This is a genomic window from Marivivens aquimaris (assembly GCF_015220045.1).
Taxonomy (GTDB): domain Bacteria; phylum Pseudomonadota; class Alphaproteobacteria; order Rhodobacterales; family Rhodobacteraceae; genus Marivivens; species Marivivens aquimaris.
Window position 1 is genome coordinate 725,459 of the sequence record NZ_JADBGB010000001.1, and the last position, 104,542, is coordinate 830,000.

General features: G+C 60.5%; 110 protein-coding genes and 2 tRNA genes (2 of these 112 cut by a window edge). 36 read left to right on the forward strand and 76 right to left on the reverse strand.

Annotation, left to right across the window (positions count from 1 at the left end; genetic code table 11):
- Window positions 1-293 carry the 5' end (the start) of a cache domain-containing protein gene (locus IF204_RS03700; RefSeq protein WP_194094771.1) on the reverse strand. 1,135 nt of this gene lie to the left of the window's left edge, so the window shows 293 of its 1,428 coding nt (coding positions 1-293); it begins with the start codon at window positions 291-293; its stop codon lies beyond the left edge, outside the window.
- 228 nt (window positions 294-521) lie between these two features.
- On the opposite strand from IF204_RS03700, the gene IF204_RS03705 reads away from it, so the two are divergent.
- The 3 genes from IF204_RS03705 (at window position 522) to IF204_RS03715 (ending at window position 5,076) form a co-directional block, all read left to right on the forward strand.
- The gene (locus IF204_RS03705; RefSeq protein ID WP_194094772.1) at window positions 522-1,604 is read left to right on the forward strand and encodes a TRAP transporter substrate-binding protein; all 1,083 of its coding nucleotides are present in this window, start codon (window positions 522-524) and stop codon (window positions 1,602-1,604) included.
- Between the two features lie 115 nt (window positions 1,605-1,719).
- Entirely contained in the window at window positions 1,720-2,712 is a 993-nt protein-coding gene (locus IF204_RS03710; protein WP_194094774.1) for a TRAP transporter small permease subunit, read from the forward strand.
- A gap of 18 nt (window positions 2,713-2,730) precedes the next feature.
- Window positions 2,731-5,076 carry a TRAP transporter large permease gene (locus tag IF204_RS03715; protein WP_194094776.1) on the forward strand — a complete coding sequence of 782 codons (2,346 nt, stop codon included), beginning with the start codon at window positions 2,731-2,733 and terminating at the stop codon, window positions 5,074-5,076.
- 69 nt (window positions 5,077-5,145) lie between these two features.
- Here IF204_RS03715 and IF204_RS03720 read toward each other — a convergent pair whose 3' ends face one another.
- From IF204_RS03720 to IF204_RS20325, 10 genes are all read right to left on the reverse strand, one after another.
- On the reverse strand, window positions 5,146-5,970 hold the full coding sequence (locus IF204_RS03720) for an arginyltransferase (RefSeq protein WP_194094778.1): 825 nt from the start codon (window positions 5,968-5,970) through the stop codon (window positions 5,146-5,148).
- Window positions 5,971-6,052: 82 nt separating this feature from the next.
- Window positions 6,053-6,505 (reverse strand): RDD family protein, encoded by a 453-nt coding sequence (locus IF204_RS03725; protein ID WP_194094780.1) that lies wholly within the window; start codon window positions 6,503-6,505, stop codon window positions 6,053-6,055.
- Window positions 6,506-6,567: 62 nt separating this feature from the next.
- Complete coding sequence (locus IF204_RS03730; protein ID WP_194094782.1) at window positions 6,568-7,014, reverse strand: DUF2852 domain-containing protein; 447 nt, start codon at window positions 7,012-7,014, stop codon at window positions 6,568-6,570.
- 341 nt (window positions 7,015-7,355) lie between these two features.
- Window positions 7,356-10,937: a hypothetical protein gene (locus IF204_RS03735; protein ID WP_194094784.1), complete on the reverse strand. Its 3,582-nt coding sequence runs from the start codon at window positions 10,935-10,937 to the stop codon at window positions 7,356-7,358.
- 12 nt (window positions 10,938-10,949) lie between these two features.
- Complete coding sequence (gene gpJ / locus IF204_RS03740) at window positions 10,950-14,246, reverse strand: TipJ family phage tail tip protein (RefSeq protein ID WP_228069052.1); 3,297 nt, start codon at window positions 14,244-14,246, stop codon at window positions 10,950-10,952.
- On the reverse strand, window positions 14,239-14,652 hold the full coding sequence (locus IF204_RS03745) for an NlpC/P60 family protein (protein WP_194094786.1): 414 nt from the start codon (window positions 14,650-14,652) through the stop codon (window positions 14,239-14,241). Before IF204_RS03745 ends, gpJ begins: the two co-directional genes overlap by 8 nt.
- A complete protein-coding gene (locus IF204_RS03750; protein ID WP_228069053.1) occupies window positions 14,649-15,179 on the reverse strand; it encodes a hypothetical protein in 531 nt (176 codons plus the stop codon). Before IF204_RS03750 ends, IF204_RS03745 begins: the two co-directional genes overlap by 4 nt.
- The gene (locus IF204_RS03755; RefSeq protein WP_194094788.1) at window positions 15,176-15,598 is read right to left on the reverse strand and encodes a hypothetical protein; all 423 of its coding nucleotides are present in this window, start codon (window positions 15,596-15,598) and stop codon (window positions 15,176-15,178) included. Before IF204_RS03755 ends, IF204_RS03750 begins: the two co-directional genes overlap by 4 nt.
- Window positions 15,595-18,411, reverse strand: a complete 2,817-nt coding sequence (locus tag IF204_RS03760; RefSeq protein WP_194094791.1) for a coiled-coil domain-containing protein — start codon at window positions 18,409-18,411, stop codon at window positions 15,595-15,597. Before IF204_RS03760 ends, IF204_RS03755 begins: the two co-directional genes overlap by 4 nt.
- Complete coding sequence (locus IF204_RS20325; protein ID WP_407658938.1) at window positions 18,408-18,659, reverse strand: DUF1799 domain-containing protein; 252 nt, start codon at window positions 18,657-18,659, stop codon at window positions 18,408-18,410. Before IF204_RS20325 ends, IF204_RS03760 begins: the two co-directional genes overlap by 4 nt.
- Between IF204_RS20325 and IF204_RS20050 the strand changes: the two genes are divergently transcribed.
- Window positions 18,597-18,746 (forward strand): hypothetical protein, encoded by a 150-nt coding sequence (locus IF204_RS20050; protein ID WP_228069054.1) that lies wholly within the window; start codon window positions 18,597-18,599, stop codon window positions 18,744-18,746. The genes IF204_RS20325 and IF204_RS20050 overlap by 63 nt on opposite strands.
- Here IF204_RS20050 and IF204_RS03770 read toward each other — a convergent pair.
- The 36 genes from IF204_RS03770 to IF204_RS03950 form a co-directional block, all read right to left on the reverse strand.
- Window positions 18,743-19,063, reverse strand: coding sequence for a hypothetical protein (locus tag IF204_RS03770; RefSeq protein ID WP_194094793.1), 321 nt, complete (start codon window positions 19,061-19,063; stop codon window positions 18,743-18,745). The genes IF204_RS20050 and IF204_RS03770 overlap by 4 nt on opposite strands.
- A gap of 11 nt (window positions 19,064-19,074) precedes the next feature.
- Window positions 19,075-20,007, reverse strand: a complete 933-nt coding sequence (locus tag IF204_RS03775; RefSeq protein ID WP_194094795.1) for a hypothetical protein — start codon at window positions 20,005-20,007, stop codon at window positions 19,075-19,077.
- Window positions 20,007-20,147 carry a hypothetical protein gene (locus IF204_RS03780; protein ID WP_194094797.1) on the reverse strand — a complete coding sequence of 47 codons (141 nt, stop codon included), beginning with the start codon at window positions 20,145-20,147 and terminating at the stop codon, window positions 20,007-20,009. Before IF204_RS03780 ends, IF204_RS03775 begins: the two co-directional genes overlap by 1 nt.
- On the reverse strand, window positions 20,144-20,572 hold the full coding sequence (locus tag IF204_RS03785) for a phage tail terminator protein (protein WP_194094798.1): 429 nt from the start codon (window positions 20,570-20,572) through the stop codon (window positions 20,144-20,146). The genes IF204_RS03780 and IF204_RS03785 overlap by 4 nt, the downstream gene beginning before the upstream one ends.
- Window positions 20,572-21,000: a gp436 family protein gene (locus IF204_RS03790; protein ID WP_194094800.1), complete on the reverse strand. Its 429-nt coding sequence runs from the start codon at window positions 20,998-21,000 to the stop codon at window positions 20,572-20,574. Before IF204_RS03790 ends, IF204_RS03785 begins: the two co-directional genes overlap by 1 nt.
- 57 nt (window positions 21,001-21,057) lie before the next feature.
- Window positions 21,058-21,462 (reverse strand): hypothetical protein, encoded by a 405-nt coding sequence (locus tag IF204_RS03795; protein ID WP_194094802.1) that lies wholly within the window; start codon window positions 21,460-21,462, stop codon window positions 21,058-21,060.
- A 12-nt stretch (window positions 21,463-21,474) separates the two neighbouring features.
- On the reverse strand, window positions 21,475-22,371 hold the full coding sequence (locus IF204_RS03800) for a Mu-like prophage major head subunit gpT family protein (RefSeq protein WP_194094804.1): 897 nt from the start codon (window positions 22,369-22,371) through the stop codon (window positions 21,475-21,477).
- Between the two features lie 11 nt (window positions 22,372-22,382).
- Entirely contained in the window at window positions 22,383-22,823 is a 441-nt protein-coding gene (locus tag IF204_RS03805) for a hypothetical protein (RefSeq protein WP_194094806.1), read from the reverse strand.
- A gap of 9 nt (window positions 22,824-22,832) precedes the next feature.
- Window positions 22,833-23,852 carry a phage protease gene (locus IF204_RS03810; protein WP_194094808.1) on the reverse strand — a complete coding sequence of 340 codons (1,020 nt, stop codon included), beginning with the start codon at window positions 23,850-23,852 and terminating at the stop codon, window positions 22,833-22,835.
- Between the two features lie 101 nt (window positions 23,853-23,953).
- Entirely contained in the window at window positions 23,954-24,475 is a 522-nt protein-coding gene (locus tag IF204_RS03815; protein WP_194094810.1) for a phage virion morphogenesis protein, read from the reverse strand.
- Window positions 24,472-25,317: a phage head morphogenesis protein gene (locus tag IF204_RS03820; protein WP_194094811.1), complete on the reverse strand. Its 846-nt coding sequence runs from the start codon at window positions 25,315-25,317 to the stop codon at window positions 24,472-24,474. The genes IF204_RS03815 and IF204_RS03820 overlap by 4 nt, the downstream gene beginning before the upstream one ends.
- Window positions 25,310-26,932, reverse strand: a complete 1,623-nt coding sequence (locus tag IF204_RS03825; protein ID WP_194094813.1) for a DUF935 domain-containing protein — start codon at window positions 26,930-26,932, stop codon at window positions 25,310-25,312. The genes IF204_RS03820 and IF204_RS03825 overlap by 8 nt, the downstream gene beginning before the upstream one ends.
- Complete coding sequence (locus tag IF204_RS03830) at window positions 26,932-27,330, reverse strand: ASCH domain-containing protein (RefSeq protein WP_194094815.1); 399 nt, start codon at window positions 27,328-27,330, stop codon at window positions 26,932-26,934. The genes IF204_RS03825 and IF204_RS03830 overlap by 1 nt, the downstream gene beginning before the upstream one ends.
- A 269-nt stretch (window positions 27,331-27,599) precedes the next feature.
- Window positions 27,600-29,270, reverse strand: coding sequence for a hypothetical protein (locus IF204_RS03835; protein ID WP_194094817.1), 1,671 nt, complete (start codon window positions 29,268-29,270; stop codon window positions 27,600-27,602).
- Window positions 29,267-29,575: a hypothetical protein gene (locus IF204_RS03840; protein WP_194094819.1), complete on the reverse strand. Its 309-nt coding sequence runs from the start codon at window positions 29,573-29,575 to the stop codon at window positions 29,267-29,269. Before IF204_RS03840 ends, IF204_RS03835 begins: the two co-directional genes overlap by 4 nt.
- The gene (locus IF204_RS03845) at window positions 29,572-29,757 is read right to left on the reverse strand and encodes a hypothetical protein (RefSeq protein ID WP_194094821.1); all 186 of its coding nucleotides are present in this window, start codon (window positions 29,755-29,757) and stop codon (window positions 29,572-29,574) included. The genes IF204_RS03840 and IF204_RS03845 overlap by 4 nt, the downstream gene beginning before the upstream one ends.
- The gene (locus IF204_RS03850; RefSeq protein ID WP_194094823.1) at window positions 29,754-30,329 is read right to left on the reverse strand and encodes a phage protein Gp27 family protein; all 576 of its coding nucleotides are present in this window, start codon (window positions 30,327-30,329) and stop codon (window positions 29,754-29,756) included. The genes IF204_RS03845 and IF204_RS03850 overlap by 4 nt, the downstream gene beginning before the upstream one ends.
- A 1-nt stretch (window position 30,330) precedes the next feature.
- Window positions 30,331-30,633: a VpaChn25_0724 family phage protein gene (locus tag IF204_RS03855; protein ID WP_194094825.1), complete on the reverse strand. Its 303-nt coding sequence runs from the start codon at window positions 30,631-30,633 to the stop codon at window positions 30,331-30,333.
- Window positions 30,630-30,971, reverse strand: a complete 342-nt coding sequence (locus tag IF204_RS03860; protein WP_194094827.1) for a DUF2730 family protein — start codon at window positions 30,969-30,971, stop codon at window positions 30,630-30,632. Before IF204_RS03860 ends, IF204_RS03855 begins: the two co-directional genes overlap by 4 nt.
- Window positions 30,972-30,975: 4 nt before the next feature.
- Complete coding sequence (locus IF204_RS03865; RefSeq protein ID WP_194094829.1) at window positions 30,976-31,185, reverse strand: hypothetical protein; 210 nt, start codon at window positions 31,183-31,185, stop codon at window positions 30,976-30,978.
- A gap of 10 nt (window positions 31,186-31,195) precedes the next feature.
- Complete coding sequence (locus IF204_RS03870; protein ID WP_194094831.1) at window positions 31,196-31,903, reverse strand: NlpC/P60 family protein; 708 nt, start codon at window positions 31,901-31,903, stop codon at window positions 31,196-31,198.
- Window positions 31,904-31,979: 76 nt separating this feature from the next.
- Window positions 31,980-32,357 carry a helix-turn-helix domain-containing protein gene (locus tag IF204_RS03875; RefSeq protein WP_194094833.1) on the reverse strand — a complete coding sequence of 126 codons (378 nt, stop codon included), beginning with the start codon at window positions 32,355-32,357 and terminating at the stop codon, window positions 31,980-31,982.
- Window positions 32,354-32,602, reverse strand: coding sequence for a hypothetical protein (locus IF204_RS03880; protein WP_194094835.1), 249 nt, complete (start codon window positions 32,600-32,602; stop codon window positions 32,354-32,356). Before IF204_RS03880 ends, IF204_RS03875 begins: the two co-directional genes overlap by 4 nt.
- Before the next feature lie 15 nt (window positions 32,603-32,617).
- Window positions 32,618-33,037, reverse strand: a complete 420-nt coding sequence (locus IF204_RS03885) for a regulatory protein GemA (protein WP_194094837.1) — start codon at window positions 33,035-33,037, stop codon at window positions 32,618-32,620.
- Window positions 33,034-33,216: a hypothetical protein gene (locus IF204_RS03890; RefSeq protein ID WP_194094838.1), complete on the reverse strand. Its 183-nt coding sequence runs from the start codon at window positions 33,214-33,216 to the stop codon at window positions 33,034-33,036. Before IF204_RS03890 ends, IF204_RS03885 begins: the two co-directional genes overlap by 4 nt.
- 3 nt (window positions 33,217-33,219) lie before the next feature.
- On the reverse strand, window positions 33,220-33,873 hold the full coding sequence (locus IF204_RS03895) for a DUF3164 family protein (RefSeq protein WP_194094839.1): 654 nt from the start codon (window positions 33,871-33,873) through the stop codon (window positions 33,220-33,222).
- A gap of 131 nt (window positions 33,874-34,004) precedes the next feature.
- Window positions 34,005-34,772, reverse strand: a complete 768-nt coding sequence (locus tag IF204_RS03900; RefSeq protein ID WP_194094840.1) for a DUF5131 family protein — start codon at window positions 34,770-34,772, stop codon at window positions 34,005-34,007.
- Window positions 34,765-35,004, reverse strand: coding sequence for a helix-turn-helix domain-containing protein (locus IF204_RS03905; RefSeq protein ID WP_194094841.1), 240 nt, complete (start codon window positions 35,002-35,004; stop codon window positions 34,765-34,767). The genes IF204_RS03900 and IF204_RS03905 overlap by 8 nt, the downstream gene beginning before the upstream one ends.
- A complete protein-coding gene (locus IF204_RS03910) occupies window positions 35,001-35,378 on the reverse strand; it encodes a transcriptional regulator (protein ID WP_194094842.1) in 378 nt (125 codons plus the stop codon). The genes IF204_RS03905 and IF204_RS03910 overlap by 4 nt, the downstream gene beginning before the upstream one ends.
- Complete coding sequence (locus IF204_RS03915; protein WP_194094843.1) at window positions 35,375-35,947, reverse strand: hypothetical protein; 573 nt, start codon at window positions 35,945-35,947, stop codon at window positions 35,375-35,377. Before IF204_RS03915 ends, IF204_RS03910 begins: the two co-directional genes overlap by 4 nt.
- A gap of 3 nt (window positions 35,948-35,950) precedes the next feature.
- Window positions 35,951-36,742: an AAA family ATPase gene (locus IF204_RS03920; protein ID WP_194094844.1), complete on the reverse strand. Its 792-nt coding sequence runs from the start codon at window positions 36,740-36,742 to the stop codon at window positions 35,951-35,953.
- A gap of 83 nt (window positions 36,743-36,825) precedes the next feature.
- Window positions 36,826-38,979: a transposase domain-containing protein gene (locus IF204_RS03925; protein ID WP_194094846.1), complete on the reverse strand. Its 2,154-nt coding sequence runs from the start codon at window positions 38,977-38,979 to the stop codon at window positions 36,826-36,828.
- The gene (locus tag IF204_RS03930) at window positions 38,979-39,824 is read right to left on the reverse strand and encodes a ParB N-terminal domain-containing protein (protein ID WP_194094848.1); all 846 of its coding nucleotides are present in this window, start codon (window positions 39,822-39,824) and stop codon (window positions 38,979-38,981) included. Before IF204_RS03930 ends, IF204_RS03925 begins: the two co-directional genes overlap by 1 nt.
- A 226-nt stretch (window positions 39,825-40,050) precedes the next feature.
- Window positions 40,051-40,314, reverse strand: coding sequence for a hypothetical protein (locus IF204_RS03940; RefSeq protein ID WP_194094852.1), 264 nt, complete (start codon window positions 40,312-40,314; stop codon window positions 40,051-40,053).
- Window positions 40,311-40,520, reverse strand: a complete 210-nt coding sequence (locus tag IF204_RS03945) for a hypothetical protein (protein ID WP_194094854.1) — start codon at window positions 40,518-40,520, stop codon at window positions 40,311-40,313. The genes IF204_RS03940 and IF204_RS03945 overlap by 4 nt, the downstream gene beginning before the upstream one ends.
- A 35-nt stretch (window positions 40,521-40,555) precedes the next feature.
- Complete coding sequence (locus tag IF204_RS03950) at window positions 40,556-40,738, reverse strand: hypothetical protein (protein WP_194094856.1); 183 nt, start codon at window positions 40,736-40,738, stop codon at window positions 40,556-40,558.
- 456 nt (window positions 40,739-41,194) lie between these two features.
- Between IF204_RS03950 and IF204_RS03955 the strand changes: the two genes are divergently transcribed.
- The 4 genes from IF204_RS03955 (at window position 41,195) to IF204_RS03970 (ending at window position 46,380) form a co-directional block, all read left to right on the forward strand.
- Window positions 41,195-42,232 (forward strand): hypothetical protein, encoded by a 1,038-nt coding sequence (locus tag IF204_RS03955; protein ID WP_194094858.1) that lies wholly within the window; start codon window positions 41,195-41,197, stop codon window positions 42,230-42,232.
- Window positions 42,233-42,294: 62 nt separating this feature from the next.
- Entirely contained in the window at window positions 42,295-42,555 is a 261-nt protein-coding gene (locus IF204_RS03960; RefSeq protein ID WP_194094860.1) for a hypothetical protein, read from the forward strand.
- Window positions 42,556-43,337: 782 nt separating this feature from the next.
- Complete coding sequence (locus IF204_RS03965; RefSeq protein ID WP_194094862.1) at window positions 43,338-46,097, forward strand: [protein-PII] uridylyltransferase family protein; 2,760 nt, start codon at window positions 43,338-43,340, stop codon at window positions 46,095-46,097.
- Between the two features lie 7 nt (window positions 46,098-46,104).
- The gene (locus tag IF204_RS03970; RefSeq protein ID WP_167638484.1) at window positions 46,105-46,380 is read left to right on the forward strand and encodes a hypothetical protein; all 276 of its coding nucleotides are present in this window, start codon (window positions 46,105-46,107) and stop codon (window positions 46,378-46,380) included.
- A gap of 17 nt (window positions 46,381-46,397) precedes the next feature.
- Here the strand turns inward: IF204_RS03970 and IF204_RS03975 are convergent, their stop codons facing one another.
- From IF204_RS03975 to edd, 3 genes are read right to left on the reverse strand one after another with little or no spacing between them, the layout of a single operon-like run.
- Window positions 46,398-46,847, reverse strand: a complete 450-nt coding sequence (locus IF204_RS03975) for a VOC family protein (RefSeq protein ID WP_194094864.1) — start codon at window positions 46,845-46,847, stop codon at window positions 46,398-46,400.
- Window positions 46,848-46,904: 57 nt separating this feature from the next.
- The gene (gene eda / locus IF204_RS03980; RefSeq protein ID WP_194094866.1) at window positions 46,905-47,546 is read right to left on the reverse strand and encodes a bifunctional 4-hydroxy-2-oxoglutarate aldolase/2-dehydro-3-deoxy-phosphogluconate aldolase; all 642 of its coding nucleotides are present in this window, start codon (window positions 47,544-47,546) and stop codon (window positions 46,905-46,907) included.
- Between the two features lie 54 nt (window positions 47,547-47,600).
- Complete coding sequence (gene edd / locus IF204_RS03985) at window positions 47,601-49,406, reverse strand: phosphogluconate dehydratase (protein WP_194094869.1); 1,806 nt, start codon at window positions 49,404-49,406, stop codon at window positions 47,601-47,603.
- Between the two features lie 329 nt (window positions 49,407-49,735).
- On the opposite strand from edd, the gene IF204_RS03990 reads away from it, so the two are divergent.
- Genes IF204_RS03990 through IF204_RS04000 form a run of 3 tightly spaced genes read left to right on the forward strand, consistent with a single transcriptional unit; the run spans window position 49,736 to window position 51,976 of the window.
- A complete protein-coding gene (locus IF204_RS03990; protein ID WP_322743253.1) occupies window positions 49,736-50,200 on the forward strand; it encodes a DUF6778 family protein in 465 nt (154 codons plus the stop codon).
- A gap of 40 nt (window positions 50,201-50,240) precedes the next feature.
- Window positions 50,241-51,437 (forward strand): RSP_2647 family RNA methyltransferase, encoded by a 1,197-nt coding sequence (locus tag IF204_RS03995; protein ID WP_194094872.1) that lies wholly within the window; start codon window positions 50,241-50,243, stop codon window positions 51,435-51,437.
- On the forward strand, window positions 51,434-51,976 hold the full coding sequence (locus IF204_RS04000) for an RSP_2648 family PIN domain-containing protein (RefSeq protein WP_194094874.1): 543 nt from the start codon (window positions 51,434-51,436) through the stop codon (window positions 51,974-51,976). The genes IF204_RS03995 and IF204_RS04000 overlap by 4 nt, the downstream gene beginning before the upstream one ends.
- Here the strand turns inward: IF204_RS04000 and IF204_RS04005 are convergent.
- The 8 genes from IF204_RS04005 to IF204_RS04035 form a co-directional block, all read right to left on the reverse strand.
- Window positions 51,973-52,650, reverse strand: a complete 678-nt coding sequence (locus tag IF204_RS04005) for a M48 family metallopeptidase (protein WP_194094876.1) — start codon at window positions 52,648-52,650, stop codon at window positions 51,973-51,975. The two genes, IF204_RS04000 and IF204_RS04005, sit on opposite strands and share 4 nt — an antisense overlap.
- A gap of 35 nt (window positions 52,651-52,685) precedes the next feature.
- Window positions 52,686-53,282, reverse strand: coding sequence for a DedA family protein (locus IF204_RS04010; protein ID WP_194094878.1), 597 nt, complete (start codon window positions 53,280-53,282; stop codon window positions 52,686-52,688).
- Complete coding sequence (locus tag IF204_RS04015; protein ID WP_194094880.1) at window positions 53,279-53,623, reverse strand: hypothetical protein; 345 nt, start codon at window positions 53,621-53,623, stop codon at window positions 53,279-53,281. Before IF204_RS04015 ends, IF204_RS04010 begins: the two co-directional genes overlap by 4 nt.
- On the reverse strand, window positions 53,620-54,807 hold the full coding sequence (locus IF204_RS04020) for a vWA domain-containing protein (RefSeq protein WP_194094882.1): 1,188 nt from the start codon (window positions 54,805-54,807) through the stop codon (window positions 53,620-53,622). Before IF204_RS04020 ends, IF204_RS04015 begins: the two co-directional genes overlap by 4 nt.
- A gap of 2 nt (window positions 54,808-54,809) precedes the next feature.
- Entirely contained in the window at window positions 54,810-54,983 is a 174-nt protein-coding gene (locus tag IF204_RS04025) for a hypothetical protein (RefSeq protein ID WP_194094884.1), read from the reverse strand.
- A gap of 13 nt (window positions 54,984-54,996) precedes the next feature.
- Window positions 54,997-56,358 carry a DUF2927 domain-containing protein gene (locus IF204_RS04030; RefSeq protein ID WP_194094886.1) on the reverse strand — a complete coding sequence of 454 codons (1,362 nt, stop codon included), beginning with the start codon at window positions 56,356-56,358 and terminating at the stop codon, window positions 54,997-54,999.
- Complete coding sequence (locus IF204_RS20195) at window positions 56,355-56,480, reverse strand: hypothetical protein (RefSeq protein ID WP_265588441.1); 126 nt, start codon at window positions 56,478-56,480, stop codon at window positions 56,355-56,357. Before IF204_RS20195 ends, IF204_RS04030 begins: the two co-directional genes overlap by 4 nt.
- Before the next feature lie 253 nt (window positions 56,481-56,733).
- On the reverse strand, window positions 56,734-57,579 hold the full coding sequence (locus tag IF204_RS04035) for an AAA family ATPase (protein ID WP_194094888.1): 846 nt from the start codon (window positions 57,577-57,579) through the stop codon (window positions 56,734-56,736).
- Between the two features lie 285 nt (window positions 57,580-57,864).
- On the opposite strand from IF204_RS04035, the gene dksA reads away from it, so the two are divergent.
- Window positions 57,865-58,287, forward strand: a complete 423-nt coding sequence (dksA, locus tag IF204_RS04040; RefSeq protein WP_194094890.1) for an RNA polymerase-binding protein DksA — start codon at window positions 57,865-57,867, stop codon at window positions 58,285-58,287.
- Between the two features lie 11 nt (window positions 58,288-58,298).
- Window positions 58,299-59,465, forward strand: coding sequence for an FAD-dependent monooxygenase (locus IF204_RS04045; RefSeq protein WP_194094892.1), 1,167 nt, complete (start codon window positions 58,299-58,301; stop codon window positions 59,463-59,465).
- A gap of 175 nt (window positions 59,466-59,640) precedes the next feature.
- On the opposite strand, the gene xth is transcribed toward IF204_RS04045, so the two are convergent.
- From xth to IF204_RS04065, 4 genes are all read right to left on the reverse strand, one after another.
- Window positions 59,641-60,423 (reverse strand): exodeoxyribonuclease III, encoded by a 783-nt coding sequence (gene xth / locus IF204_RS04050; protein WP_194094894.1) that lies wholly within the window; start codon window positions 60,421-60,423, stop codon window positions 59,641-59,643.
- A 60-nt stretch (window positions 60,424-60,483) separates the two neighbouring features.
- A complete protein-coding gene (locus tag IF204_RS04055; RefSeq protein ID WP_194094896.1) occupies window positions 60,484-62,607 on the reverse strand; it encodes an ATP-binding protein in 2,124 nt (707 codons plus the stop codon).
- A 2-nt stretch (window positions 62,608-62,609) separates the two neighbouring features.
- Window positions 62,610-63,005, reverse strand: a complete 396-nt coding sequence (locus IF204_RS04060; RefSeq protein ID WP_194094898.1) for a response regulator — start codon at window positions 63,003-63,005, stop codon at window positions 62,610-62,612.
- Between the two features lie 77 nt (window positions 63,006-63,082).
- Window positions 63,083-63,406 carry a HesB/IscA family protein gene (locus tag IF204_RS04065; RefSeq protein WP_194098137.1) on the reverse strand — a complete coding sequence of 108 codons (324 nt, stop codon included), beginning with the start codon at window positions 63,404-63,406 and terminating at the stop codon, window positions 63,083-63,085.
- Window positions 63,407-63,483: 77 nt separating this feature from the next.
- Between IF204_RS04065 and IF204_RS04070 the strand changes: the two genes are divergently transcribed.
- Together IF204_RS04070 and IF204_RS04075 are read left to right on the forward strand one after the other, a co-directional pair.
- Window positions 63,484-64,659, forward strand: coding sequence for a deoxyguanosinetriphosphate triphosphohydrolase (locus IF204_RS04070; RefSeq protein WP_167638503.1), 1,176 nt, complete (start codon window positions 63,484-63,486; stop codon window positions 64,657-64,659).
- Window positions 64,649-66,577: a cation:proton antiporter gene (locus IF204_RS04075; RefSeq protein WP_194094900.1), complete on the forward strand. Its 1,929-nt coding sequence runs from the start codon at window positions 64,649-64,651 to the stop codon at window positions 66,575-66,577. The genes IF204_RS04070 and IF204_RS04075 overlap by 11 nt, the downstream gene beginning before the upstream one ends.
- Here the strand turns inward: IF204_RS04075 and IF204_RS04080 are convergent.
- The gene (locus IF204_RS04080; RefSeq protein WP_194094902.1) at window positions 66,500-67,492 is read right to left on the reverse strand and encodes a hypothetical protein; all 993 of its coding nucleotides are present in this window, start codon (window positions 67,490-67,492) and stop codon (window positions 66,500-66,502) included. The genes IF204_RS04075 and IF204_RS04080 overlap by 78 nt on opposite strands.
- 169 nt (window positions 67,493-67,661) lie before the next feature.
- Between IF204_RS04080 and argS the strand changes: the two genes are divergently transcribed.
- The 5 genes from argS (at window position 67,662) to IF204_RS04105 (ending at window position 72,195) form a co-directional block, all read left to right on the forward strand.
- Window positions 67,662-69,404: an arginine--tRNA ligase gene (gene argS, locus IF204_RS04085; RefSeq protein WP_194094904.1), complete on the forward strand. Its 1,743-nt coding sequence runs from the start codon at window positions 67,662-67,664 to the stop codon at window positions 69,402-69,404.
- Window positions 69,405-69,474: 70 nt separating this feature from the next.
- Complete coding sequence (locus tag IF204_RS04090) at window positions 69,475-70,443, forward strand: SPOR domain-containing protein (RefSeq protein WP_194094906.1); 969 nt, start codon at window positions 69,475-69,477, stop codon at window positions 70,441-70,443.
- Between the two features lie 77 nt (window positions 70,444-70,520).
- The gene (locus IF204_RS04095) at window positions 70,521-71,312 is read left to right on the forward strand and encodes a segregation and condensation protein A (protein WP_167638508.1); all 792 of its coding nucleotides are present in this window, start codon (window positions 70,521-70,523) and stop codon (window positions 71,310-71,312) included.
- Window positions 71,305-71,958 carry an SMC-Scp complex subunit ScpB gene (scpB, locus tag IF204_RS04100; RefSeq protein WP_194094907.1) on the forward strand — a complete coding sequence of 218 codons (654 nt, stop codon included), beginning with the start codon at window positions 71,305-71,307 and terminating at the stop codon, window positions 71,956-71,958. The genes IF204_RS04095 and scpB overlap by 8 nt, the downstream gene beginning before the upstream one ends.
- Window positions 71,959-72,000: 42 nt before the next feature.
- Window positions 72,001-72,195, forward strand: a complete 195-nt coding sequence (locus IF204_RS04105; protein WP_194094908.1) for a hypothetical protein — start codon at window positions 72,001-72,003, stop codon at window positions 72,193-72,195.
- Here the strand turns inward: IF204_RS04105 and IF204_RS04110 are convergent.
- Window positions 72,192-73,358, reverse strand: a complete 1,167-nt coding sequence (locus tag IF204_RS04110; RefSeq protein WP_194094909.1) for a cytochrome P450 — start codon at window positions 73,356-73,358, stop codon at window positions 72,192-72,194. The two genes, IF204_RS04105 and IF204_RS04110, sit on opposite strands and share 4 nt — an antisense overlap.
- A gap of 59 nt (window positions 73,359-73,417) precedes the next feature.
- Between IF204_RS04110 and IF204_RS04115 the strand changes: the two genes are divergently transcribed.
- The 5 genes from IF204_RS04115 to IF204_RS04135 all read left to right on the forward strand — a co-directional run bounded on the left by IF204_RS04115 (window position 73,418) and on the right by IF204_RS04135 (window position 80,257).
- Window positions 73,418-75,178: a sensor histidine kinase gene (locus IF204_RS04115; protein WP_194094910.1), complete on the forward strand. Its 1,761-nt coding sequence runs from the start codon at window positions 73,418-73,420 to the stop codon at window positions 75,176-75,178.
- Window positions 75,178-76,410, forward strand: coding sequence for a sigma-54-dependent transcriptional regulator (locus IF204_RS04120; protein WP_194094911.1), 1,233 nt, complete (start codon window positions 75,178-75,180; stop codon window positions 76,408-76,410). Before IF204_RS04115 ends, IF204_RS04120 begins: the two co-directional genes overlap by 1 nt.
- Before the next feature lie 242 nt (window positions 76,411-76,652).
- On the forward strand, window positions 76,653-77,657 hold the full coding sequence (locus IF204_RS04125) for a DctP family TRAP transporter solute-binding subunit (protein ID WP_194094912.1): 1,005 nt from the start codon (window positions 76,653-76,655) through the stop codon (window positions 77,655-77,657).
- Between the two features lie 97 nt (window positions 77,658-77,754).
- A complete protein-coding gene (locus tag IF204_RS04130) occupies window positions 77,755-78,438 on the forward strand; it encodes a TRAP transporter small permease (RefSeq protein ID WP_194094914.1) in 684 nt (227 codons plus the stop codon).
- 4 nt (window positions 78,439-78,442) lie between these two features.
- A complete protein-coding gene (locus IF204_RS04135; RefSeq protein WP_194094915.1) occupies window positions 78,443-80,257 on the forward strand; it encodes a TRAP transporter large permease in 1,815 nt (604 codons plus the stop codon).
- Window positions 80,258-80,352: 95 nt separating this feature from the next.
- Here the strand turns inward: IF204_RS04135 and tpiA are convergent, their stop codons facing one another.
- The 3 genes from tpiA to IF204_RS04150 all read right to left on the reverse strand — a co-directional run bounded on the left by tpiA (window position 80,353) and on the right by IF204_RS04150 (window position 81,940).
- Window positions 80,353-81,099, reverse strand: a complete 747-nt coding sequence (gene tpiA / locus IF204_RS04140) for a triose-phosphate isomerase (RefSeq protein ID WP_194094917.1) — start codon at window positions 81,097-81,099, stop codon at window positions 80,353-80,355.
- An 83-nt stretch (window positions 81,100-81,182) separates the two neighbouring features.
- The gene (locus tag IF204_RS04145; protein ID WP_167638528.1) at window positions 81,183-81,548 is read right to left on the reverse strand and encodes a HesB/IscA family protein; all 366 of its coding nucleotides are present in this window, start codon (window positions 81,546-81,548) and stop codon (window positions 81,183-81,185) included.
- Between the two features lie 29 nt (window positions 81,549-81,577).
- Window positions 81,578-81,940, reverse strand: a complete 363-nt coding sequence (locus tag IF204_RS04150; RefSeq protein ID WP_167638529.1) for an SUF system Fe-S cluster assembly protein — start codon at window positions 81,938-81,940, stop codon at window positions 81,578-81,580.
- Window positions 81,941-82,100: 160 nt separating this feature from the next.
- On the opposite strand from IF204_RS04150, the gene tgt reads away from it, so the two are divergent.
- From tgt to IF204_RS04185, 7 genes are all read left to right on the forward strand, one after another.
- Complete coding sequence (gene tgt / locus IF204_RS04155; RefSeq protein ID WP_194094919.1) at window positions 82,101-83,228, forward strand: tRNA guanosine(34) transglycosylase Tgt; 1,128 nt, start codon at window positions 82,101-82,103, stop codon at window positions 83,226-83,228.
- A 129-nt stretch (window positions 83,229-83,357) separates the two neighbouring features.
- The gene (locus tag IF204_RS04160; protein ID WP_194094921.1) at window positions 83,358-84,674 is read left to right on the forward strand and encodes a PAS domain-containing protein; all 1,317 of its coding nucleotides are present in this window, start codon (window positions 83,358-83,360) and stop codon (window positions 84,672-84,674) included.
- Between the two features lie 204 nt (window positions 84,675-84,878).
- Window positions 84,879-87,284: an endopeptidase La gene (gene lon, locus IF204_RS04165; RefSeq protein WP_194094923.1), complete on the forward strand. Its 2,406-nt coding sequence runs from the start codon at window positions 84,879-84,881 to the stop codon at window positions 87,282-87,284.
- Between the two features lie 102 nt (window positions 87,285-87,386).
- The gene (locus IF204_RS04170; RefSeq protein WP_194094925.1) at window positions 87,387-87,716 is read left to right on the forward strand and encodes an HU family DNA-binding protein; all 330 of its coding nucleotides are present in this window, start codon (window positions 87,387-87,389) and stop codon (window positions 87,714-87,716) included.
- 18 nt (window positions 87,717-87,734) lie between these two features.
- Window positions 87,735-87,810 (forward strand) — tRNA-Val (locus tag IF204_RS04175).
- A 35-nt stretch (window positions 87,811-87,845) separates the two neighbouring features.
- Entirely contained in the window at window positions 87,846-88,421 is a 576-nt protein-coding gene (locus tag IF204_RS04180; protein WP_194094926.1) for a histidine phosphatase family protein, read from the forward strand.
- 58 nt (window positions 88,422-88,479) lie between these two features.
- Window positions 88,480-88,555: transfer RNA gene (locus IF204_RS04185), tRNA-Val, on the forward strand.
- A gap of 103 nt (window positions 88,556-88,658) precedes the next feature.
- Here IF204_RS04185 and IF204_RS04190 read toward each other — a convergent pair.
- Complete coding sequence (locus tag IF204_RS04190; protein WP_194094928.1) at window positions 88,659-90,296, reverse strand: alpha-amylase family glycosyl hydrolase; 1,638 nt, start codon at window positions 90,294-90,296, stop codon at window positions 88,659-88,661.
- Between the two features lie 244 nt (window positions 90,297-90,540).
- A complete protein-coding gene (locus IF204_RS04195) occupies window positions 90,541-90,735 on the reverse strand; it encodes a hypothetical protein (protein ID WP_194094929.1) in 195 nt (64 codons plus the stop codon).
- On the opposite strand from IF204_RS04195, the gene IF204_RS04200 reads away from it, so the two are divergent.
- From IF204_RS04200 to IF204_RS04215, 4 genes are all read left to right on the forward strand, one after another.
- Window positions 90,734-92,224 (forward strand): alkaline phosphatase, encoded by a 1,491-nt coding sequence (locus tag IF204_RS04200; protein ID WP_194094930.1) that lies wholly within the window; start codon window positions 90,734-90,736, stop codon window positions 92,222-92,224. The two genes, IF204_RS04195 and IF204_RS04200, sit on opposite strands and share 2 nt — an antisense overlap.
- Before the next feature lie 79 nt (window positions 92,225-92,303).
- Window positions 92,304-92,726, forward strand: a complete 423-nt coding sequence (locus IF204_RS04205) for a hypothetical protein (protein ID WP_194094932.1) — start codon at window positions 92,304-92,306, stop codon at window positions 92,724-92,726.
- On the forward strand, window positions 92,726-93,406 hold the full coding sequence (locus IF204_RS04210) for an ABC transporter ATP-binding protein (RefSeq protein ID WP_194094933.1): 681 nt from the start codon (window positions 92,726-92,728) through the stop codon (window positions 93,404-93,406). The genes IF204_RS04205 and IF204_RS04210 overlap by 1 nt, the downstream gene beginning before the upstream one ends.
- Window positions 93,403-94,719 (forward strand): ABC transporter permease, encoded by a 1,317-nt coding sequence (locus tag IF204_RS04215; RefSeq protein ID WP_194094936.1) that lies wholly within the window; start codon window positions 93,403-93,405, stop codon window positions 94,717-94,719. The genes IF204_RS04210 and IF204_RS04215 overlap by 4 nt, the downstream gene beginning before the upstream one ends.
- Before the next feature lie 84 nt (window positions 94,720-94,803).
- Here the strand turns inward: IF204_RS04215 and IF204_RS04220 are convergent, their stop codons facing one another.
- From IF204_RS04220 to IF204_RS04250, 7 genes are all read right to left on the reverse strand, one after another.
- On the reverse strand, window positions 94,804-95,202 hold the full coding sequence (locus tag IF204_RS04220) for a response regulator (RefSeq protein ID WP_194094938.1): 399 nt from the start codon (window positions 95,200-95,202) through the stop codon (window positions 94,804-94,806).
- A complete protein-coding gene (locus IF204_RS04225) occupies window positions 95,183-98,614 on the reverse strand; it encodes a chemotaxis protein CheB (protein ID WP_194094939.1) in 3,432 nt (1,143 codons plus the stop codon). The genes IF204_RS04220 and IF204_RS04225 overlap by 20 nt, the downstream gene beginning before the upstream one ends.
- A complete protein-coding gene (locus tag IF204_RS04230; RefSeq protein ID WP_194094940.1) occupies window positions 98,607-99,143 on the reverse strand; it encodes a PAS domain-containing protein in 537 nt (178 codons plus the stop codon). Before IF204_RS04230 ends, IF204_RS04225 begins: the two co-directional genes overlap by 8 nt.
- A 249-nt stretch (window positions 99,144-99,392) precedes the next feature.
- Complete coding sequence (locus tag IF204_RS04235; protein WP_194094942.1) at window positions 99,393-101,591, reverse strand: NADP-dependent isocitrate dehydrogenase; 2,199 nt, start codon at window positions 101,589-101,591, stop codon at window positions 99,393-99,395.
- Between the two features lie 144 nt (window positions 101,592-101,735).
- Complete coding sequence (locus IF204_RS04240; RefSeq protein ID WP_194094943.1) at window positions 101,736-103,220, reverse strand: PhnE/PtxC family ABC transporter permease; 1,485 nt, start codon at window positions 103,218-103,220, stop codon at window positions 101,736-101,738.
- Window positions 103,217-103,876 (reverse strand): ATP-binding cassette domain-containing protein, encoded by a 660-nt coding sequence (locus IF204_RS04245; RefSeq protein ID WP_194094945.1) that lies wholly within the window; start codon window positions 103,874-103,876, stop codon window positions 103,217-103,219. Before IF204_RS04245 ends, IF204_RS04240 begins: the two co-directional genes overlap by 4 nt.
- Window positions 103,873-104,542, reverse strand: partial view of a putative selenate ABC transporter substrate-binding protein gene (locus tag IF204_RS04250; protein ID WP_194094947.1) — the 3' portion only. Its footprint extends 176 nt past the window's final position; 670 of the gene's 846 nt are visible here — the last part of the coding sequence; its start codon lies beyond the right edge, outside the window — the gene reads right to left on this strand; the stop codon is at window positions 103,873-103,875. The genes IF204_RS04245 and IF204_RS04250 overlap by 4 nt, the downstream gene beginning before the upstream one ends.

Sequence of the window (104,542 nt, forward strand, 5' to 3'; positions counted from 1 at the left end):
ATTTGCGTCACTTCCAGCTTGGCCTGCTCGTCATCCGGCGCGGCGCGGCCATAGACCGTGATGAACGCGGTTCGCGCGATGGACAGGTAGTTCTTCAACTCCTGCCGCTTTGCTTCGACCAGTTCGCCCTCAAGCATCCGGATCTCACGCTCCGACAGACGCTGCGACTGCACCTCTACCACGGCCGCGATCACACCCACCGACAGGATGAGCGGAAGCGTGGCCAGAAGGAACAGCTTCTGGCCATACGTAAAGGTGAGGAGGTGCCGGAGCCGTTCGGCCAGAGATTGCATGGCGATTCGTTGATGGGAATCAGTGGTTGTGCGCTCAACTCTGACCCAATTTCGGACGGGGTGCGACAGCGTGATCCAATGAATTGGTTAGGTTTTATGACAATCCGGTAGGTTCTACGTAGTACTAGGTATTTATTTTGCGTCCCGAAGCTGGCTAGTCTGTCGACGCGATTAACGACGCAAACCATCGGGGAGAGCGATGGGGCGTCACTTCTGGGAGGAAACCAAATGGATCGTCGTTCTTTTCTGCGCACTTCCGCGCTCGGTGGTACCGCTGCAGCAGCAACTTCGCTGGCCGCACCGGTCTACGCGCAAGGTAAGCGCACTCTGACCCTCGTCACCACTTGGGGTCGTGGTCTGGCTGGCGTGCACGACGCGGCTCAGCGCTGCGCCGACAACATCACTGCAATGACCGATGGTCAGCTGACCGTTGACCTCAAGGCTGCTGGCGAACTCGTCGGCGCATTCGAAGTCTTCGACGCTGTGACCTCGGGTCAGGCCGACATGTACCACGGTGCGGACTACTACTTCGTCAACCAGCACCCGGCCTACGCTTACTTCACCGCTGTTCCGTTCGGCATGACCGCTCAGGAACTGGCAAACTGGTACTACTACGCCGGCGGTATGGAACTGCACGACGAACTCGGCCAGATCTTCGGCCTGAAATCGTTCCTCGGCGGTAACACCGGCGCGCAGTCGGGTGGTTGGTTCACCAAGGAAATCAGTGGTCCGGAAGACTTCCAGGGTCTGAAGTTCCGTATGCCGGGTCTCGGCGGCGAAGCGCTCGGCAAGCTGGGCGCATCGGTTCAGAACCTTCCGGGTGCAGAAGTGTACCAAGCGCTGGCTTCGGGCGCGATCGACGGTACCGAATGGATCGGTCCGTGGGCTGACGAAAAGGCTGGTTTCCAGGAAATCACCAAGTTCTACTACACCGCTGGCTTCCACGAGCCGGGCGCTGGTCTGTCGCTCGCGATGAACCGCGACGTCTTCGACAGCCTCACCCCCGCCCAGCAGAAGATCTACGAGATCGCAGCAGGCGAAGCGCACCAGAACAACCTCGCCCAGTTCCTTTCGAACAACGGTGCGGCGCTCCAGCGTCTGCAGGCAGGCGGCGTCAAGGTTCTGGAATTCCCGGACACCGTTTGGGATGCGTTCGGCACCGCAGCGAAGGAAACGCTCGACCAGTACATGGGCGACGACATCTTCTCGCGCGTTCGCAACTCGGCCGAAGAGTCGATGAAAGCGTCGTCGAACTGGATCACCCGTTCGGAAGGCACCTACCGTACGCAGCGTGACCGCGTTCTGGGCTAATCCCGACGCGCAGTAATCAACGGACGGGCCTTTTCGGGAGACCGGAGGGGCCCGCTTCATTCGGGGAGCCTGTCCGGCCTCTTGGGATGCGCCGGACGTGCCAAACGGGGACATCATGGAAGAAGAAATTGCCTGCAGCGGCTTCTTCGCTGCAAACACAGAGGGCACGATAAGCTGTCTCGACAAGTTCGAGCAGGGGAACGTCCTCCAATGGTTCTTCGGCAACGTGCTGGAAGCCTTTTACAACATGTTCTACGCCATCGCGCATCCGAGCCTCTGGCTCGACTGGCTGAGCTGGAACAACACCACCGAAGACAAACTGTCGCTGCTCAACTTCGTCTACTACGGAGGTTCGCTGGAGTTTCTCTTCGTCTTCTTCGTGATTGCGGCGATCCTCTCTGCGATCGGTTTCTGGAAGAACGGCTTCATGTGGGGCATGGTCCGCGTGCTCGAAGGCATCGCCAACGGCATCGGTCGCACCTTCGCTTGGGCTGGTCTGATCATGGTGATGATCCAGATCATGATCATCTTCCTCCAGCGTGTTTTCGCGGTCAGCGAAATCACCCTCGGCTTCGGCCTCGGCTTTGCGTTCGACGTGAGCTGGTGGTCGGAAAGCCTCAAGTTTTACAATGCGTTGATCGTCGCTCTTTGTGCGACCTACACGTTCGTGCAGGGCGGCCACGTCCGCGTCGACCTCGTCTATTCCAACGTCAGCTACCGCACCAAGAAAACCATCGACATGTTCGGCTCGATTGTCTTCATGCTGCCGGTCGCGCTGGTGACGTGGATGTACGGCTGGTACTTCATGTGGCGTCACCTGATTGTGCCGAATATCTCGGCCTCGGATGAGCTGGACAAAGTGATCCGCAAGGCACCCGCCGTTCGCTGGAACGTGGAGACCATCGGCTTTAGCCCGAACGGTTTCAACGCGTATTTCCTCTTTAAAATGCTGCTGCTCTGCTACGTCGCTCTGGTGATCATGCAGGCATTTGCCTTCTTCTTCCGCTCCTACCTCGAGCGCAAAGAGGGCATTGCAGCCGAAGGCAAACATCTCGACCGTGACGATCTTGGCGATCCGCAGGCCGAGCTTGTGGCCGATATCCACTAAGCGAAGGACACGAAAAGAATGTTCGGACTTGATGGCGTAGAAATCGGCCTCATCATCGTATTCCTCAGCCTGTTCGGAGCGATCCTGTCAGGCTTCCCCGTAGCTTTTTCCATCGGCGGCGCTGCTGTCGTATCGTTCGTGATCATCGCGGCGCTCGATAGCGCCGGTCTGCTGATCCACCAAGGCATCGACACCTACTCCGACGCCTACAACGCACTCATTGCCGATGGCGTGAGGCCGGATGCGATATCCGTCTTCACCTATCCCGAGCTCCCACGAGAGGCCATTTCGGTCTTCCCGCAGGGCTGGGAAACGGCAATGGACCGCAACATCGCGTTCATCGTTAACCGTATGAACGAACGCGTTCTGGCAGGTCAGTCGATCGAAACGCTGCTGGCTGTTCTGATGTTCGTTCTGATGGGCATCATGCTGGAGCGTTCGCGTATCGCTGATGAACTGCTGACCAAGATGGCCAACATCTTCGGCCCGCTTCCGGGCGGTCTGGCGGTCTCCATCGTGGTCGTGGGCGCGTTCCTCGCGGCATCCACCGGCATCGTCGGTGCGACCGTTGTCACCATGGGCCTGCTCGCTCTGCCGACCATGCTCAAGAACAAGTACTCGCCGGAACTGGCAACGGGTGTCATCGCGGCCTCCGGTACGCTGGGCCAGATCATCCCGCCGTCGATCGTGATCGTTCTTCTCGGTACGCTGGCAGGTGACCTGTATTCCGCCGCTCAGGAAGACCGCGCGCAGCTTGCGGGCTGTACGGACGCACTCACATTGTTGGGCGAGCCCGCTGTTGTTTCGGTCGGCACGCTGTTCCAAGCGGCGATGCTGCCGGGGATCATGCTCGCGGTTCTCTATGCGCTCTACGCCTTCGTCTACGCGCTGCTGAACCCGTCGCGTGCGCCTGCTGTGCAGATGGCCGGCGCCTCGACGTCTATGTCGACGCGCGGCGAAAAGCTGACTTACTTCCTCGGTGTTCCTGCTGCCGCCGTGATCTTCACGATCATCCTCGGGCAGGTAGGCATTGTGGGTAGCCAGTCCTTCGTCGTCGATAGCTACACCGACGCTGGGCAGACCGCATCGCTGCGCACCAACGTCAGCGCAGAATGTCAGGCGAGCATGATTGACCTCCACGGTCAGGAAGCTTGGGACACTGCCGTTGCTGAACAGGACGAGATCAATGCCGCTGGCGGCGTTGCCGAAGCCCGTCAGCTGTCGGAAGAAGAGCGCAGCGCCCTGATCGCAGAAAAGATCGAGACCGCACCGAAGCTGGGCGTCGGCCTGTCGCTGCTGGTCATGATCATCGCGATCGTTCTGTCCGCAGGCCGCGGCATCAACCCGCTGGGCGACCACAAACCGCTCATCGTGGGGGCTATCGGCGCGCTGCTGATCCTGCTGGTGGACTATCTGTTCATCACGCCGGTGACGTCGTCGGGCATGACCTTCCTGTGGATACTGTTCCCACTGATCCTCGCCTATATCGGTGTCCGCTCCGCTGCGGGTGAGCTGGCGAAGAACGACATCGTCAAGGTGGTCTTCCCGCCGCTCGTCCTGATCGTCGCCGTTCTCGGCTCGATCCTTGGCGGTGTGACCAACCCGACCCCTGCGGCAGCGCTGGGCGCGGGTGGTGCGATCCTGCTGGCTGCCGGCCGTAAGCTTGCCGATGCCGGCAAGTCGGCCAAGCTGGTAATCTATACTGCCATCGCCATCGTCGTGATGCTGATTATTGGCACCAACTTCGATATGCGCACCGGACCGAACATGACGGTCGAGAACATGATTGCGTTCGGCCTTGCCTACGCAGCGTTCCTCTTCTCGATGTTCGGTATCCTGTGGTCTTGCTGGGTTCTGTGGAAGATGGGCGTTCTGTCGCCGGTCGTTCGCGAAACCACGAAGGTCACGTCGATGGTTTTCACCATCCTGATCGGCTCGCAGCTTCTGAACCTCGTGCTGATCTCGTTTGGTGGCGAGCACTACATTCAGGACTTCCTGCGGTCGTTCTCGAACGAGTGGACTGCGTTCCTGATCGTGATGCTGGTGCTGTTCATGCTCGGCTTCGTGCTCGACTTCCTCGAGATCATCTACATCGTGATCCCGATTGTCGGTCCGGTCATCTACGGTGGGTCATTCGATCCGAAGTGGGTTACCATCATGATCGCCGTGAACCTGCAGACCTCGTTCCTGACCCCGCCGTTCGGCTTCGCGCTGTTCTACCTGCGCGGCGTCGCTCCGAAAGAGGTCACGACAGGTCACATCTACCGCGGTGTCATTCCGTTCGTCATCATCCAGATGGCTGCCCTGCTGCTGCTCGCGCTGGTGCCGTCTGTTGTAACGATCGTGCCGAACCTGCTGAACTGATAGGGGAGGCGCGGCTGGTCCGCGCCTTTACCAAAAACGAAGGGCCGCGTCTGACGCGGCCCTTTTTCGTTAGTAGGCTTTGGTATCCGGAAGCTGGATCTTCGCCACCTGCGCCGCGATGGGCTCGACCTCGAGCGGGTCGGTCGTCGCGGCATAGGCTTCGGGATCGTCCAGCACCCGCCACTCGTTTTTATAGAAGATCTCCAAGGGCTTGAAATTCGCCTTGTAGCGCATCTTCTGGCTGCCAGGCACCCAGTAGCCAAGGTAGACGTAAGGCAGGCCGAGCTCGATCGCGAGGGTGATGTGATCGAGGATCAGGTACGTGCCCAGCGACGCCTTCGTGTCCGAGGTATCGAAAAACGAATAGACCATGCTCAGCCCGTCATCGAGGATATCGGTCAGGCACACGGCCTTCAGGGCGTTGTTGTCGCCTTCGATGCTAGAGCGGTATTCGACCACGCGCGAGCGGATCGGGGTTTCTTCGACCATGGCCGCGAATTCGAACAGGTCCATGTCGGCCATGCCGCCCGTCGCGTGACGCTGGTCGAGGTAGCGGCGAAAGAGGTCATACTGCTCTTCGGTCGCCCAAGGGGTCGTCGCAGTACGCTTCAGATAGTCATTGCGCGCCATGATCCGGCGCTGCGTACGCGCGGCCTGAAACTCTGCCACCGGAATGCGGGCCGACAGACAGGCCGAACATTCTGCGCACGATGGGCGGTAGAGAACGTTCTGCGAGCGGCGGAAACCTTGCTTCGACAGTGCATCGTTCAGACGTTCGGCGCCTTCGCCCTGTAGCGCTGTGAACAGCTTACGCTCCATCCGTCCGTCCAGATATGGACAGGGCTGAGGGGCGGTCACGTAAAACTGTGGCGCTATGGGAAGCGTATGGCGCATGATCAAACAACTAAAATTTGGCGCGAGGGGACGCCTCACGCCATTTACAGTGTAGGATCTTTAACGGTCTTCCGCTCCGGACTTATAGGGAGCGGTTGATCGCTGCGGTGCCCAGAATGAGGTCCGTAAGACCCTGCTTACGTTGGGACACTACCATCATCAGGATAGAGATCAACTGAAGAGGGGCCACACCAAAGGACACATAGAGGCCGAGGGTATGCATAAATGCGGTTCCGCTATCGAGCGGCGCACCGTCATTGCGGCGGATCTCGACCGACATCATGCGCATTCCCCACGTCGCCGATTTGTTGCTCAGCGTCCACCAGCGGTAGACGAAACCGACCACCAGCGAGAAGGCAGGGAAGAAGAACAGCGCCGTAAATGCTGTCAGCGGAGTGATGATGACGGCGGCCAGACCGATGATCGTGATGTCGATCAGCCACGCGAACGCGCGCTTGGTCCGGACGCTTCTGTAGAATTCGGGCCGTGTCGAAGGATCGGGAAGGCCATCATAGTAGAAATCGGTCGAGGTCATGTGTCGTCCTGTTGTGCCAGAGGTGCGCGGCCCTTGGCGGGCCGCACGGGGTGCAGAGGCAATCAGGCCTCGGCGTGGGTTTCGGTCTGCGGAGTCATTTCACGCGGAGCGCGAGCGCGCTCATCCATGAACTGGTCGAACTCCGACTTGTCTTTCGCGGCGCGCAGACGCTCGAGGAAGGCCTCGAAGTCGTCCTGCTCCTGCTGGAGGCGGCGCAGGGTTTCTTCGCGGTAGGCGTCGAACGCGCTATTGCCGGTGCTGCGCTGCGGGCCGAAGCTGCGGGCAGCACGGTTATGGCGGGATTTGTTGCAACCTTTGTTAAACATACGCTTGCTCCAGATCATATAGGCAAGAAGGGCGAGGCCAACAGGCCAGAAAAAGACGAAGCCAAGGACCATTGCAGCGATCCATGCTCCTTTGCCGCGCGCGTCCAGCCAGTTCTCTGCCTGACGCAGCCAGCTTTGGTGGGGCCGGCTTTGGGCGTAGTCATAACTTGTCGTATCAGTCATCGTGGGCTCCTGTGCCGAAGGATGTAAATGCTTTTCACATTTCCAATATTGGTATCTGACGGCTCGCCTACAAGGGTAAAATGTTAAAGCGCGTTACATTTTCGGGTGACGCTAGGGTAACTACCTGAAAGTAAATGGTATTAACTTTTGGTTGGTATGGGAAACATGCCCTGCGAATAAGGGGTTATGCGGGTCTTGCGCTCTATCGCACAGGCAAAAGGCTGTAGCGGCGCACTGAATTTTGCAGTGAATTACAGTCAATGTTGCAGCGGGCATAGTTACAGCGTCGCCCGTTCGGTGCCGCAGGTTGCACAGCGCAGGAAGGCCCGCGCCGCGCTGTGTTAGGTGTTGTTCACGTCATACAGACCAGACGTTGCCAGCCACGCGGCAGACGCGACCGAGCTTGCCGGATTGGTGCCGTCCAGATCGGTGTAGGTGTGCATCCAACGTAGGCCAGTTGGCGATCCACTCGCGTGGAATACCGACGAGTGATATTTCGCACCACGAACCCTGCCGCGTTCTAGATGCAGGCGGTGACTGCGGCTGTCAGCGTAGATCATCGACGTGGTAGACGTGCCAGACTGCGGGCCAATGTCGAAATCGCGGATTGAGCAATCCGGTGCGTCAGACCGCAGCACACGGCCCACGAATGCACCATCCTCCACGATGAGACGGCGCACATCGATATTGCGGGCGAAATTGTCCGAACCGCCAACGCCGAACTGCATCAACTGCGTGATGCCACCCGACGGAGCGCCCTTGAACCGCAGCGATGCCACCTCAAAATCAATCGCAGCCACGTCAAAAGGTGTGCGAGTGCGCGGGCTGTCGATGGTCACATCACCGATGCGGATACCCACGGGATAGTCGCTTTCGTTCAGAGAGCCTGACGCGGAGAAGCTGATGGGGTTCAGGCAGTTTTTCAGTAGACCATCACCGTATCTCACGTCAGTACACGCACCCTCCCCGCTGTGGCTGTGAGCCGACAGAACGAACGAGTAAGTCGCGTACCCCGCAGGTTGCCCACTGTAACCGTCGGGGTAAATGTCCTCTAAGCGGTACTGCTCGACATTGATCCGGTGCGCGTCATATTCCGGTTCGATACCTCGGTCACACCCGAGCGCATCAACCATGCCCACGCGGATATCCGAAAAGCGTTTGATGTGGAGTGCAGCCGACTGGCCCAATCGCGATCGGATGTCCCGCGCATGGATGTAGGCAATATCAACGTCCTCTGCGTCCTCACAGTCCACGCCGCCCGACAGGTCAGACACCCAGAGATAGCCAGCCCGCACGCCGCTCCCCAGCGCCAGACAGCGCGCGTAGTCGGAGTAGGCCGTCGTGTCTACAATATCCGCAGACGCATAGGCACTGGAGAAAGTCCGCATCGAGGCGACAATAGAGCCGTCTCCGATGGTCAGACCTCCATTCGTCTGGTCCTGAATGATGCCGCACCCGTCAGGGGCCGCAATGGCCGTGCGAGAGTACGCGGGCGTCGTGTAGGCGGTCGTCATGCGGTACATGGCGTCCAGCATGACAGGCTGTCCGCTCGCATAGGCCGCAGCAATCGCAGCGTCAGACGCAGATACCCCCGTCGGATCACCGCCATACATTCGCGGGGTGACATAAGCGCCGAACGCACCTGCAAAATCAGCGGGCGACATGCCGTAATCAGCGCCGTCCTGCTGAACGCGCACCTTTGCCGTAGACGACAGAGCGGCGGGCAGTTCTGGGTCATCCTCGAACAGCACTGGGGGTGTCCGGCCAGACGTGCGGGCGGTCCACGACCCCAAGAGCGCCTGCTCGGATGCAGACGCACCACGTGCTAGGACGCTGAATGTGGTCGTGCTGGTGCCACTGCCGCCTATTACATTCACCGCACCAGAAACAGACTGATCCAGATCAACCGATGTGGCAGCAAGGGTGCTACGCGATACCGTCGCGGCGGTGCCGTAATTGGGCAAAGCGGCAATCAGAGCCATACTCGCGGAGTTGCTGAGAAGGGACCAGATCGAAGGTGCGTTTACTTCTGTCACGTCGATGAATTGAGGGACGCCAGCGGTGTAGGTCGATTTCTGGAATGTGGTCCTGCTGGACCCAGCTTCGAATTGCGGGCCTTTGAAGCGCAAAGTGATGTCAATGGCCCCGCTGCAATTCAGGCGGACTTGCGGCAGAGCATATGCTGCCGTCGCTGGGGCTGTCGCAGTCATGCTGCGGATGCCGACGCCAGACCCTTTAAAATCAGTGCCGTCGGTAACCTGACTGATGTAGCCGCCGCCGCTGGTGCGCCAGACAGTCTGGAGCGTGACGCTGTTGATATTGGTCGCGCTGCCAGCAATGACGCCAGAATACAGAGACCACATCATTACATCGTCAGCATCAACCGCAACGTCGGTATTGCTGCCCGCAAATTGGACGATGCCAGCCGATCCGGGAGAACCAGTCAGGCGAATGTCCACATAGGGCAGACCATCGGTATCCGTACCTGTGGCGATGATTTCGCGGGCAATCGTGCCGCCTGATACGCCGACCAGTCCGGGCAACGTGCCGGGCGATCCTACAACAGCGCCAGACAGAGCCGAGTTGGCAAAACGCTGACGCAGGCCGCCGTCTGGGGTGCGCTGGAGGTACGGGCGGTTGGATAACGTAGCCTGCTCTGCGTAGAGACTCCCGCTTTCCGTCACGAGCCGCGCCGATGCAATGCGATCACCGGCAGACGTAGCTAGGGTAGTGCGGGCCGTATCCGTCCAGACATTCTCCGCAGCAGGGTCCAGCGGTAGCAACGTTACGCCTGCGTCACCATCGCGCAGCGCCTGACGTGGCGACCACGCAAGATTGACGACATCCGATGCCGCGGTCAACGCTGTGAAAGACGCATCTCGCGCGGCGAGGGCGCGGTCTGCGGCGGGCACAGCAATATCTCTAGCAAGCTGCGAGGCCACCGCCGAAGCATTTGCAGCACTCGCCATGGTCGCCAAAAGGTCTACGTCGTCGGCCCCAGCGACCTGACGCACGTCAGTGATGTCGCGAGCGTCGAGCAGCACGATGCTGGTCGTGTGGTCCGCTCCATAGAGCCGGATGAACGGCCGCACGAGCGGGACCGACGAAGCGATCTCGATGTCCGGGTTCAGGAGAGCATCTGCATAGCCAAAGGTGAACTGCACGTAGTGCAGCCCATGAGCCATCCGCAGCACAATGCTTTCGCCAATGTAGGGGTTCTCGGAGGACGCGGTGTAGTCGCCACGCATCGGGTTCACGCCGAACTCGACGGTGCCGCCGTTCGGATCATCCGGATTGTCGGTGCGGTATACCAGCGCGGAAAACTTCCAGATTTGACCGGGGCGCAGCTGCACGGTGTCGCGGCGGGCGATGACGGCTGCGGTATTCGTGACGGTGGCTACGCGACCAAGCGCCGCGCCGTTGAAGGTGCCAATCGGGAAGGTGAACCCCGCAACATCGTCGATCAGCGTGCAGCTCTTCGGATCAGCGTCGAGATCGGACGTGAAGGCACCCGGCGAGACGCCCGGCTGTGTGCCTGCAAAGCCACTGCCAGCAAGGTCGATGTCGTTGAAGTACCCCTGAAACTCATCACGAAGAGACGCGATTTCTTGAAGCGCGGCGGTGCTGGTCGGAAGGTCACCGATGCGGGACCAACTGCCAGCATCGGCAGCGCCGGATTTGAGGTAGGTGCCGCGAAGTGCGCCATCGGGATCACCCCAGACAAAACCGACCTTTCCTTCGGCCCATGTCAAATCCGCAGCTAGTTGTGCCAAGGTCTCTTTGCTCGGACCTGTGTAGCCGGTGAGAAGTGCACTCAGGCGCGCAATCGATAGTTGCTTGGTGCCGGAACCGTCATTCACCAGTACGCTGTCGGCGTTGGTTGCCGATTGAAGGTTGGTGGTTTTAATGCCCGTCGAAGCCATTTTAAGTACCCGTTAAACGATGTTGAAAGAGTGAGGGCCAGACGCTGGTCCGGCACTGCCATCGGCGTTGACTGCTTCAATCCAGATGAAGTGCTCGCCTTGATCGAGGCACGCCTTGGTCTCGCGATAGACGACGATCCGATCCAGCGTGCCGTTGAAGTCGGCCGAAGCTGCAAAGGCCAAGGTGTCATTGCCCGTCACGGCCTGAATGCGGTCAGCGAAAGGACCGTCAGCGCCGACCGCAACGCCTTCGCGCAGCGAGCCGTTCTGAAACTGCGGTGCCAGACTGCCTGCGGTCACGCCTGATAGTCGTCCGCTAATGCGGTAATATTTGCCGGAGGTTGCTTCGAAAGCGGACGATAGGTCGCCAGCTGCGCCCGCGATGTGAGCGAAGACATTCGTGCCTTCGGACCATCCGTCACCAAGCGTCCACGATGCAGGTGTCAGATCGGTTCGGGTGGCGTCGCCAAGAGCGAAGCTATAGGTCTGCGGATCGGTCGTGACGACGATCTCGCCAGCAAGATCGGCTTCGCGGTCGAGGATGTTAAATTGGGAGCGATAGATGCGCAGGGTTGCCGCGCCCTCATCCCCGGCAAGGCCGACCTTGACGAGAACGCCGCCGAGCTTTTCGGAGATCTCGATCTCGTCGTCATCAATGGCACTCGGGATGTCTGCGTCACCTTGACCGACAGTGATCGACAATATCGGGGCGTCCGGCCCCCACTGATCGGTTTCGCTACGGCCGCGCGCCGTCAGCTCGACCTCGTCTCCAGCCAGATAGTCGCTAATCGAGCAGCCACCTTCCGCGACCTCGATGTCAACTTGTGCCCAGCTGGTCGTACCTGCGAGACGATGCTTCACGCGGATTTCGGACGTCTCCACAATGCCCGAACCAGCTTCGACCAGAACGTCGATCTGGTTGGCGTCTCCGGTGGTCTTCTTGCCTGACGTCACGCTGACGAAGCGCGGGGCGCTCGGTTGCAAGAGGTTGTCGTCGATCTCGGCTCCTACGCGCGGCGACCACTCCGGCACGACCGTAGCGGCGAGTTCAGTGTCGATATCGAGGCCAGCGGGCAGAGTGTGAATGATGCGGCAGCCGTCGTCGGTTTGCTCCACGCCGCGCACGATCCGGCGCTCGGTGAGCCGCGTCATCGTTCCGATTGACACTATGCTGCGGACGTCAGGATAGGGACCTTCCGCGTCGATCCGCACGAGCTGCTCGTTCAATACGGTGACCGGAGCGACCCGAGCTATCCCGATCGGATCATCTTTGCTGATGACGCGCCATTGGATAGCCAGCCCCGAAAGGGTTGCGCTCTCCAAGGCTGCGTCGAGCATAACTGTGTCGCCATTCACCTCTATTGCGCGGGCCGTGAGTGTGACGCTATCCAGAGCGTCATCGATATGGATGACCGTGTCGCCGCGCTGCACGACCGAGACGCGCCCGTCTTGCGTCACCTGCTTCTTGTTCGGACGGTGCTTCACTTCGAGCTGACGACGACGCGCTTCGATGAAGACTTCGTCGGCATAGACCTTTCCCGGCAGCGGCAGCGTCTCCAGCGGATCAAGCGGGCCTTCGTGATCCGGCCAAGGGATGATGCGCTGCGTCGGCTTGTAGTTGTTTTCGGCGTCAGGAAACTTTACGACGAAACCAGCGGGCGGCGTTCCATAGGACCGCGCCCAGCTGCTGCCCCAACTGTTGCGCGGATTGATTTCGGCGATGACCGGATCAGCGTTAGTCGGACGGTCCGTTACGATTGACCATTGGCTGCCGTCGTGACGCGGCGTGGAACGCCCGGCGCCGGTGATCTCGGTCAGCACTTCGGCGAGGGTGAGATTGTCCTCTGTGTAATAGCGGTTGAAGGTCAGGTTGTTGGCAAAGCACCACTCGGCCCAGTCTTCAATCTGGACTAGGTTAAGCTCGGTATCGGCCGCCGGTATTGGAAGCGCTTCGGTCTGAAGCGCGGCACGGAAGGCATCGCCGGGGTTCTCGCTGAAGCGCTCGACCCATTGCCCAGTCTCGCTGTCCCACGACAACATCAGGCGGCTTGCGAGGCAGTTCAGGCTGTCCAGCTGGCCTTGCAACTGGTGGGTCGCTTTGATGCGAACAGCAATCAGCGCTAGCGGCCTCGGATAAGCCAAGGGATACTCGGGCCGGATTGTCTGCAAGCTAGCCCAGTTGACGCGCTGCTGGATTTTGCTGTCTTCGGTTTCGTCGGTCATCATGGTGCAGCGCACCTGCCAGCGGCCGCGCGTAGGCAGCCGCCACTTGTACTGCCGAAAGAAACCTTCGGCCTTCGCACGTGCGATCGTCAGTGTTTTGACCGGCTGCCATTCGTCAGCGTTGATCTGCCGCTGCTCGATCCGCACCTCGACGGTGTGCATCGCTTTTAGCCCATTGTCGTCGTAGCGCACCAAACCGCTCGGCCAAGCGAGGATCACACGCGCCCATTTGGCATCTGCCCCGGTGGAACGGACGACCGGTGTCTCGATCGAAGGCTCATCGCTGATCACTTCACCGGCCGTGTCGCGCGGCAGCGGACGTGTCAGTTCGGCACCGATCTGTTCCTCGAAGACTTGGCGAGGATAAATCTGCGACGGCAAGTCGTCAGGCAGGCCGGTGAAGACCTCAACCTCGACGTCGCTATAATCACCGATTGAGGTCTCTCCGATGCGGATGTCGTCAATGTCGATCGGACCTTCGCCAACGCAAAACAAGCTGCGAATGTACTGTTCTGATCCGTTGACTTCGGTGTAGGGCGCGGCAGCGAAAGGCGGTGCGACGCGCATCCGGCCAAAAAGGACCGGCACCGCGCCATCGGGGCGCATGTCGTTGCGCCAGCCTTGCACCGTGTAGGTGTTGCGGCGCGACGTGTCGGGGCGAATAGGTGGGATCAAGGCATTCAGTAGGAGGCCACCAACGACCGACAGAACGGTGGTCGTGATCGCCACCCCGACAGCCTCCGATACCCCAAGCCAGCCCGCGACGGTCGGCCCCCATGCGCCGCCCAGTGAGACGGCGGCAGCGGTGATGGCGATCGACAGGACTGTCTTCAGCGCGTCTTTACCGGCAATGACGCGGATGACGATCGTCACGCCTTGCTTCGGTCGCACGCATGACCAGCAGGCGCGGTTGACCAGCGTCGAGCCGTGAGGGGTGCAGAGCGAAACGCGGGTTCGCGACAGGATACGCTCTGAGACATCGCCAAGAGCAAACTGAACTGCCATGTCGAGTGTCATGCCTTCGGGTAGCGTGAGTTCCTTGCGCTCGGCGAAGTCGATATGACCGGCGGCGATGATCTTATTCATCAAGCGCCTCCATCAGTGACGTCAGACGGTAGTGACCCAAGAAGCGAGCTGACCATCGGCCGCAGGTGTAGTCTTCCGTAACGACGCCGCTTTCAGTGGCATGGATCATCAGGCGGTCATGGGTCTTGATGCCTACGTGCGAGGCCAGCGGACCGACGCGGAACAAGCAGATGTCGAAGGGGTGCGCCACATCAACTTTGCGCCAGAGCGGCGAGCTGGTGGCACCTGCGACCACTGCGGCGACTTCGGCTCGTTCTGCCGTCGTCGGATAGTCAGCGTAAGTCGGAAGATCGACGCCCAACTCTTCGCGATAGACGAGGCAAGGCAAGCCCCAGCAATCCACACCGGACCAGTCACGGCCCAGATCGGCCCACGGCAGGCTGATGTATTTCTGCGTCCAGATCATGAGTGAAGCCCCGGAAAATATTGGCGGGTCATGCGGCCCGCTGGCAGCATCTCCATTTCGATCTCCTCGCGGCTGAAGGTCATGCTGACCCGACCGACATCACCTTCCGCAGTCGTGAGTTTCAGCTTCAGCCATTCCTGTTCAGGGTCGTTCGGGCTGTCAGCAAAGACGAGCGCGATGGCAGCATCGGCAGGGCCGGTCAGCCCTTGCAGTTGGTCCGCCAGAGCCGTGTCGGCGTTCAGGATAACGAGGCTTGCGTTGGCGGGTTCGTTCTCTTGGTCGGAGGGCGGCACGATGTCTGCGATAATCCAGAGCCAAGGCTCGGTCGCCGGGTTGGCACCCCGCCAAGTCGATCGCGTGCCGAAGACGATCGGATCGGACGACAACATCTCGGTGTTGTCGGTCGAGAGGCGGACCGGCTTTTCGAGGTCCGGATGCGTGATCTCAATCAGCAGGACTTCGACACCGTCAAAGCTCTCGGCTTCGGTCATCATGCGGGAATTGAGTGAGATGATGCGGTTCGTCATACGGGGAACACCTGCACGGTAAAAGCAACGCGGGTCTCGACGCCTTCACGGCTGTCGCTCGGCATCTGTTCGCCAAAGCTGCAAAGCCACTCTGCGGCGATCGTCAGAGGCTTGCCGTCAGCGCCGACGATTGGAGAGCCATCGGCGTTCAGCAACGGCGTGCCGTCTGTGATCGGATCAGGCATGCGGAATAGACCGGTGCCCTGCGCCGTGGTCTCTTCAAAGAAGCGGTCGAAAACAGCCAGTTGATCGCGGCTTAAAAGCACCGTTAACGACACCGTTTTCGCGGTGTTGCTGAAGCGCTTGCGGAAGGACTGCGGACCTTGAGACGGCGTGCGGACGATGCGGGCGTCCTGACGTTCGCGGCGGTAGGTGTTGCGCTCGGGGCGCGGCAGGTCGGTGGGCCAAGTGCTGATCATGTGCGTGCGATCCCGGCGCGGGTGAGGCCATACTCGGACTGCATCGCGCGGGCGCCTTTGCCGCCTCGCACGGTGATACCTTCGCCGACGGCGTCGGACATGATGAACCGGCGCTGGCGCTGGCCACGGCTGTCGATCGTCTCTTCTTGGACGACATCATGCCGTTGCGACGACTGGTCGATGAATTCGAAGTTGACCACTGGTGGCAGCGACTGGGGCTGCGTCGCCAGATTGGCGGGCTGCGGTGCGAGGAGGGCGCGGCGTGTGATCTCTGCGGTAAGATAGGTAACAGGCCCGGAGACGGCCATCTCGACGCCTTCTTCGTGCGCGATGTGACTGCCGCCGGGATGATAACCGGCGTTGGCATATTTGGGCATCGTCTTGACGCTGGCAGCCGTTGTCGCGGTCGGCACCGTGCCTGCACTTCCTGCGGCCGGAAACATCGCTTCCGCTACCATGCCGAGCAGGCCACCATTTTGCTGCGTGCCAAATACGTTGGCGAAGGGGCCTTCACCGAGCAGTGCTGCCTGAAGGATGACTTCTTCCATGATATCGAGGAGCGACATGAAGACGTTTTCGAGTGCGTTGCCCTCGGAGCGCAGAGCGTCGATGACCTCCATGCCGCTGTCCTTCAGCCAGTCGCGCTTTTCCTTCAGCAACTCGGCTGCGCGGCCCTCTTCTTCCCGCTGGACGAGCAGGGCGCTGATCTGTTCGCGCTCGGCAGCGGTGGCTGCTGCCATCTCTTGCGACATGCGGATCAGTTCCTGCTTTACAGGATCGGCTTCGCGCATGATCGCGATGTCTTGCTGCAGGCTGGCGATCAGATCGGTGACGGCTTTGCGTTCGCGCTCAAGGTCGGTCGCAGCGCGTCCGGCGGCGCGACCGCTTTCGGTCTGCGCAGTGGTCATGTCACCGATTTCGGCTGTCAGCTTGGCGTTCTCGGTCGCAGTTTGGCGGGCACCTTCGGACAGGCGATTGAGGGCGATCTGTCCGAGGAAGCCGAACTCCTCCATCGCTTCGCCGTTTTCCATGATGACACGCTGTGCAGCCAGCTCGCCTTCGATTTCGGGGCGGGATGCACCAGCGGCCATCATATCGCGCTCGGTGGTCAGCAGTGTCGTCTGCTGTTCCTGCGAGATTTGGCCGGCACGGGCCTGACCGATCGCAGACATCAAGCGTTGCGCCTTGCCGATCAGCGTGCCGAGTTTGCCGTCGAGTGTGATGGCATCAGTGATGGCACGGCTGAAGCCGATCTGGTCGGCCCAGCGGGCCAGCTCGGCGGCAGCAAGTTTCGCGGCAGAGATACCATTCTCGGCATCATAGGCCTGCATCGCGGCGGTCTGCAGCTCGTCGGCGACTTCTCCAGTCAGACCCTTCTCATCGATCAGGGCGGCGGTCGCTTCGCGGTAGGCATCGCGGCGCATGGCCAGCACGGTCAGGCTATCTTCGCCGGTGCGCTTGATGGCCAAGGCGAGATCGCGCTGTTGCTCATAGCTGCGGATCATGTCTTCGGCCATCTGCGCTTGCGCGGCAGTCGATGCGCCATCGCCGAAAAGCGACAGATCGAGCGCCTGCAGCTTCAGGCCGTTGCGCAGGCCTTCGGCAAGACTCATTGCCAGTTCGCGGGCGCTTTCATTGGTGCCGTTTTCGCCATCGGTGACACTGTTCAGAACTGTGAGCAGCTCACGAGCTGCGGTCGTTTGTGCGTCGACCCCGTCTGCAGTCTTCAGGTCAGATGCCGCGACCATCAGCGCAGCCGCTTCGTCTGCGGTCACACCAAAGGCTTCGCTTAGATCATCGAGTTTCGAGCGGACGTCGCCAAGGGCGTCGATCTCGGCTTGGATGGCTACGAGGCGAGTGTTTAGGGCTGCGGTATCGGCACCGTACCCGTCACCATCTTCGGTGATAGCCTCAATCTCGGCGACGGTATTGGCGTATTCGATCTGCAGCTGGCGACGAGCTTCCAGCGCAGCGAGGACATCATCGGCGCTGTCATATGACGTGCTGCCAAATGCATCGCCAAGGTCGCGGGCCACGTTGCCGAACGAGCGGCGCGCATCCATCTCGGCCATGTCGCGTTCGAGTTCGAGGATTTCGCGGGCGACTTCGGCGTTAGCGCCATATTCGCTTCGCAGGCTCGACAGGCCGCGACCAGAAGCATTTGATGCACCTTCGAGACGGTTCATGGCCTCTGCGAGGAGATCTACTTCTTCGCGTGCCTTTGCGGTCGCGTCGGCGGTCTGCATGAGGGCCGGAATGGCGGTCGCACCCACGGCAAGCGCACCGCCGAGGAGGACGCCAGCCATACCGCCGGACAGCGCCAAAATGTCAGGCAGCTGCACCATCAGCGCGGTGTAGTAGTCCTTGGTGACAGCGCCCATTTGGGCCGTCTGGTTCAGCTGGAAGGCCAGCATCTTGACCTTGTAGCTGGCGTCGGAAGCAGCGTTACCCGTGGCTGCAATTGCGGTACTGTTCGAGGTCATCCCCTGACGCGCAGAGGCAAGTAGCTGATCAGCATCCTTCTGCGCCAGCATTCCCGACTGCACCGCGGCTGCGACCTGCTTCTCGACTGCGATGAACTCTTCGCTCTTCTCAATCGCGGGCTGGTACTTATCGCGCAGGGCGTCGATTGCGGCCGCCTGATCTTTCATCGCTGCATTGAAGATGCTCGCAGAAGATGCGGCCGACTTATTGACGCGCTCGACGCCGGTGGTCTGATCGATGAGCTGCTGAACTGCGGTGCGTGTCTCGCCGACAGCAGCTTTGGCCTGTGAGGCGTTGGCTACGATTTCACCCTGAACCTTGAAGGTCATGCGTGGAGCGCCTCCGTTGCGCCTGCTTCAATCACTTGGACGTCGGACCATTGGTCCGGTGTGACTTCGATACCTGCCAGCCTCAGACCCGCTTCAACGCGGCTATAGTCGAGGCTCGCGACGTGTCCGCTCGGGCGGAATGCCCATTGGGTGGCGATTGCGAGGAAGGCGTTCAGCGCGGGAAGATGGCATCCCCAAACCTCAAAGCTGTCCTCGGCAATCGGGGCGGAAAGGGTGACGCCAAGCAGCGCAGCGTCAGCCTCGATCTCTTGCCATTCGGTCGGCGCATCTTCGAAGAGCTGCCCCGTGGCCCACGCCCGACCGATGGCTCTTAGTTTCCCGCTTTGGCCGAGATGATTTCCTTGGTGTATGCCTTAAAGAGGGCGTTCCGGATGTCGGGGCGGCGGATCATCGCGATGCACAAGTCGTCGTCGCAGACCATCGGCTTGTCATTCTCGTCGACCAGCTCATGGAAGGTAACAACGCGGTCCTTCACATAATCGATCATCTGTGCGTCGTTCGTGAGCGTGGTGTGAATGTCCGGCACGACTTGGAACGTCGTGCGGAGCATCTGTACTTCGACGCCAGTGTCGCCCGGTGTGACGATCTCGACATCGCGGGTGAAGGTCGGGGTCTTATTCACTTTGAACATGCGCGTGATCCTTAGGTCAGAACGAGGGTGAACTGGTCATTGCCGGTGCCCGGCAGCGGCACACCGCGCAGGGTCCAGCTCACGATGCCTTCGTCGTCCTGCGGCGCGGCTGGACGCTGAAGCTGGAGCGAAGGGGTGTTGACGGTGATAATGTTCCCGGCGTCCGTTCCGTGCGTGATGACGAGCGGCGTGGTCGAGGCGTCGAGGGCGATTTGATAAGGGTTGAAGGTCGTCACCGGCAGCGCGTCGGTCTGCATTTCAACGACTTCGGCGCGGTCGGTGATCCGGACCTCTTCGGTGCCCATGAGGAAGCGCGGCTTCACCTGTTGGCCCATATCGAGCGAAAAGCTCTTCATCGTGAACGCAACACCTCCGAGCGTGTGGACGGGCGTGTTCGCATTGCTGGCAACAATCGGCGCGATCCACTTGGTATAGTCCGGGGAAGCGGGTGCATTCTCGGTCGGGACTTCGAAGAGGCCGGTGAAGGTCCATTCGATCATCGGAATGCCGCTGGACATGATCACGATCTTCGAAGAACCACGCGCGCCTTTCAGCACGTAGCGCGTCGATGCGATCGTGAAATGAAAGATCAGGCTCTCGTGCCCATCGGTGACCGGATTGTAGGTCACGGAGGTGTCGGCAACGATGGTCTCGGCAAGACCGGCAGCGCGGGCCAACACGCCCCACGCAGGCGCGACACCGGCAGCGCCCGAGCCTGCGAATTCAGTCTTGAAGGTCAGCTTGGAATGCAGTCCGACAGGCAGGGTGGCCTGCGCGCCCATAAACGGGCGTTCGATGTTGCGGGCGACATCCGAGCCTTCCATCGGCGAGATCGACATGTCGATGCCCATGATTGCATTCGCACCGGCGGTCGGGTTGCCGCCTTGGCCGTAGGTGCCTTCGATGACGGCGAGCATCAGCTTCTTCTTCCACGACAGGGACATCAGTCAGCTTCCTTCTTTGCAGTGGTTTTGGTGAGCGTGCCCTCGGCTTCGAGGACGTAGCTGCCGCCGGACTGGGGCAGCGGGTGGACCGACTGCGCGGTCGCGGGCGGGGCGGATTGCTTGGCGGAACGGCGGGTCATGCGGGGGTGAACCTCAGCTGGTCTGTGATGACGAAGTCGATCTGGTAGACGAAGGCGCCGTCCTGCTGGGCTGCGAGGCGGGCGCGGGTGAATTCGAAGGTGCCGACGTTGTTGGCAGACCATCCGGCTACTGCTTCGATGATCTGGCGAATGGTGACGTCGGCGCGGTCAGCGGCATCGGCACCGGCGGGATCGATGTCGCGAAACACGACGCAGACCGAGATGCCGTCCTTGACCGTTTGCTGGTAAAGATCGCCGATCGCGTTGGGGCGCGACGCGGTCAGGCCTTGGGTGATCACGTAGGCAGCGGGTGTCTGCTGCGGCAGCTGGCCATCGCGCAGCAGCGCTGCAAAGGCTGCCATGCGCTCGACACTGCGCAGGTCAGGCACCAGATCGGCAACGCGGCTGGTTACGGCATCGATCATCAGATGAAGCCTTTAAGATTGCTGCCGGTCATGGGGCGGTCGCGGTCAGTGGTGTAGACTTGGCTGGTGTGCGCGCTGGTCGGCTCCACGCCTTCGATGTCGAGGAGGATTTCGCGGCGGCCGATCTTTTCCAGATTGCGCAGCGCGTCGCGGTAGTCGTTCGTTGCTTTCTCGTCGGCCTGATAGATGTGCAGCTTGTAGAAGGTCAGCGCTCCGGCGATACCGACGAGCATCATCGGCACTGCAGAGACCGGCAGCTTGTAGACCTTTGCGATGTGGGCATCGATCAGCGCGTCTGCATCGGTGATCGCGCGGTTCAGAACGTCGTCGTCGATGACGCCGGTCTTCGGTGTGCCGCGATCCGTCAACTTGGTCAGGACGTTGGCGCTATAGCGATCGGTCAGCTGTGCGCGGGTGATGTAAGACATCGTTAAACTCGGTTTTAAGGGGGTGTTTCCGGCCCGTTAAAGGGCCGGAATGTGGTGTTAGCTGGCAGGCGTGATGGACACGGTCAGGACGGGATCGTCCTGAAGTGCCTTCAGCTCGCCTTCCTTGAGATCGTCGAGGTCGATGTCGGTGGTCTCGTGCGTAAACTTCTGACCGATGCGCCAGCGGCCTTTCTTCGGACCTTTGACGTGGACCGTGCCGCCGTACTTCGGCTCTGCTTTCGCAAGTTCTGCTGCCTTCGCATCGGCGTCGGCCTTTGCTTCGGCATCCGCCTCTGCCTTGGCTTTCGCTTCGGCCTCGGCTTGCTCTTTCGCCGCTGCCACTGCCTCTGCTTGGGCCTTTGCGTCAGCTTCGGCGGCTTTGGTGTCGGCGTCGGTTGCCACTTCGGTCGCGGCCGTTTTATCGACCTCCGAAGCAGCGGTTTTCTTGGTGATGCGTGCCATCAGATCAGCCCCTTATGCAGTCAGGTACGGGACGACGAGCAGCTCGGCGGTGCCCTGAAGGGTGTTGGTCGCACCTGCAGCATTGCGTTCTGCCAGCAGCAGCTCGCGTGCGGTGTCTTCCAGCTCGGGCGGGACGACGAGGGTGTCGCCGACCACGTTCAGGACGCGGCCTTGATCGCCCTTCATTTCGCGCAGCATCTTGCGGGCTGCTTTCAGAGAGGCCGCATCGAGCGCCGTCTTCGCGCCGATCGCCAGCTGCGGGTAGGTGTAGCCAGCAGCTTCGCGCGTATCGACGCCGTAGACGAATTCCTTGCGACTGAAGACCGGCTCGTCGGTGGGCTTATCCATCGATACGAATTCGGCTTTCTTGCGCTGCTGATAGATCAGCGGCTTGATCTTGCCCTTGGCCTTCATGAAGAACCACGGCGTCGACGACCCGGTGAGGATGTTGGAATAGGTGGTTTCTTTGCCGTTCTTGTCGATCGTCGGGTGATCGGCGTCGAAGTAGGGCTGACCGTCAAAGCATTCGGCCTCAAAGCTTTTGCTCAGAGCATCGAAAACGAGCTGGTCGGGATGCTGTGCAGCCATTTCGCCCAGGTTGGCGAACAGCATATCGTACTGACCCAGTTCGTCGTCTTCGATATGATCGCGGTTCACGCCGACTGTGCTTTCGAACGGTTTGTTCTGCAGCGTATAGGCGTTTTCGCCGAGCGATTTGATCAGGCGCGCCCCAATCCATTCACGCATCCCCGGAAGGTCTTTCAGCCAACCGTAGACATTCGCGCTTGAAGTCGAGGTCACGGTTGTTGCGACGCGGGTATGATAGGTTTCGACCTGATCGAAGGCCTGTTGGAAGCTGGTTTTGAAACCCACGCGCAGGGCTTCGAGGTTCGGATTGTTGATAAGCATCGTTGTGTCCTTTAGGCGGCGGCCGGATCGGCAGCGCGGGTGAGGGCTTCGTTGAACTCGACAGCGACACCTTCGGCGAGGATGTCGGACACGATGCCTGCACGGCTGCGTGTCGAGGAGGCGGAGGTGCGGGCGACCGTGTGATCGTCGACGATCCAGCACGCCTTGCCGATGTCGGCGGCGGTCAGCTCGTCAGCACCGGTCGAATTGTCGAGAATGGCGGTGTTGACGCGGTACTCGACCGACGCAGCACCTGCCGCGCCGTCCGAGTTATCGACGGTCTGGTAGGCAACGCCTGCACCGACGAGACCGGTTGCGGTCTGGCCTTTGGTGAGATGACCCGCAGCATTACGAGCAATCATCGCACCTGCGAAGATGGAGGCGGCGGCGGCGAGGAGGCCGACGCGGGTCGGGCCGATGGCTTCGGCAGTTTGGCGGGGAGCGGTAAGCATGGCTGGTCCTTACTGTTCGGATTTGAGGGTTTCGGCGTAGGCGTCTTCGGAGATGCCGAGGAGCTTCGCGGCTTCGCGCTGCTCTGCGTTCAGCGCGACCTTGTCGTCGTCCTTGGCTTTCGACAGGTCGGCGATCGCGCCCGGCTCCAGAACCGGCATCGCGGCGATCAGCGCTTCGGTCCGCGAGGCGTCTTCGCTGTGCATCGCGATGTACGTGGCGCGCATAGGTTTCACACCGACGCGGCCCTTGGCGATCTCGCCGTCGACGAACGCTTCTGCGGCTGCCGTGCGGCGGGATGCGCGTTCGCTGTTGAGCTGCTTGGTGAGGTCCGAGCATTCGGCCTGCAGCGCAGTGATGTCCTGATCTTTGGTGGCCAGCTGCGACTGCAGAGCAGTGATGTTCTGATCCTTAGTCGCCAGCTGCGACTGCAGAGCGGTGTCTTCGACCGGGGCGGCGGTCTTGCCGATCGCTGCCAGAATTTCGTCTTCGGTCACGACTTCGGGGTCGAGGCCGAGGGCTTCGGCGAGTTTAGCCATGAAGGACATGTCGTTCATTTCCTGCTGATGAAGCGCAGTCAGACCGCGCAGGTTCGGGACATTGACGAGAGAGGCGCGAAGGATCGCGCCGATCTTGTGCTTGGGGTCATGGGTGATGACGGGGCTGATGCCGCGATAGGCGTGCGTGGTGACAAGCTCGCGGCCGGTCGCGGTCCAATCGACGCGGCCCCAGATGCCATCGTCGCGGGCTTCCATTTCCACAATCCAGCCACGGGCAGGCGCGGGGCCTCCTTTGGGTGCGGCAAGATCGGTGGCGTGGTTCTCGTCGATCGGCAGACGGTCGGTCCGCGCAAACGAAGCGGCGATGATCTCGGAAGCGGTTGCGACGTGGTAAGGGCCGCGCTGGTCATTGGTCTCCACGCGGCCGCCATCGGTGGCCGGAAGCAGGTGGACCCACTCGGGCGCACTGCCTTCGGTCACGTCGAGAGACGCATGAAGCGAGAGGGCGGTATGTGTGAAGGGTTTGTTCATGGCACGATCATCGCGTGCCCCCAAAAACGAAAACACCCGCAACGGATTGCGGGTATTTCATCTGGTCTGCCTAGGCAGCGTGACCGAAGTTTAAAGGTCCGTCAACGCCCCGTTAAACCGCCTGTCAAATACTCTTCAAAGGTGGCGATAATCGCCAGATTGTCGTCATCGGAGACGCCGATGAACGGGCGGGCTGGGATGTCGCCGAAGGGGAGAAGAACCGCAAAATCGTTGCCGTTCTTGTCGGTGCCTTCAGATAGGCCGAACGACCCGGCTTCGGCGCCATGCTGCATGACAGCCGAATAGATCAGGGATGAACCCCAGCTGACGCCTTGGCTGCTGACCTCGTAAGAGATTTCGGATGCGAGGCGTCCAGACGGGCCATGAAGCGGGGCGGTGTTGGCCCGACCTTCAGACTTGGCTTGACGTGCGATGGTGTGCGGCGACTTGGGTGCCCAAGCAACACCATCCGGCCCTTTGCCGTCTCGGAAACGCTGTTTGGTTCGTTCGGTCATCAGTTCGCCGATGTCAGAAAACACCGGCTGCATGTCGTCGAGCTTGGCCTCGACCCGCCCCAGTGCTTCACCGAACTCGTCAGTGAACCGCAGCTCGATCGGTATCATGCGATGTCCTCGTCATCGCCGCTGTCTTCTGCCTCGTCATCAGCATCGGTTTCGGCCTTGCGAGATCCGGCGAGGAAAATGGCCATCTCTTTGGCGAAGCTGTCGCGTATTGGGCCTTCAGGCATGACGCTGACCTTCGCCTGCACGATGGTGTTGATCTCATTCGTGACGCTGGCGCCGGGTGCGTAGTCCCACCCTTTATCAATGCCTTTGGGTGTGCCGGTCTTGGGATCGATCAGATTCCAATCCTCGGGCAAGGTCTTGCTCGGGTCACCGCCGAGGCGGCGCGCCATTTCCATCGAGCGGGCTCCAAGGACATAGCAGCTGCAGCCCCAGCCGTTGACAGGCATGTGCTTTTCCCAGAACGGGTGATCGGCAGGCAGAACCAAACCATCCCATGCAAGATGTTCCGGGCGAGGGTTCAGGCTGTCGCCGTGCCGATAGATGAGGAACGGATAACCTGCCGCCCGCAGCTGGGCGAGGCGACCGGCCGCGTAGCTGGTCTTCGCATTGGTGCGGTAAATCACACGGGTCCGCCATGCTTCGCCTGCTTTGGTGCCTTCACCCGTCCAGCCGTGCCACCCTCGATCCTCGACGATGTTGTAGAAGTCCTTGCGAAACGCTTCGAGGCTCTGTCCGTCGGCGATGCTGCGCGTGACGGCGCGGGCGAGATCGTCGAGGAGATCGGCTTTCATGGCTCCGGCAACAACGAAGGCGCGGTCGTGTTGCGCGCCTTTCAGGTCGTCCCAAGCTTTGGTCGGGATCAGGTTTGTGCGGCGCAGCTCGAACGCGGCGATCTGCTCGGCGAAAGGCTGTCTCAGGCTGGCGCTGATCTCAGGCATCGGTCTCACCAGCAGCAGCTTCCACACCGCTCGCAGCGGCGACGGTCAAAGCCGATGTGATGGCTTCGGTCAGATCGCTCGTGTCGATCGACGGATAGGCCTCGCGGATCATCTCGCGTAGCTCAGGCAGATCAGACGCGCTTTCGGACATGGCAAAGATGCGGTCGATCATTGCCTGCACTACCGGTCCGACTTGGTCTTCCATCGGTGCAATGAAGGGCTTGCCGGAGGTCAATTCGCTCAGAGGGCCGTCAGAGGGCCGCTCTTGTGCTTGGGGCGCAACGATACCCGACAACTCGTCATAGCGTTTAAGCGGCGCGGAAAAACGTTTAACGGGGTCATTCGGGGCCTCGGGTGGAGTTGCAGGCGCGATCTGCGCGCCCATCGGATGCAAAATGCGGTCTTTTGCGTCCGGATCAGCGAGGCCGAACTTGTCGCGAACCTCCGACTCCGACACGCGCATGCCGCGGTCGATCGCCTTGCCGACACCTTCCATCCAGAGTGAGAGGTCTTCCGCCTCGGGCCTGCCGATGATGACGCGCGGGCTTTTTGCATCGGGGCCATAGTTCAGGGTTGTCCAAGGGCGGATCAGCTGGGCATTGACGACAGCCTGCAGCGCCTTCGCGTCTGCACGCTCGATGTCCTCTTGGACCTGTCTATGCTCTTTGCCCGAGCCAAGACCGCCGGTGACCGCATCGGTTGTCGCGGTTTGACCGAGGACCAGTTTTGAAACCTGTCGATCGAACCAGTCGGCGCGCTTCTCATAGAGGTCGGAAGATGCGCCGACGTTTCCGGCCTCGACGAATTCGATCTGCATGCTCTGAGGAATGATCGCTGCGCAATCGCCCGCGATGTTCGCCACCGCCTGAAAGAGCTTCCGGCGGTCATCCTCTGAGGCCCCCGTGTCGTACCTGCCCACGCGGATCGGCTGACCATAGGTCGCACTGAAAATGGCCCAGTCGCGCAGGGTGAAGGCTTTGAACAGATAGCTCCACATTGCGATCCGCGCGAGGCCGCTCCGAAGAGGCAGGCCGGACTTCGCCTTGAGGCGCGTGGTAATGAACTTGAAGCCCGGCAGTTCGCGAGTGCCGCCGTCGATACGGAGGAGCGGGCGGGCGAACGAGGTGCGGTCGAATTCGAAGAAGCGAGGGTCGCGGTATTCGAGGCGCGATGGCTGGAACTGTCCCATCGACATGTCCCAGATGATTTCAGTTATCGAATAGCCCTTGCCGATGGCGTCGAGCATGTCGAAGACTTCGTCGGCCAACTCGTCGCGGCGCAGCCACTGGCGCACTTCGTCGGCGCGGGCGACGTCGGCCGGATCCTCCGATGCGGCTTCGACAGTAAAGTCCAGCTGAGAAACAGAGCGGCGACGTGTGGACAGCACCCCGGTATAGTGCGGATCGCGCTCTTCGATTACCTCTGCAAGTTCGAGATAGCTGTTGGCATTGCCGCTCTCGGCTTCGCGCAGGATCGCGGCGAGCTTGTTCGGGTCAAGGCCGTCGCCCGGATGACCCGTCATCGGCGTGCGGACGCCGCCGTAGGTCGGGGCGGCGATTTCGGCGGTGAGGGTGGCGCGCTCGATCGGGCGGCCAAATGCGTCGAGTAGAGCCATCAGATTGCTTCCTCTTGAAGTAGTGCTGCGGTGCCTTGGCCCCAGCAGATCAACTCACCCTCGAACGGCTGGTGAGAGTAGGGCAGGCCATAGAGCTTCGTGAACCATGCTTTCATCTGCTCGAAGTCGGTGAAGCCATCGGCCCTCGCCAGCTCTTCCGGATCGGGCATGACACGCCCGTCGACGATGATGCGCTTCTGCTCGATCACGATGGACGCGGCAAAGATGCAGGTGACCCGCTTCAGCAGCTGGCAATTCTTCGTCCGCATACCGATGTAGAGTTGAAGCTCGTCACCAAAGACCGCGTGACCGTTTTTCCGAGCCGTGCGAATGGTCATGGACTTGCGCCCGCTGCGGACCTCTTCGGCGAACTGGGCGGCGAAGTTATAGGCTACCATTGAACAAACCTTTCTTCACTTTCGTCCGCTTCCGCGATGTCGAGCGACCGGAATAACCCGTGGCCATCCTGCAGAGGCATCGCGATATCCTTGGTCAGGATCAGGTGAGACACCTGAAACCCACTTGCCGGAGTAGCCACACTGGCAGGCAAGTCGTCCTTCAGTTTTAAAGAGGCCGAAACCGCGCGGGCGACGGCGCTCTAGATTGACCGAGCCTTTGGTGCCTCGGCAGCACGGGCAACACGTCACTGCAATTGGTCTGATCGACATCAAATCCATCCTCCGAGTTTACCGATGATCGAGCCGAGTGTGCCGCGCGGTTCGTCAGCTTCCTCGACGGGCGTCTGGGTCATCCGCCCCTCAGGCGGCTTGTTCGTGACAGGCTGATAGTCGTACTCGGCCCACCGTTGGCGGCTGGCGTAGTCTGCCAGCACCAAAGCAATAGCGAAGTCGCCGTGACGCTTTTTGCCGCTGCCGCTGGCCTTTTCGGTTTCACGCACATCCGGCACGCGAGGGGTGCCGCGAATGACCTTCACTTTCCGCAGATCGGTCAGGTGGTCATCGTCCGCTACCAGCGCGATCATGTCGTCCTCGAACGCGGTCTTCAGCTTCGGCATGTGCGCGGCGTACCACTTTTCCGACAGCTTGACGGCTTCGACCAACCCGCTGCTGCCGTCGCCGTCTCGGGCACCGAACTCGCGCTGCATATCTTCGGCGACGGTCCAGCCCATGCCGACCGCGTCGAACCCGGCGCCGACCAAGCGGCTGCGCACATATTGCAAGACTGCGCGGGTGATTTCCTTCTGTTCGGCACCCGGCACATTGCGCAGCTCGAAGCAGAGAGCCTCGCGGCGGCGAAGGTTCGCCTCGATCGCCAGCAGAGAACCGACCGTCAAGTCGGCGACGCGGGCGAAGTCGAAGCCGAACGCAAAGCGCAGGTCGAGATCAAGTGCGCTTAAAGCGGCCTTCAAACGGTCTAAAAACGGCTCCATCAACGAACGCTGTTCAACGTCCGAAAGGTGCAAATAGTTGGCCGGAAGTTCGAGACGGAGGATCTCGCCCGGAACGGTCATGCGGGCCTCGATCAGCGGAGCGGGTAGCCACGTTCCAGAGCCTTGGGTCGGGATACAGAAGAGTTCTTCGTCAGCGCCGTCGCCGTAAAAGTCGATGATGTCCTGACGCCACTTGGCTTCACCCTCGGGCGACCAGTCGACGCCTGTGACGAGACAGATGCGCTCATAGAGGCCATCGCGCAGCGCGTCATCGATGTCGATCTTCAAATGGGCGTAAGGTCTGCGCCCACCAAGGATGTCTTGGATAACCTCGTTGAAGGTGTTGGTGGTGCCGTCATGGGTTGAGCAGACAACGACCTGACCGCCCCACATCAGGAACGCCAGCGCGGCCTTCAGCAGTTCGGGCAGGCTATCGACGAATGCGGCTTCGTCTATGATGACGCAGCCTTGCTTGCCGCGCAGCGAGCGAGGCGCGGATGACAGGGCGATGATTTCATATCCGCTGGCGAACTGGATGCGGAACGCCTTGATCGACTTCTGCCCTTCTTCGTCGCTGTCGTCGAAGAGCGTCTCTTCCAGCTCATTGGCTGCGATGGCAAAGGCCCGTGCCCACATTGCGCAGGCGTCGATGAACTCGCGTGTCATCTCCTGCGAGTAGGAGATATACATGACATCCATACCCGCTGCCGACTTCGCGCGACCGGCGCGCAGAGCGGCATAAGCGGCGAGGCCCCATGTCAGGCCGATCCGGCGGGACTTCTCGACGAACAGCACCTGCGTCGAGGTGCTGTCGAGGAGACCAACGACTTTCTGTTGGTACGGCAGCAACGCCTTCGGAACACCAACTTCTTCGATGACATCGTCGATCGCATCTTTTGCGTCGCGGCGAAGTCGTTCCCATTCGGCTTGTGAGATCGGCGCGGTCATGCGGCGAGTGCCTCCCATACGACGTTTGCGCGGGTCCATTGACCAGCAGTCAGCTGCCAAGTGCCGTGCGGGCCGAGGTCGATCAGCTCGTCGATCGACAGCTGGCCAAAGCCACCGCGCCAGCGATAGCCGGGCGCGATGCCATCCCAACGGCAGACCGGCAGGTCATGGCGGGTGCCGCAGCCGCAGGGGCAGATAACTTCCATCGTCCAAACGCGGTGAAGCCCGGCACGCGAGATGTGCCAGCTGCCTGCTTCGCGGCGCGCAAGTTGGGTGTCGAGGTCTAAGACGCGCAGCGCGTTCATGGGGCGACCTTTTCCATTTCGATCATGTAGGGGCGCCCGTTCAGCCAAGCGACGGTGCAGCGAAGGCCTTGGAACTGGAAGCACTGGCGTTCCCCGCGCAGGCGCGCCTTCAGGCGGGTCGGATACTTGGCCAGCAGCCAATTGCGGTTTGCCAGATGCACAGTCGCTTCGATCCCGATCATTTCGGCACCTCGATCCCGAGGATGCGGGCCTTAATGGCGTCGGCGGCAGCAGGGGATAGACCTGCATCTTTCGCGGCCTTGGTCGCTTCGGCAGCGGCTTCCGCCTGAACCTCTTTGCGGATGCGGATGCGTTCGTCGGCCATCAGCTTTTCCCGCATTCCCGAGGAGGACATCACGTCCTTCAGCATCTTGCCGAGGAAGTGAAGCTCGCGCGGATCGATCTCATCAGCGTCACGCGACATCTGCGCTTGCATGACCTTGAATGCGAGTGTCGTGATCATCTGGAAGAGGACGTTGTGCCGCTTCGCTTCTTCGTCGAGACCTTGCTCTTTCATCCAGCCTTCGGCCCAAGCTGACGCCTGTTCCTGATACTTGATGAACTCCTGATATTCGGTGCCCCAAGCATGGACAGAGCTTTTGCCGACGCGCAGTTCGACACCGGCCTCTTCGAGCTTGAAGTTCAGCTCCTCGGTCACGGCAACATAGTCACCGAAGCCGCGGGCTTCGAGCGTCTCTTGAAGCCACTCGCGTAGCTCCGACGGGATGAGATCGATTTTGCGGGGCGGCGGCATGTCAGAAGCCTGCACTAGGGCGCTGGATGCCCGGATGTGTCGCGCGGTTCTTGGCGATCTCGATGCCACGGCCGGTAGCGACAACGACAAAGAAGCCCGCGCCGTGATCGGTCGCGGTGACGAAGCTGTTCTCGTTCAGCCACATCACGTCAGTGATGGTCTGATCGCGGGTCGAGGGAATGCCGAGAGAATAGAGCACATCCGTGAGGATCGAGATGTTGCAGGTGTACTCGGGGCAATTTTCGAGATGACGAAGGATCGCCAAACGACGGTGCTGCTGGAGCGCTTCAGCAAAGTTGCTCATTTGGGACTCTCCATGAGGTACTGCGTCACTGTCCCAAGCCCTTTTTCCAATCGGGTCATGTTTTCTGACTGACTTCTGATCATGGTTTTGATTTCACGCACTGCGCCGCGTGTTTCGGTAATTGTGATCTGCATCTCGTGCATATCCTTCGCGGTGGGCAGCTGGGCCACGACTTCTTTGACTTGGGCGACTTCGGTCTGTGTGTCGCGCACGTCCTTTTCGACATCTTTCAGACGCTGGTCGTTGCGCTTGTTGCGTGCGGTCCAACCGGCAAATGCCATCGCGAAAATGGAAAACACGAGGCTCGCGATCTTTGTGATAGGGTCGATCCACTCCATCACGTTAGCGTCCGATCGAATGGGTCGCCTTGATACGGCCGACGATGGACAGGACCGCGCCAAAGGTCGCGCCAGCGCCTGCGAATGCGGTTGCGAGCTGCTCTTGATCGCCTTCGGACACTGTATAGCCAAACGCGCCACCGGCGATTGATGCAACGGAGATGATGCCGCCCCAGACGGCTTTGCTTTCGTACCACTTCTTTTGGTTCAACATTGTACTCGTCCTAACTTTCGCGGGTGCTGAGTGGCTGACCGTCTGCGGTCAGATGGATGATCTTGTTGGGTGCTGCGTACTGAGAGGGCCAGCGCGCACCGAGCAACCTTGCGCGGCTCATGCGTGTCACAGTGACCGCGTCGGATTGATTGCCGCCGAGGATGTGGAAGGCTTCTTCGTCTTCGCCCCAGTAGAAACCGACATGGCCCTGCCAGCCCGTGCGAGAGCCTCGCCAGAACACCACCACCGCGCCGAGCTGCGGCTTCACCGGCTTGCCGAAGGTGAGCCACTGGCGGGCACCGAGCGCGCCCTTGGGCGGCTCTTCGGTAGTAGTGGCTTTGAAGGCGGTTGCGACGAAGGCACCGCACCACGGGATTTCACGGGGGTCGATGTCGGCGATGCGGCCCGAGAACCACTTGCGAAGGCTGCTCAGATCACGGCCTTCGTGCAGGCCGCGCAAACGGGCTGCCTCTGCCATCCAAGGCATTCCGTCCTTCAGCTGAATGGTGCGGCCAAGCGGAGCGTCGAAGAGGGCCTGCAGTGTGAGAGGGCCAACGTAGGGACGTGCCCGGAAACCGATGGACTTCTTGAAGGCGACGATCGCCGCTTCGGTGCGCGGACCGATCACGCCATCGACGACGAGGGGACCGAAGCCTAACTCGTTCAGCCTTTCTTGAAGTGCAATGGGGTCGAAGGTGGGATCGAGGGCGTTGGACATCTGGGCAGCTCCATGCTTGCCCCTGAAATTGCCCTTGCCCCTAAAACGAAAACACCCGCAACGAATTGCGGGTATTTCAGAAGAGCGTGTCTTGTCGCGGATCGGGTGGTGGTCGAACCCGTGCGGTGTTCAAATACCCTCGGACGGTCACGTCAGTGACGTGCAGAGTGCGGGCAATTTCGGCAACGGGCAAGCCTTTTGTGTGAAGCACTCGCGCAAGCCAGTTTTTGGCCAGAGGTACGCGCGGTGACAGGTGTCCGGTTTCTTGGCCCAAGCGCTTTGCAACTTCTTGGCCGAACTCTTTGACCAGTGCGCTGCGATACTTTGGGCTTTGCGGCCGATACAGTTCGCTGCCGCCAAACCGCAAGAGGAAGCGAACGGCCTCCTCTTCCCCCAGCACTTCGACGTACTTGGCGATGTGTGCCGGGGGCTTGGTGAAGGCGGGCTTGGTCAAGCGTCGATCTCGCGGCCGCTGCGGCGCGGGCGGCTTCGGGTCTTCAAGGTCACATATGTGCAGCGGTGATCTTCATCGAGATGATAGCGGCGACCGTCTTTCAGAACGCCTGTGACACCGTCAAAACCTGCGGCCTTACTCACTATCGACGACACCTCGCGGCGGGCAGCTTCGATGTCGATGCCATGCGTGTGAAAGAGATGTTGCAAAACAGCTGCATCGGTCACTTCGAAAGGGGACTTCATAGGGTGATCTCCTCGTTAACGGTGAAACTCGATTTCTTCGCGATCGATCCAATCGCGCAGGGCCTTCAGGACTGTGTTGATCTGTTTGGTGTCGGTGAGCATGTCGACGTCGGCAGGCACCGCGCCCCATGCGTCGCCGAACTTCGCGCGAATGAACTTGTTCAGACCGGCGCGGCCCGCAACGCGGGTTTTGCCGTGCTGCGACAGGGTCTTCCACATGACATGGATCAGGCGAATGTCGGCGCGATCGGCAGCTTTGAACGGCTTCTTGAAGGCACCTTTTTCGGTGAGGTGAGCGACGATGGTCTGTCGCTCCGCCTCGGTCATGTCGGTCAGGCTCTCTTTGCCGACCAGCTGCAGCTGCATTGCCTTGCGGGCGTCGTTATCGAGGCCAAGCGCACGGCAGCCGACGAAGATTTTGCTATGCTGGCTCATGCTGCGATCCACCGCAGCAGCCACAAGCTCCCGACAAAAGCTATGGCAATTGAACCCGACATCTTGAAGAGCGTCTGACGAAACTCATTCTCGGGCGCTTCGCGTGCCAGCAGCATCGCCGATGCGATGATTGCGAAGACGCTGCCGACCAATGCGAGATTGATAAAGAGCACCAGCATCTCTTACGCCTTTGCCAGATCAATGGTGATCGGCTCCCATGCGCCGTCGTTGGTGGCGCGGCGATAGCAGCGGACGTAGCTCTTCGAGCCGACGACACGCATGGCATCCCGGATGGCTGTCATAGCTTTCTGCCAGCGCGGATCAGTGATTTCGAGCCGCAAGAGCGTGTAGATTTCCGAGCGGTTGATCTGGCCCTCTTTATCGACGTTGAAGGCGCGAGTGATAATTGCGCGGATTTCGGTCCGGCTATCAGCCGACCACTCGGTCAGGCATTCGTCGATGAGCGATTTGGCGACCTGCAGCTCGGGGCCGAACTCGACGCGATCGGCGATCTGGACGGTGACCTTGAAGAGGCCATCGTATGAGGACAGCGTTTTGTTGCCCTTCCTGCCGCCGACCGTCGCGTCGTATTCGTCAGAGAGGATGCCTTCGAATGCGCTGATATCGTCGAAGGTGTGTGCTTTGAAACGGGCAATCTGCTCGGAAAGCAACTGAGCGAAGTACGCGATCTGACGCACGGTTTGATCTTCGAGAATGTACTGGCCTTTGATGTTTTCGACCGGGACAAGGGCGCCCTTGGCGTCGGTCATGTATTCGCGGTCACCGATGATCTTCTGGCCACCATTCTTAAACTGTTCGAGGTCGATCTTGGTCATTGTCTTATCCTTTGCGGTGTCCGATCAGGTGCGCGACCAGATCGGGTTTTTGGGAGAGAGAGACGAGGAGTGCGCGGGCGAGGGCTGGCGCTGTCATGTCCTGCCCGTCACACATGCGATCGAAGCGGGGTTTACTGGACTGCCTCGAGCGGGGCCGGATAGCCGTCATGCACAACTCCATCCAGCGCCCGGCCCTTGGCCTTGATTTCGGTTTGGGTGCGGCCTTCCCACTGCTTGAAGAGGAAAGCGACGCCCGCGCTCTCGCAGTCATCTCGCAACCCGCGGAACCAGTCGGGATCTACGGGCCGGAATCCGTTTCCGCTTTCACCGCCCGCGATCACCCATTCCAGTTTTCGGGCATAACGCCGGATGCACACCGGTCCTTGTAGGGGTTCGCAAGAGAGGAACCGGACCCGCGCAGGGCACTGTATCAGGTGCGGGATGCGCCGGTCGGCTTCCTCCTGGTTCTCGACGGTGGTGCCCAGCCAAACGTTGCGGGGAATTCCCCCTGTGAACCAGCGCTCAGGCGCAAACTTCACGATGTTCTGCGGCCGCTTGGTCAGCAGAAGCCAGTCGAGGTTTGGCGTCTGGTCGATCAGCGTCCAGAGGTCTCGGCGCCATGCCTCTTCGATGCTGCGGTGATTGTCGAAGACATCTGCCAAGCTGGCGCAGAAGATGCGCGGGCGCTCAGGTGCGCCTTCAGCCTGCCGGTTCCACTTGACCGGATTTCCCCATGTCTTCGTGCGTCGGCGCTTGCCGTGCGGCCCCCATTGAACGTGCCCGCTACGCTTGGCCCATGCCTCGGCATAGCAGTTGTCGCAGGCCGCGCTGACGGCGGTGCATCCCGTCCAGGGGTTGAAGGTGTGGGTCGTCCACTCGATGCCGCTGTTCTCAGCCATGACGGTGTCTCCGGGTCAGCAGCTCGGCAGGCACATCGACGAAGGCACGATTGTCCCTTTTCACGATGCGGCCTTCGCCGAGTTTGCGCTGCTGACGCGCATGGCTGCGGTAGCGGTAAACCGTTTGCTTGCTGCACCCCAGTTCTTGGGCCACGGCATCTGCACCGAGGCCTGCGTTTGAAAGGGCAATCACGGAGTTTAAAAGGGGGCTTTTAAGGTTTTTAAAGCTCATTCGTTTTCCTCCTGCGGTTTAAAGCGCGGGCACTTGCGGCAGGATCGAAACATCATCACCCGCAGCATGTTATTGCCCTTGATCGGTCCCTTGGCGCGGTCACGCCAATCGATGCACTTGCGCGTCGAGATTTCGCCAAGTGCGGGGCACTGCACGACATCGCGCATCAAGCTGCCACGCACCCGAGCTTCGACGTTCGCGACGATGCCCTTATAGTTGTTGCCGAGAATGCCGGTGACGACAGCGGGGCTGACACCGATGGCGGCTGCGGCCTTGGACTGGCTGGTGCGCTCACTCTCGGCGACGAGCACTTCGATCCAGTCCGGCAGTGCCCCGCCATATGCGGCGAGTGCTTTCTCACGGGGCTTGCTCATTCGGCATCCTCGTTGATGTTGTTTGGAACATCGCTGATGCGTTCGCCGGTGTTGCCGTCGTAGCAGACAGGCAATTTCTTCATGACGGGTGGGATCGGGCCGGTGTCGCGGATGAGGCGATACTCGGCTTCGCGTTTGCCGGGGATACGGGTCTGGATGACTTTGAGGTAGCCAAGTTCAAGCAGCTTCCGGCAGTAGTCCCGAACCTGTCGGTCTTGCAAAGTGATGCCAGCAGCCGAAGCCTGCACCTTGATATCGATCGGGTTGAAGTTCTTTTTTACCCGCATCACCCGCCACATGTTTTCAGCGGCAGTTACTTTGTTACGGCGGGTACGGGTCGCAGTGCGCGCAGGGCCGACATATTCATATACCGAACCGTTGCGGTAATCCTGATCTTCGGGTTCGATCAGAAACCCTGCGCCTTTCAAGGTGAAGATTGCGCGGCGACAGGTGCTCACCTGTCGTCCGACGTGCTCGGCCATCTGAACAGCGGTAAAGCTCTTCAATTCGGCTGCAGCCGCAAGCACCTGATGCTCGGTCGTGTTGAAAGATGCGCTTTCAAAAGCCATTCTTTAAGCTCCCTTCTTCAGGCGAGTGAAGGAGCGTCCGACCGGAGCTGCGCCGGTAAACAGTTCTTTGTCGCCCCAAGTGGCCGCATCGATCTGCTGGAGAGCGTGGCGTCGGGCGTACCGGTTGATGTTGGCCAAGTTCGTGGCGACACGTCGCGCAGACCCGTTCGCAGCGTCCAAAACCTTGTTCAAAAGATCATCTTGGACCGTGACATTCGGCGCATACATGCTGGCCAGATGCGTCGCGTCTGTGAAGTCAACAGGCAGCGCCTGCACCCAGCTGAGGATGCGGCCATCCATGCGCTCGAACTGCTTGATTTTCTGCGGCAGCATCTCCTCACCGACCAGAATGACCGGCACGTGAGTGCTCTCGTAGATGTCGCGAACGGCTTCGATGTTCCGCTTGTTGATCAGGTAGTCCGCTTCATCAATGATCACCGGGCGCTGATCAACGATTAGTCGGTCGATCACCTGATCTTGCAGAGCGGAGATCGTACCCTTCGGGTTCTTGATCTCCAACTCTTCGAGCAGGTTCATCATGAACTCTTTGGTGGTCCACGTCGAACGCAGCTGCAGATAGACGGCATCATATTCCAGCATTGCAAAGGTCGCGGCAAAGCTCTTGCCGAAGCCACTGGGGCCGGAAAAGACGCCGATCCCCGGCAACCCGCTTTCACGGGTCGCCAGAAGATCAATCTGGGTCGAAAGTGCCGCGACATTGCGCAGCGGGGCCACTCCGGTGGTGCTGGAAGCTACCCCTGCGTTATCCATAGTATTGACTTTCTGAGTAATCATCTTACTTCTCCATCCAAGTCACCCGAAGAATTCCAATCACGGGCTTTGATTAGGCCGTCCTTGCTGCACACAAGGGCGGCTTTTCATTTGGCGAGGTAGGCCTCGCCAAAATTCTTCACCATCAGCTGCATCGACCTGTAATCGCTCGTGTCTTGGTACGAGTGCAGCCAGCGTTTCTGCTCACTGGTGATGTCGTCGCCAGCTTCCAGCTTGCGTTCGAGTTCGAGCGCGCGGCGGTAAAGCTCACGATTGTCGACTTCTTCGATCCGGCGCGATTTCGGCTTGGTCGCCCGGTGGCTGGCGAGATCGGCGACAATTTCATCGCGTTTCTTATCGATCTCGGGCGTCGATTGTTCGGCGGCGACGGTGCGAAACTTCTTGGCGGTGTTCGGCACCATCTTGACGACTTTGGCTTCAAGCTTCGCAGCCGGTTCAGGCGGCAGGCTAGTGGACAGCCCCTTCGCGAGTTCGGCGTTGGTCAGCGTCTTGTGCGCCTTCAACGCGGCCTTCTCGGCGTTCAGCCAATCTTTGCGGGCGCGGGCATGAATGCGCGCCTCGTCTGCATCGAAGAACCCGACCTTCTCGCGGCACTCGGCATGTCCCAAGTATTCGCCGTTCAGGGCGTAAATGTGCAGCCCGTCGAAGAAGTCGTTGTAGTCGAAACGCGCAGCGATTTTCTTGCCGAGATGTTCGTGAAGGAAGGGTGCCCAGAAGGTATTGCCTTGGAACTTCACGGTGCCTGTCCGGCGATTGACGGTCAGGCCCTCGACACCCATCAGCCAGAGCCGCTCTTGCTCTTTGGTGGCTTTACGGATCGGGGCGGTCGCATAGCTTTCATCGAAGACGTCAGCGAATGATCTGCCCATCGCGACCTCGGAGCGACGGCCGGTGCGGGTGTTGTGCGCCTGAATTTCGTCAGCCAGTACGGCAAGGAACTCTTCAAGCGGCACGGCGCGGCTGCCGTAGTCCTCGGGCTTCGCGGTCGGGCTGTTGCCGGTATATGCGCCGTGGAACGCGGGATGCTTCGCAATGCGGCCGCACATATCGCGGAAAGCGCGTTCGATCGGCTTAGCCTGTCCGTGGTATGGTGTGGCCCAGTGCAGCACGACGTCGAGGGCGGTCAACAGACCGGGAATGTCGTCTTCCTTGACCTTGAAACGGAAACGGGTCGGAGCGCCGCCGGTCAGCGCTTTGTTGGCGAATTCGCGGCCGTTATCGAGCAGCACGTGATAGGGGATGCCATATTCGCGGAAGAGGTCACCGAAGGCCAATTGGACCGCATGACCGTTCGAGGTGGTGTCGATCCGCCAAGCGAGAACGCGGGCTGAATAGATGTCTTGGATCGCCACCATGTGCGGACGCTGGATGGTGTCAGGTTCGCCATTGGCGCCCGGAAAGCGGACGAAGACGTCAAATGTATGAAAGTCGGCGTTGACCGCTTCCAGAGCGTGCATCGCAGTCTTGTCACGTTCCTGCGGCGGGAACATCGCTTTCGCCGCATCGACACCTTTACGGGCCAGAACTTGTGTGACCTTGCTGACGGTCCGGTCGAGCCAGCGACGGGTCGCCGACTTCGACGCGACGGGAATGCCGTTCGCTTCGCAATGGCGCACGATGCGGTCATAGCAGGCGGCGAAGTCCGGCTCCCCAAGGCGCAAGTAGTCGGCCTTGATCATCTCGCCGAATGTCGGATCGATCTCTGCAGCACGGCTCGGACGCTTTGCCAGCTTGTGGCGGTCTGCGAGGTAAGGAAGGCGATCTGACGGTGCGATGCCCGCAATCATGTCAAACCAGTTCCAAATTGACCGTACACCACAGTGAAGCTGTTTCGAGGCATTCCGGACGGCTTGGTCTTTGGTTAGACCGCCGCGTTCGAGGGCTTCGACCAGTTGGATTGCCTTCAACCGCGAGGTAGCTTTCGCCTTCGCTTTATCGGCAAGCTTGTCGTAGTAGGTCCACGCTTCGGCAGCGCTCATTTGCTCTGCTTCGGCTTTTTCGGTTTGGTCCGAAGTCGCGACCAAAAGCAGGTGCTGCTGGGCGCGTTGCGGCAGGAGGGACCAGTGATACTCGAACCCACCACCGCGTCCCGACCGGCGACGCGCAAGGCCCGGCTGTGCCACCCAGTTCTGACGATCGATCATCTTAGTCAGACCGCGCTTGGTGGTCGGAATATCAGGGAGGCCCGAGGCAGCAAGGTCTGCAGCCGACCACCATTCTTTTTGTGGTGTGACTGACATCAGCTCGCGTCCTCGATGTCGGCGATCAGCGACTTCAAGACGTCCAGTTCGAGTTCAACAAAGCGACGGCGCGCAGCCTTGTTTGCGCGAACGAAGCTCTGCTGAAGAGCGAGTGCGCTTTGCTCGGTCGGATCGAGGGGAGCGACTTTCAAACCACCTGCCGACACCTTGAACTCGGCGAGTGCGGCGCTGGCCTTCTTGGCTTGTCCTGCGCCCAGCTTGTTGACCACAAAAGAGCGAACCTTCTCGTCGCCGATGCCGACGATAGTTTGAAGGTCTTTCAGTGTGACGGCTTGAGGTGCTTTGCGGAGTTCGGTGACGTGTTCGCTCGACAGAGCGGCCCCTGTCGCAACGATTTTGCGGACTTGGCGCGGCGTTATCCGCAGCTTTTCTGCGACGGTGTCAGCAAAAGAACCGAGTTCCGTTGCGCGATGGTGACGCGCCAGGGCTCCTGCTACACCACGCTTGGTTTCTGGGTGCAGGCGCTCATAAATTGTCTTTCTCTCGGCCAGAAAAACACAGGTATCAAGCGCAGACATCGAAGCTGAAGCGAGGTTGGTATCGATCTCCATCAAGCGCGCTTCGTCGTCAGAGCACTCGTAAACATCTGCTCGTAGTTGCGTCCAGCCGTCTTCAAGGGTCGCTGCCTCAATGCGGTGGCCGCCATCAATCAGGTAGAACTTGCCGCCCTTCTTGCGCAGCTGGATCGCTTGCAGCTGCTGGCCCGTTTCGCGGTACGACTCTCGGATCGCTTCGACACCGGCGGGCGAGGTCTGGCGCAGTCGGTCAGCAACGATGATCTGGTCGAGTGCGACGAGCTGTTGCCCGATAAACTTGATGGTCATGACGATGGTCCCTTTGTCATCTGGTATTGCCAAACGACTTGATTGAATTGGTGTTCGCGAGTGCAGTGGATGACTGCGCCATTCGCGCGGAGTTCGGAGACGATGGCGCTGACCGCCATCACGTTGCATCTGCGGACAATCTCGCGGGTCGAGTGCCGCTTGCCGTCAGCGAGGAGTTTCAACACCCGCTGAAGTCGTGGAGATTTCAGCGAGGCGGCTTTCATGATCAGCGCCCGTATGCGTAGTCGGCCATTCCTGCCGATTTCACGCGGCACTTGTCGCACATGCGATTATGGCTGCCTTCAGACTGGAACCGCTCATTGCAGCAAAGGCAGGCACGCTCGGACGTCATCAGCACCGGTCGTTTGATGTCGATGCGGCGCTGCGCTTCATGAGCAGCCATCGCGGGCGAAACTTGTTCACCCTTCGAATTGAAGACAGCGGAAAGATTTGTGGAGACTTTGCGCACGAATAGGTCGGCAGAACTCATGACAGCACCAGAATAACGAAGAGGGTGACGAAGATGCTGGCGCAAGCGGCAACATCGGAGAGCAAGCGGCGAATGCGGCCGCTGGAATAAGTCGCGCTCTGCAGCCACGAGGTTGGGAGGTCCTCGGGGGAGGAGGCCGCAGAGCGCGCTTTGGTCACGACACGAAGGGACAAACGTGTCGGACCAACACCGGTACGGTCACTCACCCGCCCGGATTGCTGAAAGGGGACGAGATGCGCCATCAAGCGGCACTCTCTCGGGCGATGTCGATCTCGCGAAGCACACATTCGGTGGCGCTGGCGATGCGACGAAGGATCAGTCCGCAATCGGGGGAGGCGGACTTCAGCACGATGCTCAAAGCAAGCTCTGCGCGCTGTTTTTCGGTGAGGCTTTCAACGGCCTTTTGAAGATCGGTTGAAGACATCGTTAAGCCGCCTTCCGCGAGGTTTTCGGACGTTCGATCCCTTCGGGCCACGCCAGGTCTTCGGGCCAGATTTTGGAGAACCCAATTACCGCGCGATCGATGCTCCGCACGTTGCACCCCTTTCCGGAACGTAAGTTCGCCAGAAAACGAGTGTGACAGCCGAGGTTTGTAGACAGGCCCGAATCGGAAAACTTGGACCCCTCCTTCAAGGTGTCTGCCAAACGCAGGACAGTATCGATGTTCATCGCTCCGCACCTAAACTTGTAAAAATACCAACTTCACATTTTGTATAATTCCAGAATTCCCGCTCTTCAAGTGAAAGTTGGAAAAAATACAACAAGCAAAAATTGTGGAATGTCCCAGTGGGGTGACGCGGGTATTGCGGACTGCAACTCGTGTCAGAAAAAGTGACATAGTGAGCTAGCGCGCCCGCCTGTGTTGTGATGAAGGTTATCCATGCCAGAAGTGACTTCGCTCGAACCCAAGGATCTATTTGCAGTTCTCGACGCTCGGCGTCGTGAACTCGGCCTGTCACAGGTTGAGCTTTGTACCCGGGCTTTCGGCGAGGGTGCAGCAACCGACACATGGCAAAACCTTCGGCGCGGCGCATCTATCAATCAAACGAGGTTGCTGGCGCTTTTGCACGCCCTCGGAATTCGTTTGAGTTTGGACCCGATCGAGGACTTTGATCCGGCCGAGCAAAAGTCGGACTTGCAAAGTCATCAACCTGACAGGCCCGATTTGGTCGTCACCGACAAGTACGGCAATCGCACAGAGTTTGATGTGAAAAATCATCAATTCCCAGAAGCCGAATTTCTGCAGGCGTTCGATAGATTTAGGAAAAGTAGATACACCCCAGTCAGCCTTGTGAGCTTAGACGGTTCGGACGACGCCACTGATGAGACCGGGTCGGATCCAAATGCTGCCTACAATGCTTTGAAGCCGCGGAGCGAATTTGAGAGCCAACTGGTTAAAATCTCCGCCAATCACTGGCAGGTCAAAACGACCCTGCGGAGAGCTCCGCAAAAGAGGGACCGCACGATCAAAGAGCAGTTGGCCGAGTTCGTTCCAGTTGCGTGGGTGGACAAGCAGCAGGATGCCGAGCCAATCCAGTTTCGGAGGTCTTGGTTCATGGAAGCGGGGATCGACCCCAAAAGCTGCCGCCTACTGGTAGCGCCCGACACCACTGTGATGATGCCGACGATACCACCGAATTCCTTGGTCATGATCGACGTACAAGCTCCAGTCGAAGGGGCTCGGCTAGCGGCATTTGAGACCGGCATGCTTAACGTTGGACTACTGAGTGATCGCAGAAGAAATAAGGCAGCAACGACTCGCACGTCCAACGTTACTATCGCTCGAATGTTGCCGACAGATAATCATTGGATATTGAGCTACGATGCTGTCGGCAGGATTCCTGAGCTCTACGACCTTGAGGCAGCTAGAATGGCCTATCTCGGGCAGGTCATTTGGGTGGGGAGCCGTCTTTATTGAGAGCAGCGCTCCTTTTCGCATTTACAATTTCGTGCAACAGCTCGTTCGCCTCGGCTGACGACGTGGCGAAGACTTGCGAGGGCGTCGAGAGCGTCGTCTCGCTGGGCTATGTGGAACTGGCCACGACCGGCAGCAAAGAAGCGTCCGTATACTGGCGCGGAGATGGCTGGATCGGTGATCTGATCCTGACCGCGATCGAGCGCATGACAGCCGACGACGACATGAGCGGTGCGGACGTTTTGAAGATCTTCAGCTCGGCATGCGTCGACGCCTCAGGCGACTACGCCGAGATGATGGCGCTGATAGAAGAGGGCATCGAGTAGACCGTTCCCGGTACGCTGTGTTGAGTAGATGAGTTATGAGAGTGACATTCTTCGCAGCTTTAACGGTGCGTCTCCCGCAAGTAGCGGGTGCGGCCGATCTGCCAGCAGTTTGTGGACCACTCTAAGAGATCGCTGAACAGACTTTCGAAGAGCTGATCCTTGATCCTGATCGGACCCACGGCAGCACTTGGGAAGGCAACGACTCTGTTTTCGGCAGCTTGGTCGAACTGGTTGCGTTCGGTGCTGACCGAGACAACGCCGAGGCGGCGCAAGCTAGCGCGGCGCTCATGTTCCTTTGCAGTGCAATTCGAACTAAAAACAGTTCCCAGTTCCAATCACCATATATCAACCCGAGCATTCGCCTAAGGGTTTGATGTAGTTGGGAAATAGCTCTTTCTGGGAACTCGCTTCAGAAGTTGGCCCCAGAGTTCCCAGTTCGGAGGGACCGAACTGGGTCCTGCAAGCTAGTTTATGATGCGTTCAGTCGTCGTTTAAGCCTTTTTTAAAAGGCTATAAGCGCCTGTCGTTTAATTCCTGCAGTCCGGCACTCGTGGCTTTGTATTTTCTCTGATCCGCGCGATTTCCGGCCGCACTGCAATTATTGGCGCAATGCAGGGGCCACATCGGACACGCCACGCATAGGCCTTATTTTTCAAGGCTCTGTCCGAGTTCTTCCGAGAACCTCCGGCCTCTTCCGACTACTGCAAGTATTACTGTCTCCGTACAAAGGCGGCTCTATTTGCCAGATTGACGTTGACGGAAAGCGGGTGAAAAGTGATCTCATGACATTCGACTCCCGCATCACCCGACTACCCCGTGCCTACGAACCCGACCGCGCTGCCGATACGCTCGCGGTGCTTCCAGAGGTCACAGGCGTCATGCGCGATCTTCTTTACGGCATCGCGGGGAGCAGCCCGTACCTCGCGGGTCTGATGCAAAAGGAAGCGGAGTGGTTCTTCGCCGCGCTGGATGACCCAGAAGCTTCCGTGGCGGAAATTCTCGAACTTGTGCGTACGCTTGAGGTCGATCAGCTGCAAAGCGGCCTGCGTCAAGCGAAACGGCGGATCGCGCTGATGAGTGGCGTGGCAGATGTCGGCGGGGTCTGGGGGCTGGAGGCTGTGACGGGCACGCTGTCCAATTTCGCCGATGTGGCGGTCGATACGGCGCTCAAACGGCTCGTCGGGGCAGAGATCGCACGCGGGAAGATCCCCGGCATGACCGACGAAGATGCGGCAACCGCTGGCGGGCTTTTCGCACTCGCGATGGGCAAGGGCGGGGCGGGGGAGTTGAACTATTCCTCCGACATCGACCTGATCGTGCTGTTCGACAACGACCGTCTGGACGAAGACAACTACGACGACGCCCGCGCGTCCTTCATCCGTGCGACGCGCAAGTTGACCACTTTGATGTCCGAACAAACGGCCGAAGGTTACGTGTTCCGCACCGACCTGCGCCTGCGCCCAGATGCAAGCGTGACGCCGGTATGCCTGTCGATCGCGGCGGCGGAGCACTATTACGAGAGCGTTGGCCGGACGTGGGAGCGCGCCGCTTACATCAAAGCGCGATCTGCCGCCGGTGATGTGAAGGCCGGCGAGGCGTTTCTGGAAACGCTCCGCCCGTTCGTCTGGCGCAAGCACCTCGACTTTGCCGCCATTCAGGACGCACACGACATGCGTCTGCGCATCCGTGACCACAAAGGTCTGCACGGCGCACTGAACCTCGACGGGCACAATATCAAATTGGGGCGGGGCGGCATCCGCGAGATCGAATTCTTCACCCAGACCCGCCAGTTGATCGCTGGTGGCCGTGACCCCAGCCTGCGCGTGCGCGAAACCCGCCGCGGTCTGGATCGACTTGCCGCTGCGGGCTGGGTCGAGGCTGATGACGCGGTGAAACTATACGATCATTACAGCTTCCATCGCGAGGTCGAACACCGCCTCCAAATGATAAACGACCAGCAGACGCATACGCTCCCGAACTCGGTCGAGGGCTGGGAGCGTCTGGCGGCGTTCATGGGCCGCGACGTGCCTGAACTGCGGGCAGAGCTGGAGCAGCGCAGCCACGAGGTCCACGCGCTGACCGAAGGGTTCTTTGCCCCTGACGAACCCGCGCCCGCTGCCGACACCTTCGGCAAGGATATCGAGGCGGCGTGGCTGGGCTATCCCGCCTTCAGGTCCGAACGTGCGGTCGAGCTGTTCAAACGCGTGCGGCCAGAAATCTTCGAGCGCCTGAAACAGTCGGCCAAGCCCGAAGAGGCACTTCTGCAATTCGACGGCTTTCTCAAAGGCTTACCCGCTGGAGTTCAACTGTTTTCACTGTTCGAGGCGAACCCGCAGCTCACCCGTCTGATCGTCGATATCTGCGCCACGGCGCCCGCGCTCGCACAGTATCTGTCCCGCAACGCATCCGTTTTCGACATGGTGATCGGCGGCAGTTTCTTCGACCCGTGGCCGTCCGTGGATGACCTTCGTCAGTCGCTGGCCCGGTCTATGGCCGAGGCAGAGGACTACGAATCCAAGCTGAACATGGCCCGCCGCTGGATGAAGGAATGGCACTTCCGCGTCGGCGTTCACCACCTGCAGGGCCTCGTGTCCGCGCAGGAAAGTGGGGAGCAATATAGCGATCTAGCGGAGGCTGTGATTTCGGGCCTCTGGCCCATCGTCGTCGATGAATTCAGCAGCAAGCACGGCACGCCGCCGGGACGCGGTGCGGTCGTGCTCGGCATGGGATCGCTCGGCGCGCGACGGCTCAATGCGGGCTCCGACCTCGATCTGATTATGATTTACGACGCGGATGGAGTGGAAAATTCCGATGGGCGCAGGCCGCTGGGAACGCGCCCCTATTACGCCCGCCTGACCCAAGCGCTGCTGACCGCTGTCACTGCGCCGATGGGTGAGGGCAAGCTTTACGAAGTCGACATGCGCCTGCGCCCTTCGGGCCGTCAGGGGCCGGTGGCGACCTCGCTTAATTCATTCGACATGTACCAGCGCGACGAGGCGTGGACGTGGGAGCACCTTGCGCTCACCCGTGCGCGACCCATCGCAGGGGCGGAGGATCTGGCAGAGGAAGTCGAGGCGCTCCGCCAGCAAATCCTCGCAGAGAAATCCAATGGCGAAACCGTGCTGACCGACGTGGCCGACATGCGCCGCCGGATTGCCGAAGCAAAGTCGCCGCAAGGCGCGTGGGACGCTAAAATCGGGGCAGGGCGCTTGCAGGATGTGGAGCTCTGCGCGCAGACCGCCGCGCTCCGTGCTGGGTCCGATGCCCGCAATGTGCCCGAGCAGATCGCTGCCGGTGTCGCCTCCGGATGGTTCAATGCCGCGGATGAAGCTGCCTTGTGCAACGCGGCCAATCTATTCTGGCAATTGCAGGCCGCCGCGCGGCTGCTCACTGGCGGCAAGCTGGAGCCCGATGAGTTGGGTGAGGGCGGACGTCGATTTATTTTGCGGGAGACCGGCTTTGCGGATACCGAGGCGCTACGCATCGCGATGGACGACACGGCAAATGCGGCCGACCAGGTTATCTCTCGCCTCTTGGAATAGGCGCCACATGGCTCAAGACGATATCGACCCGACGGGTCTGATCCGTGAATCCTACCGTATCGACGGGATCACTCTCGAAGAATGCCGCAGCATTTTTTTTGACTGGGCGCTGAAAACACCGCTCGGATCGGACACGAATGCCAACGTGCGTGGCCTTCTGGCCCGCTACGAGGGCGGCAATCCGCATCACCCGATGACCGGCGTGCTGAAAGAAGCGCTGGACCAGCCGACCGCACCAAAGCGTCGCGGGGGTCGTTCGGCGCGCGTGACCGACCAGCAGTAAACCGGCAGGCGCAGCGGTTATTCCGCTGCGGCCTCCAATGCGGCGATGTCGAATTTTACCATCTGCATCATCGCCGCCATCACCGCGTCCGCTTTGGGACCGGCGATCAGGTCGAAAAAGACCTTGGGCACGATTTGCCACGACACACCCCAACGGTCGGTGAGCCATCCGCATTGCATCTCTGTGCCGCCTTCGGAAAGGCCGGCCCAGACGCGGTCAATGTCGGCTTGGGTGTCGAGCTTCACTTCGATCGAGGCAGCGGGCGTCAGTTTGTAATACGGCCCGCCATTCAGCAGGCTGAACTTCTGTCCACCGATTTCGAGAGATACCACCAGCGCTTCGTCAGGATTGTCGAATTTCGGCTGGGTGTGCGTGACGCGCGCGTCGGGAAATAGGGTTTGGTAGAAAGCGGCAGCCTCAGCGGCGCCGCTTTCCAACCATAAGCACGTGCTGGTCGGAGTTGTCATGATGAATGCCCCCTTTTGGCTGCTGTCACCCTGCGCCTCCGTTAGCGTTCTGGCAAGTCAGCGCTTGAGCGCTGCCGCTTCGCGGGCGAGGGCTTCGATGCCTGCCCAGTCGCCGTCCTTGACCATCTGGGCCGGAGCGACCCACGAGCCGCCGCAGCACAGCACGTTCGACAGCGACAGGTAGTCGTTCACGTTCTTCATCGAGATGCCGCCGGTCGGGCAGAACTTTGCCTGCGGGAGCGGAGCGCCGATTGCCTTCAGCGCCGGAGCGCCGCCGTTTGCTTCGGCAGGGAAGAACTTCATCGTGGTGTAGCCGCGGTCGAGCAGCTTCATCACGTCCGACGCGGTCGAGGTGCCAGGAAGGAGCGGCAGGTCATTGGCTTCGCACGCGTCGAGCAGACGGTCGGTCACGCCCGGCGATACGCCGAAGGTCGCGCCGGCTTTCTTGGCGGCTTCGACGTCCTGCGCGGTGAGCAGGGTGCCAGCGCCGACGACGCCGCCTTCGACCTGAGCCATTTCGCGGATCGCGTCCAGCGCGGCAGCGGTGCGGAGGGTGACTTCGAGAGCCGGAAGGCCGCCAGCGACGAGCGCTTTGGCCAGATCGGCAGCGGAGCTTGCGTCGTCCACGACCAGAACCGGAACGACCGGCGCGAGTTCGCAGACTTTGCGGGATTCAATGGATGCAGCTTCGGGCGTCATATTTTGTCCTATGCAGTAAAAAAGCCCGAGGCGGAGGAGCCTCGGGCGCTAAGATCAGACCACAACGGCAGCGCCGTGCGACGACAGGCCGACGTTCTTGCGGAACACGCCGAACAGCTCGCGGCCCACGCCGTTGCCGTTGCCCGACAGATCGGCGGTGACGGCGGTGCGGGTCGACAGATCGACGCCGAGCACTTCGAGCGTGCCCTTGGTCGCGTCAAGTCGGATCACGTCACCGTCCTGAAGCATCGCGAGCGGTCCGCCATCGGCAGCCTCGGGGCTGACGTGGATCGCAGCGGGAACCTTGCCCGATGCGCCCGACATACGGCCGTCCGTGACCAGCGCGACCTTGAGGCCGCGGTCCTGAAGAACCGCCAGCGTCGGCGTCAGCGAGTGAAGTTCCGGCATCCCGTTGGCCTGCGGGCCTTGGAAGCGGACGATCACCACGGTGTCCGACGTGAATTCGCCGTTCTGGAACGCCTTCTTCACGTCTGCCTGTTCCTGAAAGATACGGCAGGGCGCTTCGATGATGTGACGCTCGGGGGCGACAGCCGAGACCTTGATCACACCACGACCGAGGTTGCCTTCGAGCAGCGACAGACCACCGGTCTGGCCGAACGGATCGGCAGCGGGGCGGAGGATTTTGTCGTTCAGCGTTTCCGCCGGACCGTCCTCGTAAGCAACGCGGCCTTCCTTGAGCTTGGGCTCTTGGGTGTAACGATCCAGACCCTTGCCGGCGACGGTAGTCACATCGTCATGAAGCAGACCTGCGTTCAGCAGTTCCGAGATCATGAACTGGAGGCCGCCAGCGGCGTGGAAGTGGTTCACGTCGGCAAGGCCGTTGGGGTAAACCTTGGCCAGCAGCGGAACGATTTCCGACAGATCGTGGAAGTCCTGAAGGTCCAGCTCGATCCCCGCAGCACGCGCCATTGCGGGCAGGTGCAGCACGAGGTTGGTAGAGCCGCCCGTTGCCATCAGACCGACGAGACCGTTCACAAACGCACGTTCGTCCAGAACATCGCAAACCGGCGTGTATTCGTTGCCGAGCGCGGTGATCTGTGCGGCACGTTCGGTGCCAGCGACCGTCAGCGCATCGCGCAGCGGAGTGTTCGGGTTGATGAACGACGCACCCGGCAGGTGCAGGCCCATGAACTCCATCAGCATCTGGTTGGTGTTCGCGGTGCCGTAGAAAGTGCAGGTACCCGGACCGTGGTAGGAGGCCATCTCGGCTTCCATCAGCTTGTCGCGGCCCACTTCGCCGGTAGCAAACTGCTGGCGAACCTTGGCCTTTTCGTCGTTCGGCAGACCCGAGACCATCGGACCGGCGGGCACGAACACAGCCGGAATATAGCCGAAGGTCGCCGCAGCCATCACCAGGCCGGGGACGATCTTGTCGCAGACGCCCAGATAGATCGACGAGTCGAACACGTTATGCGAAAGTCCGACGCCGGCGGCGAGGGCGATCACATCACGCGAAAACAGCGACAACTCCATGCCGGTCTGGCCTTGGGTCACGCCGTCACACATCGCCGGAACGCCGCCAGCGACCTGCGCGGTCGCACCGACAGCGCGGGCGGCCTCGCGGATGATCGCGGGGTAGGTTTCAAACGGCTGGTGAGCCGAAAGCATGTCGTTATAGGCAGTGATGATCCCGATATTCGGGGCCTTTTCGGCAACGAGCGCGTCTTTATCACCGCCCATTGCTGCGTAGGCGTGAGCCTGGTTTCCGCAGGTCAGATGTGCCCGCCTCGGACCTTCGGCGGCAGCGCGCCCCATCAGGTCAAGGTAGGCAGTCCGCCGCGTCTCACTCCGTGCGACAATCCTGTCGGTCACGGCCTTGAGCGTTGGATGCAAAGCCATTCAAAGATTCTCCCTCTCTTCTCGCGGCCAGCCATAACAGATTGTGTTACCGCTAACAACACGGGCTAAATTTCGTCACATTTTCACGCGCAATTTTCCTTAAATTGTCGATCGTTTGACGCTTTCTCGCCCCTATCCATCAGTAGAACCTCAATACTTCAAAAGAATAGAGCACAAAGTGCCAGTGAAATGGAGTTCGGAACATGAAGGTGTTACGTTATGCTATGTTAGCATGCGTCGGCGTGTCTGTAGCCGGCTGTATGCAGAGTGAACCTGCTTCGCGGAACATCACATTCGATGGTCCGCTTCTTACGGCTGAATCCGTAGAGATGAGGCCACAGTCTTATCGTCTGACCGACGTGCGTGTGAATGTACCTCAGAATCTAGTCGTGTCTGAGGCAAATTCAATCAAACCGCGCGCGGATATCGTCTGGCGCGGGGACATCGGTCTCGACCGTCACGCACAGATCAAGCAGTTGGTCGAAGAGGCAGCCGCACGAGGAGTAGAGACCTCGGAAGGCGAATTGCCTGTCATCGCCGAAATCGAACTGCAAAAGTTCCACGGTCTGACCCAATACACGCGTTATCGCTTCAACGGTGACTACGACATCCACTTTTCGCTGACGCTGCGCGACGCGCTGAGCGGCGAGGTGCTGGAAGGTCCGCGTCAAGTCGAATTCAGCATCGATAGCCCCGGTCCGCGGGCTGTGACCGCTGCCGAGGCGCGCGGCTACACCGAACGCATGTTCGTGCTGGATAACCTCGGCCCGCTGATCGCTGCGGAACTCAACTAACGCTCTTCCCGAGTGCTTTGAAAACGGGTAGGAGGGCGATATGAACGCGCCCTTACTCCCCGTTGTCCGCCTGATGCCCAAAGCCGATGCCCGTGCCATTCGTCACGGCTTTCCTTGGGTGTATTTAAACGATCTGGTTACCGACCGCCGCACTAAGGCGATCGAACCCGGAGCTGTTGCGATCCTTGAGGATGCCGAACGCACGCCGATGGCGCTCGTCGCGGTCAACCCTGACTCGCGCATCATCGTGCGCGTGCTGGATCGCAATATCAACGCGGTCATCGACGAGGCGTGGTTTGCCGCCCGTCTGTCCAAGGCGCTGGCGCACCGTGAGCGTATCTTTGCGGAGCCGTTCTATCGTCTCATCCACGCGGAGGCCGACGGCCTACCGGGTGTTGTGATCGACCGTTTCGGCGATACCGCTGTCGTCCAGCCTAATGCGGCGTGGGCCGATGTGCGTATCGACATGCTGGTGGCCGCCTTGCAAAAGGTGACCGGCGTTTCGACGGTCATCATGAACGGCTCCGGCCGTGCGCGCGGGCTCGAAGGCCTGAGCGAAGAAATCAAAGTCGCGGCTGGCGAAGCGCCGACCGCGCCGATCCCCGTTCCGATGAATGGCGCGATCTACATGGCCGACGTCATGGGCGGCCAGAAAACCGGTCTGTTCTACGACCAGCGCCCGAACCACGCGTTCGGTCAGATGCTGTCCAAAGATGCGACCGTCCTCGACGTCTTCAGCCACGTTGGTGGCTTCTCGCTGGCCGCACTGGCTGGCGGCGCTGCGTCGGCGCTTGCCGTTGACGGCTCCGCGCCTGCACTGGCGCTTGCGACCAAGGGGGCCGAGGCCATGGGCGTGGCCGACCGTTTCGCGACCCGTCAGGGCGATGCGTTCGATACGCTGGCCAAACTGAACGAAGAGGGCGTGCAATTCGACGTCGTCGTCTGTGACCCGCCCGCGTTCGCGCCGTCCCGCAAGGTGCTCGAAACCGGTCTGCGTGCCTACGAGCGCGTGGCAAAGATGGCCGCTCCGCTGGTGAAAGAGGGCGGCTATCTGGTGCTGTGCTCGTGCTCGCACGCGGCCGAACTGTCCAAGTTCCGCAATGCATCGGCTCGCGGTATTGGCCGCGCTGGGCGTTCGGCGCAGATTATCCACACCGGATATGCTGGCCCCGATCACCCGCTCATGCCGCAACTGGCAGAAAGCGGTTACCTCAAGTCGGTCTTCTTCCGTCTGTGAGGCTGCTGCTCGACGCCTGCGTCCTGTTTCCGACGGTGATGCGCGAGGTGCTGCTCGCCACCGCAGAGCGCGGCCTGTTCGAGCCGCGCTGGTCCGCGCGTATCCTCGAAGAATGGGCGCGCGCGACGAATAAACTCGGACCTGGGGCGGAGACGATCGCGCGCGGCGAGATCGCGACGATGAAGGTCCGCTTTCCCCGCGCCGAGGTCGAAATCCCGCAAGGGTTGGAGGCTCGCCTGTGGCTGCCTGATCCCAACGACGTTCATGTGCTGGCAGCGGCCATCGGCGCCCACTGCGATACGATCATCACGATCAACGCATCCGATTTTCCGAAGAACATCCTGGCGGAAGAGGGGCTGACCCGCCTCGATCCCGACCAGTTGCTGATCCAGCTTTACGCGGATCATCCCGCCGCCGTCACCGATGCCGCCGAGGCCGTTCTCGCCGAAGCGCGCCGCCTGTCGGCGGAGCCGTGGGAAATGCGGTCGCTGCTGAAAAAGGCACGCCTGCCGCGTCTGGCAAAGGCGCTGACACGTTAAGCCCAGTTGCGGGCGTTTTTCTCGATCGCCGCGATGCGGTCGGGCGTTGCCGGATGGCTGAGAAGCCACGACGGTCCCGCGCCGCTCTTGCCTGACAGTTTGTCGAGTTTCTGGAACATGCTCAGCTGCGGCCCTGCGCCGATCCCCGATTTGATGAGCAGGGCAGTCGCGTAGGCGTCCGCTTCGTATTCGTCGGAGCGGGACAGTTTCGCCGAAAGCAGCGACATCAGGCCCGACACAAGGTAGCGCCCTATACCCGGCAGGAACCGCCCGATGATGCCGGACAGCAACGAGGCCAGCAGGCTCTGCCCGCCGAAGTCCACCATCCGGCGGCGCGAATGACCCAGTGCAACGTGACCCAGTTCGTGCGCAATGACCGAGGTCAACTCGTCCGCCGTCACTACGCCGCTGCGCAGTTTCTCCAGAAATCCGCGCGTAATGAAGATCCGCCCGTCGGGCGCGGCAAGGCCGTTGATCGTCGGATCGTCCAGCATGAACACTTTCACGCGTTTCACATCCAGCGCCGACGCGAGCTTGCGCAACGCAGGCTCCAGTCGCGGCTCGACCAACTCGACCGAGTTCGCGTCGAGGTGTTTCCGCGTCCGGATGGCAGAGAACTGCCACATGACGAGGGCGTAGATGATTGGCAGGATGAAAGGCAAAAAGCGCAGCATAGGTGTTATATTGGCAGCCTTGCCGCGCGATGCAATCAGGTCTCGATGTCGCGGATCAGATGCAGGAGCAATCCACCCGCCAACAGCGCGAGCAAGCTTGCCGCAAGAAGGCCGCTGATGTTGCTCGCGACCTCGGCGATCGTAGTGATCTGGTCTCCGAACATGTAGCCGAGCGAGGTGTAGAGCGACACCCACACAACCTCGCCCATCGCGGACCAGATGGTGAAACGGCGGCGGTTCATGTCCATCGCGCCCGCGGCGAAGTTCGCATAGGGGCCGAGCGGGCTGAATAGCCAGCGCGTTAGGAAGATGCCGACAGCGCCGCGACGGGCCGTGAACTCGGCAGCGCGAGCGTAAAGCTTGCGGCGGTTTTCTTTCTTCGCGACGAAACGCTGAAGGTGCGTATCGCCGTGACGCCCGATCATGTACCCCGCTTGGTCGCCAAGGATTGCGCCGGTCAGGCACGCGGCAAAGGAGACCGAGAACTGGATATCGCCTGATGCCGCGAAAGCTCCGCATGCCAGCATCAGAAGCGAGGCGGGGATGGGGAAGGCGATGCAGGAGAGAAAATTGGTGATGAAGAAAAGCGGAGTGCCCCAAGTGGCGATCTGCGTCAGAAGCCATTCAGTCATCGATGACCCTCGCGCCTGACGAAGTCTTCGATGTTCTTGATGATGTCTTCGACAGGCACACCGCGCTCTTGGGCGATTTCCTCGATGCTGGCGCGGTCGGGAATGGACAGGTCGCTGGCGCCCGCGATGAAAATGACATCGCCGCGGTCAAGGTGCCAGACGTGGGCAATCATCCCCGGCGTCATCCAAGGCTCGATCCGGCCGCGTTTGCCGCGGTAGTCTTCCCAATGGCGCGTCTGGTCGAGGGTCCGCACGGCAAACATCACAGAGAACGTCACAGCTGCCACGAACAGCAGACTGATCACCGGATGTCTCACGATCAGTTTCGGAATCCGCCTCATCGGCCGAGCACCTTCATTCCCCGTTCAAGTCCTTCGAGCGTCATCGGTACCATGCGGTCGGTGCCGAAGATCTGTTGGATCATGCCAATAGATTGGGTGTACTGCCAATAGTGTTCGGGCACCGGGTTGATCCAGAGCGTATTGGGCCATTGCTCTAGCGCACGTTCAAGCCAGACGTGACCGGCTTCCTCGTTCCAATGCTCGTTGGCGCCGCCACGCGCCGCGATCTCGTAGGGGGACATCGAGGCATCCCCGACGAAGATGCATTTGTAGTCCGGCCCGTAGGTGCGCAGCACCTCCCACGTCGGTGTCTGTGCATTCCAGCGGCGTTTGTTGTCGCGCCACACACCTTCGTAGAGGCAGTTGTGGAAGTAGAAATGTTCGAGGTGCTTGAACTCCGCCCGCGCGGCGCTGAACAGTTCTTCGAGCACCTGAATGTGCGGGTCCATTGAGCCGCCGACGTCGAAGAACAGCAGCACCTTGACCGCATTCCTCCGCTCTGGACGGGTCTGCACGTCTAGGTACCCATGCTCTGCCGTCGAGCGGATCGTGCCGTCGAGGTCCAGTTCCTCGGTCGCGCCGTCACGCACCCATTTGCGGAGGCGCTTCAGAGCAACCTTGATGTTGCGGGTGCCAAGTTCGACGCTGTCATCGAGGTTCTTGAACTCACGCTTGTCCCAAACCTTTACCGCGCGCTGGTGGCGGGATTTGTCCTGACCGATCCGCACGCCTTCGGGATTGTAGCCGTAGGCACCAAAGGGCGAGGTGCCCGCCGTGCCGACCCATTTGTTGCCGCCCTGATGTCGACCCTTCTGTTCGGCCAGACGCTCGCGGAGCGTATCCATCAGCTTGTCGAAACCACCGAGCGCTTCGATCTCGCGCTTTTCTTCTTCGGTGAGGTACTTCTCGGCCATTTTGGCCAGCCAGTCGGCGGGCAGGTCGACGGCTTCCAGCACTTGTTCGGTGCTGATCTGTTCGATGCCAGAGAAAGCCGCCGAAAACGCACGATCGAAGCGGTCGAGGTGCCGTTCGTCTTTCACCATGGCGGTGCGGGCGAGGTAATAGAATTCCTCGGTGTCGTAGAGGGCCAGACCGGCCTTCAGCGCTTCGAGGAACGTCAGGTATTCGCGCAGCGTGACGGGAACGCCGCCCTTCCTCAACTCTTCGAAGAAGGGGAGGAACATCGTCAGCCCTGATAGCTGCGGTCGATACCGATCACGATGAACAGGCCGATGATGCCGAAGATCATGGCATAGACGGCGGCCCACTGGATCATGTCCAGAACTTTGCCGCCGCGCATTTTCGCACGAACTGCCCCTACGATGATGCCAAGAACGATGCCGGCAAGGGGGTAGATCATGGTGAAGCTCCTGTTAGCTCGGGTCCAGTCGCTCCACTTCTTGCAGACGCGTCCGGATGTTCTGTTCCGAGCCAAAGCCGTACCGTGCCCAGCCCAGACTGTCCAGACGGACCTGCTGTGCCTCGTTCCGGTAGCCGAGGTTCTCCAGCGCCTCTGCCTTGAACATCATGAGCGTCGCGAGCAGGGACGCGTTTTCATAGGCGGTGGCGATGGGAATGGCTTCGTTGGCGATGGCAAGCGTCTCTTGATCGCGGCCATGGGACAGGGTGTAGGCGGCGAGTTGGACAGCAACGTGGGCACGCTGCACACGGGCACCCGGATCGGCGCGATATGCCTGATCTGCTGCCAAAAACGCTGCATAGGCAGCCTGCGGATTGTTGGTCACGTTGAGGCGGCCATAGACGAAATTGGCAAAGCCTTCGCGGATATCGTTCCAGCCGAATGCGCGGGTCAGATTGATCGCGCGCTCGGACACCTGCTGGCGCTGGGCGAGGCCGTTAGAAGACGACAGGGCGTACTCCATCAGGTCGATCCAGTCGCGCGAGGTGCTGCTGGTCCGCGACGCCGTGCCGCGCTCTCCGGCGGGGTTCAGACGGGCGAGCAGACCCGGTAGAACCTCGGCGACCTGCTGGCGGCTCATGCCGCTGCGCAGTTCGGGCGAATAGAAGGCGCGGAGGACCAGCATGTCGAACGAGGTCAGGACCGCGTGCATGTTGTCGTCGTTGAAGATCGAGTCTGACAGACGATAGAGGTCGTTGAGCGGCCCGATGGCCTGCGCGAGCTCTTCATGCAGGCAGTCGCGGGTTTCCTGCGGTGAGACATCGGATGGCACGAACACGGTCGCCTTTTCGCGGGTCGTCACGGTCGCCCAGTCGACGGCGGGCGTACGGCGCATAGCGAGGAATTCTTGCCAGCCGCTGACGCGCGGGACCACGAAGCAGGCGGCTCCCGGAACGACGCGGTTCAGTTCACTGCGCGGGACGGCCTCGACCGTGATGGCGGCATTGGGCGCATTGTTGACGAAAATATTCACGCCGGCTTCGGTCTGCATCCTGCGGGTCAGCTTCAGAAGGTCGGTGACAAGCTGGTCGTTGTACTGTCCGGCGACCCTGACCGTGATCGGGCCTTCGAAGCGGGTGAAGACGGGCAGGGAGCGTCCGCTTTCCATCTTGAACGCGAGGTCGAGGAAATCCTGCGCAATAGACATGTTGGAACGGGTGAGCGGCATCCTGACAGGCGCACCAAAGGTCCGCATCGCAGGAAGCGAGCTGTCCATGGGCGCGGCGCGCGTTGGCTGGGACACTGGCGGTGTGGGCGTACATGCGGCGAGAACGCCCATGCTAACGGCGATCAAGGGGGCGACGAAGCGGTTCATGCTGCCTCCCCGACGCTATTGAAGTGTGCGTGAGTGGCGGCGGAAATTGCCGTCGCGAAGGGCAGGCCTTCGAAGTCGCGGTTTTGAAAATCGGCGCTTTGATAAACAAAAAACTCGGTCATTGGTTTGCGCTCTCCAGAAGAAAAGTCATTCCACTTTTCTGGAGGGCGAACCTGACTGCCTTGGGATGCGAGAGGGGCAATCTGACGACCAAACGGGGCATTCCCGTGTCATCACAGACGTGAGAGCAGCTGGTATTTCTTATTTAACAGGGGAAATTTCGGCGGAAATGGGGCTTCTCCACCGGATTGACGTATTTTGTTTTCGGTATTCGTCGCGGATGAGGCGTCAATGGCGCCGCATCAAGGGAATCGTTTACCCCTTGCGCCGCGCCATGAACGCGAGGCGTTCGAACAGGTGCACGTCCTGCTCGTTCTTCAGAAGCGCGCCATGCAGTTTCGGCAGCGCGTTCGACGCGTCTTTTTGCAGATCCTCGGGCGATAGGTCTTCAGCCAGCAGCAGGCGCAACCAGTCGAGCACTTCCGAGGTCGACGGCTTTTTCTTCAGTCCAGGCGTTTCGCGGATTTCGAAAAAGCGGGTGAGGGCGACAGTCAGCAGCTCTTGCTTGAGGTCAGGATAGTGGACCTGAACGATCTGGCGCAGCGTGTCGGCGTCAGGGAAGCGGATGTAGTGAAAGAAGCAGCGGCGCAGGAACGCGTCGGGCAATTCCTTTTCATTGTTCGACGTGATGATGACGATCGGGCGGTTCACCGCGCTGATCGTCTCGCCGGTCTCATAGACGTGGAACTCCATCCGGTCGAGTTCCTGCAACAAGTCGTTCGGAAACTCGATGTCGGCTTTGTCGATCTCGTCGATCAGCAACACGACCTTTTCGCCCGCCTCGAACGCCTGCCAGAGCTTGCCCTTGCGGATGTAGTTCTTCACGTCATTCACCCGCTCGTCGCCAAGCTGGCTGTCCCGCAGGCGGCTGACGGCGTCGTATTCATAAAGACCCTGCTGCGCTTTCGTCGTGGATTTGATGTTCCACTCGATCATCGGCAGCCCGAGCGAGGCCGCGACCTGACGCGCCAGCTCCGTTTTGCCCGTGCCTGGCTCGCCTTTGACCAACAGCGGCCTTTCGAGCGTGATTGCGGCGTTCACCGCAACGCGCAGATCGTCAGAGGCCACATAGCTGTCGGTTCCTTGGAAACGGGCTTGCACTACGGTATCCTTCCTACAGGGACTCGGGCAGGGGCAATGACGGCGAGTTTACCAGAACGTCATGTCGGCGAAAGCGTTTCGGCCAGTGGCCGCAGCGAAAACTTCGCAATGTTTGCCCGCACTTAACGCAAGGTGAAGCAACATGCCACACTATACCGTTTCGTTAGGCAATGGTGCCAATTGTGACGTGACATTTGTGACCCCAAGGGTTAAGTCAGCGTCACATTTCAAGGCTATGACTGGAATAGTCAATTGAGCGGCCAAGGCCCAAACAAGGAAGATAAGATGAAGGCGGAAACTTTCCTCCCCGACGACTATCGTCCGGCGGAAGACGAACCGTTTATGAACGATCGTCAGCTCGAATACTTCCGTCGCAAACTCCTCGCATGGAAGGCTGATATCCTCGAAGAAAGTCGTGACACGATTGAGGGTATGAAGGAATCGACCCGCAATATCCCCGATATTGCTGACCGCGCTTCCGAAGAAACCGACCGTGCGCTGGAATTGCGCACCCGTGACCGCGAGCGCAAGCTCGTCTCCAAGATCGACGCTGCCCTGCGCCGCATCGAAAACGGTGAATACGGTTATTGCGAAATGACTGGCGAACCGATCAGCCTGCGTCGCCTTGATGCACGTCCGATCGCGACCCTGACGCTCGAAGCGCAGGAACGCCACGAACGCCGCGAGCGGGTCCACCGCGACGACTGATCGGTAACATCATGACGACAGGGGCTAACAAAGGCCGCTCTGTCGTGATCGTGGGGGGCGGTATTGCGGGACTCGCAGCCGCCCTTTGTTTTGCGCGGACAGGCGCAAAAGTTCGCGTTTACGAACAGGCGAAAGAACTCAAAGAGGTCGGTGCAGGGTTGCAGATCACGCCGAATGGCGCGGCTGTTCTCAAGGCGCTTGGCCTCTCGGAAATCGCCGACAAGCGCGCCATTCGCGGCGCTGCCGTCAGGCCGATGGATGCGATCAGTGGCAAACAGGTCGCGTCATTCGATCTCACGCAGCTCGACGGTGAGCCCTACAGGTTTTTTCACCGCGCGGACCTCCTCGACATTCTGGCGACCGGCGCCATTCAGGCAGGGGTAGAGATCACCACCGATGCCCGCGCGGAAGAGCTTGGCCCTGACTATGTGCGCTTCTCGAATGACGAAACGGTCCAAGGCGACCTGATTATCGGCGCGGACGGCCTGCATTCCGTCGTTCGGCAGGACCTCAATGGCCGCGATACGCCGTTCTTTACGGGGCAGGTGGCTTGGCGATCGGTTGTGCAGGTTCGTGATGCAGAGCCCGTTGCCCGCATCTGGATGGGCCCGAAAAAACACGTCGTGACCTATCCGCTGATCGGCGGGCGCATGAATATCGTGGCTGTGCAGGAGCGCGACGACTGGGTGGCCGAGGGCTGGCACTACTTCGACGAGCCGTCGCATGTTCGCGAAGCCTTTGCCGACTGCGCGCCCGAGTTGAAGAATATCCTCGACCAGATGCAGACGACACGCCTGTGGGGCCTGTTTCGCCATCCGGTCGCGAAGGTCTGGCATGACGATACCCGCGTGATCCTTGGTGATGCGGCCCATCCGACGCTGCCGTTCCTTGCGCAGGGCGCGAACCTCGCGCTGGAAGACGCCTATGTGCTGGCGGACGAGTGTGATCGCTGCGAGGACCAGAGTACCGCACTCGCACTCTATCAGTCCGCCCGCCGCGACCGCGTATCACGCGCCATCGAGGCTGCGAACGCCAACGCAGTGAACTACCATCTGCAAGGCATGAAACGCACCGCGGCCCATGCTGCGCTGGGTTTGCTCAGCGCCACCGCGCCGCAGTTATTCCTCAAGCGGATGGACTGGCTCTACGGTCACGACGTGACTGCAGAAAAAAGTTGAAAAACTTCGGAACCGGAAGCGGGTCGGTTGCATTTACTCTGTGAAGGCGGTCCCAAAACGCCTGATTTGAGTGATGTGCAGTCTGTTCCCCTGTACGAAAAGAGTTTGCAGTTCTTAGTTTTGTTCCCAGTACCCCCGAAGGCGTCCCTCCTTCGGGGGTAATTTTATTTGGGCCTTAGGCGTCGAGTTCGACCCAGACCGGCACGTGGTCCGACGGCTTTTCCTTCGCCCGCTCGTCCTTTTCGATCCAGCAATCTTGCATCAGATCAGCGCATTGCGCCGACATCAGGAAGTGGTCGATGCGAATGCCGTCGTTCTTGTTCCAAGCGCCCGCCTGATAATCCCAGAACGAATAGTGGCCGCCGCCCCGCACTCGCGAGCGGAACGCTTCGGTAAAGCCGAGGTTCAGGATTTTGCGGAACGCGGCGCGGCTTTCGGGGCGGAACAGCGCATCTTCGCGCCACGCGTCGGGCCGTGCGGCGTCTTCGGCCTGCGGAATGATGTTGTAGTCGCCGGCCATCAGCATCGGCATTTCGTCCTGCAAAAGCTCCTGCGCACGTAGGCGCATCCGCTCCATCCAAGCGAGTTTGTACTCGTACTTCGGACCGGGAACGGGGTTGCCATTGGGCAGGTAGAGGCCGCAGATCTTCACTGCTTCCTTGTCGCCGATCACCGTCGCCTCGATCCAGCGGGCCTGTTCATCCTCGTCATCGCCTGGCAGGCCGCGGGTGACGTCCTCAAGCGGCAGGCGGGACAGGATCGCAACCCCGTTAAAGCTCTTCTGACCGTGGGTTTCGACGCGGTAGCCCATGTCCTCGAAATGCTCGCGAGGGAAGTTCTCGTCGACCGATTTGATCTCTTGCAGGATGGCCACGTCGGGCTTGCTGTTCTCAAGCCAGTCCGTCAGGCGCTCGAAACGCGCTTTGATACCATTGATGTTGAAGGTTGCGATCTTCATGCCCGTCTCCTGCTGCTTGGCCCTTTGTCCAGTGGTTGGCCGCAGGGTGCAAGGCAGAATTCAGAGGTTCATCCGCTTGACCACCGCGCGGCGGATCGCTTCGAGCAGTCTTTCGCCACCGTCGGGATGGCCGAGGTCTACGCAATCATTGGCCATATCCATCGCATCGCGGCGGGTGCTGAGGAAAATGATCGGCACTTTGGCCATCTTCGCCTTTCGGACAAGGCTGCTGACAGTGTCTTCGGCTTCGAAGTTGGGGTCGAGGATGACAAAGTCGATGTCGTTGCTATCGAGGACCTGCTCGGTCTCAATGGCGCTACGGGTTTCAATCACATTCGCACCTGCGCGGCGCATACCATCGACAAGCACGTGATGGCGGATGCGGTTCGGATCGCAGATCACGATGGAACGCGTAACAAGCAGCGGGCCGAAGCCGCCGGTCATTTCCTGATCGTAGCGGCCGTCGCGCGTTGGAACCGTCAGGCTGACACGCAGGCCGCGTGTGCCGTTGCGGGCGATCTGCATCTCGCCGCCCGACTGGGCTGCTACAGCGCGGAGGTTCAATAGGCCGAAGCCCATCGAGTCGGCTTTGTTGCCTGCATGGGGGCGGGGGGACAGCACAGCGGCGATCTGTTTGTCTGTCATGCCCGGACCATCGTCCGCCACGATGAAGGTGACAGCGGGTGATCCCAAAAGTCCATGCGATTGTTCGACCGAAACGGTGACGTTGCCGTCCAGTTTGCCTTCGTGCTCCATCGCTTCGAGCGCATTCATCACAAGGTTCACCAGCACGTCCAGCAGTTCGGATTGCGGCACGAGCGTCGTGCGGTCGAAATTCGGCTGGATGATTTGCAGCTTTGCGGCGGTGCCGATCATCGGAACCGTCAGAATGCGCAGGTCTTCGAGCACTTCTCCGACATCCGCAGGGTCGTCTTCCAGCGTATCGCCGGCCGCCATTTTAACGAGGCGTTTCAGGATTTGCTCGCCGCCTACTAGCGATTTCGTCGCGCTTTGCAGCAACGGATCGTCGGACTTAGACTTCACGCCGAACGTTTCCAAGGCCAGCAGCGAGGTAACCAGCATTTTGCGGAAGTCGTGCAGCAGGCCGCCGGTCATCCGACCGAGAGTCTCAAAGCGGTGCGCGTTGCCGATACGCGTGCGGGCGATAACGGTCGAGGTTTCGTCCCGCAGGCTAATCATGTAGCCGCGTGCCTTGCCGTCTTCGCGAATGACCTGCGCTCCAATGATCACGTAGCGGATGGTGCCGTCGTCCGATTTGAAGCGCACGGTTTCCTGAGGGATCGAACGCATTTCGCGCAGGCGGTTGAGGACCTGAACGGAGCTTTCGTCAGCGGCGCGGTCAGCCAGATCTGCCAGCAGCGCATCGCCGGTGCGGGCAGGGGCGCTGATGAACGAGCGTGCCGTTCCGTTCGTGTGGAGGACGTTGCGATCCTTGTCCAGCACCACGATCCCCATGTCGGAAAGCTCGATCAGGCTCCGCAAATCGCCGTCGCGTTCCGCACTGGCCGCAAGTTCGAGGTTCAGGCGGAGGTGCGACCGCTCCGTCAGCGCGAGGGCTGCAAGAGCTGCGATCAGCAGAACGGTTTCGATGAAGAGGCGGGTCAGATAGGACTGAAAGTTGTCGAAAACCTGCTCTTCACGGTCCCGCAGACTGTAGACGGCCTGATCGGCAAAGACGCGGAGTGCGGCCACTGCTTCATCGTCGCGGACGCGGATCAGATCGTCGAGTTCGTCGGGCGTCAGAGAGTCGCCATTCGCCACAATCGGCAGCTTGGCGAAGTATTGGTCAAACGTCCTGCGGACATCATTGAGCAAGGTCTGATCAACGCTCGAGATCTCGGCTAGCTTCGTCAGCGCGGCTTTGACGCTGACAGCGTTCGAGCGAGTTGCGGCGATATATTCTGTTCTACTTTCAGGACGTAAGGCGGCGTTCTTGAAGTTGTGGATAAAGCCGCCGTAGCCGATTTCCTGCTCCAGAATGAGCATGGTTTCTACAAGCGTCTGGTGCGCAGTCGCAATTTCGCGGGTTTCGCGCACACGTCCAGGAAGCTGGACAAAACCGTCGAGCAAAAGGACGAGCAGCAGTGTACCGGAAAGACCAATCCAGACGCGACGCCAAGCGGTGTTCCTGATCCTGCGCGGGTCGGTCGCCAGTGCTGCCATGTTTAGTTCGCTGAAATCGATGCCGCGGTTTCGGACGAACTGGCGTATTTGGTAATCAACTCGTCTAGCTCAGCGAGCCGATACGTTTTCTCGATCTTGGCGGCGGCATTATGCAGGCCGACCTGCATGACCGGCGAACTGCGCACGGTCCACATACCGGTCATCGCGATGATCGGCAGATCCTGATCTTTTTCTTTTAGCAGATTGACGGCCGTGATCGCACCACCGCCCGGCATGATGACATCCACAAAGGCGAGGTTGAAGACGCCGGGTTCCACCATCTCGACCGCGTCGAACTGGTTCGTAGCGCAAGACGTCGTATGGCCGAGCGCCTGAATGGCTTCGGAAGCGGTATCAAGAAATGTTTGATCGTCGTCGACTAAGAGGATATGTGCCATAGTCGAACGGTACGTCAAAAAAATACCTTTGGCTAGCGCCACTAGGGTAAAATTTACACGTTAATTTTCTTCTAGGTTTAGATCGAGAATGAGGTGCCACAACCGCACGACGAAGAGGCGTTCGGGTTGTCGATCGCAAAGCGCGCGCCGATCAGTTCGTCGGTGAAATCGATGGTCGCTCCTGCGAGGAACGGCAGGGAGGTCGCGTCGACCACGACTTTCTCTCCGTCTTTTTCAAGGACGAGGTCATCGTCAACCGGCGCGTCGAGGGTGATCTCGTACTGGAAGCCGGAGCAGCCGCCGCCCGAGACGGCAACGCGCAATGCCTTGCCCTGAGAGGCGGCACCGATCTCTGCAAGCCTGTCGAAGGCGCGCGGCGTGACGGTCGGGGGAACATTCAGCATTTTCAGGCCTATTAGTAGAGCTACATTGCCAATATAGAAACCAAAGGCAGACACAACAAGGCAGGGCAATTCACATGGTCGCGCCCTATGCAACCGATCCCACGAAAACGCGGGGACGTCTTTATCCCGAAGAAGAGAGCCATTTCCGCTCGCCATTCCAGCGTGACAGGGACCGCATCATTCATGCCAGCTCTTTCCGCAGGCTCAAGCACAAGACGCAAGTTTTCATCGAACACGAGGGCGATTATTTCCGCACACGTCTCACACACTCGATCGAAGTTGGGCAGGTCGGGCGTACGATCGCGGGCACGCTCGGCCTTAATCAGGAACTGACCGAAGCGGTCGCTCTTGCGCACGACCTTGGCCACCCGCCGTTCGGTCACACAGGTGAAGATGCGCTTCATGAATTAATGGCGCCCTATGGCGGCTTCGATCACAACGCTCAGGCGATCCGGATCGTGACCAGCCTCGAACGGCACTATGCCGATTTCGACGGGCTCAACCTGACGTGGGAAACGCTCGAAGGCATCGCAAAGCACAACGGACCCGTCACGGGCGACATTCCGTGGGCGCTGGAAGCCTACAACAAAAAGCAGGATCTGGAGCTTCACACCCACGCCAGCGCCGAGGCGCAGGTCGCCGCGCTGTCCGATGACATCGCATACAATAACCACGATCTGCACGACGGTCTGCGGGCCGAGCTGTTCAGCACGGACGAGCTGGCGGATTTGCCGATCCTCCATGAATGCTGGGCGGAAGTGGATCGCAAGTACCCCGGTCTCAACTACTACCGCCGCCGCCACGAGGCGCTGCGCCGCTTCTTCGGCATCCTCGTCGAGGACGTGATTGCGGTCAGCTCGAAGAACCTCAAGGAGCTCGACGCAGCTTCGGTCGAGGAGGTCCGTCACGCGGGCCGGATGATGGTCCAGTTCAGCCCGGCACTGTGGGAAGACCTCAAAGTCATCCGCAAATTCCTGTTCCACCGCATGTATCGCCACCCCGCTGTGGTTGAAATGCGCAAGCACGTCACGGCGGCTGTCAAAGACCTGTTTCCGCTGTTCATGGCCGATCCGACGCATCTGCCAAAGCAGTGGCGCAAGGACGTGGCCGAAGTTCAGAGCGAAACGGAACTTGCCCGCATCGTCTGCGACTATATCTCCGGCATGACGGACCGCTTTGCGATCCAGGAACATGCGCGCCTTACGGGCTCGGATATTATCGAAAGGACTCGGGTCACGAATGTCGGTTGAGAACGCTGCTGCGGAGGCGATGACGCCTATCATGGCCTTTGCACTGGTTGGTGCGCTTGGCGTCGGCTCGCAATGGCTGGCTTGGAGACTGAGGCTGCCCGCCATCGTACTGATGCTGGCCGCCGGTCTGATCGTCGGACCCGCCACGGGCATTTTCGACCCCTCAAGGGACATCGGGCCGCTCATGAGCCCGATGATCTCTGTCGCGGTGGCCATCATTCTGTTCGAAGGCGGGATGACCCTGAACAAGCGGTCGTTGTCGGATGCGGCGACGGGTGTAAGGCGGCTGGTGTTCATCGGCGCGCCGCTCGGCTGGCTGACGTCCGCTATCGCGCTGCACTACGCGGCAGGGCTTGATTGGGAAACGTCGGCGGTGTTCGGCGGCATCATGATCGTGACAGGGCCAACTGTTATCGCGCCTCTGCTGCGCACGGCTCGTCTGCAAAAACGCCCCGCGAACCTTCTGCAATGGGAAGCGATCCTGAACGATCCCATCGGCGCTTTGGCTGCCGTTCTCGCGTTTGAATTTGTCGTTGTCCGTCACTCCGCTGCCGAAGCGGACGGTGCGACGATGGGCTTCATCATGGGCCTCGGCTTTGCGATCGTTTTCGGGCTCGCCTGCGGCTTTGGTATCGCACTGGCCTTCCGCCGCGCCTATGTGCCCGAATACATGAAGGTGCCGGTGCTGTTCACCGTGCTGCTGGGCTGCTTCGCTGTCTCCGAGACGCTGCTGCACGAAAGCGGTCTGCTCGCTGTGACCCTGATGGGTGTTGTCGTCGCCAACGCCAAGCTGCAATCCTACGAAGAGCTGCGCCGCTTCAAGGAACACGCGACCATCCTCCTGGTCTCGGGCGTGTTTATCCTGCTGGCGGCAAACCTCGACTTCGACACGCTCGCGCGTCTCGATTGGACGGCGCTGCTGTTCATTCTCTCGGTGATCCTGATAGCGCGTCCTCTGACGGTCATGACTTCGCTGGCGTTTTCGGGCGTGCCGATGAAAGAGCGTGTTCTCGTTGCCCTGACCGGTCCGCGCGGCGTTGTTCTTGTGGCTGTTGCCGGCCTCTTTGGCGAGCGCCTTCAGTCGATGGGCCTCGAAGACGGCGCGCTTGTCGGACCGCTGGCCTTTGCGCTGGTGGCCGCGACCGTTGTCCTCCACGGCTTCACGCTTGGCCCGCTTGCACGTGCGCTCGGTCTGTCGGGGTCGGGGGCTGCTGGCGTCATCGTCGTTGGCGGTTCGCGCTGGACGACCGCACTGGGCGAGGCCATCGACCGCGCTGGCGTTCCGGTGCTTGTTGCCGATCCGAACCACGTGAACCTGCGGCTCGCACGTACCGCGGGTCTGCCGACGTTCATGGGCGATATTCTGTCCGAAGCGGCGGAAGACCGTCTTGAATGGGTGGGCTACCAGACTGTTGTCGCCGCAACTGACAACGATGCCTACAACACGCTGGTCGCCACTGACCTTGGCCCTGAATTTGGCCGCAACCAGACCTATCAAGTGCAGCGAGAAAAGAGCGAGATTGCAAACTACACGCTGCCGACCACGCTGGGCGGTATGCAGTTCGGTCCGGAGAAGACCCGCCGTGCGCTCGACGATATGATCGAAGAGGGCTGGACCTTCCGCGTGACCAAACTGAGCGAGGAGTTCACATTCGAAGACTGGCGCGGTCGCCGTCCCGATGCCCATGTGATCGGTTTTGTCCCTGCGGGAGAGGGGCCGATCTTTGTCCGCAAGGACGAACAGGTCAAAGCGTCGGCCGGTGTCCAGCTCATCTCCATGCTGCCGCCGGGGACGTTGGAAGGCGAGGCAAGCAAGAAGCGTCCTCACTTGCCTGAGGACCTACCTGACCGCGCGGGAGCCGGTGAACGGAATGGCAAGGCCCCAAAGGATCAGAACGATCATACCGCAAAGTCCTAAGTTATAGTGAAGATTGCTCGGCGCGCTGAAATCAGGCGCGCCGTCCATCGCAACAATAGCCTCTGACCCGCCGCCGAAAATCGGATAGGCCCAGAACATAATCACGATCGATAGCGCGATGGCGTGCAGCCAGAGCTTGCCATCGTGCTTGTAGTTCGTCGATTGCAGCGACCAGCCCGCAAAGAACGCAAGCAGCGCGAACGCCTGCTGGGCAAAGTGGTGCGTCACAACCGTATATCCGCTGGGCACCTGAGCCGAGCGCATTGCCGCCATCCCTACCGCATCTGCACCAAGCCCCGCCATAAGCATAAGCGCGACACCGATGATCAGGTGCGGCTCGTCACGGCGATGCGGATCGACGGTCACGATGGCAAGAAGGGTGAGCAGGATGATCTCGGGCACCGCAAAGACGATCATCGCGAGGTCCAGTGGCGTGCGGAAGAAAAAGTAGGTGTAAAGTGCCATCGCCCCGAAGATCGTCGCAACGAGGATGTTCGCCCCGATGCGGTAGGGCGGGGAGATGCAGATCATCGACGTGGAAGCCAAGAGCAGCAGCGCCAAACCGAGCGCGCGGCAGTATTCCTCGGCGCGGTCCATGACTTTGAGTAGGTGGTTCAGCCGCGGGCCGAAAGCATCGGGATTGAGCAGGGCGCTGGCTTGCCACGCGATGACGATCACGAAGATGACCGCAGCAATCCACGACCCGATCGCCCAATATCGCCCTGACGGCGAGCCGTTGTCGGCAGCGACGGATGCGACGAACGCCGCAACTGCCATGATCAGCAACGCGCCCGTTTCGCTCAGAAAGCCCGAAAGGATACCACGGAGGCCCGCTTGACCGGCGCTATGCGCGGAAATGGCCTGAAGGACGGGCTGTTGCCAATCCAAGTGGATTTGCAGGTAAAGTACCTGCATGACGGCGCAAAAGGCGCAGAGACCAACAAAAATCAACGATATACGACTCATTACTCTACTACCATCAGGCGAACCGGCGACCTAATACAAGGGGGGTAATCCGGTCCGTGACCGTTGACGTTATGGTTTGCCGTGTTAAACCCGCCGCGAACTCCAGAGAGATAAAGAAATGAACCTGTTTTCCGATATCCGTGCGCTCGTGGTGGATTGCCTCGATGCCTTGGTCGCCGAAGGTGCGCTTCCCGAAGGGCTGGACTTTCAGAACGTCGCAGTAGAGCCGCCCCGTGATCCGCTTCACGGTGACATGGCGACCAACGCCGCGATGGTTCTTGCCAAGCCTGCCAAGATGAACCCGCGTCAGATCGCTGAAGCGCTTGCTGCCAAGCTGCTCGCTGATCCGCGTATCACCATCGCCGAAGTTGCCGGTCCTGGTTTCCTGAACATGCGCCTCGATGGCTCGGTGTGGCAGGGTGTCGTGAAAACCGCGCTCGCAGATAGTGGCTACGGCCAATCGGAACTTGGCAAGGGCAAGAAGGTCAACGTCGAATACGTGTCGGCAAACCCGACCGGCCCGATGCACGTTGGCCATACCCGCGGCGCCGTTTTCGGTGACGCGCTGGCGTCGCTGCTGGCCTATGCAGGCTACGATGTGACCCGTGAATACTACATCAACGATGGCGGCGCGCAGGTCGACGTTCTGGCGCGTTCGGCGTTCGAGCGTTACCGCGAGGCAAACGGTCTGGAGCCGGAGATTGCCGAAGGTCTCTATCCGGGTGATTATCTCATTCCGGTCGGTGAGGCGGTGAAAGAGAAGTTCGGCGACAGCCTCCTCGATAAGCCCGAAGCCGAATGGCTGCCGGAAATCCGCGAAATCGCGACTGAAGCGATGATGGACATGATCCGCGGCGACCTTGCGTCGCTGGGCGTGAAGATGGATGTCTTCTCGTCGGAGAAAGCACTCTACGGCACCGGCAAGATCGAAAGTGCCATCGAAAAGCTGCGCGGCGACGGCCTGATCTACGAAGGCGTTCTGGAGCCGCCGAAGGGCAAGGTGCCGGAAGACTGGGAACCGCGCGAGCAGACCCTCTTCAAGTCGTCGGAATTTGGCGATGACGTCGACCGTCCGGTAAAGAAGTCGGACGGCTCGTGGACCTATTTCGCCCCCGACATCGCCTACCACTATGACAAGTGCGAACGCGGTTTCGATATGCTGATCGACATCTTCGGTGCCGACCACGGTGGCTACGTGAAGCGTATGAAGGCGGCCGTTTCGGCGCTGTCGAACAACCGCGTTCCGCTCGATATCAAGCTGATCCAGCTGGTGAAGCTGTTCAAGAACGGCGAGCCGTTCAAGATGTCGAAGCGTGCGGGCACCTTTGTTACCCTGCGCGACGTGGTCGAGCAGGCCGGTGCCGACGTGACCCGTTTCCACATGCTGACCCGCAAGAACGACGCGCCGCTGGACTTCGACTTCGACAAGGTGCTCGAACAGTCGAAGGACAACCCCGTCTTCTACGTGCAGTACGCCAACGCCCGTATCAACTCGGTCGTGGGTAAGGCCAAGGACGCTGGCATCGACGTCTCGGACGCCGCGCTGCAAGCTGCCGACCTGAACCTAGCGTCGAGCGAAGCGGAAACCGCCGTTGCCAAAAAGCTGGCCGAATGGCCGCGTCTGGTGGAGATCGCAGCGAAGGGGCAGGAGCCTCACCGCATCGCGTTCTACCTTTATGAACTGGCGTCGGAATTCCACGGTCTGTGGAACAAGGGGAACGACGATACCTCCCTGCGTTTCTTGCAGGATGACAACATTGCCGCATCGCAAGCGAAAATTGCGCTCATCCGTGCAGTAGAGGTTGTTATTGCATCGGGCTTGGGTATCTTGGGCGTCGTACCGGCGAAAGAGATGCGATAACGCACGCCGCCGGCCGAGCAGGCAACCCCGATGAAGCCCCGTCATTGCGCGTGGGCGCAATGAGGTAAAGATGGCGACGTATTCCGACCTGAATGCGCCCCAAGGGCGGACTCCGAATGTAAGTCAAATTCTGAGTAAGGTCGGTGCCTTGTCCTCCGTGGCCCTTGTCGTCGTAATCGGCGTCTGGGGCTACCAGCTTGTCCAGAAAGATGCGCAGGGCGTTCCGGTGGTGCGAGCCACCGAAGGCCCGATGCGCATCGCTCCCGCCGATCCCGAAGGCGATATCGCGCCGCACAAGGGCCTGTCGGTCAATGCGATCGCGGGCCTTGGCGGTGCCGTTGCGCCCGAAACCTCCTCGACCCTTTATCTGGCACCGCCGACTGTCGGCCTGACCATGGACGACCTGCGCGCCATGCCCACGGCAGAGCAGGGCGAAGTCCTCGCCGAAGGTGTCGATGCCAATTCGCCCGCTCCCGAAGTTCGCGAAATCGCGCTGCCGTCCGAGGAGGGCGAAGTGCCTGACGATGCGATTGCCGCGCTGGCCGATGCGCTGGCTGCCGGTATCTCTCCGCTCGTGAAGATCGAAACCGATACTCCGCCTGTGGCGACCGCAGTGAATGGCGTGTCGAGCGAGATTATCGCCGACATCGTTCCCGCCTCTGTTCCTGGTGTGCGCGATGCACCGCGCCCGATCATGCGTCCGGGTACGCTGGCCGCTGCAGCGCGCCGCCCGATGCCTGCTGCTGATCTGCCCACTGACGCGAACGTCACCACGACCCCGATCCCCGTCGGCACGAACCTCGCGCAGCTTGGTGCTTTCGATGCGCCTGAAGTTGCGGCGCAAGAGTGGGTGACCTTCAACCAGCGGTATCCCGAATTGCTAGCCGGTAAGGAGCGCCTGATCCTTCAGGCCGAACGCGCGGGCAAGACGTTCTACCGTCTGCGCGCTGCGAACTTTACCGATCTATCCGATGCACGCCGTTTCTGTGCTGCCATTCAGGCGGAAGGCCCCGATTGCGTCCCTGTCGTCGTCCGCTAGGGCCGCGCTGACCGCCTGACCGTTGACATCCGCGCGCGGGATGCGGAACCTGAGGCGTTGGCGGAACAAGGGTCGTTATGTCCGATCTTTTCGAAGAAGATAAAATGAGCGTCTCCGACCGCATCGCGGCGGAAGCGCTCATTGTGGACGTCGGATCGTTCGAAGGCCCGCTCGACCTTCTGCTGACGCTGGCACGCACGCAAAAGGTCGACCTGCGGCAGATTTCGATGCTCGCGCTGGCCGAACAATACCTCGCTTTTGTCGAAAAAGCCCGCGAGTTGCGTCTGGAGCTTGCCGCCGATTACCTCGTGATGGCGTCATGGCTGGCGTTCCTGAAATCGCGCCTTCTACTTCCGCCCGATCCGACCGAGGATGGCCCGTCCGGTGAAGAACTTGCCGCGCACCTCGCGTTCCAGCTTGAAAGGCTGCAAGCCATGCGGGACTCTGCAGCGAAGCTGATGGCGCGGGACCAGAAGGGACGTGACTTCTTCGTGCGCGGCATTCCCGAGGATGTCGAACGCGTCCGCACCGTGCGCTATACCGCGACGCTGCTCGACCTCATGCAGGGCTACGCCCGCATCCGCACGCGCGACGATTTCCGCCCGTTCGTGTTTGATCGCGAACATGTCGACACGCTCGAACGTGCGCTGGAGCGGATGCGCCCGCTGATCGGCTATGCCCGCGAATGGACGCAGCTCGCGCAATACATGCCCGACGGTTGGGAGCAGGATAAAATGCGAACGCGTTCGTCCACCGCCGCGACCTTTGCAGCCGCGTTGGAGCTGGCCAAGGAAGGCCGCATCGACATCCGGCAGGGCGAGACGTTCGCGCCGATCCAGATCCGCAGAAAGAACAGGACCGATGACTGACACCACCGAAGACCCCAGCCTGTTCGAAGCGCCGACCGAGGGTGAGCAGGAGCGCATGGTTGAAGCCATCCTCTTTGCCAGTGCCGACCCGATCTCCCTGCGCGAACTCGCCGACCGGATGCCCCACGGCTGCGAGCCGGGGCGGGCTATTGATACGCTACAAAAGCGCTACGAAGGGCGCGGGTTCCGGCTGGTCAAGGTGGGCGAGGCTTGGGCCTTCCGAACCGCACCGGATCTGGCCTATCTGATGCAGAAAGAGACGGTCGAGGTTCGTAAACTGAGCCGCGCTGCTATTGAGACGCTCGCTATCGTCGCCTACCATCAACCCGTCACCCGCGCCGAGATCGAAGAAATCCGCGGCGTCTCGGTGTCGCGCGGCACGCTCGACCAGTTGATCGAGATGGACTGGATCAAGCTCGGTCGACGTAAGATGACACCTGGTCGCCCTGTGACGTTTCTCGTGACGCAAGAATTCCTCGACCACTTCGGGCTGGAAAGCGCGCGTGACCTGCCGGGGATCAAGGAACTGCGCGCTGCGGGCCTTCTCGATAATCGCCTCCCGCCGGGGCGTGAGGTTACGGGCAATCCGGACGACGACGAGGACGAGGATGACGACGATCAGGTCGAAATGTTCGACGAGGATTGATCGCCGCCCGCGCGATCTTACGTCATGGGGCAGGAGGCTCCGATGGACCTAGCCAGACTGATTAATTTGCTCATCCGCACGCTGAACCGTCGCGGTGTGATCCGCGATATTCACAACAAAACGACGGGCAACAAGAACCGCACGCCCGCCGAACGCGCACGTTCGCAGCAGATCAACCAGACTATGCGCAAAGGCATGCGGGCGATGCGCTTGCTCGCCCGCTTTGGCCGTTTCTAGCCCTTCGTCACCATTAGACTGTCCAGCCCGTGGAAGTGGAAGACGTTCGCGTATTGCGGCTCGCCTGCAAGCTTCAGCGCGGGCAGGCGGTCGAACAGCACACCCATCGCGACCTTGAGTTCCAGACGTGCCAGCGGCGCGCCGACGCAGAAATGGATGCCGCCGCCGAAGCTGGTGTTCGTGGGGCCTTTGCGCTCGGGATCGAAGGCGTTCGGGTCGGCATAGGCCGCCGGATCGCGGTTAGCCGCACCCAGTAGGCACCCGACCATCTGGCCGCGTTTCAGGTCGTGGCCAAAGACAGTGATGTCCTCGTAAACCCAGCGCGTGAACGTATGCAGCGGCGGGTCGAAGCGTATGATCTCTTCAACGCTTGCATCGCTGATCTCGGTCAGACCGCGCTCCAGCATGGTTTTGACGCCATTGCCCATCGTGTGAACGGTCGCCTCGTGACCGGCATTGAGCAGCAGGATGACTGTCGTGACCAGTTCGTCGGTGGAGAGCTTCTCGCCTTCCTCCTCTGCTGCGATCAGTTCGGACAGCAGGTCATTCGCGGGGGCTTTGCGGCGGGCTTCGATATAGCCGACGATGAATTCGCGGAACTCGGTCGAGGCCTTCGCAGCAGCGTCTTCCACCTCGCGTGTACGGCGGGCCTGATACATCGCCACCATATCGTTCGACCAGCGCAGCAGATCCTCCGCGCGGTCCTCTGGCACGCCGAGCAGGCGGCAGATCACCACGACAGGGATCGGGCGGCAGAACGCATCGATCAGATCGAGCGGCCCTTCAGGGAAACGGTCGATCAGTTCGTTGGACAGTTCCTCGATATCACCTGCGAGCGACGCAATCCGGCGGGATGTGAACGCCCGCAGAACGAGGCTCCGCAAACGTTTGTGACGCGGTGCCTCCAGCTCCAGCATCGAATGCGCTTCGATATCATAGAATGGTTTGAGGTGCGGCGGGATCGGAGTTGCCTTCTCAGGCGGGATCTCACGTCCCAGACGGCGGTCTTTCAGAAGCGCGGAAACCGCTTCATGCGAGACAGCGCAAACCATCTGGTAATCATCCCAGTAGAACAGGTCTCCGGCCGCGCGCACGGAGTCGTAAAACGGGTAGGGATTCTGGACAAAGGCGGGGTCGGTCGGGGACTGCTGGAAGTGCTTCATGCGCGGAAGTTGCCCCTCCGCTCTGGTCAACGCAAGGGGACAGTCTGTATGTTCGCGAAATGCGCTCCAATCTTTTCCAGAGGATTATCGGTTTTGCGGCATTCGCTGTCTTCGTCGCCGTTCTGGCGAGCGGGGTTTACACGTTCGGCTTCCGCTCGGGCGTGGATCAATTGGCGCAGCGCGGGCGCTCCGATCTGGCGCTGGCGTCCGACCGTCTGACATCGGAATTACAAAGCTTTCGCGAACTGGCTTCGCTCATCGTCGACCACCCTGTGACCGAACGGGTCTTGGGTGGCGGCACAGCGGGGGAGGTGCTGTCCCGCATCGCTGACAAAACCGGCGCGCTGGAGATCGCGATCAGCCGCATTAACGGTCAGGAAATCGCAGTGGCGCGCGGCAACGCGGTGCGCGACGACAGCCGTCCCGGTTTCCAGCGGGCGATGGACGGCGCACTCGGGGTCGACCACCTCTATAGCGATCGCTTCGGGCGGCGGGTGTTCATATTTACCGCGCCAGTTTTCTCCCGCAGCGGGCCGGTGATCGGCGCGGTCGCCGTGACCGTCGACATCGAGATGATCGAGGCATCGTGGCGCGGCGACAGACCGGCGGTGTTCTTTACCGACGATGAAAGCGTGGTCTTCGTCTCCAACCGGTCCGAGCTGGTGTTCCGGTCGCAGTCCGGTGACATCCTCTCCGCCGTCAGCACCGACGACTACCGCGCGGGCGACATCGGGCCGTTCTTCAACTACGCCACCCGCCAGATCGCGGGGCACGAGGTCTGGGACATTGACGGCGGGCGATATCTGCCAGCCGAGGCGCTGCACATCACCTTGCCGCTGCCGACTGTCGGCTTGGTCGGGGAGGCGCTGGTCGATATCTCGCCCGCCCGCCAGATCGCGGGCTTGCAAGCCGCCGCCGCAGCCGCGCTGGTGCTGGCGTTCGGCGCGATGCTCTACCTTGCCACCCTGCGCCGCCTGACGCTGGCCGAAGCGAACCGGAAACTCGAAGGCCGCGTGCTGGAGCGGACTGCCGAGCTTGAGGCCGTTGCGACCGACCTGCGTCATGAGGTCGAAGAACGTAAAGCCGCTGAGGCGAGGTTGAAGAAAGCGCAGGATGACCTTGTTCAGGCAGGGAAATTGTCCGCTTTGGGTCAGATGTCGGCGGGCATCAGTCACGAGTTGAACCAGCCGCTGATGGCGATCCGGTCCTTTGCCGAAAACGCCGAAATGTTCCTTGAACGCGGCAAGCCCGAGAAGGCCGCGCAGAACCTCGACCGTATCTCCGAACTCGCCCGCCGCATGGGACGGATCATCAAGAACCTGCGCGCCTTCGCCCGTCAGGAGAACGAACCGCTGGCGGATGTGGACCTCGGATCGGCCATTGAGGCGACCTTGGAGATGGCCGCTGCGAAGGCGCATCACGAGCGGGCGCAGATCACTTGGAGAGGGCTCGATGCGCCGATCAAGGTGCGCGCTGGCGAGGTAAGGCTCCAACAGGTGCTGCTGAACCTCATCTCCAACGCCATCGACGCGCAGGAGGGGCAGGAGGCCAAGCAGGTCGAAATCCACGTCGTCCACGCCAGCCGCGTTGTGGTCAGCATCCGCGACCATGGACCGGGTATCGACGAGCCGGAGAAGATCTTCGATCCGTTCTATTCCACTAAAAAGGTCGGCGCCGCCGAAGGTATGGGCCTTGGCCTTTCGATTTCCTACGGTCTGGTGCAAAGCTTCGGGGGCGCGATCCGCGGGCGAAACCATCCCGACGGGGGCGCGGTATTTACTATCGAACTGGATGCTGCAAAGGAGCAGGGCGAGCCATGATGACAAAGCGGGTTCTTCTGGTCGACGACGACCGCGAGGTGCGTGAGGCGCTGGGACAGACGCTGGAACTGGCGGACCTCGACCCGATCCTTGCAGGCTCGTTCGTGGAGGCGAAGGATCACATCGCCAAGGCTTTTGACGGCGTTGTCGTCAGCGATATCCGGATGCCGGGGAAGGACGGTTTCCACCTGCTCGAATACGCGCAATTGCAGGACAAGGAACTGCCCGTCATCCTGCTGACCGGTGAGGGCGACATCCCGATGGCTGTGCGCGGGATTAGTGGCGGGGCGTTCAGTTTTCTGGAAAAACCCTGCGCCCCCAAGGACTTCCTGTCCACTGTTGAGAGAGCGCTGAAGACCCGCAACCTCGTTCTGGAGAACCGCCGCCTCCGCCGCGAGGTGGAATCCGGTGACGCCGCCGCGCGGCTCTTGCGTGGTCAGTCCGAGCATTCGCGTAAGATGCGGGAGGCCGCACGTGCCGTTGCGCGCACCTCGGCGGATGTGCTCGTGACAGGCGAACCGGGCGTCGGGACCGCAAAGATGGCGGAGGTCGTGCATCTTCTGTCGGCGGGGTCGAACGCGCCGTTCCTGAAATACTCCGCCGCGTCGATGACAGGCGAGGCATTGGCGGTGGCGTTCCGTGACGGCTCTGACGGGTCGGTTTTCCTTGACGAAATTGCGCGTCTTTCGCCAGCTGCACAGTTCTCGCTGCTCGAATTGATGGAAGGTCACGACCGCCCTCGTGTGATTGCAGGCACCTACCTCGATCTGGAGAAGGAAGCGGGTGAGGGGCGGTTTTCGCCCGACCTCTACTATCGCCTGCAAGCCGCAACGATCCGCATCCCGCCGCTGCGTGAACGGCCCGAGGATATCCCCGTCCTCTTCCGCCACTACGTGAACATCGCTTGCGAACAGTCCGACCTTCCGGTGCCGCAAGTGACGCCGGAAGTTATCGCCAAGCTGATGGCGCAAGAATGGCCGGGCAATGCGCGGTCGTTGATGAACGCCGCGATGCGGTTCGCGATGGGCCTGTCGGACGGCGAGGATGCGCGAGCCGAAGAGCTCGGCCTTAATGAACAGCTAGCGCAGGTCGAGCGCTCGCTTCTCTCGGCGGCGTTGATGCGTCATCATGGTAATGCAACCGAGGCGGCAAAGGGCCTGAAGCTGCCGCGCAAAACGTTCTACGACAAGCTGGTCAAACACGGGATTCGAGCGGAAGAGTACCGTCTGTGAAGGTGTGCGGATTTTCGCACAGTTGTCGCTAACACCTGTGTGGATTTCCGCCATGCCGCACCTGCGAAGGTACTCTTTAAGCAGGCCAATCCCTGTATAACTACCCAAAAATAAACAGAAAAACGGCTCTCTATGCATTATTTGCATAGCCGTGTTGCGCTACCCGATCCCTTACCAGTTTAACAGATGCAGACGCTCCCAGAGGAAGGGAGCGCGGATCTACACTCTTGGGAGGGAAACCAATGAAGTTTCTGAAGTTCGCAGTTTCCGCTGCTGCTCTGTCCGTTGCCGCAACCGGCGCTTACGCAGCATGTGATGATGGCGAGATCGTCGTTAAGTTCAGCCACGTCACCAACACCGACAAGCACCCGAAGGGTATCGCTGCCAACCTCCTGATGGAGCGCGTCAACGAAGAGATGGACGGCACCATGTGCATGGAAGTCTATCCGAACTCGACCCTCTACAATGATGACCAGGTTCTCGAAGCCATGCTTCAGGGCGACGTTCAACTCGCTGCTCCGTCGCTGTCGAAGTTCGAAACCTTCACCAAGCAATTCCGCATCTTCGACCTTCCGTTCATGTTCGTGAACATGGATGCCGTTGATGCATTCCAGTCGTCGGAAACCGGTCAGGCTATGATGGACTCGATGCAGCGCCGCGGCCTGCAGGGTCTGGGCTTCTGGCACAACGGTCTGAAGCAGTTCTCGGCCAACGTGCCGCTGATCGCTCCGGAAGACGCAGCAGGCCTGAAGTTCCGCGTACAGACCTCGGACGTTCTGGTTGCCCAGATGGAAGCTCTGAACGCTTCGCCGCAGCCGATGGCCTTCTCGGAAGTTTACGGCGCGCTGCAGACCGGCGTTGTTGACGGTCAGGAAAACACCTGGTCGAACATCTACGGCCAGAAGTTCTTCGAAGTTCAGGACGGCATCACCGAAACCAACCACGGTGTGCTCGACTACCTCGTTGTTGCGTCGACCGACTGGCTCGACAGCCTCGACGCCGATGTGCGTGACCAGTTCATGACCATTTTCCACGAAGTCACCACCGAGCGTAACGCCGCCATCGGCGAAGTTGACGCGGAGAACCGTCAGGCTGTCCTCGACGCAGGCGCGACCATTCGCGAACTGTCGCCGGAGCAGCGTGAAGCTTGGGTTACGGCAATGAAGCCGGTCTGGGAGCAGTTCGAAGGTGACGTAGGCGCCGAGAACATCGCAGCCGCTCAGGAAATCAACGCTTCGGTCCAGTAAGACCAACGCGGGGCCGGATCGGACCGGCCCACTGAAAACAGCGGCGGGCGCCAACAGTGCCCGCCGTTTTTACATCCGGGGATGTAGGGGACAAACCATGGCGTACAAATACGAGCCGAAAGGGCCGGTTGCGCGTGTGATCCACGAATTCGAAGAGACGATGATCGCTCTTCTCATGGGCCTCATGACACTGGTCACATTTATCAACGTTATCCTGCGTTACGCATTCAACTCCCAACTTATCTGGGGTCTGGAGCTGACGCTTATCCTGTTTGCATGGCTGGTTCTGTTCGGCATCAGCTACGGCTTCAAGACGACCGCGCACCTTGGTGTGGATGTCCTCATCAACGCCGTGCCGCGCAAGGCCCGTATCGCTATTGGGATCACCGCCGGTCTGCTGTCGATCCTCTACGCGGTTCTGCTGCTCAAGGGCGCATGGGACTACTGGGCGCCGTTCGCAGGCTTTGATGCTACCACGGGCCGCTGGTTCCCGACCGGATTTGCCAACAGCCGCGATCAGGGCTGGTATGAAACCGAGCAGATTCCGATCCCGTTTGCCAAGGAATGGCTCGAAGCGAACTTCAACATGGGCGAAGCCTACGAGAAGATGCCGCGCCTTGTTCCCTATTTCATCCTGCCGTTCGGCATGTTGCTGATGCTCGTCCGCCTCATTCAGGCCACCGCCCGCCTGTTCACGGGCGAAGCCGAAAGCATCATCGTTTCCCACGAAGCCGAGGACGCCGTCGAAGAAGCTGGCGCCGCGCTGAAGAAGGAAGTCTGAGACAATGGAAGTCGTCATTCTCTTTGCGGTCGTTATCGGCCTGCTGATGCTCGGCGTGCCGATCGCGATCTCGCTCGGCCTCGCGTCGACCCTGTTCCTTCTGGTGCTGTCGGATAGCTCGCTCGCGTCCATCGCGCAGTCGCTCTATCAGGCGATGGCGGGCCACTACACGCTGCTCGCGATCCCGTTCTTCATTCTGGCCTCGTCGTTCATGTCGACGGGCGGCGTGGCGAAGCGGATCATCAATTTCGCGATTGCCACCGTTGGCCATATGCGCGGCGGTCTGGCGATTGCGGGCGTTCTGGCCTGTATGCTCTTCGCTGCGCTGTCAGGTTCGTCCCCTGCGACCGTTGTCGCTGTGGGTTCGATCGTGATCGCAGGTATGCAGCGCGTGGGCTATTCCAAGGAATTCGCGGCAGGCGTCATTTGTAACGCAGGTACGCTCGGCATCCTGATCCCGCCGTCGATCGTGATGGTGGTCTACGCCTCTGCCACGGACGTCTCGGTCGGCCGTATGTTCCTCGCCGGCGTCATTCCGGGCCTTCTGGCCGGTATCATGTTGATGGCCGCGATCTACGTTATCGCTCGCGTCAAGAACCTGCCCAAGGGCGAATGGCTCGGCTGGACCGAGGTCTTCGGCTCCATGCTGGACGCGTCTTGGGGTCTTTTCCTGATGGTGGTCATCCTTGGCGGTATCTACGGCGGTGTCTTCACCCCGACCGAAGCCGCTGCACTTGCGTCGGTCTACGCGTTCCTCGTTGCGGTCTTCATCTATCGCGACATGGGCCCGCTCAAAGGCACCGCTTGGGTGCCAGAAGGTGATCGCGGCGAAGCACTCCTCGGCTTCCGCGTCTGGGGCTTTGCCGTCGTCACCACGCTGATCTACGTCACCGCCGCCTTCATGATCGGTGCTCCGATCTCCAGCGGTCTGATGGCAGGCGCCGTGTTCTTCATCATCGCCACGGTCCTTGGCGGCATGATGCACCGCGCCGTTGCCGAAGGCTGGGCGATGTCTCTCGCAATTGGTGCGATTGTCCTCGCTGGCGTGCTGCCGCTTGTGTTCACCCTGATCTCAATCTGGGGCAACGCGGACCTCAACACTACGATGCAGGTGATCCAGACTATCCTCGCAGTGATCGTCATGCTGCTGCCCGCGTCGGTCTTCATCTTCGCGCTGATGCGCGCTGCCGAGGGCCTCGTGCAGTCGGGCGGCACCTACGAGAACTCCCTGCGCAAGGGTGTGGGCTACGTGGTAAAGGCGAACCTCGACAACCTCGCGATGTTCCTGCCTGCGCTGGTCCACAAGGACACCAAGCACACGCTGCTCGAAGCAGGTAAGCTGACCGTCACCCTGATGTTCATTATCGCCAACGCGCTGATCCTCAAACACGTCCTCACCGACGAGCAGATCCCCCAGCGCATCACCGAAAGCCTGTTGGCTGCCGGACTTGGCCCGATCACCTTCCTGATCGTGGTGAATGTGATCCTGCTCATCGGGGGTCAGTTCATGGAGCCCTCGGGCCTCATCGTGATCGTTGCGCCGCTGGTATTCCCGATCGCGATGGAGCTGGGTATCGACCCGATCCACCTCGGCATCATCATGGTCGTGAACATGGAAATCGGCATGATCACCCCGCCGGTCGGCCTCAACCTCTTCGTCACCTCGGGCGTTGCAGGGATGCCGATGATGCGCGTGGTCAAAGCGGCCCTGCCGTTCCTCGCCGTGCTTTTCGTCTTCCTGATCCTGATCACATACGTGCCATGGATTTCGACGGCACTGCCCATCAGCGTGATGGGACCGGAGATCATCACCAACTAAAAACGAAAGCGGCGCCTCAATCGGGCGCCGCTTCTTCATTCTGACCCCAAATACCTCGGGGGTAGGCCGTCAGGCCGTAGGGGGCAGAGCCCCCTTTACGCGTTTTCCAGCGCAGTGATGATCGGACCGAAATCCGCAGCCTTGAGGCTTGCGCCGCCGACCAGCGCGCCATCGACGTCCGCCACAGCGAAAATCTCGTCCGCGTTCGAGGCTTTGACCGAACCGCCGTACAGAATGCGAAACGCGTTGCCTTCGTTGCCGAAGCGCTCGGTCAGGCGCGAGCGGACGAAAGCGTGGACTTCCGCGATCTGCTCGGTGGTTGGAACCTTGCCCGTGCCGATAGCCCAGACGGGTTCATAGGCGATCACAGAGTTTGCTCCTGTCGCGTTATCCGGCACCGAACCATCAAGCTGACCGCCGATGACGTCCAGAGTGCTACCGCTTTCGCGTTCGTCCAGCGTCTCGCCGATGCAAATGACGGCCACCGCGCCGGCCCCAATCGCCGCCTCGGATTTGGCACGTACATCCGCGTCGCTCTCGCCGTGGTCGGCGCGGCGCTCGGAGTGTCCGGTGATGATATAGCTTGCGCCGGCGTCCACCAGCATCGGTGCGCCCAGATCGCCCGTGTGAGCGCCTTTTTCATTGACGTGGCAATCTTGTGCGCCCACGGCAAGCGCGTGGCCCTCGGCCTTGTCCGCCAGAGCGGAGACCAGCGTCGCGGGCGGGCAGATCAAAACATCTACCGACGGAGAGGCGTGCTCGGCCATCAGCGTTTCGATCTCGCCGAGGGACGCTTTGGTCCCGTTCATTTTCCAATTACCGGCAGCAAGTTTGCGGCGCATGTGTGATTTCTCCTCCAAATTTCGGAGAAGTACTAACAAGCGCCGCTTGATACGAAAAGATCAGTAGTGAGACGAAAAACGTTTTATTGTTTCGCGCTTAGGTTCTCATCGAACTTGATAGATTCGCCGCATCCGCAGGCGTCAACAACGTTCGGATTGCGGAACTTGAAGCCGGACTCGAGCAGCGAGGTCTCGTAATCGACTTCGGTCCCGAACAGGAACATCTGCGCCATCGGCGCGATGATGATCCGCGCACCGTTCTGTTCGACGACCTCGTCATGGGTGTCGAATTCGTCCACGTAGTCCATGGTGTATTCCATGCCTGCGCAGCCGCCTTTTTTCACGCCGATGCGCAGACCTTTGTGGTCACCCTTTTCCATGAGGCGGGCGATTTGCGCAGCGGCGCGGTCTGTCATGGTCACGGCTTGCTTGCCGGGAATGCCGAACATCGGTTGTCTCCTTCGCAGCGGATGGCTGCTTACATAAAGCCCAGTTCAAGGCGGGCTTCGTCGCTCATCATGTCCATGCCCCACTGGGGCTCCCATGTCAGTTCGACGTCGATCGAGCGGACGCCCTGAACCATGCTGATCGCATCGTGCACCCAGCCCGGCATTTCGCCAGCGACAGGGCAACCCGGAGCGGTCAGGGTCATGATGACTTTGACATCGCCATCGTCATTGATCTGGATGGTATAGACGAGACCGAGATCGTAAATGTTCACCGGAATTTCGGGGTCGAAAACGGTGCGGCAGGCTTCGACGACAGCATCATAGAGCGCGTGGTCCGTGCTGGACGGCGCGATGAGTGGAGTGCCTTCGAGGTTCGCTTGCGTTTCAGTCATTGGTCCGCCTATCTATTCCTGACTGAACATATAGGAAAACTGCTGGGCAGCGTAAAGGGGAGGCGGCATGGCTTCGTCGTGCGGTTTTGTGCCCCCAAGGATGCGCTTTTCAACACGGCCCGTTCGTCATATGAGCAGATTTCCAGCAGGAGATTGACCCATGACCCGCTTCTCGTTCGACCTCAAAGCGACTGACGGCAAGGCCCGCACCGGCGTTATTCACACCCAGCGGGGCGATATTCGCACGCCTGCGTTCATGCCCGTGGGCACGGCCGGTACGGTTAAGGCGATGATGCCCGAGAGCGTTGCGGCCACAGGTGCCGATATTCTTCTGGGCAATACCTATCACCTGATGCTCCGCCCGACGGCGGAGCGGGTCGCGAACATGGGCGGCCTTCACAAGTTTATGAACTGGGACAAACCGATCCTGACCGACTCGGGCGGTTTTCAGGTCATGTCGCTGGCCGATCTGCGCAAACTGACCGAGGACGGCGTGACCTTCCGCAGCCACGTTGACGGCTCCAAGCACTACCTGACGCCCGAGCGCTCGATGGAAATCCAGAAGCTGCTCGGCTCGGACATCGTGATGTGCTTCGACGAATGCCCCGCGCTGCCGGCCGATGAAAAGCGCGTGGCCGAGTCGATGCGTCTGTCGATGCGTTGGGCGCAGCGATCCCGCGATGCGTTCGGTGATCGTCCGGGACATGCGCTGTTCGGCATCCAGCAGGGCGGCGTGACCGAAGAACTGCGCGCCGAAAGCGCCGAGGCACTCCAGAACATCGGCTTCGATGGCTACGCAGTCGGCGGTCTTGCCGTGGGCGAGGGGCAGGAGGCCATGTTTGGCGTCCTTGAATACGCGCCAGACCAACTGCCCGTCGACAAGCCGCGTTATCTCATGGGGGTCGGCAAGCCCGACGATATCGTCGGCGCGGTCAAGCGCGGCATCGACATGATGGACTGCGTTCTGCCCAGCCGTTCGGGCCGCACCGGTCAGGCATGGACACGCCGCGGTCAGGTCAACATCAAGAACGCCCGCCATCAGGACGACCCGCGCCCGCTGGACGAAAACTGCTCGTGCCCCGCGTGCCGCAACTACAGCCGCGCTTACCTGCATCACGTCTTCCGCGCAGGAGAGATGATTTCGGGTATGCTGCTGACGTGGCACAACCTGCATTACTACCAAGAGATCATGCAGGGAATGCGCGACGCCATCGCGGAGCAGCGTTTCGACGCTTGGGAAGCCGATTTCCACGCGCAGCGTGCCGAAGGCGATATCGACCGCCTGTAACTCCTGAAACCCGCAGAGCAAAAGGATAGGCTGCGTAAGAGCGCACCTATTTTGCACCGTTTCCCGTAGAGGCCGAGGCAACACGCCTGCGGCCTCTGTGCTGTTATTGATTGCCGTGGGGAAAACGAGATGCTGAACACTCCAGATCAGGACATGGCTCCGGTCATCGACGCCGCATTGGCCAAGGATGCGGTGCGTCCGACCTCGGGTGCGGCGCCGTTCGAGTTTGAAGAGATTTTCTTTTCCCGCACCGACAAGCGCGGCGTCATTCAGGCGTTCAACGATATCTTTGTCAGGATTGCCGATCATCCGAGCGAAAAGCTGAAAGGCGCGCCGCACAAGATCATCCGCAATCCTGACATGCCCAAAGGCGTTTTCTGGCTGCTGTGGGAAGGCATCCAGTCAGGCAAGGCTATCGGCAGCTACGTGAAGAACCGCGCCGCTGACGGGCTGTATTACTGGGTCTACGCCTTGGTCACACCGCTTAAGGACGGCTATCTGTCGGTCCGCATCAAGCCGTCCAGTGAACATTTCGAGCTGATCCAGAAGGTCTACGCCGATCTTTTGGGGCGCGAGAAGGACGAGGGGCTGACGCCGGCCGAAAGCGCCGCCGCGCTCGTCGAGACGCTGCAAGGCATGGGCTACCCCAACTACTTCGGCTTTCAGGTCGATGCGCTGGTGGCCGAATACAACGCCCGCCACCGCCAGCTCGGTCGCAAGCCCGACCAGTCCATTGCCGACCTGATGCAGTTGGTACGCTCTGCCCGCGAAACCAAAAAAGACCTCGATCACCTTGCGATCATGTTTCGAGGGGCGAACTTGCTGACACTGAACATGCAGGTGATCGCGACCAAGCTGCGTTCCGGTCGCCGCACCATCAGCGAGATCGCGCGGAACTACGGCATGATGCTCGGCGAATTGCAGACGCACCTCGACCAGTTCGAAATCCTCGTGAGGGGAGAGGGCATGTTCGCCGCCGCTATGGAAGAGCTGGTTCTGTACGAACACTGCTCCACCAAGCTGATGGCGGAGGTGTGCGAGGCGTTCGACAAGACACAGACCGTGTTCGCTGAAGTCGACAATGACTTCGAGGCGGAAACGCTGCGCCGTGTCACCACAAACTTCACCCAGCGCACGGCCAATACGGTCGCCCGCATTTCCGACCACGTTCGCGACCTGCGCCGCAACCTCGATTTCCTGCGACGCCTGATCGTCGGCCTGTCTACCGTCCGCATCGCCTGCCGCGTCGAAAGCGGGGTGCTGAACACCAAGAACGGCGGTCTGGACACCATTGTCACAAGGCTGGACCAGCTTCAGGAGGAAATCGCAGGAATCCTCGACCGTATGGAGCAGGCCAGCGCGCTGACGCTTGAAGCCATGGACGACTTCCAGCAGATCGCCAAGCGCAAGGAACGCGATGATCTCAAAGTAAAAGCATGGGTCTGAACCTCTGCTTAAGACTTCGGTGTCAGAACAGAGGTAGAACAGGCGCGGAGCTTGCAGGTCTCCGATTTCCCGAAGTCGGTGTCATTTGTATACCGTTGCCGCTTGAATCCCGCTGCGATGCGGCCCATGTTTAGCATCTTAGTGGAGATGGCTCGGCTGCCTTGATGGGGCCAAGTTATCTTGCCAGCAAAAAAGGAAAAGTTGATGCAAGACCCTCTCAGCACCTCCTATCCGGTTCTGCCGCTGCGCGACATCGTTGTGTTTCCGCACATGATCGTTCCGTTGTTTGTCGGTCGCGAGAAATCCGTCCGTGCGCTGGAAGAGGTGATGCAGGACGACAAACAGATTCTGTTGTCGAGCCAGATCGATCCGGCTCAGGACGATCCGGCACCCAGTGACATTTATAATACCGGCGTATTGGCCAATGTGCTCCAGCTGCTGAAGCTGCCCGATGGTACCGTGAAGGTGCTCGTCGAAGGCCGTACCCGTGTGCGCATCACCGAATTCCGCGATAACGAGAACTTCTTCGAAGCCTCCGCTGAGCCGATGGACGAAACCATGGGCGCCGAGGAAGAGCTTGATGCGCTCGTACGTTCGGTCGGCGAAGAGTTCGAACGTTATTCCAAGGTCAAAAAGAACATCCCCGAAGAGGCGATGGCCACCGTCAGCGAAACCGTCGAGCCTGCCAAACTGGCCGACCTCGTTGCGGGTCACCTCGGTGTGGACGTCCAGCAGAAGCAGGAGCTTCTCGAAACGCTCTCCGTCAGCGAGCGACTGGAAAAGGTCTATGGCCTGATGCAGGGCGAGATGTCGGTTCTTCAGGTCGAGAAAAAGATCAAGAGCCGCGTCAAAAACCAGATGGAGCGCACCCAGCGCGAATACTATCTGAACGAACAGATGAAGGCGATCCAGCGCGAGCTGAACGACGGCGACGAAGGTCAGAACGAAGTCGCCGAATTCGAAGAGCGTATCGCCAACACCAAGCTGTCCAAAGAGGCCAAGGAAAAGGTCGACGCGGAACTCAAGAAGCTCAAGTCGATGTCCCCGATGTCGGCCGAAGCGACTGTTGTCCGCAACTACCTCGATTGGGTTCTGTCGATCCCGTGGGGCAACAAATCCCGCGTGAAAAAGGACCTCGGTAATGCCGAGCGTATCCTCGACGCCGATCACTACGGTCTGGACAAGGTCAAGGAGCGCATCGTCGAGTATCTCGCCGTTCAGTCGCGCAGCGCAAAGCTGAAAGGCCCGATCCTCTGCCTCGTTGGTCCTCCGGGCGTTGGTAAAACCTCGCTGGGCAAGTCGGTCGCGAAAGCCACGGGTCGCGAATTCATCCGCATCTCGCTTGGCGGCGTGCGTGACGAATCCGAGATCCGCGGTCACCGCCGGACCTACATCGGCTCAATGCCGGGCAAGATCATTCAGGCGCTGAAGAAGGCGAAAACCACGAACCCGCTCATCCTGCTCGACGAGATCGACAAGATGGGTCAGGACTTCCGTGGCGATCCGGCTTCGGCAATGCTCGAAGTGCTCGATCCGGAACAGAACTCGACCTTCGTCGACCACTATCTCGAAGTGGAATACGACCTGTCGAACGTCATGTTCCTGACGACCTCGAACAGCTACAACATGCCTGGTCCGCTTCTCGACCGCATGGAGATCATTCCGCTGTCGGGTTACACCGAGGACGAAAAGCGCGAGATTGCACGTCAGCACCTTCTGCCCAAGCAGCTCAAGAACCACGGCCTCAAGGCCAAGGAATTCGAGATGTCGGACGAGGCGCTTTCGGAAGTCATCCGTACCTACACCCGCGAAGCCGGCGTGCGTAACCTCGAGCGCGAGCTCGCCAAAGTATCGCGTAAGGCCGTGACCAAGTTGGTGAAGAAGGAAACCGATCATGTCTCGGTGACGGACGAAAACCTCGACGATTACCTCGGCGTGCCGCGTTACCGTTATGGTCTGGCCGAAAAGGAAGATCAGGTCGGTGTCGTCACCGGTCTGGCCTACACCTCGGTCGGCGGCGAGCTTCTGAGCATCGAAGCCCTGCGTCTGCCGGGCAAGGGCCGCATGAAGACCACAGGTAAACTTGGCGACGTGATGAAAGAGTCCATCGAGGCTGCATCGTCCTACGTCCGTTCGGTTTCGCCGCAGCTTGGTATCAAACCGCCGAAGTTCGACAAGTGGGACATCCACGTCCACGTGCCCGATGGTGCGACCCCGAAAGACGGCCCCTCGGCCGGTCTTGCAATGGTCACGGCAATCGTGTCGGTCCTGACGCAGATTCCGGTCCGAAAAGACATCGCGATGACGGGCGAGGTCACGCTGCGCGGTAATGCCTCGGCCATTGGCGGTCTGAAAGAAAAGCTGCTCGCGGCGCTTCGCGGCGGGATCAAGACGGTTCTTATTCCTGAAGAGAACGTCAAAGACCTGCCGGAGATTCCGGACAACGTGAAAGAAGGGCTGGAAATCATTCCGGTGTCTCACGTTTCGGAGGTGCTGAAGATCGCTCTGACGGCACAGCCCGAAGCGATCGATTGGGATGAGGAAGCCGAGGAGGCCGCAGCCGCGGCTCTCGCGGCAGAGAAATCCGGCTCATCCGCCATCGCACACTAAAAAGAAAGGCGCCTTCGGGCGCCTTTTTCTTTTTGACGGCAGGCACATAGCCTGCATATTTGGCTGGCGGAGCAGGGGTCCGCCAACACAACAGGGATAAAAATGTCCGAAGCTGACACTGAAACCGGTCCGGCCATCAACGAGCAAGACGGTCCGATCAAAAAGAACCGCATCGTCGATGACGCCGTGCAGAAATCCGGCCTCAAAAAGCGTGATGTGAAACTGTCGCTTGATGCGCTGCTCGAAGCGCTGGGCGCACACCTCGTCGAAGGACAGACGCTGAACCTGCCACCTTTGGGTAAGATCAAAGTTGCGAAGGTCGTCGACGGTCCGAATGGCGAAGTCGTGACACTCAAGCTCAGGAAATCGAAAGTAATTTCCGCTTTTGAGGGTGATGCGGACGCTGAGGGTATTGCGGACGGCGACGACTGAGGTTAGACGGGCGGCAACGGGTCGTTAGCTCAGTTGGTAGAGCGCTTCGTTTACACCGAAGATGTCGGGAGTTCGAGCCTCTCACGACCCACCATTCCCCAAAATCGATTGAAAACAGGGTGTTGGCAATTGCTGAACCTGCCTCCGATATACGTTCTTCGTCATGGTGAGACCGAATGGAACCGCGAAATGCGGATGCAGGGCGGTCTGGACTCGGCGCTGACCGAGGCGGGGCGAGCACAGGCCGTCAGCATGGCCGAATGGCTGAAGGGCAGGGTGGATGGATATGCCCTGTTCTCCAGTCCCCAAGGACGAGCTGTTGCGACGGCAGAGCCTATTTCGGAACTGACGGGGATCACGCTCCAGACCGACGACCGCCTGCGTGAAATCAACATGGGACTGTGGTCCGGCCTGAGCCGCGACGAGATCGACGCCCGTTGGCCCGCTACTGATCCGCTCGAGGACTTCGTTGATTTTTACGAACGCGCACCTGAGGGCGAAGGGTTTGCGGCGCTCTGGGACCGCACAGGGGAATTTCTGCGCGAACTCGCCAGTCCCGCAATCATTGTAACCCACGGATTTACTTCGCGTTTCCTGCGAATTCAGGCAGTCGGCTTGGGAATGGATCAGCTGCGCGAACTTGATGGCGGGCAAGGGTGCATCTTTGAAATCCGCGACGGAAAACATACCAAGATTTTTCCGTAACTTTTTTGCAAAATCGCTCTTGCTCCCCCCGAAAAGTGACGGTAATAACCGCGCCAACGGGTCGTTAGCTCAGTTGGTAGAGCGCTTCGTTTACACCGAAGATGTCGGGAGTTCGAGCCTCTCACGACCCACCATTCTCCTAAAATATCAGCACGTTACCTCAGTCAGACTGATGTCTGTTTTGTATCGGTGTGCCCAAAGAAAAAGCCGCGACATCTCTGTCGCGGCTTTTCTGTTTTAGATCTCGGCCTTGCCGTCGAGGTAGACGAAACCGAAGGGTGGCAGATCCACTACGCAGTCGTCGCTCTTGCCTGACTTGCCGGGGACGGGACCTTCGACCGCGCCCACCATCGGACCGACTGGGCGAAGTTCTTTTTTCAGAACAACGCGCTGCGGCTCGTTCGACAGGTTGAAGATGCCGGTGATTGCCGAGTCCTCTTCCGCACGGATCACGCCGAGCAGCGGCTCGGGCAGGTCGAGGAATTCGGTCTTGCCATAGCGCAGTTCGTGGCGCGATTTGCGGAACGCGAGTGTGCGGCGGTAGGCGTTGAGGATGCTGTTTGTGTCATCCTCTTGCGTGTCCACGGCGCGCGCCAGTTGCGGTGCTTTGACCGGTAGCCACGGCTTGTCCGACGTCGAGAACCCGCCCTGCGGCGCATCCTTTTCCCAGACCATCGGGGTACGGCAACCATCGCGGCCTTTGTACTCGGGCCAGAACTGGGCGTTCGCTGTGTCCTGAAGTTCTTCCCACAGGATGTCAGTCTGCGTCTGGCCGATTTCCTCGCCCTGATAGATGTTCAGGGTGCCGGGGAAGCTGCACAGCATCGCGATCGACTGGCGGGCAACGGCGGCTGGATCGGCACCCTTCGGCGTCCAGCGGCTGACGTGGCGGGCGACATCGTGGTTCGAAAACGACCAGCAGGGCCAACCATCAGGAGCGGTCTCTTGGAAGACCTCGATGGTGTGGCGGAAGTGCTCTGCGGTGTGCTCGGGGCTCAACATCGCGAAGGAATACGCCATGTGCAGCTTGTCGCCGCCCGAGGTGTATTCGCCCATGATGCGAACCTGTTTGTCTCCCATTTCGCCGCATTCGCCGACCATCATGCGGTCGGGATATTGGTCGGTCAGGTCCCGCAGGCGCTTGAGCACTTCGAGGTTTTCGGGGCGGGATTTGGAGAATTCTTGATCCTGCGCCTCGTAAGGATTGTTCGGGAACACCTCCCAATCCGAGGGCGGGTTGTCGGTCAGATTGGCGTCGTGGACGTAGAAGTTGACCGTATCCAGGCGGAAACCGTCGACGCCGCGCTCCAGCCAGAACTTCATCGCGTCGAGCAGGGCATCGACAACCGCCGGATTGTGGAAGTTGAGGTCCGGCTGCTCGGTCAGGAAGTTGTGCAGGTAGTACTGGTGACGACGCGTGTCGAACTGCCAGCCCGAGCCGCCAAAGATGGACAGCCAGTTGTTCGGCGGCGTGCCGTCCTTTTTCGGGTCGGCCCAGACATACCAATCGGCCTTGTCGTTGGTGCGATTCTGACGGCTTTCCTGAAACCACGGGTGCTGGTCCGAGGTGTGCGACAGCACTTGGTCGATGATGACCTTGAGGCCCAGATCGTGCGCCTTTTCGACCAGCGCATCGAAGTCGTTGATGTCACCGAAAAGCGGGCTCACGCCTTTGTAGTCCGACACGTCGTAGCCCATGTCGAGGTCGGGCGAGGTGAAAAACGGCGACAGCCAGATCGCGTCGACGCCAAGGCTGGCGACGTGATCGAGGCGTCGGATGATGCCCTTCAGGTCACCGATACCGTCGCCGGAATCGTCCTGAAAGGATCGCGGATAAATTTGATAGATTACAGCATCGCGCCACCATTCGCGCATGATGCCCCCCTGAGTTTTCGTTTACAATCACGCCACCATAGCGGTGCGGTCCCATATGGCAAACGCCGTCAATGCGAATGCTGTCATGCGCTAACGGCAATCCGGCGAATCCGGCGGGGCGCTGCGGATTCGTCGACAGCTGTCCGAAGCCCCTTATTGCTTTGAATGCGTAGTCAAAATGGACGGTTTCTCAGATCGCGAGAACAAAATTTCCGCAGATGTCACATCGGATCCTGGCCGCAAATTAATTTTGTAAGCACGCCTTTTCTGCCTGAAAAACCAGCGAACATACGAGAATATCGTGGTTTTTTCCGCGACTCATCTGACGGGCAATCAAATGAAGATTCGTCGCAGCCTTTAATTTTCTGTCACACAAATCGGGTTTTGACGGCTCCAGACGGCGCGATGGGACGCGCTGGCGACCAACGGAGTTATCCATGAAAACCACCCTTTCCATTTCGGCACTCGCCGTATTCGCTTCGGGCGCTGTATTTGCCCAAGACATTGCTCAGGCCGACAACGATTGGTTTGTCGCCGGTCAGACCACCATTCAGGAAATCATCGACCGTCAGGCAAACACCAACCAGGCCAAGAACGTGATCCTGCTGGTTGCTGACGGCAACGGCGTCGGCACCAACTACGCCATCCGCCTGTTCGCAGGTCAGCAGGAAGGTCAGCTCGGTGAAGAGCACGTCCTGCCGTATGAAACCAGCGAGTACCACTCGGCTCTGGTCAAGACCTACAACATCAACGCCCAGACTCCGGACTCGGCTCCGACCGCTGGCGCGATGAACACCGGTGTGAAGCAGCGCTTCAACCTCATCAACCTCGGCGGCGACGCGATCCACGACGATTGCTCGACCGTTGCAGGCAACGAACTGACCACCTTCGCTGAAATCGTCACTGACATGGACAAGTCGGTCGGCGTGATCTCGACCGCTCGTCTGACCCACGCGACCCCGGCTGGCGTCTACGCCAAGACCGCGAACCGCAACTGGGAAGACAGCGTTCCGGAGGGTTGCACCGCTCAGGTCGACATCGCTTCGCAGCTCGTCAACGCCATGGAAGCCGGCATCGTCGACTTCGCCATGGGCGGCGGCGGCCGTTACTTCATGCCGGAAGGTGCTTCGAACGGCACCATTTCGGGTCGCCGCGCCGATGGCGTTGACCTCGTTGCCAAGGCAACCGACATGGGCGTTCAGTTCGCTTCGGACACCGCTTCGTTCGACGCGCTGACCATGGACGCTCCGGTTCTGGCGCTGTTCAATGACAGCCACATGGAATACGAAGCCGACCGCGCTGATGACGACGAGCCGTCGCTCGCCGACATGACTGCCAAGGCGATCGAGTTCCTGTCGCAGAACGAGAACGGCTACTACCTCGAAATCGAGGCTGGCCGCGTCGACCACGCCAACCACGACGGTAACGCTTACCGCACCCTCGCTGACGGTGTTGCGTTCGCTGAAGCCGTTGCCAAGGCTGACGAGCTGACCAACGACGAAGACACCCTGATCATCGTCACCGCCGACCACGAGCACGCCATCGCCTTCAACGGCTACTGCGGTCGCGGTTCGGACATCACCGGCCTTTGCTACGGTGTGTCGAAAGAGGGCGAAATGCACTCGGACGAGCCGAACCTCGCTGCCGACGGCAAGCCCTACACCGTCATCGGCTACCTGAACGGCGCTGGCTCGGTTCTGACCGAACAGGAAGACGGCACCTACGCTGGCTCGCGCCCCGACCTGACCCAGGAAGACGCGACCGACATGGACTACATGCAGCAGTCGCTGATCCCGATGTCGTCGGAAACCCACTCGGGTGAGGACGTTGCAGTCTACGCTAAAGGCCCGTGGGCTCACCTGTTCGACGGCACCATCGAACAGAACGTCATCTTCCACGTAATGAACCACGCTGTGAACGCCGAGTAATCCGCGCGTTGCACCATCATCGAGGGCTCCGTTCCGGCGGGGCCCTTCACCCGTTTTAAGGACCTAGCGAGGACCACTCATGCAAACTCGCCGCAAATTCATTCTCTCCGCCGTCGCTGCGCCACTTTTCGCCCGAGCTGCCGTTGCTGACGATGCGATCAAGCTTCGCGATCTGTACGAACGCCGTGGCACCGGCCTGTCGGAGCTGGCCACCGATCTGGTCGGCCAGCGTATCGACGTCGCGGGCTTCATGGCCCCGCCGCTGAAGGCCGAGAGCAATTTCTTCGTGCTCACCAAAATGCCGATGTCCGTCTGCCCGTTCTGCGAAACCGATGCTGAATGGCCGAACGACATCCTCGCCGTTTACACCCAGCGCATCGTCGACGTGACGCCGTTCAACGTCGGCATCACCGTATCGGGCGTGCTGGAGGTCGGCAGCTACCGCGACCCCGAGACCGGCTTTGTCAGCCTCGTCCGCCTCATGGACGCGCGGGTCGGCTGATGGGTTTGGACCTGACTATTCGTGACCTCAAGGTAACGTCACAGCGGGGGCGGGATATCCTGAGCGTTCCCCAGCTGGACGTTGCCGCCGGATCGCTCGTCGGCATCGCGGGCCCGTCCGGTGCGGGGAAATCCACGCTGCTCTACGCGCTGGCAGGGATGCTGGAGGCGGAAGGGCGCATTGTCTGGAATGACACCAACCTGCTGACCTTGCGCGAAGAACAACGCACTGCATTCAGAGCGTCGAATATCGGTATGATATTCCAAGATTTTCTTCTGTTCGAGGAGCTGAGTGCGGCGGCCAATGCCTCCCTGACCTCGCTCTATCGTCCGCGTGCTCAGCGTGCCGGTATCCGTGAGCGTGCTGCCGAACACCTTGCCTCGCTCGGCCTAAGAGAGCCTGAGCGGTCGGTTGCCAGCTACTCCGGCGGGGAGCGCCAGCGCGTTGCCATTGCGCGTGCCTTGTCGGCGAATGCACCGGTTCTTCTGGCTGACGAGCCAACCGCGAGCCTCGACCGCGCTGCGGCTGACAAGCTGATTGCAGACCTCGTTGCGCTGGCGCGAAGCTCGGGTACGACCCTGATTGCTGTCAGCCACGACCAGCGTCTGATCGACCGCATGGACCGCGTTCTGACTGTCAGTGACGGTAAGATCTCAGAGCAGCGAGGGCATGCGGCATGATTGACCTTTGGTACGATCTGCCTGTCGCTGCGCAGGATCTTTTGACGGTTGTTGGGCTGCTTCTGCCAGCGGTCATCGTCGGTATTGTCGTCCTGCGCGGACACACTCCTTGGCCGCTGGTAAAGGCGATCATCTGGCGCTTCCGCGTGCCATCGGTGATGTTCATCCTGCTGATCGCGGTGTCGGTCGGGCTAGGTGTCGGGCTGCTCGCGCAGGAGCGCGGCCTTCGCAAAGGAACCGCGCAGGCGGCGGACAAGTTTGACCTGATCGTCTCGGCTCCCGGAAGTGAGCTCACAGTGATGCTGGCCGCCGTGTTCCTCCAGCCGTTGGACATGGGGTTGGTCGACGGTGCGACATACAACGAGATAGCCAACACCGAGAATGTCGCCATCGCCGCGCCGCTCGCGTTCGGAGACAGCTTTGGCGGCGCGCCAGTGATCGGCTCGACAGCGGAGTTCGTGGAGTATCTGACCGATGGAACCGTTGAGGGCGCGATGTTTGGCGATCACGAAGAGGCAGTTGTCGGCGCGCTCGTCCCGCTAGAGATCGGCGCGGAGTTCACCCCAGCGCACGGCATGACCCACATCGACGATGGTGATGCCGAAGAGCACGGCGTCGCATTCCACGTCACCGGCCGCATGGCGCCGACAGGCACCCCGTGGGACCGCGCGATCATCGTGCCGGTCGAAGCGGTGTGGGAGGTTCACGGCCTCGCCAACGGTCACGCGCCGGAAGCGGGCGACGTGATCGGCGGTCCGTTCGATGCGGAATACTTCCCAGGCACGCCAGCGGTTGTCGTCCACGCGGAGGCGCTCTGGGCCAACTACGCGCTGCGCTCGACCTTCACGCGGGACCGCGAAACGCTGGCGTTCTTTCCGGGGGCGGTGCTGGCAGGCTTGTACAACGTGATGGGCGACGTGCGGCAGGCGATGTCGGTAATGGCGCTGGTCACGCAGGTGCTGGTCGCGGTCAGCGTGATGCTGGGTCTGTTCATCCTGTCCCGCCTGTTCCGCCGTCAGGTGGCGTTGCTCCGCGCGCTCGGCGCACCGTCGCGGTTCGTGTTTGCGATGATGTGGGCGTTCAGCGCGGTCCTCTTGGTATCCGGAGCGATCGCTGGCGTGCTGGTCGGGGTCGGGGCGGCGATGGTGCTGTCGCAGATCGTGACCGCGCAGACCAATATTTTGGTGACGGCACCGCTCGGCTGGCAGGAAATCAAATTCGTAGCGGGGTTCGTGTCGGTGACGCTATTGATCTCGCTGCTGCCAGCGGCGGTGGTGCTGCGGCAGCCGGTGGTGGAGGGGCTGAGGGCGTAGGAGGGGCGCTGACCCTCTGCCTGCGGCATTCACCCCGAGATATTTCTTGCACAAAGGCAAAAGAAGAGGGCGCTAGAGGCGCCCTTATTCCTGTGTGCACTCTGCTTTGACGCAGGCGGTTTCTATGGTGCCGAGAAGCACATCCGGCATGACCGGTTTGGGACAGTGGAGCGCTTTGGGGAAACGGTCGGCGACGTTGTCTTCGACGATGTGGCCACTGTGGAAGATCAGCGGGACGCCGTTTTCCTTCAAACGCTCGGCGGCAGGGAACACCTCGCCGTCGCGCAGGCGCACGTCGAGAAGGGCGACATCAGGATTGATGTTGTTGATCGCGTCCAGTGCATCGGTCACACATGCATAGGGGCCAGCGATTTCGTAGCCGGCGTCCTCGAGCATCATCTGGATATCCATCGCCACGATAGGCTCGTCCTCGCAGAGAAGAACGAGGGGACGTGACCGGGCACTACTTGGATTTGTTTTCATAAATCAATTGCGTCCTGCGCTCTGACTCCGATCTTTCGATGAAGATGCGTCCGTTTAACTGCGAGGCGGACAGTTGCATCATCGTCGAGCCGAAGCCGTTAGACTCGTTATCATTAAAAGTCACAGGATCGTTATAAAGTTCCGTCCAATTAAGAAGAATCTCATGTTCGTCATGTTTTTCCCAATTGATGCGTAGCTTACCGTCAATCGGACCCAGAACACCATATTTTGCAGTGTTCGTCGCCAGTTCGTGGAAGATCAGCGACAGGGTCGTGAGGGTTTCCGGCGTAAGGTGAACTTCTGGTCCGGAAATCTCGATACCTGCGGACTGACCCCTGTAGGGCTGGACCGCGCCATCGACGACTTCTTCGAGCGAGAAATACGTGCCGCTGGGCGCTTGATGCGTCATGTTATGCGAGCGGGCGAGTGCGCCGATGCGAGCGGTGACACCCTCGACGAGCGCAGGGACGGATTTGGCCGAATGACCCGCGATCCGCACCATGCCCGAGATGATCGAGAAGAGGTTCTTCACGCGGTGGTTCATCTCGTGAAGCATGATCTCGCGGACGCGCTTGGCTTCTTCTTCCTCGGTGACGTCGAACAGAACGCCGAGCGTGCGCTGGCCCTGTGCGCGGCCGATGCGGCGACCGACGAACTGGATGCATTTATCATGCTGGTCGAGAGACGGGAGTTCGATGAGCACGTTGAAGGGCGCACTGATCTCGCTGATGCGCATGGTGCGCTCTGTCTCGTCGCGGATTTTTTCGGGCAGGCTCGCGATGAAGTCGCTGAACTTGAGGCTGTTGGTTTCGAGACCCAGAAGTTCCGCGCCTTTGTCGTCGAACTTGATCGTTCGACCGTCGCGGGACAGCTCCCACACGCCTAGTCCGGTCACGTCGAGCGCGATGCGGAGGCGTTCGCCTTCGGACTTCAGCTTATCTTCGAGCAGCAGCGCTTCGGTCAGTTCGCTGAACACGAGCGTTACGCCGTCGATTTCGTCGTCGCGGTCGCGGTAGGGCGTGACGATCAGTGACCATGTGCGGTGCGCATCATGATCGGACACGCGCAGGTATTGTTCTTCGCCATTGTGCATGACCTGATCGATGGCGGTCAGCACTTCATCGGCTTCGGCAAGGCGACAGGTTACTTCCGACAGCGGACGGCCGCGGTCGCCTGCGCGTAGTGGGTAGAGCGTCAGGATGGATTCAGTGAAGTTCCGCACCACGCCTTTGGCGTCGAGCACCACGAGGGGCAGGGCGGTCGAGCTGAAGAAGTTGGACAGGTCGGTGTTAGCCACGGACAGCTCGTCCACCTTGACCTTAAGTTCGTCGTTGACGGTCGCAAGTTCCTCGTTCGTCGATTGAAGCTCTTCGTTCATCGACATCATTTCTTCGTTCGAACTTTTTAGCTCCTCGTTCGCAGTCTCCAGCTCTTCGACGGTCGTGTGAAGGCGGGCGCGGGTGGAGCGAAGTTCGTTTTCGAGACTCTGGACGTGGCTGTCGGTGGCCTCGACGTCATCAAGCTCGTCTTCGTCCATCGGGGCGAACGGACCGCGTTCGCGGAAGACGAGAAGGATCGTGCCGTCGCGCATCGGATCGCCGATGAGGTCGAACGGCTGTGCGCCAAATTCGGAATGGGCGATCAGGTCACGGCTGATCGTGCGTTTGCTTGACGATGTGACCTGACGGATGACCGAGGAAATCGCTTCGCGAACGCCAGCCACGGCAAGCGACGACGCATATTGCGTGTGCATTGCGCCAACGGTGCTAGTCGACAGATAGCGGCCCAAGCGACCAGTCGAACCAAGCAACTCGCCCTCGCGCGAGACATGCAGTGTCGCGGGGCCGTAGTGGGTGAGAATGCGGTCGCGCAGTTCTTTGTCCGACCAATCCACGCGGGTCGACTCGCTGTCCTTTTCGCTCGAGATGCGGCGGCGTGTGGTGACTTGGCGTGACTGATTGCGCAGGTGTACGGGGTATTCCGGACGGCCTTCGTTCCGTTCGAAGATACGGGCCTGCGCGTCCACGGGATGGAACATGTGGTCGTGACGGCCGAGCGTTTCCGACGGTCCGAGGAATAGCGTCGCACCTGGGCGCAGCGCGTAATGAAAAATCGGCATTACAGCCGCTTGCAGCGCGTCGCCGAAGTAAATCAGCAGGTTACGGCAGGACAGCAGGTCGATGTTGGAAAACGGCGGATCGCGTACGACGCTGTGGACCGAGAACCGGATCATATCGCGGATGCGGCTGTTGATCTGGAACTTGCCCTCGCGGGGCAGGGTATAGAGCTCGCGCATTTCCTCAGGAATGTCGATCAACGCGGCAGCAGGGTACATGCCGTCGCGAGCGATACGGAGCATCTGCTCGTCGATGTCGGTGGCAAAGACCTGAATGTTGATGCTGCGGCGCTGGAGGCGAACCTCTTCGGCAAAGAGCATCGCGATGGAATAGGCTTCTTCGCCGCTCGAACAGCCGGGCACCCACACGCGGATTTCTTCGTCCTGCGCATCACGGACGAGGGGCTTGATCACCTCGTTGCGCAGTACCTCAAAATGCGAGGTGTCGCGGAAGAAGCGGGTGACGTTGATTAGCAACTCGCGGAACAGGATCTCGCACTCTTCGGGAGTCGAGCGGATGTAGGCGAGGTATTCGCGCGCGTCGTCAAGGTCGAGCACCTGAATGCGGCGTTGCACGCGGCGCGACAGGGTCGAGGTTTTGTAGCCCGCAAAGTCGTGACCTGCGGTGGTGCGAACGACCGAACAGATGTCCTCAAGTGTGTCGTTGACCGTTTCCGCCAGCGCGTTCTGGGCATCGGTCAGCGCAGCTTTGGTAAAGAACTGCTGCACGCTGTCGATGATCTCGGACGGCACATTGATAAAGTCGACGAGGCCGGTATTGATCGCCGAGGTCGGCATCCCGTCGTATTTCGCCGTGCGGGGCTCCTGCACAACGCACAGACCGCCGAGTTCCTTGATTGCACGAAGACCCGCGCTGCCGTCGGCGCCTGTGCCGGACAGGATCACGCAGGCGGCATTCTTGCCCTGATCCTGAGCGAGGCTTTCGAAGAAATCGTCGATCGGACGGCGCAGCCCGCGGGGCTGGCTGAAATCGGTGAGGCGAAGGGTGCCGCTGTTGATCGACAGACCATGTCCGGGCGGAATGATGTGAACGCAGCCCGCACGGACTTTCTCACCGTCCTCGGCCTGACTGACCTCAAGAACGGTGTGGCGGTCGAGCAGCTCGGCCAGCAGGCTTTCATGGTTCGGGTCGAGGTGCTGGATGACCACAAAGGCCAGTTTGCAGTCCTCACCGGCGGTCGAGAGCATATCGCGCAGCGCTTCGAGCCCACCCGCGGAGGCTCCGATCCCGACAACGAAAAGCGGGGTACCGGCTTCGTCAGTCATTTTATTCATTCAGGGACATCCGTGCGAGCATAGCGATGGAATCTGCGATGGTTTGTGCACTGCCGCGCATAGCGAGGCCAAACTCGACGCTCATGGCATTCACTTCGGCCAATTCGGCGTTCAGCTTCTTGTCATGCGCGGGCATGCGCGAGCGTTTTTCCGTGCTCGTCATGTCGAACTGCGAGGCCAGAATGAAACGGGTTTTTCCTTTGCGGTCACGCAGACGTGTCATCAGAACGAAGTTCAGAAACGTCGTCCCATCCTTGCGGTAGTTCAGAATCGGGAAACGCCCGCTGTCGATATCAGGGTCCATAACAAAATCATGGAGAGCCTTCTTGTGCGCGGGGTCGGAGTCTTCGCCTTGAAGGAAGCGGCAGTTCTGCCCGATAACGTCCTCGGGCTTGTAGCCGGTCAGATCACAAAATGCCTTGTTCACATAACTCAACGGTACGTCGCCGTCATCCGTCGAGAGTGCGAGCGCAACGTTTGAGCGGCTCATATAGGCCGTCAGTTTTTCGGGCAAATTTGTGTGGGACATCAACCAGGCAGTTAAGGAATTGAACTATCCTTAACACTAATGGGTAGTCGGGCTGTGCTTCAAGCACCGAATGCGCGCGTATACGAACCCGAGATGAAGTTTTTTCGAACCTTCATTCCCCTACATTGCGGTGTCTGCGACTAAAGTAGTGGGGCGCTGCCCCTCTTGGCCTGCGGCCAATTCACCCCGGGATATTTGGGGCACAAAGGCAAAGAGAAAGGGCGGCCACTCGGGCCGCCCTTTGCGTTGTTAGCCGATGATGGCGTTGAGCGTGGCGCTCGGGCGCATCACTGCTGCTGTCTTGGCCGCGTCGAGCAGGTAGTAGCCACCCAGATCGGCGGGGCTGCCTTCGCCAGCGTGCAGTTCGGCGAGGATGGTTTCCTCTTTGCCTGCAAGCTCTTCCGCGATCGGCTTGAAGTGGGCTGCAAGGTCAGCGTCGTCCGACTGCGCGGCCAGTGCTTCGGCCCAGTAGCGGGCGAACCAGTAGTGCGAGGTGCGGTTGTCGTTCTGACCGACGCGGCCTTCGGGGCTCTTACCGCCCATCAGGACTTTCTGGATCGACTCGCCGACAGCAGCGCCGAGGACGGCGGCTTTCTTGTCGTCGCGGGCCGCTGCGAGGAAGTCGAACGATTCGCCCAGTGCGCAGAATTCGCCCAGCGAGTCCCAGCGCAGGTGGTTTTCTTCGAGAACCTGCTGGACGTGCTTCGGAGCGGTGCCGCCAGCGCCAGTTTCAAAGAGGCCGCCGCCCTGCATCAGCGATACGATCGACAGCATCTTGGCCGAGGTGCCCAGTTCGAGGATCGGGAACAGGTCGGTCAGGTAGTCGCGGAGTACGTTACCGGTGATGGTGACGACGTCCTTGCCTGCGGTCATGTGTTCCAGCGTCCAGCGGGTGGCTTCGCGCGGGGCCATGATCGGGATATCGATGCCGGCTTCTTTGAGAGCGGGTTCGACGTACTTGATCAGTTCGGCATCGTGGGCGCGGTTCGCGTCGAGCCAGAAGGCACCGAGGCCGGTGGCCTTGACGCGGCGGACAGCGAGTTTGATCCAGTCTTCGATCGGAGCCTGCTTCACAGTCGCCGAGCGCCAGATGTCGCCCTTTTCGACGGTGTGCTCGTGCAGCACGTCGCTGTTGTCCAGAACGATGCGCACGGTGCCGTCTGCCTTCATTTCGAAGGTGGTCGGGTGCGAGCCGTACTCTTCGGCCTTCTGGGCCATCAGACCGACGTTCGAGACAGCACCGCAGGAGGTGACGTCCAGTTTGCCGTTTTCTTTGAAGTAGTTGATGGTCTCGTCGTAGACGCCAGCGTAGCTGTTGTCGGGGATGCAGCACTTGGTCGGCGCGGCCTTGCCGTCCGGACCCCAGCCGATACCACCAGCGCGGATCACTGCGGGCATCGAGGCGTCGATGATCACGTCGGACGAGACGTGCAGGTTGGTGATGCCTTTGTCGGAGTTCACCATGTACATGTCCGGCTGGGCTTCCATGGCAGCCTTGTAGTCGGCTTCCAGTTCGGCGTTGCCAGCGATTTTTGCTTCGAGATCGCCGAGACCCTGGTTCGGGTTGAAGCCGAGTTCCGCAAGCTTGTCGCCGTGCTTGGCGATGAAGTCTTCGAGGTAGACCGACACGAAGTGACCGAAGATGATCGGGTCGGAGACCTTCATCATGGTGGCCTTCAGGTGGACCGAGAACAGAACGCCCGGCTCCATCGACGCGATTTCCTGTTTGATGAACGCGCGGAGGGCTTTGGCCGACAGGTAGGTCGCATCGACGATCTCGCCTTCGATGTACTTCAGGCCGTCCTTCAGAACGGTTTCGGTGCCGTCAGCGGCGGTGTGGACGATCTTGGCGCCGCCAGCTTGCGCTGCGGTGATGGTTGCCGACTTTTCATTGTGGAAGAAGTCGTTACCTTCCATCGACGCGACTGTGGTTTTGCAATCGGCGGTCCACTCACCCATGCGGTGCGGGTTTGCCTTTGCGTATTCCTTCACCGCCTTGGCCGAACGACGGTCCGAGTTGCCTTCGCGCAGCACGGGGTTCACGGCCGAGCCCTTGACGGCGTCGTAGCGGGCCTGGATCGACTTTTCTTCGTCGGTCTTCGGCTCGTAGGGGTAGTCCGGAACGGCATAGCCCTTGGACTGGAGTTCCTTGATCGCTGCGGTCAGCTGCGGCATCGAGGCCGAGATGTTCGGCAGCTTGATGACGTTGGCTTCCGGCGTCTTCACGATCTGGCCCAGAGCGGCGAGGTCGTCCGAAATGCGCTGCTCTTCGGTCAGGCACTCGGGGAAGACGGCGAGGATGCGGCCTGCAACCGAGATGTTGCGCTGTGCAACGTCGATGCCGGCAGCGCCTGCAAAAGAGCGCACGATCGGCAGCAGCGATGCGCTGGCCAGTTCGGGGGCTTCGTCAACAATGGTATAAATAATATCGGGGGTCTTATCGGCCATGGGTCGCTTCTCCGCGGTTTGCTGGTGCGATGGGTCGATGCAGGATCGCTCCTGCGGTCGGTGCTGGCTTACAGGAGAGGCACCGAGGCGTCAATGTGTGCCATGGTATACCGAACCGATTGGCGGGGTGTCGCGGTGTCGCAGTCAGCGGCGGGCGTTGCCGCGTGAGCCTTCGATATGGAGCTGTGTGCCGACCCGCATGGACGCGCGGAGGCGGCGGGACAGTTGGTCGATCGCCATTGTCAGCAGGAATGACACTGCTAGCAGGGCAACCACGCGGTCGAGGCGGAGTTCCTGCACGTTCTTCTGGATGTAGAAGCCAAGCGTGCCGATGCCGAGGATGCCCATGATCGCGCTTTCGCGGACGATGATTTCCCAGCGATAAAGGCAAAGCGCCCAGAAATTCGCGCTGAGGCGGGGGACAAGTTCCCACCCCCACAGCGTCAAGCCGGTTGGCGCATCGGGTCGCAGCGCGAGCGATGTGGCCTGCCGCCCGAGCAGGTGCGCGATGATCGCCCCGTTGTGCAATGCGAGCGCGAGGATCGCGGGAAGCATGGAGGGACCGAAGAACTGGAGCAGAACGAACGCCAGCATGTACTCCGGCAGCGACCGGCAAAGCACGAGGCCGAGGTGCCCTATCATCGCGCCGAAACGCCCTGCAACACGGGGCACGATGGCGGGGAAGGCGAAGAAGGCGATCAAGGCGGCTCCGGTCAGAGCGATTTGCGACAGGACGACGGTGTCGACGACGCCTGGCCATGCTTGGTTGACGAATACCTTTTCGAGCCAGCCGCTCCATTCCGCGCCGGTGCGGATCGGGGCAGGAATGATGTCGTGCAGGAAGCGCGCGAACATGCCGCTGCCCATGGGCGGCGTTTTCTGGGCGACCAGAACGGCGAGCGACGCCAGTAGGTATATCGGCGCGAGGCGCCACTTCATCCAGCGGCGTACGGGGATGATCAGCAGCAGAAAAATCGCGAGGACCGCGAAAGCCTGATCGTAGTGCGCCTGTTTGAAATATGTTTCGAGCAGATAGCCGAGCGTCGGCAGACCGATGAAGCCTAGCACCGCCGATGACCTGATCCCGCACTCGAGGCGGTAGAGCGTGTAATTCCGCATCGGGACCACGCATTGCGGCAGGCGCGCCCAGAGGAGCCGCGTGATCTGGCCGACTTTGCGGGGCAGGGCAGCTTCGGGCGCGCGGCTTGCCTCGTCGAGGTATTCGGAGAACACCTTGGCGAAGATGCCGGTGTAGGGAATGCCGATTGCCAATACGCCCGTGGTCGGACTGAGGCCCGTGATGTTCAGCAGGAGAAGAGCCCAGAACAGCTCGTGGATCGCGCGGATCGCGATGCAGAACGTTCGGACGGTGCGGATGTGATAAAGCGGCGCGAGTAGCAGTCCGAAGCCCGCGCCAAAGAACACTCCGCAGACCGCGAAGGCCGCTGTCAGCATCGTGCCGTTAAAAAGCTCGGGCCATATCGAGAAATCGGGGTGGAGCAGGCCATCTGCCATGCGTGCCAGCAAAACTGACGGATCGGTGTGGCGGCCCGTCAGGTCGGCAAAACCGAGGGCAACAATTGCCGCCGCGATGAACCCCAGCAGAACTACCCTGCGCGAGCTGATCATGCGTAGAGCGCGGCGATGTCCGCGTCGCTGGCCTCGGTCGGCGGGCAATCCAAGACGATGCGCCCGCCCGCGATGCCGATGATACGCGTGGCCCAGCCTTTGGCCATCTCGACATCATGCATGGCGATGACCGAGGTCGCGAAGGTTTCGTCGAGCCGCGCCAGCAGCTCCGCCCCTTGTGTGACATCGACGGCTGATACAGGCTCATCCGCCAGCACTACATCACCGCCCCGCAGCAGCGCACGCGATAGGGCGACCCGCTGCTTCTGTCCGCCCGACAGGTTCATCACCGGCCGGCGGCCAAGCCCGCTGAGGCCCGTGGCGTCCAGAACGGTATCCACAGCGGCCCGTTCGGCCTTACTCGGCCAGATCAGAGTGCGCAGATTTCGCGCCGTTCCGTGGTTATCCAGCCGCCCCATCCAGACGTTGTGAAACGCCGAAAGTTGCCCGACGAGGCCGGTGTCTTGGGGTACGTAGGCGATACGCCCCAAAAGGCGGCTATATATAGTAGTGAGCAAAGTGCTCTTCCCCGCGCCACTTTTTCCCAGCAGCGCGAGGCGTTCTCCGGTGGCGACGGATAGCGAAACGCCGGCCAGAACGGTCTTGCCGTCCCAGCCGAGGTCTTCGTTTTCCAGTGTCGCCAGAACCTGCGTCATTCGATGATGTCGAGTTCGCGCGCCGTGTCTTCGATCGGTGCGTACATCTCGTTGTCAGCCGCGATGAAGGCTGAACGCGGGAAGGAGGCAAGCAGCGCCTCGTCGGTCATGCCGATCAGGGCCTCTTGCACCTTGGCCGTGAAGCCTTCGCCGAAGCGGTCATCGACGTCGCCGCGGATGGTCCAGTTGTAGTCGGGGTAGGGCGGGGTCTTCCAGATGACTTTGGCGGTCTCGACTTCGGCCAGCGCATCCGCTTCGGCCTGATCGTAGACAGTGTAGTTCAGCGCGCCGGTTTCATAAGCGCCCGACGCAACAAGGCGCAGGGTCTGACCGTGGTCGCCCGAGAAGCCGATGTCCGAGAACAGATCCTCGGGGGCCTCACCGGTTTCCTGACGGATATAGAACTCCGGCATCAGGCGGCCCGAGGTCGAGGTCTGCGCGCCGAATGTGAACGAGAGGCCGGCCATATCGGGGAACTCTTCCGACTCGGTCAGACCGGTGGAAGTGTTGGCAATGAAATACGACACAAAGGTCTCGTCTTCCGCGCCTTGGGCAATCGCCTGGCTGCCCGGAACGGCGATGCGTGCCTGAACGCCCGACAGACCGCCGAACCAGCCGAGCTGGATCTGGTTATTGCGGAACGCAGTCACGGCGGCGGCATAGTCC

Coding starts and splice junctions, on each gene's coding strand:
- IF204_RS03705 (WP_194094772.1), top strand. CDS start 522: ATGGATCGTCGTTCTTTTCTGCGCACTTCCGCGCTCGGTGGTACCGCT.
- IF204_RS03710 (WP_194094774.1), top strand. CDS start 1,720: ATGGAAGAAGAAATTGCCTGCAGCGGCTTCTTCGCTGCAAACACAGAG.
- IF204_RS03715 (WP_194094776.1), top strand. CDS start 2,731: ATGTTCGGACTTGATGGCGTAGAAATCGGCCTCATCATCGTATTCCTC.
- IF204_RS03720 (WP_194094778.1), bottom strand. CDS start 5,970: ATGCGCCATACGCTTCCCATAGCGCCACAGTTTTACGTGACCGCCCCT.
- IF204_RS03725 (WP_194094780.1), bottom strand. CDS start 6,505: ATGACCTCGACCGATTTCTACTATGATGGCCTTCCCGATCCTTCGACA.
- IF204_RS03730 (WP_194094782.1), bottom strand. CDS start 7,014: ATGACTGATACGACAAGTTATGACTACGCCCAAAGCCGGCCCCACCAA.
- IF204_RS03735 (WP_194094784.1), bottom strand. CDS start 10,937: ATGGCTTCGACGGGCATTAAAACCACCAACCTTCAATCGGCAACCAAC.
- gpJ (WP_228069052.1), bottom strand. CDS start 14,246: ATGAATAAGATCATCGCCGCCGGTCATATCGACTTCGCCGAGCGCAAG.
- IF204_RS03745 (WP_194094786.1), bottom strand. CDS start 14,652: ATGATCTGGACGCAGAAATACATCAGCCTGCCGTGGGCCGATCTGGGC.
- IF204_RS03750 (WP_228069053.1), bottom strand. CDS start 15,179: ATGACGAACCGCATCATCTCACTCAATTCCCGCATGATGACCGAAGCC.
- IF204_RS03755 (WP_194094788.1), bottom strand. CDS start 15,598: ATGATCAGCACTTGGCCCACCGACCTGCCGCGCCCCGAGCGCAACACC.
- IF204_RS03760 (WP_194094791.1), bottom strand. CDS start 18,411: ATGACCTTCAAGGTTCAGGGTGAAATCGTAGCCAACGCCTCACAGGCC.
- IF204_RS20050 (WP_228069054.1), top strand. CDS start 18,597: ATGGCATCCCCAAACCTCAAAGCTGTCCTCGGCAATCGGGGCGGAAAG.
- IF204_RS03770 (WP_194094793.1), bottom strand. CDS start 19,063: ATGTTCAAAGTGAATAAGACCCCGACCTTCACCCGCGATGTCGAGATC.
- IF204_RS03775 (WP_194094795.1), bottom strand. CDS start 20,007: ATGTCCCTGTCGTGGAAGAAGAAGCTGATGCTCGCCGTCATCGAAGGC.
- IF204_RS03780 (WP_194094797.1), bottom strand. CDS start 20,147: ATGACCCGCCGTTCCGCCAAGCAATCCGCCCCGCCCGCGACCGCGCAG.
- IF204_RS03785 (WP_194094798.1), bottom strand. CDS start 20,572: ATGATCGATGCCGTAACCAGCCGCGTTGCCGATCTGGTGCCTGACCTG.
- IF204_RS03790 (WP_194094800.1), bottom strand. CDS start 21,000: ATGTCTTACATCACCCGCGCACAGCTGACCGATCGCTATAGCGCCAAC.
- IF204_RS03795 (WP_194094802.1), bottom strand. CDS start 21,462: ATGGCACGCATCACCAAGAAAACCGCTGCTTCGGAGGTCGATAAAACG.
- IF204_RS03800 (WP_194094804.1), bottom strand. CDS start 22,371: ATGCTTATCAACAATCCGAACCTCGAAGCCCTGCGCGTGGGTTTCAAA.
- IF204_RS03805 (WP_194094806.1), bottom strand. CDS start 22,823: ATGCTTACCGCTCCCCGCCAAACTGCCGAAGCCATCGGCCCGACCCGC.
- IF204_RS03810 (WP_194094808.1), bottom strand. CDS start 23,852: ATGAACAAACCCTTCACACATACCGCCCTCTCGCTTCATGCGTCTCTC.
- IF204_RS03815 (WP_194094810.1), bottom strand. CDS start 24,475: ATGATACCGATCGAGCTGCGGTTCACTGACGAGTTCGGTGAAGCACTG.
- IF204_RS03820 (WP_194094811.1), bottom strand. CDS start 25,317: ATGCCTGAGATCAGCGCCAGCCTGAGACAGCCTTTCGCCGAGCAGATC.
- IF204_RS03825 (WP_194094813.1), bottom strand. CDS start 26,932: ATGGCTCTACTCGACGCATTTGGCCGCCCGATCGAGCGCGCCACCCTC.
- IF204_RS03830 (WP_194094815.1), bottom strand. CDS start 27,330: ATGGTAGCCTATAACTTCGCCGCCCAGTTCGCCGAAGAGGTCCGCAGC.
- IF204_RS03835 (WP_194094817.1), bottom strand. CDS start 29,270: ATGACCGCGCCGATCTCACAAGCCGAATGGGAACGACTTCGCCGCGAC.
- IF204_RS03840 (WP_194094819.1), bottom strand. CDS start 29,575: ATGAACGCGCTGCGCGTCTTAGACCTCGACACCCAACTTGCGCGCCGC.
- IF204_RS03845 (WP_194094821.1), bottom strand. CDS start 29,757: ATGATCGGGATCGAAGCGACTGTGCATCTGGCAAACCGCAATTGGCTG.
- IF204_RS03850 (WP_194094823.1), bottom strand. CDS start 30,329: ATGCCGCCGCCCCGCAAAATCGATCTCATCCCGTCGGAGCTACGCGAG.
- IF204_RS03855 (WP_194094825.1), bottom strand. CDS start 30,633: ATGAGCAACTTTGCTGAAGCGCTCCAGCAGCACCGTCGTTTGGCGATC.
- IF204_RS03860 (WP_194094827.1), bottom strand. CDS start 30,971: ATGGAGTGGATCGACCCTATCACAAAGATCGCGAGCCTCGTGTTTTCC.
- IF204_RS03865 (WP_194094829.1), bottom strand. CDS start 31,185: ATGTTGAACCAAAAGAAGTGGTACGAAAGCAAAGCCGTCTGGGGCGGC.
- IF204_RS03870 (WP_194094831.1), bottom strand. CDS start 31,903: ATGTCCAACGCCCTCGATCCCACCTTCGACCCCATTGCACTTCAAGAA.
- IF204_RS03880 (WP_194094835.1), bottom strand. CDS start 32,602: ATGAAGTCCCCTTTCGAAGTGACCGATGCAGCTGTTTTGCAACATCTC.
- IF204_RS03885 (WP_194094837.1), bottom strand. CDS start 33,037: ATGAGCCAGCATAGCAAAATCTTCGTCGGCTGCCGTGCGCTTGGCCTC.
- IF204_RS03890 (WP_194094838.1), bottom strand. CDS start 33,216: ATGCTGGTGCTCTTTATCAATCTCGCATTGGTCGGCAGCGTCTTCGCA.
- IF204_RS03895 (WP_194094839.1), bottom strand. CDS start 33,873: ATGACCAAGATCGACCTCGAACAGTTTAAGAATGGTGGCCAGAAGATC.
- IF204_RS03900 (WP_194094840.1), bottom strand. CDS start 34,772: ATGGCTGAGAACAGCGGCATCGAGTGGACGACCCACACCTTCAACCCC.
- IF204_RS03905 (WP_194094841.1), bottom strand. CDS start 35,004: ATGAGCTTTAAAAACCTTAAAAGCCCCCTTTTAAACTCCGTGATTGCC.
- IF204_RS03910 (WP_194094842.1), bottom strand. CDS start 35,378: ATGAGCAAGCCCCGTGAGAAAGCACTCGCCGCATATGGCGGGGCACTG.
- IF204_RS03915 (WP_194094843.1), bottom strand. CDS start 35,947: ATGGCTTTTGAAAGCGCATCTTTCAACACGACCGAGCATCAGGTGCTT.
- IF204_RS03920 (WP_194094844.1), bottom strand. CDS start 36,742: ATGATTACTCAGAAAGTCAATACTATGGATAACGCAGGGGTAGCTTCC.
- IF204_RS03925 (WP_194094846.1), bottom strand. CDS start 38,979: ATGTCAGTCACACCACAAAAAGAATGGTGGTCGGCTGCAGACCTTGCT.
- IF204_RS03930 (WP_194094848.1), bottom strand. CDS start 39,824: ATGACCATCAAGTTTATCGGGCAACAGCTCGTCGCACTCGACCAGATC.
- IF204_RS03940 (WP_194094852.1), bottom strand. CDS start 40,314: ATGAGTTCTGCCGACCTATTCGTGCGCAAAGTCTCCACAAATCTTTCC.
- IF204_RS03950 (WP_194094856.1), bottom strand. CDS start 40,738: ATGTCTTCAACCGATCTTCAAAAGGCCGTTGAAAGCCTCACCGAAAAA.
- IF204_RS03955 (WP_194094858.1), top strand. CDS start 41,195: ATGCCAGAAGTGACTTCGCTCGAACCCAAGGATCTATTTGCAGTTCTC.
- IF204_RS03965 (WP_194094862.1), top strand. CDS start 43,338: ATGACATTCGACTCCCGCATCACCCGACTACCCCGTGCCTACGAACCC.
- IF204_RS03970 (WP_167638484.1), top strand. CDS start 46,105: ATGGCTCAAGACGATATCGACCCGACGGGTCTGATCCGTGAATCCTAC.
- IF204_RS03975 (WP_194094864.1), bottom strand. CDS start 46,847: ATGACAACTCCGACCAGCACGTGCTTATGGTTGGAAAGCGGCGCCGCT.
- eda (WP_194094866.1), bottom strand. CDS start 47,546: ATGACGCCCGAAGCTGCATCCATTGAATCCCGCAAAGTCTGCGAACTC.
- edd (WP_194094869.1), bottom strand. CDS start 49,406: ATGGCTTTGCATCCAACGCTCAAGGCCGTGACCGACAGGATTGTCGCA.
- IF204_RS03990 (WP_322743253.1), top strand. CDS start 49,736: ATGAGGCCACAGTCTTATCGTCTGACCGACGTGCGTGTGAATGTACCT.
- IF204_RS03995 (WP_194094872.1), top strand. CDS start 50,241: ATGAACGCGCCCTTACTCCCCGTTGTCCGCCTGATGCCCAAAGCCGAT.
- IF204_RS04005 (WP_194094876.1), bottom strand. CDS start 52,650: ATGCTGCGCTTTTTGCCTTTCATCCTGCCAATCATCTACGCCCTCGTC.
- IF204_RS04010 (WP_194094878.1), bottom strand. CDS start 53,282: ATGACTGAATGGCTTCTGACGCAGATCGCCACTTGGGGCACTCCGCTT.
- IF204_RS04015 (WP_194094880.1), bottom strand. CDS start 53,623: ATGAGGCGGATTCCGAAACTGATCGTGAGACATCCGGTGATCAGTCTG.
- IF204_RS04020 (WP_194094882.1), bottom strand. CDS start 54,807: ATGTTCCTCCCCTTCTTCGAAGAGTTGAGGAAGGGCGGCGTTCCCGTC.
- IF204_RS04025 (WP_194094884.1), bottom strand. CDS start 54,983: ATGATCTACCCCCTTGCCGGCATCGTTCTTGGCATCATCGTAGGGGCA.
- IF204_RS04030 (WP_194094886.1), bottom strand. CDS start 56,358: ATGAACCGCTTCGTCGCCCCCTTGATCGCCGTTAGCATGGGCGTTCTC.
- IF204_RS20195 (WP_265588441.1), bottom strand. CDS start 56,480: ATGACCGAGTTTTTTGTTTATCAAAGCGCCGATTTTCAAAACCGCGAC.
- dksA (WP_194094890.1), top strand. CDS start 57,865: ATGAAGGCGGAAACTTTCCTCCCCGACGACTATCGTCCGGCGGAAGAC.
- IF204_RS04045 (WP_194094892.1), top strand. CDS start 58,299: ATGACGACAGGGGCTAACAAAGGCCGCTCTGTCGTGATCGTGGGGGGC.
- xth (WP_194094894.1), bottom strand. CDS start 60,423: ATGAAGATCGCAACCTTCAACATCAATGGTATCAAAGCGCGTTTCGAG.
- IF204_RS04055 (WP_194094896.1), bottom strand. CDS start 62,607: ATGGCAGCACTGGCGACCGACCCGCGCAGGATCAGGAACACCGCTTGG.
- IF204_RS04060 (WP_194094898.1), bottom strand. CDS start 63,005: ATGGCACATATCCTCTTAGTCGACGACGATCAAACATTTCTTGATACC.
- IF204_RS04070 (WP_167638503.1), top strand. CDS start 63,484: ATGGTCGCGCCCTATGCAACCGATCCCACGAAAACGCGGGGACGTCTT.
- IF204_RS04075 (WP_194094900.1), top strand. CDS start 64,649: ATGTCGGTTGAGAACGCTGCTGCGGAGGCGATGACGCCTATCATGGCC.
- IF204_RS04080 (WP_194094902.1), bottom strand. CDS start 67,492: ATGCAGGTACTTTACCTGCAAATCCACTTGGATTGGCAACAGCCCGTC.
- argS (WP_194094904.1), top strand. CDS start 67,662: ATGAACCTGTTTTCCGATATCCGTGCGCTCGTGGTGGATTGCCTCGAT.
- IF204_RS04090 (WP_194094906.1), top strand. CDS start 69,475: ATGGCGACGTATTCCGACCTGAATGCGCCCCAAGGGCGGACTCCGAAT.
- IF204_RS04095 (WP_167638508.1), top strand. CDS start 70,521: ATGTCCGATCTTTTCGAAGAAGATAAAATGAGCGTCTCCGACCGCATC.
- scpB (WP_194094907.1), top strand. CDS start 71,305: ATGACTGACACCACCGAAGACCCCAGCCTGTTCGAAGCGCCGACCGAG.
- IF204_RS04105 (WP_194094908.1), top strand. CDS start 72,001: ATGGACCTAGCCAGACTGATTAATTTGCTCATCCGCACGCTGAACCGT.
- IF204_RS04110 (WP_194094909.1), bottom strand. CDS start 73,358: ATGAAGCACTTCCAGCAGTCCCCGACCGACCCCGCCTTTGTCCAGAAT.
- IF204_RS04115 (WP_194094910.1), top strand. CDS start 73,418: ATGCGCTCCAATCTTTTCCAGAGGATTATCGGTTTTGCGGCATTCGCT.
- IF204_RS04120 (WP_194094911.1), top strand. CDS start 75,178: ATGACAAAGCGGGTTCTTCTGGTCGACGACGACCGCGAGGTGCGTGAG.
- IF204_RS04125 (WP_194094912.1), top strand. CDS start 76,653: ATGAAGTTTCTGAAGTTCGCAGTTTCCGCTGCTGCTCTGTCCGTTGCC.
- IF204_RS04130 (WP_194094914.1), top strand. CDS start 77,755: ATGGCGTACAAATACGAGCCGAAAGGGCCGGTTGCGCGTGTGATCCAC.
- IF204_RS04135 (WP_194094915.1), top strand. CDS start 78,443: ATGGAAGTCGTCATTCTCTTTGCGGTCGTTATCGGCCTGCTGATGCTC.
- tpiA (WP_194094917.1), bottom strand. CDS start 81,099: ATGCGCCGCAAACTTGCTGCCGGTAATTGGAAAATGAACGGGACCAAA.
- IF204_RS04145 (WP_167638528.1), bottom strand. CDS start 81,548: ATGTTCGGCATTCCCGGCAAGCAAGCCGTGACCATGACAGACCGCGCC.
- IF204_RS04150 (WP_167638529.1), bottom strand. CDS start 81,940: ATGACTGAAACGCAAGCGAACCTCGAAGGCACTCCACTCATCGCGCCG.
- tgt (WP_194094919.1), top strand. CDS start 82,101: ATGACCCGCTTCTCGTTCGACCTCAAAGCGACTGACGGCAAGGCCCGC.
- IF204_RS04160 (WP_194094921.1), top strand. CDS start 83,358: ATGCTGAACACTCCAGATCAGGACATGGCTCCGGTCATCGACGCCGCA.
- lon (WP_194094923.1), top strand. CDS start 84,879: ATGCAAGACCCTCTCAGCACCTCCTATCCGGTTCTGCCGCTGCGCGAC.
- IF204_RS04170 (WP_194094925.1), top strand. CDS start 87,387: ATGTCCGAAGCTGACACTGAAACCGGTCCGGCCATCAACGAGCAAGAC.
- IF204_RS04190 (WP_194094928.1), bottom strand. CDS start 90,296: ATGCGCGAATGGTGGCGCGATGCTGTAATCTATCAAATTTATCCGCGA.
- IF204_RS04200 (WP_194094930.1), top strand. CDS start 90,734: ATGAAAACCACCCTTTCCATTTCGGCACTCGCCGTATTCGCTTCGGGC.
- IF204_RS04195 (WP_194094929.1), bottom strand. CDS start 90,735: ATGGATAACTCCGTTGGTCGCCAGCGCGTCCCATCGCGCCGTCTGGAG.
- IF204_RS04205 (WP_194094932.1), top strand. CDS start 92,304: ATGCAAACTCGCCGCAAATTCATTCTCTCCGCCGTCGCTGCGCCACTT.
- IF204_RS04210 (WP_194094933.1), top strand. CDS start 92,726: ATGGGTTTGGACCTGACTATTCGTGACCTCAAGGTAACGTCACAGCGG.
- IF204_RS04215 (WP_194094936.1), top strand. CDS start 93,403: ATGATTGACCTTTGGTACGATCTGCCTGTCGCTGCGCAGGATCTTTTG.
- IF204_RS04220 (WP_194094938.1), bottom strand. CDS start 95,202: ATGAAAACAAATCCAAGTAGTGCCCGGTCACGTCCCCTCGTTCTTCTC.
- IF204_RS04225 (WP_194094939.1), bottom strand. CDS start 98,614: ATGAATAAAATGACTGACGAAGCCGGTACCCCGCTTTTCGTTGTCGGG.
- IF204_RS04230 (WP_194094940.1), bottom strand. CDS start 99,143: ATGTCCCACACAAATTTGCCCGAAAAACTGACGGCCTATATGAGCCGC.
- IF204_RS04235 (WP_194094942.1), bottom strand. CDS start 101,591: ATGGCCGATAAGACCCCCGATATTATTTATACCATTGTTGACGAAGCC.
- IF204_RS04240 (WP_194094943.1), bottom strand. CDS start 103,220: ATGATCAGCTCGCGCAGGGTAGTTCTGCTGGGGTTCATCGCGGCGGCA.
- IF204_RS04245 (WP_194094945.1), bottom strand. CDS start 103,876: ATGACGCAGGTTCTGGCGACACTGGAAAACGAAGACCTCGGCTGGGAC.